This is a genomic window from Sphingomonas sp. NFR15 (assembly GCF_900103265.1).
Lineage (GTDB): Bacteria > Pseudomonadota > Alphaproteobacteria > Sphingomonadales > Sphingomonadaceae > Sphingomonas > Sphingomonas pollutisoli.
In genome coordinates, this window is record NZ_FMWX01000011.1 from 1 (window position 1) to 91044 (window position 91044).

Below are 91044 nucleotides of genomic sequence, written 5' to 3' on the forward strand. Positions count from 1 at the left end.
CCGGTCAGGCCTCAGAGCTTTCGCGAGACGACATCCTGCAGCATCGCCTTGTCGAGGCTCAGATCAGCCACCAGCCGCTTGAGCTTGGCGTTCTCCTCCTCAAGCTGACGCAGCCGGCGCATCTCCGACGGCATCAGACCCGCGTACTTCTTGCGCCACGCATAGAACGTCGCCTCGCTGATCCCCGTTTTGCGGCACACCTCGCCGACGCTCGTCCCATCCTCCGCCTGCTTCAACACGAAGGCGATCTGCGCCTCCGAAAACTTCGACCTCTTCATCGCTCACTCCGCTTCCCTGGCCCTTCTCCATAACTGGAATTTTCCAGCTCAAAACGGCCCAAGAAACGGGCAGCAGGTCAGGCAAGAGCTTCTTGGCTTAAGCCTTGCTCCTTTCGCAACCTGCGCAGATTATCGGCAAGCGTGACGCGATGGCGCGAATCATCAGTTTCCATGCTTGTAGCGGACAGGAAATGATGCAAATGCGTCTACAGCATATACGTAGCAAATCGAAGGGTTTTTGGTGTCACCATCTCTCGCATATCGAACGGTTCATGGCGAAGCGTGGTGTGGTGACGCACTCGATCTGCTCCCGACGTTGGACGACAACAGCGTCAATCTCGTGATGACCAGCCCGCCCTTCGCCCTGTTACGAAAGAAGGAATACGGAAACGAAGAACAGCGCGATTACATAGATTGGTTGACGCAGTTCGCTGCGCTGGTGCATCGCAAACTCAAGGCTGACGGCAGCTTTGTGCTAGACCTCGGTGGCGCCTATCAAAAGGGAACGCCGACGCGCAGCCTTTATAATTTCCGCGTCCCGATCCGCTTCTGCGACGATTTGGGGTTCTTCCTTGCCGAGGACTTCTACTGGCATAATCCGGCAAAGCTGCCCAGCCCGATCGAGTGGGTCAACAAGCGTAAGATCAGGGTGAAGGACGCGGTGAACCCTGTCTGGTGGTTTAGCAAGACTGAATGGCCTAAAGCCGATGTCACCAAGGTTCTGTCACCCTATAGCGACCGAATGAAAAAGCTGCTCGCCGACCCGGTGGCATTTTACAGAGCGAAAGATCGCCCAAGCGGCCACGATATCGGGATGAGCTTCGGGAAGGATAACGGTGGGGCAATCCCATCAAACCTGTTGCAAATACCGATACCGACAGCAACGGCGGATATCTGCGAGGCTGCAAAGTTGCTGGCAGCAAAGGACATCCGGCACGCTTCCCGGCAAAACTGCCGGAATTTTTCATCAAGATGCTTACCGAGCCGGGCGATCTGGTCGTGGACATATTCGCCGGGTCGAACACGACGGGCCAAGTCGCTGAATCACTTGGCCGCCGTTGGAAGGGGTTCGAAGTAAGCCGGGAATATCTGGCGGCATCCGCGTTCAGATTCCTTGATCCGACGGCAGGGAATGATGAGATATGCGCAATCCACGCGGCTATCGCGAATGGCGAGACCATGGATTTACGTCGTCAATATGGACTGCTCGCCGCTGCGGCTGAATAGCCCGCAGAGATAGACGGTTGCGATGGTGGGCGATGACGGGCTCGAACCGCCGACATTCTCGGTGTAAACGAGACGCTCTACCAACTGAGCTAATCGCCCCTCTCGGGAGCGAGCGTCTTTAGCGCAAATCGCCGGACTCGCAAGAGCGTCGCCGCCGTCGGTGCCGCGGGTGCGCGCGATATCGTCACGGTTGCATCTTTCGCACTTGTCAGCCAATGCGCCCGCACTATCTGCCCGTGCAGATATTTCGGAGACAGGCTTTGGCACGGCTCACCATCGAGGATTGCGCGACGCAGCGCGCGCCGGGGCGGATGCTCCGGCGGCTCGAACAGGACATCAAGACGCTGCTCGAGCGGCGCTTCGCGGTGGAGGACATCACCTTCACCCAGTGGATCGCGCTCAAGGTCGTGCGCGATGGCGCGATCTCGAACCCCGGCGAGCTGGCGCGCGAGCTCAACATCACCACCGGCGCCACCACCCGCCTGATCGACACGCTCGAGGAGCGCGGGCTGATCCTGCGCGATCGCAACGCCGAGGACCGGCGCGTCGTCGGCCTCAAGGTCACGCCCGCGGGCGAGGCGATGGTGGCCAAGATCGGGCAGATCGTGGTGGCGGGCTGGAACGAGCTGATCGCCGACTTCGAAGAGGATGAGGTCACCCAATTCGCGTCGATGCTGTCGCGGCTGCTGATGGTCGCCGAGCGGATGCTCGGCAAGGAAAACACGGGTTTCGCAGGGGAGACGGGGGAGTGATCCGGCCGATGATGAAACGGGGCGTCGCGGTGGCGACGGCAATGCTGCTCGCCGGCTGCGCGAGCGTGCCGCATGACGCGCCGCAGGTGGCGCAGCTCAAGCCGGCCGCGCTCGGACTGAGCGACGCCACGCCCACGCTGTCCGATCGCTGGTGGGAGTCGTTCGGCGATCCGCAGCTCGGCCGGCTGGTCGATCTCGCGCTCGCCGACAATCCCAATCTCGCCGGCGCGCTCGCCCGCGTCCGCGCCGCGCAGGCGGCGATCGACGTGCAGCGTGCCGGGCAGGCGCCGCAGATCACCGGTGACGCCGGGCTTCAGGCCGAGCGGTTCAGCGAACATTACATCATCCCGCCGCCCTATGGCGGGCGCACCTATGCGGTGCCGTCGCTCGCGGCGAACCTGTCGTGGGATCTCGATCTGTTCGGCCGCCAGCGCGCGCTGGTCGCGCAGGCGCGCTCGAGCGAACGCGCCGCCCGGCTCGATGCCGCCGCCGCGCGGCTGACGATCGCGACCTCCGTCGCGCAAGCCTACGCCAGTCTCGTCCAGGCCGATCGCCAGACCGAGATCGCCGACCGCTTCGTCGCCACGCGCGAACAGGCGCTCGGCTATGTCCAGTCGCGCATCAAGCACAAGCTCGCGAGCGAATTCGAGGCGCGCACCGCCGAGACCCTGCTCGCCGAGGCGCGGCAGGCCAAGGTGCGCAGCCTCCAGCAGCATGATCTCGCGGTCCACGCGCTCGCCGCGCTGGTCGGGCGCGGCGCGGATTTCTATCCCCAGATCGCCGCGCCGACGCTCGCGCTCGATCGCCCGCCGCCGGTGCCGGCGGTGCTGCCGGCCGATCTGCTCGGCCGCCGTCCCGATCTGCTCGCCGGGCAGGCGCGGATCGACGCGGCGGTCTCGGGTCAGGCGGTCACGCGCGCGGATTTCATGCCCAACGTCAACATCTCGGCGCTCGCCAGCCTGGCCGCGCTCGGGCTCAGCCAGTTCTTCACCGCCGGTTCGGCGCAGGTGTCGGGCGGCGCGGCGGTCCATCTGCCGATCTTCGAGGGCGGGCGGCTGCGCGCGCAATATCGCAACGCCGGCGCCGAGCTCGACCGCGCCGTCGCCGATTACAACGCCAGCGTCATCACCGCGGTGCGCGATTCGGCCGACGCGATCACCAACGTCCGCGCCGCCGATGCCGATCTCGCCCAGCAGGACAAGGTCGTCGCGGGCCTGCGCGATACGGTGCGGCTCGATGCGGTGCGCACCTCGACCGGGCTCGGCTCGCGGCTCGACGCCGTCGATTCGGGCTTCCGCCTGCTCGAAGCCGAGCAGCAGCGGATCGACGCGCAGGCCAACGCCATCACCCAACGTATTAAACTCATCGCCGCGCTGGGCGGGGGCTTCGACCCTCAAGTCGCGGTTGCCGCCAACACCAAGGGGTCGGGACTATGACCGAAGAATCGATGCGCTTTGACCGCGAACTTTCGCGCGACGACGCCGGCGACGCGCCGGTCGCCGCCGCACCGGCGGCCCCGCCGCCGCCGCCGCCCGCGCCGCCCCCCGGCAAGCCGCGCACGCGCCGGATCGCGTTCATGATCTTCGGCGCGGTGCTGCTGATCGCCGCGATCGTCTATGCGATCCACGTCCTCACCGCGCCGCCGAGCGAGGAGACCGACGACGCCTATGTCGGCGGCAACGTGGTGAGCGTGACGGCGCGCGACGGCGGTACCGTGCTCGCGATCCATGCCGACAACACCCAGGCGGTCAAGCGCGGCCAGCCGCTGATCGATCTCGATCCCGCCACCACCGATGTCGCGCTGCAAGCCGCCGAGGCCGCGCTCGGCCAGGCGGTGCGCGGCGTGCGCTCGGACACCGCCTCGGTCGACGAGGCCGGCGCCGAGATCGCGCAGGCCCGCGCCGATCTCGCCAAGGCGCGCAGCGATCTCGCCCGCCGCAAGGGCGCGGCGGTCGACGGCGCGGTCTCGGGCGAGGAGGTCAGCCACGCCGCCGATGCCGTCGCCACCGCCAGCGCCGCGCTCAACCTCGCGCTCGCCAAGCGCGCGCAGGCGGCGAGCGCGGTCGCCGGCACCAGCGTCTATACCAACCCGCGCGTGCTCGCCGCGATCGCCAACGTGCGCCAGGCCGCGATCAATTCGAGCCACATGCGGATCGTCGCGCCGATGGACGGCGTGGTCGCACAGCGCACCGTTCAGCTCGGCCAGCGGATCGCGCCCGGCACGCCGCTGATGGCGGTGGTCCCGCTGGACAGTCTGTGGTTGGACGCCAATTTCCGCGAGACGCAACTCGCGAAGATCCGCGTCGGCCAGCCCGCGACGATCACCGCCGACGTGTACGGCAGCAAGCTCGCCTTCCACGGCCATGTGCTCGGCCTTGGCGCCGGTAGCGGCAGCGCCTTCTCGCTGCTGCCCGCGCAGAACGCCTCGGGCAACTGGATCAAGATCGTCCAGCGCGTGCCGGTCCGCATCGCGCTCGATCCGCGCGAGCTGCGCGCGCACCCCTTGCGCGTCGGCCTCTCGGCGAACGTCACGGTCGATACCAGCGATCAGTCCAAGCCGCTCGTCGCGATGAGCTCGCCCCCAGCAGGTGGCACGCAGCAAAGCCTCGACGGGGGTGCGCAGGTCGAGGCGCGTATCCGCCAGATCATCGCGCAAAACCTCGGACGCGGCCGGTGAGCACCCAGCCCGGAGCGGCCGCCGGGCCGCCGCCGCTCGCGGGCCTCGCGCTCGCGGTCACCGCGGTCGCGCTCGCGCTCGGCACCTTCATGCAGGTGCTCGACGGCACCATCGCCAACGTCTCGCTGCCGACGATCGCGGGCAGTCTCGGCGTGAGTTCGGACAACGGCACCTGGGTCATCACCTCGTTCGCGGTCGCGAACGGCGTGACGGTGCCGCTGACCGGCTGGTTCATGCAGCGCTTCGGGGTGGTCAAGACCTTCACCGTCTCGGTGTTCGCCTTCTCGGTCGCCTCGTTCCTGTGCGGCATCGCCTGGGATCTGCCCTCGCTGATCTTCTTCCGCATCCTCCAGGGCGGCGTCTCCGGCCCGATGATTCCGGGCAGCCAGGCGCTGCTGATCGCGATCTTCCCGCCCCACAAGCGCGGCACCGCGCTCAGCATCTGGTCGATGACGACGCTCGCCGCGCCGGTGATGGGGCCGGTGCTCGGCGGCTACATCTCCGACAACTATCATTGGAGCTGGATCTTCCTCATCAACGTGCCGATCGGCGTGGCGGCGGGGTTCGTGAGCTGGCAGTCGCTCAAATCGCGCGAGACGCCGACGCGGAAGGTGCGGATCGACACGGTCGGCCTGATCCTGCTCGCCTTCTGGGTGTTCAGCCTCCAGACGATGCTCGATCTCGGCAAGGATCGCGACTGGTTCAACAACCCGCTCATCGTCGTGCTGACGATCTGCGCGGTGGTCGGCTTCGTCGCCTGGGTGATCTGGGAGCTGACCGAAGGCCAGCCCGCGGTCGATCTCACCTTGTTCGCGCGGCGCAACTTCGCGCTCGGCACGCTCGCGATCTGCCTCGGCTATGCGGTGCTGTTCGCCAACAACCTGCTGCTGCCGCTCTGGCTGCAGGAACAGATGGGCTATACCGCCACCTGGGCGGGGCTGGTCGCCGCGCCCGCCGGGATCATGGCGGTCATCATGACGCCGATCATCAGCCGGCTCAGGATCGACGTGCGCTGGATCGCGTCGTTCGCGTTCGTCTGTTACGCGATCTCGTTCTTCATGCGCTCGCGCTACACCCCCGATGCGAGCTTCCTCGTGCTCGCGGCGCCGCTGTTGTTGCAGGGCGTGGCGATGGCGGCGTTCTTCGTGCCGCTCATCACCATCCTGCTCGATGGCGTGCCGCCGGAGAAGGTGCCCTCGGCGTCGGGCATCTCCAACTTCGCGCGCATCACCGCGGGCAGTTTCGCCGCCTCGCTCACCACCACCTTCTGGGATCGGCGCGAGGCGCTCCACCAGGCGCGGCTGACCGAGGCGGGCAGCGACTGGTCGCCGGTCTATCGCCAGGCGCTCGAACAGCTCCAGGCGTTCGGCGCCAGCCCCGGCCAGGCGGTCGGCGTGGTGATGCGGCAGATCGTCGGCCAGGCGTATCTGCTGTCGTCGCTCGAGATCTTCTGGCTGTGCGGCTGGATCTCGATCGTGCTGGTCGGCGTGGTGTGGATGGCGAAGCGCCCGGCCCCCGCCAATCACGGCCCGGTGGCGGATTGAGGTCGTGGTTGGGCGGTGCGGGGCGGTCTGGCCGTCCCCTCAAAACACCGTTCGTGCTGAGTAGCCGCCGAGTAGCCTGCGCAGCAGGCATATCGAGGTGGCGTATCGAAGCACACGCCGCGCGCGCAACCTGTGCTTCGATACGAGCTCTCGATACGGGCCTTCGGCCCTACTCGAGCTCTACTCAGCACGAACGGCTGGAAAACGCCATCGCACCCCTCACTCGGGCCCGACCGGCGCAAACTATCCCCGTTCGGCCCGAGCGAAGTCGAGGGCCGGCCCACGGGCGCAGGTGCCTCGACTTCGCTCGGCACGAACGGTTTGGGAGATAGTACTGGGCTATAGCTGGAGCCCCCCCTCACTCCGGCTCGATCGGCCGCCCCGGCGGCAGCCGCAGCACCCCGATCAGCCCGCCGGTGATCGTCCCAAGCCCGAACGCCTCGATCTTGCCGATCACATGCTCGCTCGCCACGCCGGCGACAATCGCGACGGTGAAGATCACCGCGAGCGCGGCGAGCGTCGCGAGATAGGCGATCAGATGGTCACGCTGGTTCATCATATCCTCCTCCTTGCCGCTATTGCCCGGCCAACGGCCGCATCAGCGCGGCGGCGTCGATCCCGGCCGCCGACAGGATCGCGCCGCGCGTGCCGGGGTGGACGCCGTTCCAGCCCGGCGCGTCGGTGATCCGATAGGCGCTGGTCGCATCGGGCAGCGTCGTCCACGGATCGGCGATCAGCACCTGCGTCGCGCCATTGCCGCCGATGCCGCGAAACTGCCCCGCGCCGGTGCCCGACACGATTTCAAGTTCGGCGCCGCGCAGCGCTCCCGGTGCCCATGCCTTGCTCGTATCGTTGAAGCTGTTGCCGGTGTTGCCGCCGGTCGACGTGCCGCTCGCGTAGATCGTTGTGGCGGGCGGCGAGAAGCCGCCGTCGCGCGTCGGCACGCCGTCCGCATCCACCTCCAGGCCCGCGCAAGGGTCGGCGACGCGCGCCACGCCGGCATTGACGATCCCCGCCACCTGCGCGTTCGCCTGCGCGACGAACCCGTCCGGCCCGGACTCGCGCAGCCACTGGTTGAACAGCACGCGCGCGGCCTCATAGGCGTCCTTGCTCTGCCCGGCCATCGTCAGGAACCCGTCGGTCGAGGTCGGCGCGGGCAGGATCGTCGCGGCGATGAACACCTGCCCCGGCGCGCCACCCCCGCGCGGCATCATGAACGCCTTGGCCGCCTGCAAGCGCACCGCCTTCATCGCCGCGACCGCCTGCGCGGGCGAAAGCCCGAGCACGCCGATGTCGTAGCTCAGGTCGTTGCGGCCATAGGCCCACAGCACATGCGTCGCATAGCCCGACGCCTCGAAGCGCGACGCGAAGTTCCACACCTGCACCGCGTCCATCTCACGCTCGCCCGGCAGCGCGAGCAGCATGTGCGGATAGGCCGCGAACGCGCGCAGCGCCCAGCCGCCGGTGAAATAGCCGTAGCCCGCGTCATCCACCTTGGCGACGATACTGTCCCCCGCGATCGCGATCGACGGCGCGACCGTGCCGTCCGAGCACGTGCCGAGCACCGCCAGCGCGGACCAGCCGGCGGCGAATTGCGGCGCGCCGACGGTCACGTCGCCGGCGGCATTGTCGAACACGCGCTCGGCGGTGGAATTGACCGCATAGCCCTCGCCGCTGTCGGTGCCGAAGCCGCTGGTGCCGCCGCGCAGCGACACCGTGCTGAAATACTGCTGCCCCGCCGCCGCCTGGGTGACGGCGGAGCGTTCGTAGAAAGCCGCCCCCGGCGCGAGCGACGCCGAAACGGGATCGGACAGCATCAGATTGGGGAAGGCGTAAGCGGCGGTCGCCGGCGTCAGCGTCGCGGTCGGCTGCCCGCCCCAGCGCACGGGTGCGCGCGGCTGCTGCTGGTCGGTCCTGGTGCCGGCGAATTCGAACGCGCTGTGGACGGTAATGGGGTAGGGGTTCTGCCGCTCCTTGGGCGCGGACGGGCTGCCCGCCGAACTGGTGTTCGCCCAGCCGTAATTGCCCGCGAGCAGCCGCAGGCCCGTCGCGGTGCAACCGGCGAGATTGCGATGCAACACGCGCACCGTGTTGGACGTGCCCGCGCCCAGCGTGGCGGCGAGGCCATACCATTGCTCGGCGCCCGAGATGACCGAAAGGCGCGGCTGGCGCGTCGCGGCGGCGGCGTTGGCGCGCACCGCGAGGCCGCGCGCGGCGGGATCGCTCCCGGCGGTCGCAGGTGGGGCGACCAGCAGCGCGGCAAGCGCGAAGGCGAACCGCGCGCTCATTGCGCCACCACATAGTTGAGCGTGCCCGCGCACACCCCGCACAGCAGATACACCTGCGTGCCGGCGATGGTCTCGGCGGTGATCGCGCTGTTCACCGGCGCGGTATATGGCCCGCCGATCGCCACGTCGAAGATCGTCAGCGGCAATTTGGTCGTGCCGCCGTCGATGCTGTCGCGCATCTCGCAGGAGAACACCGCGTCGTCGGCGCTCCACAATTTCAGGCCGATCTCGCGCCCGAGCTGCGGCACCATCGGCCCGATCGTCGCGGTACCGTCCGCGAAGCGCGCCGCGCCCGAGGTCGGCGCCACCGCGCTCGCCGTGACGCTGCCCGCGAGCGGCGTCGAGATCGCCGCGCCGAGCGGACCCTGCGTGGTCGGCAGCGGCGCCGTCGGGCTGACGGCCATGCAACTGCTGTCGCTCTGGCGCACGCACGGCGCCTGGATCGGCGCATAGCCGCCCGGCGCCTGCACCGACGCGGCGCTCTGCGCATGCGCCGGCGCGGACAGCAGCGCGGCGGCGAGGAAGAGAAGTCTCATGGAGCGAATCCCTGCTGGCTTGTGACGCCGCAGTCGCTACCGCAATCGGCACGCTGTAGGACAGGGATTTAACCGTTGCGGTTATAAATGACGCAACCGTCCACGCGCTTCCCCAACGCCGTTCGCACTGAGCGCAGTCGAAGTGCGTGCCCCAGGCGGCGCGCGCGCGACACGTCCTTCGACTGCGCTCAGGACGAACGGATTGGGGGGGGGCGGGGCTCAGCACCAACGAACGGGAAGGACCGGCTACCCCACCCACCCGGCGCCGTCGTCCCGCCCGGCCGCCGCCACCCCCACCAGCGACCAGCCCGCCGGCAGATAGTCCACCGACATATAGAAATAGAACGCACAGCTCCCGTCGCGCCGGTAGCTGCCGCCCTTGAGAATCCCGAAAGCCGCCGTCCCGCTGAACACCGGCGCGCCGCTGTCGCCGCCCATGCAGGTCGGCCCGGCGACCGTCACCCAATTGGGCAGGCACGCGCCGCCGCACAGATCGCCCGCCGGCGCGAAATCGGTCAGCTCGACCTCGGCGCAGCTATAGCCGGTGCGCTCGCCGCGGTGGCAGACGAAATCGCCCGCGCGGGTGGCGGCGCGGGCGCGCGCGGCGGTGACGGGCCGGTCGATCGTGCGCGCGGCATCGACGTAGAACAACGCCGGGAGCGGCGCCACGCTGAGGTTGATCTGCACGTCCTGATAGCCCCAGCCCCATTGGCCGAGAAAGTCGAGCGGCACGATCCCGCCGCCCGGCTCGCGGTAGCGCAACACGTCGGGGCAATGCGCGGCGGTGGTGACGCCGAAGCGCGCGCCGTCGGTGACGTTGAACCCGGTCGTGCAGAGATAGCGGCGGCTATCGTCGGGGTTGAGGCCATCGACGCGCGATCCGCCCTCGGGCGCGAAATCCGCGTCGCGCTCGATCATCCGCAGCCGCACCGGCACCCCGGCCAGCCCCTCGATCCGCTGGCGGATCGCCGCGCGCTCGGCCGGCGCGGCGCTGCCGATCGTCACCACCAGTTCGCCGGTGCGCTGGTCGAGCCCCATGCTCGGCGGCGACGGCAAAGCGGCGCGGATCGCCGCCTGATGGTTGGTCATCGCCCACACCACCTGCTCGCGCGTCGCGCGAGCGCCGGTGCGGAATACCACCGGCACCACCATCCCGCCCGCGACGATCCGCTCAGGCGGCACCGCCGCGCCGCCGGTCAGCGTCACGACGATGCGATAGGCCGGGCGATGCTCGATCGCGATCCCCGCGAGCCGGTCGCGAAACCGCACGGCGAGTGCATCGGTCGCGGCCACGCTTTCGGCTTGCGCGCGCAGCCGCCGGATCGCCTCTTCGATCGGCACGTCATACTGGCGGGCGTATGCGGCGCCGTCCTGGAGCAGCGCCTGGCTTTCGGTCTGCGCGCCGGGCAGCGGCGGCGCGGCGGGCGGCAGGTTGGACACGGCGACCACCGGCGCGGCGAGCGGCGGCGGAATGATTTGCGCGGTGGCGGGGGCGCTCCAGAGCGGGAGGGTGAGGAGAAGGGCGAGGAGAAGGCGGGGCATGCCGGGTACGTACCGTGGTGGGGCGGCGGATGCACCTCACCCGCCCCGGCGAATCGAAACGGTGAGGCGCAACAGGAATGCAGAGTAAGGGCGGCCCGTGCCTTCACATTCTATTTATTTAAGTCGCATTATCGTAATTGATTTTGCGGCATCATCTACGTGACTGACTTCATTCTTTTGGCCAACCGACCCGGAGCATCTGTGGGCTGGCGGCGGCGCCAGATCTGCGAAGACATCATCCAGACTAAGTCGTTCGGTTCGGCGCTTGTCAGCGCATTAAACGCTTTAAGCACATCTGCTCGTATACCCCAGTTCCCGTTTTTATTTTTCTGGACGTACGAAAGGCCAAACTTCTTACGGATCATTGCGCTTGCGCGGCTTTGTGTCAATCGCCCGTGACCAGGCGGAATCAAGGTAACCAAATATTCAGCCACCCTGCGAGCTGGAACATCTTCATAACTTGGCGTCATTGAGATTACTCCATCGGGACGGATGATGGGCTGGCAGCTATGCCGCCAGCCCACTGCATTCATTTCTTTGGTGGCTTTTTACGCACAACCCGCTTGATCGTATCAACGATTGACCCCTTTTTATCAGCTTGGGCTTTCTTAACCGTCTTAAATCTGCCTGTTCCGGCATCACGTCCAATCTTCATCTGCTTGCTCCAAGATTGATGAGACTCACACGCGCCATCCCGAAAAAGTACCGGCCGCAGCCGAAGCTGCGGCCGGGGGCGAGAGTGTCACTCGTCGTCGACGAGCCAGCAGAACGCACGCTTGCCATACTGGCGAGCGAAAATGCGCGTCCCGTCCGGCAGCGTCTTCCACGGGCGACACACCCACCGCTTACCGCGGGGAGGTGGCGACATGGACGCCTCCGTACGTTGGCGGCCCGATGATCTTTGCGTCCCGAATCTTGTCGTGCTAACGCACGTGCCGCCAAGCGAAGCTTCGGATCGCGAACCTGCACAGGGGCCGCGGTTCTGAGCAAGGTCTAAGGGGTGCGGGCCATTAGGTCAGCACCCCTTATTCGTGAGGGATGCTGGAAGAAACGGCAATGCCGTCTTCAGCACCCGAAGTCGTACATCTGCCGCGTCCCGCGACAACCCCGATCGACGCATCAGCTCGCTGATGCTCGTACAGACTTGGACCATTTCCGCGGGCGCGAGAAAAGCGCCAGCAAAGTTGTCGGCCTGCCATTCCGGATCTACGAAGGCCTTTACCTCACCGCGAGCCAGCGATGCAGATTTGCCCGTATGAAGCATGAGGTGGCCAAATTCATGAGCTAAGGTGAAGGGGTATCGCGCGTGACCACCTCGCGCAGAGTCGTAGCACGACTGGCTGATCCGGATCAGGCGCTCAGTCGTGGATGTCGTCGCTTCAGCGTCACCGAGATCACGATCTGGCACGATCTCATACCTAAAACCCTCCAGGTGTACCGGGAGCACCAATTCGATCAGGCGAAGCATATCCACGCGATCGAAAAGGCTGATTCCAAGAGCTGCCCGAACAGCATTCGCAAATTTCTCGATATTCGCCCGGCTGAGTGGAGCAACGACCACGCGGGAGTTCATTTTCCACCCCCACGCAATAGCTTCGCGATGCCGTCCTTTGCTTCAGGGGTCAGGCGAGCGAACTCATGCGCGAGCTCACCCGCCAAAATTCGGTCCGATGCTGGCGCGCTGTCCGCGACCTGAATCTTGAACTCAGCCATGGAGAGCGCCGCCTGCTGGCGTAGCTCGCTGGTGGCGATCATGTTTAAGCCCATCAATTGGGCCACGCGGTCCGCAAACCCATGAGGAATAGACTTTTTGCCGGATTCGATCTGGCTCAGGTAGCTCGAACTGACGCCGAGTGCGTCGGCCATGCTGCCCAACAGCATTTCGCGTTCGATCCGGAGATGGCGAACTGCCTTCCCGAACGGGGTCATTGCATTGATCCTTCATATTCACAAAGCCCCCTGCTGCCCTTGCGAGTCGTACCCATGTCTGCCCCCCAATACTCTCTTGCCAACTTGTTTACCAGAAAGTGAAATGGCTTGGCAAGGGAGTTGTTCCTACGCCGTCGCGTCCACTCCCAATGCCCAACACAATCATTGACCCCGCCCCCGCCCTGCGCTCCAACCGCCACCAGGGGGATCAACCATGCGCGACTCATCCGGCACCAAGGCCTTCGCCTTCACGGGCGACTGGCGCGAGTTCGCGCCGATCGCCTTCACCAATCTGCTGCTGAGCATCGTCACGCTCGGCGTCTATCTGTTCTGGGCGCGCACGCGCGAACGGCGCTATCTGTGGAGCCGCACGCGCTTCATCGACGATCGGCTCGAATGGACCGGCACCGGGCGCGAGCTGATGGTCGGCTATGGCCTCGCGATGCTGATCTTCGTGATCCCATTCGGCTTCATCAACCTCGTCGTGCTCAACAGCGCGGTGATGCGCGGGCATGAGGGGCTGGCCGGGCTGATCGGCCTCGCGCTGTACCTCGCCTTCTTCTTCCTCACCGGCGTCGCGATCTTCCGTGCGCTGCGCTACCGGCTCAGCCGCACGCTCTGGCACGGCATTCGCGGCGGCAGCGACACGTTCGGGCTGGCGTTCGGCTGGAGCTATTTGTGGAAGAGCGTGCTGGGGTCGTTCTCGCTCGGGCTGCTCGTCCCCTGGACGATGACGAGCCTGTGGAACGAGCGCTGGGGCGAGATGAGCTTCGGCCCCTATCGGTTTGAGGCGAACGCGCGCGCCGCGCCGGTCTTCGTGCGGTTCCTGCTCTTCTATCTGGCGCCGGTGGTCTTCGTCTTCGCGGTGATCGCGCTGGCGGTGCTGGGCGTGGTCGCGGGCGGGCTGGGCTCGTGGCGGAGCCTGCCCGCCGGCGGCGCCGCGCCCTTCGTGCTGTTCGCGGTTGTGGCGGGGTTCTACGTGCTGTTCTTCGTCGTGCTCGGGCTGATCGCCTTGGTCTATTATGCGGCCTATTTCCGCGAGGCGGTGGGGGCGCTGCGGCTCGGCGACCTCGACTTCGCCTTCACCGCGACCACGCGGGATTGGATCGCGCTGTTCGCGGGCAACATCGCGCTGGTGGTGGGTACGCTCGGCATCGGCCAGATCTTCGTGGGCTACCGCAACTGGAGCTTCTTCATCCGCCACATGCACGCCTATGGCGAGATCGATCTCGCCAGCCTCACCCAGTCCACCACGCGCCGGCCGGGCCAGGGCGAGGGGCTGCTCGACGCGTTCGACATCGGCGCGATCTGATGCGCGTGTGGCATTACGACGGCGTGAGCGCGCTGCGCCGTGCGCCGGAGTTGGTGGCGGAGGGCGATGCGTTCGTTCTGGTCGAACGCGACCGCTCGGAAGGCCCCTATCGCTTCGCCGATCTCGTCGCCCGCGATACCGTCGACGGCGATGCGATCTACGGCCTAAAGGGTTCGAGCGGCTGGAGAATAGGATTCCCCGGCGGCGTCCCGGCCGATCTTTCGGCGTTGCTCCCCTCTCCAACACGCTACGGCGGTTTCATCGACCGGATCGGCCTCTGGCCCGCGGCCGCGCTGTGCGCGATGTTAGCGACGATTGCCGTCGCCGCGTTCCTGATGACGCCCGCGCTCGTCGCCCGCGCCGTCCCGCGCTCGGTCGAACGCAAGCTCGGCGACATGATGGCCGGCGATTTCGGCGACCGCGCCTGCGCCGGCCCGAACGGCCCGCAAGCGCTCGCCGCGCTCGTCGCGCGCATCGATCCGGGCGATCCAGACGCGCGCGTCAGCGTCGTCAACCTGCCGATCGTCAACGCCGTGACATTGCCGGGCGGCCGCATCGTGCTGTTCGACGGCCTCATCAAAGCCGCCGCCTCGCCCGATGAAGTCGCCGGCGTGATCGCGCACGAGCTCGGCCATGTCCGCCACCGTGACGTGCTCGAATCGTTGCTCCGCCAGCTCGGCTTGAGCGTGCTGCTCGGCGGGCTCGACGGTCATGTCGGCGGCTACACCAACGCGCTGCTCGCCTCGGCATATTCGCGCGACGCCGAGGCGCGCGCCGACGGTTATGCGATCGACGCGCTCGCGCAGGCGCACATCTCGCCGCTGCCGACCGCGCGCTTCTTCAAGCGGCTCGCCGCGGGTGAGGACGGCGGCGGGATCGGCCGCCTCACCGCGTATCTCTCGACGCATCCGATGTCGCAGGACCGCGCCGCCCGCTTCATCGCTGCGGCGAAGCAGCACCACGACGATCGTCCGGTGCTGAATGCCGATCAATGGGGCGCGCTGCGCGACATCTGCTCAACCGATCCCAACGCACGCGCGCCGGGTCTCCGCTTCTAGGTTTGCCCGGCGTTCCGGCCGCGCGTAAGGTGGCGCGCATGACCGATCCCCGCCCAGCGCTCGCCTATCATCTCACGCCGGGCGCAGGCCCGACGATCGTCTTCCTGCCCGGCTACGCCTCGGACATGACCGGCGCCAAGGCGCTCGCGATCGAAGCCTGGGCGAAGGCGACCGGCCGCGCGTTCCTGCGCTTCGATTACGGCGGCTGCGGCGCGAGCGAGGGCGCATTTGAAGACCAGACGCTCGCCAACTGGCGCGACGATGTGCTCGCGCTGCTCGATCAGTGCGTCGAGGGGCCGGCGGTGCTGGTCGGCTCGTCGATGGGCGGCTGGCTGATGCTGTTGATCGCGCGCGATTACCCCGCAAAGGTCGCCGCGCTGGTCGGCATCGCGCCAGCGCCCGACTTCACCGACTGGGGCTTCACCGTCGAGGAAAAGCTGGCGATCCTCTCCGGCGGCCGGCTCGAGCGCCCATCGCCCTATGCCGACACCCCGACCGTCTATACCCGCACCTTCTGGCAATCGGGCGAGGCCAACCGGCTGATGTTCGGCCCGATCGCCATCGACGTGTCCGTGCGCCTGATCCACGGCATGTTCGATCGCGACGTGCCGTGGAACCGAAGCGTTCGCCTCGCCGAACTGATCCGTTCACCCGATGTCCAGCTTACGCTCGTCAAGGACGGCGATCACCGATTGTCGCGCGATGCGGATATCGCGCGGATCATCGGCCTGATCGAACAGGTTGCACCGCGCTCATGATCCTGCCCCTTCTGCTCCTCGCCGCCGCGCAGAAGGCGCCGCCCCCCACCAATCCGACGCAGAACCGCTATGAACGCTGCGTCGATCTCGCCGGGCGCGATCCCGCCGCGGCTGAGGGTGAAGCGAGCCGCTGGATGCTCGATGGCGGCGGATTTCTTGCCCACCAGTGTCTTGGCATCGCCTATACCAACGAAGGACGTTGGTCCGCCGCCGCCGCCGAGTTCGAGCTGGCGGCGCGCGCGGCCGATGTCGCCCGCGATGATCGCAGCGCCTATTATTGGGCGCAGGCGGGCAATGCCTGGCTCGGCGCCAAGGACGCCAGCAAGGCGCGCGCCGATCTGGACGCGGCGCTCGCACCGCACATCCTCGTCGGCTTGCAAAGCGGCGAAGCCTATCTCGATCGCGCGCGCGCCTTCGTCGCCGCCGGCGACATGAAAGCCGCGCGCGCCGATCTCGATCAGGCGCTGCTCGCGGCGAGCAGCGATCCGCTCGCCTGGCTGCTGTCGGCGACGCTGGCGCGGCGCGTGGGCGACATGCCGCGCGCGCAGACCGACATCGCCGAAGCGCTCAAGCGCTCGTCCGACGACGCCTCGGTCCAGCTCGAAGCGGGCAACATCGCCGCGAAATTGGGCGACGAGGCCGGCGCGAAAACGGCATGGGGCCGTGCCGCGCAGCTCCAGCCCGGCAGCGACGCCAACAAGGCCGCCATCGCGGCACTGGCGCAATTCGACACGCCGGCAAAGCCGTAGCTGGCACTCACGGGCCTGCGCGCCTATCTGCGCCATGTCACAACAGGAGCCTGTCCCGGTGAAATTCCTCCACACCATGATCCGCGTCACCGATCCGGCGGCGACGATCGCATTCTTCGAACTGATCGGGCTTAGCGAAGTGCGCCGTATCGAAAGCGAGCAGGGCCGCTTCACGCTGATCTTTCTGGCAGCGCCCGGCCAGGAGGGCGTGGCAGAGGTCGAGCTGACTCACAATTGGGATCCTGAAGCCTATACGGGCGGCCGCAATTTCGGCCACCTCGCCTATCAGGTCGATGACATTTACGAGACGTGCCAGCGGCTGATGGACGCGGGCATCACGATCAACCGTCCGCCCCGCGACGGGCACATGGCGTTCGTGCGCACGCCCGACAACATCTCGATCGAGCTGTTGCAGGATGGTCGACTGCCCCCGGCGGAGCCGTGGGCATCGATGCCCAACACCGGAGTCTGGTGACATGACAGGGGTGCGCGCGTTTCTCGACCTTTCGGGCGCGCACTTCCCGCTTCTTCAGGCGCCGATGGCGGGCTTCGCCGGCGCGGAGTTGGCCATCGCCGCGATTGGCGCCGGCGCCGTCGGCTCGCTCGCCTGCGCGACATTGTCGCCCGACGACGTCATCGGGACCGTGGCGCGGATCCGCGCGGCGGTGAGGGGGCCGCTCAACCTCAACGTCTTTTGCCACCGGCTCGGGCCGGTGCCCGATACGGCCGCATGGGAAACGCAACTCGCGCCCTGCTACGTCGCCGAGAATCTATCGCGACCCACCGCCGCACCACCGCTGCGCCGCCCGTTCGACGCTGCGATGGCCGACGCGATCGACGCGGTACGGCCCGAGATCGTCAGTTTCCACTTCGGGCTGCCCGAACCCGTGCTGCTGGAACGCGTGCGCGCGACCGGCGCGCGATTGATCGGCAACGCGACCACCGTTGCCGAGGCGCGGTTTCTCGCGTCGCGTGGCTGCGACGCGATCATTGCACAGGGCTTCGAAGCCGGCGGCCATGCCGGTCATTTCCTGAACGAGCACAGGCCGGTCGGATTGATCGCGCTGGTGCCGGCGATTGTCGATGCGGTCACCGTACCCGTGATCGCGGCCGGCGGCATTGCTGATGAGCGCGGCGTGCGCGCCGCCATCGCATTGGGTGCCGCAGCGGTGCAAGTCGGCACGGCCTTCCTGCGCACGCCGGAAGCGCGCCCGAGTGCTCCCCACCGCGCCGCACTGGGTGCCGCCAGCGCTGATGACAGCGTCTTCACCAACCTGTTCTCGGGCGGGCTGGCGCGTGGCTTGCGCAACCGATTGATCGAGGCGATCGGTCCCGTCAGCGCCGCCGCGCCGCCCTTCCCTTATGCCAGCGCGGCGGTGGCGCCGCTTCGGGCGCATGCCGAGAGCGAGGGGCGCGGCGACTATTCACCGCTCTGGGCCGGGCAAGGCGTCGCGCTCGCGCACGCGGAGCCGGCGGCCGCGCTCACCCGCCGGCTCGGCCTCGCCGCGCTCGCCATGGAGGATTTCGCATGACCGATCTCGACATCGTTCGGATTCCCGCGTTTACCGACAATTACATCTGGCTGGTCCACGATCCTGTCTCCGCCGAGACGGTCGTGATCGATCCCGGCGACGCCACGCCGGTGCTTGCGGAGGCAGAGCGGCGCGGCTGGACGATCGGTCAGGTCTGGAACACGCATTGGCATGCCGACCACACCGGCGGAAACGCCGCGATCAAGGCCGCAACCGGCGCGACCATCAGCGGGCCGGCGGCCGAGAGCGCGAAGATTCCGACGCTCGATGTTCCCCTCGAGGATGGCGACACCGTCCGCATAGGCGCGCATGTCGCGCATGTGATCGCCGCCCCAGGGCACACCGCCGGGCACATCCTATTCCATCTCTCCGACGACGCGACGATCTTCGTAGGCGACACCCTGTTCGCGATGGGGTGTGGCCGGCTGTTCGAAGGGACGCCCGAACAGATGTTCGCCAACATGAAGCGGTTGGCGGCCATGCCTGGCGAGACGTCGGTCTACTGCGCGCACGAATACACCCAGAGCAACGCCCGCTTCGCGCTGGTCACCGAGCCGGACAATGCCGGGATCGTGGCACGGACGCGCGACGTCGATACGCTCCGCGCGGCGGGCGCGGCCACGGTGCCGACGACGATCGCGCTCGAACGCGCGACCAATCCCTTCTTGCGCGCGGACTCCGCGGGGCAACTCGCCGCGCGGCGGGCGGCCAAGGATAGTTTCCGAGGGTAGCCGCGTTACCGGCGCCTGAGCTTTCGAAAGGCCAAGCTGATGTACCGCTTCATCCTTCCCGTCATGCTGTTATGCGCCGGCACCGCCGCGCTTTCCTCGGATCAAGGGTATGCCGCGCGTGAGGCGGCCAAGAACAAGGCGGAGCTGGACAAGGCGCTCGCCGGGCTTGTTCCGGGCAAGCCGCAGCAATGCCTCGACAGCCGCGATCAATATGAGACGCAGCGGATCGGCGACACGATCCTCTACAAAGTCTCCCGCCGGAAAATCTACCGCGCCGACACCAACGGCGGCTGCTTCGGTCTCGATCGCGGCGACGCGATCGTGTCGCAGCAGTTCGGCTCGCAGCTCTGCGCGGGCGACCCGATCCGCACGGTCGATCTGACGAGCCACATCCCAAGCGGGTTCTGCACGATCCGTCAGTTCGTACCGTATACCGCGCCCAAATGAGGCGCGGCACACGGTCACGGTGCTCTTTATAGCACGAACCGCGACAGATCGGTGTTGCGCGCGATGCTCGACAGTTGCTTCTCGACGTAAGCGGCATCGACCACCGCGGTCTCGCCTTGGCGATCCTCGGCATCGAAGCTGACTTCCTCGAGCAGCTTCTCCATCACCGTCTGCAGGCGGCGTGCGCCGATGTTCTCGATCTCGCCATTCACTTCGGCGGCGATCCGGGCGATCGCGCGGATACCATCCTCGGTGAACTCGATCCCCACCCCCTCGGTGCCGATCAGAGCGACATATTGCTGGGTGAGCGACGCCTTGGTGTCGGACAGGATCGCGACGAAGTCATCCTCGGTCAGCGCCTTCAGCTCGACGCGGATCGGCAGGCGGCCCTGAAGTTCGGGCAGCAGGTCGCTCGGCTTGGCGACGTGGAACGCGCCGCTCGCGATGAACAGCACGTGGTCGGTCTTCATCGGCCCGTATTTGGTCGCGACCGTCGTGCCCTCGATCAGCGGCAGCAGGTCGCGCTGGACGCCTTCGCGGCTGACCGAACCGCCGCGCACGTCGCTCACCGCGATCTTGTCGATCTCGTCGAGGAAGACGATGCCGTTCTCCTCGGCGTTGGTGAGCGCGATGCGGCTGACCTCATCCTGGTCGAGACGCTTGTCGGCCTCCTCCTCGACGAGCTTCTCCCACGCGGCAGGCACGGTGAGCTTGCGGCGCTTCAATTGCTGGCCGCCGAACGCCTTGCCCATCATCTCGGTGAGGTTGATCATCTGCGGCGCGCCGCCGGGCACCTCGAACGGCATCTGCGGCGCCTGTTCGAGTTCGATCTCGATTTCGGTGGTGTCGAGATGGCCGTCGCGGAAGCGCTGGCGGAACGCCTCGCGCGTCGCCTCGCTCGCGCCCTTGCCGGTGAGCGCGTCGAGCAGCCGCGCCATCGCGGCTTCCTCGGCCTTGTCCTTCACCGCGACGCGGCGGCGTTCCTTTTCGAGCCGGATCGCCTCCTCGACGAGATCGCGCGCGATCTGTTCGACGTCGCGGCCGACATAGCCGACCTCGGTGAACTTGGTCGCCTCGACCTTGACGAACGGGGCGTCGGCGAGCTTGGCGAGGCGGCGGCTGATCTCGGTCTTGCCGCAGCCGGTCGGCCCGATCATCAGGATGTTCTTGGGCGTGACCTCGTCGCGCAGATCGGCGCCGAGCCGCTGGCGCCGCCAGCGGTTGCGCAGCGCGACCGCGACCGCTTTCTTGGCGTCGGCCTGGCCGATGATATGCGCGTCGAGCGCGCGGACGATGGCTTTGGGGGTGAGGGAGTCGTTCATGGTTTTATCCGTCGCCCCGGCGGAGACCGGGGCCGTTAGGTGAAGTTCGGAACGCTGGTTGCTCTGCGACAACGCAGCGGCCCCGGCCTGCGCCGGGGCGACGAGGATTACGCGTCGGCCGCGCCTTCGATCGTCTCGATGGTGAGGCGTTCGTTGGTGTAGACGCAGACATCGGCGGCGATCTTCATCGCCTTGCGGCAGATCGTCTCGGCGTCGGCTTCATACTCGACCAGCGCGCGGGCGGCGGCGAGCGCGTAATTGCCGCCCGAGCCGATCGCGGCGATGCCGGCTTCCGGCTCGAGCACGTCGCCGTTGCCGGTGAGGATCAGCGTCACGTCCTTGTCGGCGACGATCATCATCGCTTCGAGGTTGCGGAGATATTTGTCGGTCCGCCAATCCTTGGCGAGTTCGACCGCGGCGCGGAGCAACTGGCCGTGATGCTGTTCGAGCTTGCGCTCCAGCCGCTCGAACAGCGTGAAGGCATCGGCGGTGGCGCCGGCGAACCCGCCGATCACCGAACCGTCGCCCAGCCGGCGCACCTTGCGCGCGTTGGGCTTCATCACGGTCTGGCCCTGGGTTACCTGGCCGTCGCCGGCGACGACGACACGGCCATTCTTGCGCACGGAGAGGATCGTGGTGCCGTGCCACACCACTGCATTGGAGCTGTCGTTCATGGCGCGCGATATGGGAGCGGTCGCGCGGCTGCGCAATCCGCCCCCAGAACGACCGCGCGGATTACAGCGCCTCGGCGTGCTTCTCCTCGGTGAAGCCGGTCGGGACCAGCGCGGGGCGGAAGGCGTCGCGCTCGGCGGCGGTGACCGGCGCGGTGGGATCCGGGCGGAAGGCTTCCGGCGCGCGCGCGTCGGGGCCGGGATGCGGACGCCCGGGGGCGAGATCGGGCGCGGCGTGCTCGGCGGTGCCGACGGGGCGGAGGCGATCGAACAGGCCGAAGCGCAGCGCCGCCGCGACGCCGGCGGCGATCGCGCCAAGGCCGGCGACGACGCCGATCGCGGTGGAGCGGCCTGGGGTGCCGTTCTTGGCGCCGGGCTTGGCGCGGGCGGTGGCGCCGCGCTTGGCGGCCTTGCGGGGCTTGGCGCGAGTCTCGGAAGGGGTTGCCATGCGGGTTTCCTTATGTGTGCCGAGATCAACGGGCCGGGGCGTGGTGTGTTCCGCAAATCGTCTCCGCCGCGCGCGGCCCGCGACGGCAAACATCGCGATCATCGTCCACCCGAGCCACGGTACGGGGAAGATCGCGAAAGTGGCGGCGGGTGCATCGTTTCGCGCGCATTCGCAGGCGCGCGCGGGGATGCGGGGCCGGCTGCGGGTGGCGGGACGATGGCATGAGGCGGCCTTCGCGGGTTGGAGGAAATGCCGTGCGAGGATAGCCGGAGGCGGGCGTGTAGGACAGCGCGGCGCGCAAGCGCTTGGCGCGCGCCAAGCACACGCCCGGCGCAGCCGGAGCCGCGCCCGGCCGGCGGCGCGCCAGCGCCGTCCGACGACACGGGCTTTGCCCGTGGCGCGCTGTTCGCGCACCGGAACCGCCGGTTTGAGTCGATCGACCGCGCCGAAGCCGGTATCATGACGATGCCACCTGCCCGGAGCCGTCCGCCATGTCAGACCCCCTCGCCGCCCCCGCTGAGGATGTCGCAGCCCGTTTGGATGCCTATATCGACGTGGCGATGCGGCGTCCGGTCGGGATCACGCGCGACGGGACGATGCGCGTCGTGATGCTCTCGCTCAAGGACTATGCGCGGCTGGTGCGGCGCGACCGGCAGGCGATCAGGACCGGGGATTTGGAGGGCAAGACGCTCGACGCCATCCTCAACGCCGAAATCCCCCAGAAGGCCGAGCGGTTCAATGGCTTGTTAGCCCATCACCGCGCCGCGTCGGCTGACGCGAAAGACCGCAGGCGAACCGCAGACGATCGTTAGCCGGTCAAGCTCAGCGAGGCAAGGTTGAACGCCTTGGGTCTGCAGCATGTCTTGCTCTTCGGCTCGACCGCGCGCGGCGAGGCCTCGGACTCGTCGGATGTCGATCTGGCGGTGATGCTCGACGCGGCGGCGGGGATTGACCTGTTCCGCTTTGCCGCGCTTCCGAGGACGGATCGCGGATGCTCGGCGCGCAGGTCTATATGGTAGTCGAGCCGGCGCGGATGCGGGCCGAAATCTATCGGGACCGCGTGCGCGTCTACTGAGCGAGAGGCGCTGCTGCGCATGTACCCAAGACACTGGAGGGCAGACTTTCACTCCAAACGGGCGAAAGCGTCTCGTCCTCGATACAAACCAGTTAAATCACTTGCGTAACGCTTTCGACTTATTAATACTCCGTTTTAACTGCATCAATCAGACTGGTATAGCTGTGAAGATTAGAGCGATATCCGCGAAAGGCTTTCGTACTCTCGAAGATTTTCACATAGAATTTCAACCACATTATTTGCGCGATATCGGGAAGAAATAATGCGGGTAAATCTGTCGTAGTTTCCATAGTACAGTTCTTTCTGAATGACGAAGATGAATTTCGGTATAGTCCGTTTAATTCTTCAATTTCATTTTCAAAAGATCACACGCAGTGGTCCGACGATACTATTATGACTATAGAGATTGATATATCAATTGATCGTCTTGAAGACTCAGAAATGTTTTTCTTCTTGGAGCGGTTTAGTGATTCGCCTCTAAATGGCGATCATGCCAGAGTAGTTATGCGCAATAAATATCAATTAGACGGCGAGATTAATTTGGAGTGCGAGGTCAATTCACAGAGATTAAAATATCAAGCTGCGAACGAAGTATTGAAAAAATTTCGATCTTCCCAGAACCTGATTGTACATAACTCTACCGCAAACAATCGTAACATATTTTTCGTCGGTGAATCATATACCGAGGTTTTGGAAACAAATTTCTCCTCAGACGATCGCAAGAAGATTTCTGAAGCGCAAACAAGGCTTCAAAATAGTGTGAAGCGCGCAGCGAAGCAGCACAAAGAAGATTTGGATAAGCTTTTAGGGCGACTCAGTGATAAATATCAAGTCGAATTAAGTTCCGTATCGGGTGTTAGATCTGCAAAATTTCCACTGGAAGTCAAATTAACCGACAAAAGAGTCGATATTTCACTTAAAGATTGGGGAGCCGGAACACAAAATCGAACACGGATATTGATGTCTGTCCTCGAAACTATTCGACTGCGAGATTCAGCAAATAGTGAAAATAGGACTACGCCGGTATTTATTGTCGAGGAACCGGAAAGTTTTTTGCATCCATCGGCCCAAGCTGAGTTCGGTCAGGTACTGAACGCCCTCGCCGATGAACTAAAAATTCAAATTGTTGCGACTACACACAGCCCATATATGCTTAATCAGAGTCAGCCGGCTGCTAACTTTCTACTAGAGCGAAAATCGGTTAGAGGCTCACCTAAAAATACTGTACTTCGCGATACTTCTGGCGATGAATGGATGGCGCCATTTGCTGAAAATCTTGGGATTGTGCCAAACGAATTTACAAACTGGAAGAAATTGTTTGGAACTCATACGTCAAGCGTTGTGTTGGTAGAAGGAGATATTGACAAAGAATATTTTGATCACATCAAGGGAAATTATTCATCTATATATTCCATCCCCGGAGATGTTGAGATAGTTCCTTACGGCGGTAAAGACGCTTTAAAAAACACCTCAATTCTTCAGTTCATGATAAATAAATTTGGTCGCGTTTACATAACGTTTGACTTAGATGCCGAAGCAGAAGTGAAAAGGGCACTGGAAAGAATAGGGCTTCTTCCAATCGTTGACTTTTGCGCAATCGGCAAAGACGCTCCGGGTTCAGAATGTATCGAAGGACTCCTTCCTACACAAATAAAGCAGAAGGTGTATTCTGAAAAATACGATCTTGTCACGGCGCTCTCGTCACAGGACACCTCTGCTAGAAAATCAGCAAAGAATCGACTTAAAGCGGAATTTCTTGAGGTCTTTAAATCTCAGACACTTTCCACTAGAGATTTGGTAGATTTCAAAAAGTTATTTGATCAAATTTCAGCGGCCTTTATAAAATAGCACCGTAAATTCTGCCATGATAACAACCCGCAAGCAGATATTTTCTCGCTTTTATCACACACCACTAGTTCCAAGACCATCCAACAACGGCTTCAAATACCGCCCCGTAAAGCTCGCCGGCACCTTCACCACCTGCTCAGGCGTGCCCTCGGCCACGATCTCTCCACCTTTGACGCCGCCCTCAGGCCCAAGGTCGATCACCCAATCCGCCGTCTTGATGACGTCGAGATTGTGCTCGATCACCACCACGGTATTGCCCTGCTCGACGAGCGCGTGGAGCACTTCGAGCAATTTGCGCACGTCCTCGAAGTGCAGCCCGGTCGTCGGCTCATCGAGAATATACAAAGTCTGCCCGGTCGCCCGGCGTGACAGTTCCTTCGCCAGCTTGACGCGCTGCGCCTCGCCGCCTGACAGCGTCGTCGCCTGCTGGCCGACCTTGACGTAGCCAAGCCCGACTTCCTGCAACATCGCCATCTTGTCGCGGATCGGCGGCACCGCCTTGAAGAATTCGACCGCATCCTCGACGGTCATGTCGAGCACGTCGGCGATGCTCAGCCCCTTGAACTTCACCTCCAGCGTCTCGCGGTTGTAGCGCGCGCCGTGACAGACGTCGCAGGTCACATAGACGTCGGGGAGGAAGTGCATCTCGATCTTGAGCAGCCCGTCGCCCTGGCACGCCTCGCAGCGCCCGCCCTTGACGTTGAAGCTGAACCGGCCGGCCTTGTAGCCGCGCGCGAGGGACTCCGGCAGGCCGGCGAACCAGTCGCGGATCTGGGTGAAGGCGCCGGTATAGGTCGCCGGGTTCGAGCGCGGGGTGCGGCCGATCGGCGACTGATCGATGTCGATCACCTTGTCGAGATATTGCAAGCCCGTGATCTTGTCGTGCTTGCCCTGGACGATGCGCGCGCCGTTGAGCGCGCGCGCGGCGGCGGCGTAGAGCGTGTCGATCGTGAAGCTCGACTTGCCCGAGCCGGAGACGCCGGTGATGCAGGTGAAGGTGCCGAGCGGGATGCTCGCGGTCACCCCGCGCAGATTGTTGGCGGTGGCGTTGTGGACGGTGAGCTTCTTGCCGTTGCCCTTGCGGCGCTTGGCGGGCACCGGCACGACGCGGCGCCCGGCGAGATAATCGGCGGTGATGCTGCCTTCGGTGGCGAGCACCTCCTCGAACGTGCCCTGCGCGATCACGGTGCCGCCGTGGACGCCCGCGCCCGGCCCCATGTCGATCACATAATCGGCGGTGCGGATCGCATCCTCGTCATGCTCGACGACGAGCACGGTGTTGCCGAGATCGCGCAGCCGCCTGAGCGTGGCGAGCAGCATGTCGTTGTCGCGCTGGTGAAGCCCGATCGAAGGTTCGTCGAGCACGTAGAGCACGCCCGACAGGCCGGAGCCGATCTGCGAGGCGAGCCGGATGCGCTGGCTCTCGCCGCCCGACAGCGTGCCCGAGGTGCGATCGAGGTTGAGGTAATCGAGCCCGACGTTGTTGAGGAAGCCGAGGCGTTCGAGGATTTCCTTGAGGATGCGTTCGGCGATCGCGCTCTGCTGCGGGGTGAGATCCTGCGGGATCGCGGTGAACCAGGCGAGCGCATCGACCACCGACAGGCGGGTTACGCTCGAGATGTCGCGCATGCCGATCTTGACCGCGAGCGCCTCGGGCTTGAGCCGCGCGCCGTGGCAGACCTCGCAAGGGGCGGCGCTTTGGTATTTGCTCAGTTCCTCGCGCATCCACGCGCTTTCGGTGGAGAGCATGCGGCGGTTGAGGTTGCCGATCACGCCCTCGAACGGCTTCTTGACGTCGTACGACTTCTTGCCGTCGATGAAGGTGAGCGTGACCGGCTTGCCGCCCGTGCCGTGGAGGATGATGAGTTTCACCTCGCCGGGCAGGTCTTCCCACGGCGTATCGAGGCTGAAGCCGAACTCACGCGCGAGGCTGCCGAGCACCTGCATATAATAGGGCGACGGCGGGTTGGACTTGGCCCAGGGCACGACCGCGCCCTTCTTGATGCTGAGCGCGTGGTTGGGGACGACGAGGTCTTCGTCGAACAGCAGCTTCTCGCCGAGCCCGTCGCAGGTCGGGCAGGCGCCTTGCGGGGCGTTGAACGAGAACAGGCGCGGCTCGATCTCGGCGATGGTGAAGCCGGAGACCGGGCAGGCGAATTTTTCCGAGAAGACGATGCGGTTGTCCGGGATGCCGGTGCCTTTCATCTTCTTTGCAGAGGCGGGCTTTCCCGTCCCGTTCGTGTCGAGCGCAGTCGAGACACCCTGCGCCGCGCCCGAGGCTTGTCCCTCGACTTCGCTCGGGACGAACGGAGGTTGGGTGCCCCCCACGTCCGCGACGGTCACATCGACCAGATCGACATAGGCCAGCCCTTCGGCCAGCTTCAGCGCGGTCTCGAAGCTGTCGGCCAGGCGCGTCGCGCTGTCGGGGTTCACCACCAGGCGATCGACCACCACCTCGATGTCATGCTTGAGCTTCTTGTCGAGCGCGGGCGCCTCGTCGATCTCGACGAGTTCGCCGTCAATGCGGACTCGGGTGAAGCCCGCTTTCTGCCACTCGAGCATCTCCTTCTTATACTCGCCCTTGCGGCCGCGCACGACCGGCGCGAGCAGGTACAGCCGCGTGCCCTCGGGCAGCGCCATCACCCGGTCGACCATCTGGCTGACGGTCTGCGCGGCGATCGGCAGGCCGGTGGCGGGGGAATAGGGGATGCCGACGCGCGCCCACAGCAGGCGCATGTAATCGTAGATCTCGGTGACGGTCGCCACGGTCGAGCGCGGGTTGCGGCTGGTGGTCTTCTGCTCGATGCTGATCGCGGGTGACAGGCCCTCGATATGATCGACATCGGGCTTCTGCATCATCTCGAGGAATTGGCGCGCATAGGCGCTCAAGGATTCGACGTAGCGGCGCTGGCCCTCGGCATAGATCGTGTCGAACGCGAGGCTCGACTTGCCCGAGCCGCTGAGGCCGGTGATGACCGTCAGCGTATCGCGCGGGATATCGACCGAGACGTTCTTGAGATTGTGCTCACGCGCGCCGCGCACGGAAATGGTGGTAAGGGCCATGCCGGTGGTTCTAGCTTTGTTCTGAACGGGATTCCAGTGCGCAAGATAGGGCGCCGATCGCGGGCGTGCGAGGGGGCGGGGGCGACAAAGCGCGCGGGCGCGATCCTTTCGGGGTTGGAACGAGCCGCGGCGTCACCCATTAAGGGGGTCTTTCCCCCACTTTTCACAGAATTGGTTGGATGATGATCGTGACGACGACCCGCCGGCTCGCGCCGCTGCTCGGTGCCGCCTGCCTGTTGACCGCCGGCGGCGCGGCGGCGCAGCAGCGCGACGACGCCCCCGCTCCGCCGGCGAAGCCCGCGCCCGCCGCGCCCGCGCCCGCGCAGGTCGATATCGGCGCGCCCGCCCCCGCCGCCGCGGCCGACAGTTCGGCGACCAACACGCAGAAGCCCGCCAACGACGCGGCCCCGCCGCAGCGGCGGCGCTTCACCCATGCGCTCCACCCGCGCGACATGTCGCCGGGCAACGGGATCGGCGACACGCGCTATCAGGCGCCGCCCGGCCTGTTCGCCGACTGGCGCGACACCCGCACCGCGTTCGGCAAGCGCGGCATCGAGCTTTCGGCACGCTATGTTTCGGAGAGCGGCTATAATTTCACCGGCGGCAAGAAGCGGCTCGCCACCGAGACCGGGCAGGCCGATCTCGGCGCGAAGTTCGATCTGGATAAACTCGCCGGGATCGACGGCGGTACCTTCCAGGCGACGCTGACCTGGCGGCGCGGGCGCAACCTTTCGGACGACGCGGGGCTCAACACGCTGCAACAGGTGCAGGAAGTCTATGGCCGCGGCCAGACCGTGCGCGTCACTGAGCTATGGTATCAGCAGAAGCTCGGCGACCGGATCGAGGTGAAGCTCGGGCGGACCAATCCGGGATCGGACTTCGCGGTGTTCTCCTGCCATTTCGAGAACCTCAGCTTCTGCGGCGCGCAGCCGGGCAATTTGGTTGGCGATTATTGGTACAACTGGCCGATCGCCGAATGGGCGGGCATCGTCCACGCCGATGTCGCCAAGGGGGTGTATCTGCAGGTCGGCGGCTATGTCGAAAACCCCAATGATCTGAAGAACAACTTCTTCGTCGCGCGCTTCGGCGGCGCGACCGGCGTGCTGATCCCGTTCGAGGCGGGCTGGACGCGCGGGCTGGAGGGCGGGCACGTCGGATCGTACAAGATCGGCGGCTGGTATTCGACCACCGCCGGCGACGACGTGTTGCTCGACGTGAATCATCAGCCGAGCGTCATCACCGGGCTGGCGCCGCTCAAACATTCGGGGCGCTACGGCGTCTATGCGAGCGTGCAGCAGCAGATCAGCGGCACGTCGAAGGACGGCAAGGCGCTGACCGGGCTCGGCGTGTTCGCCAACGTGACGCAAGCCGATCGCGCGACCAGCGTGACCGACAACCAGGTCGCGCTTGGGCTATTCTATAAGGGGCTGCTGCCCGGTGTGGGCGGCGATGTGCTGGGCGTCGCGGTGGGCCGCACCAACGTCAACGGGCGCGCGGCGCGGGCGGACCTGCTGGTGCCGGGCACGCCGGTGCGCGACGCCGAATATGCAGCCGAAGTCTATTACAGCATCACGCCGGTGCCGTGGCTGGAATTGCAGCCCAACGTGCAGGTGATCCACCACCCCGGCGGCGTGAAGACGCTGAGCGATGTCGGCGTGCTCGGGTTGAAGGCGGCGCTGACGCTGTAGGCGCTGGGAAGCGCGGGGGCTTTGCTGCGCGTGCCGCGCGCCTCTGCCCGCCGTTCGTCCTGAGCGCAGTCGAAGGACGGGCCGCGGGCGACACCGCCCTGGGACACGCACTTCGACTGCGCTCAGTGCGAACGGGGGGAGTGGAGGTGCGTGATCTTCGCCTCTGGCGGGGCCGATGTCGATGAATGGAATGGCCGAAATCGGCGAGCCGCCGCAGCTTTCGCGATGCTGTTTTCGACTTGAGTAGCCCTGATTTTCTAGACGCCTTCCGCTTTCAATCGTGAGCGGGAGAAGCGGCGCCATTTGACCGCGCATCACTCCTCGCCCGAAGACCGCATCATGCGAAGGCCAGCTCGTGCGATGAAAACACCGAGCACACACGGGATGATGCCAACGAGCAGCACCGGGGAGGCAGAAAGCATGGGGCCGGGCTGCTCGATTATACCCGGAAGCGAGAACAGTATCACCGCGCCGGTACAAAGGCCCGTCGTACCAGCCAGCAATATGCCCATCGCGACGAGAACGCCGCCCAGGAATTTGATCATGCGATGCTCCTGACTCGGCGATGGTTCACCTTCGCGTCGGCCAGCACGGCCTCTCCGGCCGCGCCCGGACGGTAGAACAGGTTGAAGGTGTCGAACGGGATGATCGCGCCATCGGGTTGGACGAAGTGGACGCAACTCCGTTTCACCGTTCCAAGGTCGAAGTTGAAGCGATCCAAGAATTGCGAGATGACGACACGGAAGGTCTGCGCATATCCGATTTCCTCGGGCACGGCCGCTTCAGGCAGGCAGCAGAGCAGGCTTGCCAGTTTTTCCGAAGTATCCGCCTGCGCGGTGGAGAGCGAGAGAAGCTGGAAGATGCGGTCTTTGAGTTCGGGATAGGCCTCGAAGCTCACCGTGTTGGGAGCAGCCGCGACGAACAGCTCTCGCGGCAGCATTGCCGTCACGGGTGCGACATCGCGTCCGTTTCGCAGACCATAGCCGATACAGATCTGGTCGGGATTGCAGGGCAGCGGGATCAGATCCCCAAGCGCAAAAACACCCGCCTCGGCGATGCGCCGACGGATTTCGGTAAGTGTGATGCGATGCTGCTTGGCATCGAAGCCATCGTTGCGGCCGGTATCCTGCACCGGTTGAAAGGTGACCCCCCGCACGCACCGCCACTCCAGCGCGTGGCGCACGATGTCGGGGATCTGTTGGTCGTTCACGCCTTTCTTCACCGTCACCACGAGCGTGGTCGAAATGCCGGCGGCCTCCAGCGCCTCCAGCGCGCGACGGCGCATGGAACTGAGACGCGCACCGCGGAGCACCATCAACGCCTCGTCGTCCAGCGCGTCGAACTGGAGGTAGATCTCGAAGCGCGGCCGGAACGCGGCGAGACGGGCAACGAAGTCGGGCTCCCGGGCGATGCGCAGCCCATTGGTGTTGACCATGAGGTGACGGATCGGCCGCCTTCGAGCGGCTTGGAGGATTTCGAAAAACTGTGGGTGGATGGTCGGCTCGCCGCCGGAAATCTGGACGAGATCGGGCTCCCCCTCCGCAGCGACGATCACGTCGAGCATCGCCTCCACCTCGGCGAGCGGGCGGTGGCCGAGGTGATGGATCGAGGAGCCGGCAAAACACACCGGGCAGCTCAAATTACAGGCCTCGTTGATCTCGATCAGCGCCAGGCAGCTATGTTGCTCGTGGTCGGCGCACAGACCACAGTCGAATGGGCAACCGTGGTCCGTGCGAGAGTGGATGGCGAGGGGGCGATCACCGGGCTTCAGCCAGTCCTTTGCGGCTCGCCAGTATCCGACGTCGTCGGAAATCACGGTCTTGGTCACGCCGTGCACGCGGCAGCGCTTGCGGTAAAAGACCAGATCACCTTCGACGATGATCTTGGTCGGCACGGGCAGCAGGCACGTTTCACACAGGCTCGTCGTCTCACCGAAGAAGAGGTAGGGGGCCGCTCCCCGCAGCGGCGCGCTCGTGGTAGAGGTCGGCTCTGTAGAAAGCGCATCCATAAGCAACCAACCCCAAGCATAGCAGATGGAAGATGTTTAGCGGTCCAATCAACGTTGGATAGGGCTTCAAGAACTCCCAGACGAAACGCTGCGCCCCGTACCAGCCCGCGAGCACGTAGAAGCTGCGGCGCAACGCCCAACTCTGCTGTCGCTGTTGCGCGGCACCGTAGACGATCAAGAACATCAGCATCGCGAGCGACTCGTATACCTCGACCGGCTGGCGTCCTACGCCGTCTCCCAAATCAACCGCCCAAGGCAGTGATGTCGGTATGCCGTAGGTTCCGTCAGGAAGTCCTGCGAACAGGCAGCCCCAGCGCCCGACAACGATCCCCGCGGCGATCGGCCCGACGAACGGCGTCCCCGTCGATCCCCGCAGCCCGATCGCACGTTTGTAGATCTCGACGCCGATGATCGCCCCGGCAAGGGCGCCGGCGATGCTGTGCGACAGGATGGGAGTCGCCATGCGAAGCGTGTTGGCGGAGCCCAATGCCCATGCGCCCGCCAGCGCGCCGATGGCGAGCGCGGCGAAATAGCCGGAGCCTGTGGTCTGGGCCAGTCGCTCGGTAGCATCACGCAGCCGCCATCGATGCAGCATCGTGCCCGTCACGGCCGATGCCGCCCATGCGAGGACGTCGAACAGGGTATGCGCCCAAGGCGCCGTCGGGATCACGAGCATGGATGGGTCGTCCGATGCTTCCGGCTTGCCTGCAAGCATTGATGACTGAAGGGCCGGTTTTGGTCAGGCGCCAGCGTGGTGCGGAATGTCGCATAGCGGGTCGGCTCAGACCACGCTCAGCCGGGTCGAGAGCGTCCTCACCGTCAACGTCCAAAAAGCGCGGTGTGCTGTCGATTTTCAGCATGATCGCGCAGGATCTGAACGGCGCGGAGGCTGCCAGCCGCCTGGTAGATGATCGATGCCTTGGTGCGACGGAGCCGCCCGTGGGCAACGGGCCCTGATCCCGGCCGTATGCTCAGGGTTTTTCCGGATTATTTGCCACAGCCAGACGAGGCATCATTTTGAATCTACCTGCGCCGCACCCTCTTCTTCCGTCCATCCGCCGCCGAGCGCGCGGATCAGGCGGATGCTGGCCTGCAAGCGCCGGGTGTCGAGATCGAGCGCGGCGCGGCGCACCCGCAGCGCTGTGGTCTGCGCGGTGAACACCTCCAGATAGGTCACGGCACCCTTGCTGTAGCGGTTGAGCGACAGGCGCTCGGTCGCGGCGGCCTGCCGTACCGCTTCGTTCTCGGCGGCGGCTTCGTCACCGAGGTGGTGGAGCAGCGCGAGATTGTCCTCGACCTGCTGGAACGCGGTCAGCACCGTGGCGCGATAGTCCGCGCTCGCACTCGCCCAGCGCGCACGCGCGACGGCGAGTTCGGCGCGACGGCGACCGCCATCGAACAGGTTGAGCACCGCGCTCGGCCCGATCGACCAGATTTGGTTGGGCGCGGAGAACAGGCCGGGCAGGCCGGTGTTCTGGAAGCCGCCGCTCGCGCCCAATCGGATCGCGGGGAAGAAGGCGGCCTTGGCCACGCCGATCGCGGCATTGGCGGCGGCGACGCGGCGTTCGGCGGCGGCGATGTCGGGCCGGCGCTCGATCAATGTGGCGGGCAGCCCGAGCGGGACGGCGGGCACGTCGAAGTCGGTCGCGACCGGGGCGATGGTGAAATCGGAGGCAGGGGTGCCGACCAGGCTCGCGATGGCATGTTCGGTGAGCGCGCGGGCCGCCGCGACCTCGGCGAGCTGCGCGCGCGCCTCGGCGAGTTGCGCGGCGGAGCGGCTCGTCTCGATACCGCTGACGATGCCGGCCTGGAACCGCCGCGCGATCAGGTGATCGGCCTTGGCGAAGGCGTCCACGGTCTGCGTCAGCAGCACCGCTTGCCGGTCATAGCCGCGCAGCGCCATGAAGTCGGTGGCGAGTTCGGCTTGCAGGCTCAGCCGGATCGCGGCGAGGTCGTCGCCGGACGCCTGCACCTCCGCCTTGCCCGCCGCGACGCTGTTGCGGACCCGGCCCCACAGATCGAGTTCATAGCCGAAGCTCGCTTGGACGGTGTCGGCGCTGTAGATATCCGGCTGGTTGGCGCCGCGCAGCGGGCGGTTGTCCGACTGGCGGTTGCGGGTGATGTCGGCATCCACGCCCAATTGCGGCAGCAGCGCGGCCCGGCTCTGGCCGAGATAGCCGCGCGCCGCGTCGTAGCGGGCGAGCGCGCCGGCATAGGTCGGGTTGTCGGTGGCGACCTTGCGCTCGAGCGCGTCGAGCGTCGGATCGCTGAACACCGCCCACCAGTCGCCGCGCGGCGCCGTGTCGGCGGGGGCGGCGGGTTGCCACGGCCCGGCTTCCTTGAACGCCGTGACCGTGGGCGTGACCGGCGGGTGATAGGCCGGGGCGAACGAGCAGCCGGCGGTCGTGACCAGCAGCGCCAGCGCGGACCAGGCGCGCTTAGCCATGCGTCTTGTCCTCGACGCGCACCAGCTCGCCGTCGGCAAGCGAATCCGGGGGATTGTCGACGATCTTCTGCGCCGCCGACAGGCCCGAGGTGATCTCGACGCTCGGCCCGAGATCACGACCGATCGTGACGGGGCGCAGATGGATGTGGCGATCCGCGCCGACCGTCGCGACCTGCGTGCCCTGCGCGCGGAAGATCAGCGCGCTCGACGGGATCTGGACCGTACCGGTCTGGCCGCGCACGTCGAATTTGACCTGCGCATAGCCGCCGGGCTTGAGCGCGCCGTCGGCATTGTCGGCGATGAGCTGGACCTGGAAAGTGCCGGTCTGCTGGTTGATCGCGCCCGAATTGCCGATGACATGCGCGTTGAAGGTGCGCGCCGGATAATCGGGGGTGGTGAGCGTCGCGGTCAGCCCCGGAGTCATGCCCGCCGAATAATTTTGCGGCACGTTGACGTAGATGCGGATCTTGCGCGTGTCGGCGACCGAGAACATCGGCTGCTGCACCGATGCGCCGGGGCCGACGAGATCGCCGATATCGGCGTTACGCGACGTCACGGTGCCCGCGAACGGCGCGCGTACGGTCGAGAACGCCTTCTGCGCGAGCAGCCGGCCGAGATCGGCGCGCGCCGCTTGCACCGCCGCGGTGCGCACCGCGAGGTCTCCGTTCTTCTCGTCGGCTTCCTGCTTCGAAACCGAATTGTCGGTGAGCAGATCGTTCCAGCGCGCCGCCGTGCTGCGCGCGAGGCTGGCGTGCGCCTGCGCGCTGACCAAGGCGGCGCGCGCCGAGGCGATCTGCTGGTCGAGTTCGGGCGTGTCGATCCTGCCGAGCGGGGTGCCCGCGCCGACGCTCGCACCGATGTCCTTGTACCACGCGCTGACGTAGCCGCCGACGCGGGCGTAGAGCTTGGCGGCGTTCCACGCCTGCATCGTGCCGGGCAGCGTCAGCGCGTCGCTCGCCGACGCGCCCTTGGCGGCGACGAGATGGACGGTCGGCACCGAGCGCGCGTCCGACCAGGCCTGCGCGGTCTGCGTGTCGCCCCGGCGCACCATCGCGCCCGCCGCGACCACGCCGATCGCGGCGACGACGGCGACGACGCCGGCGGTCTTGAGGCCCTTGGGGGCGGGTGCCTGAACGGGTTCAGCCTGCATGAGCGAGAGATCCGGTTGCGAGAGGGTCGGAAGCCGCGCGCCGGTGCTTGCGGTGCGCGATCGAGAAGACGACGGGGACGAAGACGAGCGTGGCGAGCGTCGCGCAGATCAGCCCGCCGATCACGGCGCGCCCGAGCGGGGCGTTCTGCTCGCCGCCTTCGCCCAAGCCGAGCGCCATCGGCGCCATGCCGATGATCATCGCGAGCGCGGTCATCAGCACGGGGCGGAAACGGGTCGCGCCCGCCTCGGCGGCGGCGCGCAAAGCATCTCCCGTTGCGGCGAGCCGCTCGCGCGCGAAGCTGACCACCAGCACCGAATTGGCGGTGGCGACGCCCATGCACATGATCGCGCCGGTGAGCGCCGGCACCGATAGCGGCGTGTGCGTCGCGAACAGCATCCACACGATCCCGGCGAGCGCGGCGGGCAGAGCGGAGATGATGACGGTGGGATCGACCCAGCTCTGGAAGTTGACGACGATCAGCAGGTAGATGAGCACGATCGCGCCGATCAGGCCGAAGATGAGCCCTGAAAAGGCGGTGTTCATCGTCTCGACCTGGCCGCGCAGCTTCACGCTCGATCCCTTGGGCAGCGTGGCCTTCGCACCATCGAGCACCGCCCGGATGTCCGCCGCCACCGCGCCGAGATCGCGGCCCTGAGTGGTCGCATAGACATCGTAGGAGGGCTGGACGGCGTAATGCGTCACCACCGCCGGCGAGGGTTCGCGGTGGAGCGTGCCCAGTGCGCCGAGCAACTGATAGGTGCCGCTCGACCCGGTGATCGGCAGGTTCTGCAGCGCCGACAGACTATCGGTACGATATTGCGGCGTCTGCACCACGATCGGATAGGAGACGCCGTTCTTCGGGTTGAGCCAGAAGGCGGGCGCGACCTGGAAGCTGCCGGCGAGATTGACCGCCATGCTGCGCGTCACGTCGTTCTCGGTGATGCCGAGCCGGTTGGCCTGGGCGCGATCGACATCGAAGCCGAGTTCGGGATAGGCCTCGGTCTGCTGGACGCGCACGTCGGCGATGCCGGGGATGTGCTGCATCTTCTCGGCGAGCGCCTGCGCATAGGCCTTGCCGCCTTTGATGTCGCTCCCGGTCACCATCACGTCGATCGGGGCGGGGGCGCCGAAGTTGAGGATCTGGCTGATGATATCTGCGGGCAGGAACGAGAAGACCGAGCCGGGGAACGCATCGGGCAACGTCTTGCGAAGCGCGCGGACATAGCCGGCGGTCGGTTTGTGACCTTCCGACAAAGTCACGAGGATGTCGCCGTCCTGCGGACCGACCCCGCCGGTGTTCGAATAGGCGCGGTTGATGCCCGAGACCGGCATGCCGATGTTGTCGACGATCGACACCAACTCGTCGGGCGGGATCACCGAACGAATACGATCCTCGACATGGTCGAACAGCGCCGCTGTCTCCTCGATGCGCGTGCCGATCGGCGCGCGGACGTGGAGGTTGATCTGGCCCGCGTCGATCGTCGGGAAGAAGTTGCGCCCCAGCATCGGCACCAGCGCGAACGAGAGCAGCACGACCGCCATGAACACGGGCACGAACACGCGCCGCCGCGCGAGCGCGAAGTCGAGCAGCGAGACATAATAGCCGCGCACCTTCTCGAAACGATGCTCGAACCCGCTCTGGAAGCGGCGGAACACGTTGCGGCTGCCGGGGCGGCCGGCCTTGGCATCGTGGCTGACCATCACCTCGGCGGTGTGCTCGGTTGCGTGCGTGCGCAGCAGATAATTGCCCATCGTCGGGACGAGCGTGCGCGACAGCACGAACGAGGCGATCATCGCGAACACCACCGCCATCGCCATCGGGGCGAAGAGGAAGCCGGCGACGCCGGGCAGGAAGAACATCGGCAGGAAGGCGATGCAGATGCACAGCAGCGACACGAACGCCGGGCCGACGATCTGCTCGGCGCCGTCGAGGATCGCGGCGCGCACCGACTTGCCCTGTTCGAGATGCCAGTTGATGTTCTCGATCGTAACGGTGGCATCATCGACGAGGATGCCGACCGCGAGCGCGAGCCCGCCCAATGTCATGATGTTGAGCGTCTGCCCGGCCATCGCCAGCCCCGCCACCGCCGCGAGGATCGCGAGCGGGATCGACGCGGCGATGATGACGGTCGATCGCCAGGAACCGAGGAACAGCAGGATCATCAGCGAGGTGAGCGCGGCGGCGATCACCCCTTCCTTGATGACCCCCGACACCGCCGCCTTCACGAACAGCGACTGGTCTGACAGCGGCTGCACCTTGAGCGAGGGCGGCAGCGTCTCGCGTATTTTCGGAAGCAGCGCCTTGGCCTGATCGACGATCGCGATGGTCGAGGCAGCGCCCGACTTGAGGACCGTCATCAGCACCGCGCGCCCGCCATCGACGCGCACCACGTTGCGCTGCGGCGGCGATCCGTCGCGGACGTGGGCCACGTCGCGCATCAGCACGGTCGCGCCATCGACGGTCTTGATCGGCAGGTCGTTGAGCTGCGCGACCACCTCGGGCGAGTTGTTGAGGCGGACGTTATATTCGTACTGGCCGATCTTGGTGGTGCCCGCCGGCACGATCTGGTTCTGCGCCGCCAGCGCAGCGCCGACGTCGCTTGCCGACAGGTGTCGCGCCTGAAGCGCATCGGGATCGAGATCGATCTGTATCTGGCGTTCCTTGCCGCCATAGGGCGAGGGGATCGCCGCACCCTGCACCGAGGCGAGCGCGGGGCGGATGAAGTTCTGGCCGAGATCGTAGATCTTCTGTTCGGACAGATCCTTCGCCGACAGCGCGAGCTGGAGGATCGGCACGGTCGAGGCGTTGTAGTTGAGGATCTGCGGCGGGGTGATGCCCGGCGGCATCTGCTTGAGCACGGTCTGCGAGGCGGCGGTCACCTGCGCCGAGGCGGTGCGGATATCGACGCCGGGTTGGAAGAAAATCTTCACGATGCCGACGCCGTTCAGTGACTGGCTTTCGATATGGTCGATGTCGTTGACCGTGCTCGAAAGCTGGCGCTCGTAATAATAAACGACACGACCGGCCATGTCCTCGGGCGGCAGGCCGCGATAGGTCCATACCACCGCGATCACCGGGATTTTGATGTCGGGGAAGATATCGGTCGGGGTGCGCACCCACGCGATCGAGCCGCCCAGCACGATCAGGATGGCGAGGACGACGAACGTGTAGGGCTTGCTGAGCGCGAGCTTGACGAGTTGCAGCACGGAGCGCCGGCCTCTTTTCCAGGAAACGAGGCGCTCCATCTAAAGCCGCTGCGCTGCAGCGCATCTTAAATGAATTTCACCTCGCCGGGCGTACGCGGTTGCGTCCGGTCAGTCCGCCGGCGCGGCGATCGGGCAACGAATCCGCACGATGAGGCCCGGCCGTGCATCGCCGAGTTCAAGGTCGAAGCCGTGCAGATGGGCGATCGCCGCGACCACGCTGAGGCCAAGCCCGGTACCGGGAATGCCGGCGGCATCGGTGCCCCGGTAGAAGCGGCGCAGCGCCGCCTGGCGCTCGTCCGCTGCCAGCCCCGGACCGTTATCGCGCACCGCGATGGCAAGGGCTTGGCCTGTCATCTCGCTGGAGAGCCAGACCTCGCCGCCCGCGCCGGTAAACTTGATGGCATTGTCGAGCAGATTGCTGATCGCTTCGAACAGCAGTTTGGGATCGCAGGTGATCGTCGCGTCCTGTGTTGCGACGTGATGCAGCCGCACGCCGACATCCTCGGCGAGCGGCTCGTACAAGTCATAGGCTGCCGCGAGCATCGACGCGACCGAGACTGTGGCGAAACCGGCATGGCGTCCCCTCGCTTCAAGCTCGGAGATGCGCAGCAACGCCGCGAATCGCTCCAGCACCAGATCTAGGTCGGCCGTTGCCGCCTGGGCAAGCTCCACCAGCCGCAGGTCGGCGTCCGCAAGCACGATCGCATGTTGCAAGTGCCCGCGCACGTGCGTCAGCGGCGTGCGCAGATCGTGCGCGATGGCATCGGTGACGCCCTTCACCTGTGCGACCACGCGTTCGACCTCCTCGATCATCGCGTTGACCGTCCCGGCGAACAGATCGAGCTCGTCCCCGCGCTTGCTGATCGGCATGCGCCGGTCCAAGCGACCCGCTGCTATCTCGCGGCTGGCCGCTTGCAGATCGCGGACCCGGCGAAGCGGCGCCAGGCTCAGCAGAAAGCCCGTGCCGAGCACCAGCAGCGTCATCGCCGCGCCGCTGACGATCAGCATGACGAGCATGCGGTGGCGCAGATCGACGATCGGCGCGATGTCGCGGCCGATCAGGATGGTCTCGCCCGTCGTCGCGCGGATCGCCAGTACGCGCAGCGGGCCGTGCGCGCCCGGCTTCTCGCTGATGTTGACCGGGCTGTTGAACGGCAAGTCGAGCGAAACGCGCAAGTTGCCGGCGACATGCTCGCCAGCGTGGGACTGCAAGCCGAACAGGGTCAAGCCGCTGGCGTTGTGGCGGATCTCGGCGTTGATGCGATCGGGCAGCGCCTCCGCCGACACCTCCTTGAGGCGATCCGCTTCCAGGCGGAGGATGCGGTCGCTCCGCGCGGTGAGCTCGTGTGCGGACAGGCCGTAGATCAGGCCGAGCAGGACGACCAAGCCGAGCGCGAACACCAGGCCGAGCAAGGCGGTCAGCCGGAACGTGCTGGTCTTGCGGATTTCGCTTAGACGCAAGCGTTCAAGCGGCATCGAACCGATAGCCTTCGCCTTTGATCGTGGTGATTACCGACGGGCGCTCCGGCCGGTCCAGCTTCTTGCGGAGCCGCGCGATGTGGACGTTGATGAGATTGGGGCCGGGATCGAAATGGTAACCCCACACCTGCTCGAAGATGATGCGGCGGCTCAGTGTGTCGCCCGGGTGGCGCAGGAACAGCTCGAGCAAGCGGAATTCCATGTGGAGCAACCGCACCGGCGCGCCGTCCACCGTCACCTCGCGACGGACGAGATCGAGCGCGACGCCCCCCGATTGCAACACCGTGTCTGCCGCGCCCTGCCGTCGGCGGAGCAGAACTTCGACCCGCATCGCCATTTCGTCGGGCACGAACGGCTTGACCAGATAATCGTCCCCGCCCGCACGCAGCCCCGCGATCCGCTCATCGACATCGCTTAGCGCGCTGATCATCAACACCGGGATCATCACCCTGCGCTCGCGCAGCGATGCGACCAAGGCAAGACCGTCGAGCCCGGGCAACATGCGGTCGAGCGTAACCAGATCGAAGGGCTCGCACAGCAGCTTTTCAAGCGCGCGTCGGCCGTCCGCAACCCGGATGGTATCGTGTCCGTGCGCGTGAAGCGTCGCGGTGATATGCCCCGCGGTATCGGGATCGTCCTCGATGACGAGAATACGCGCCATGAACTCTTCTCCGCGTCCACGTGGGCCAGGCCGCGCGGCCGTCCTCGACGCGCAACAAATCACATCGTCGTTGCTTCAATCCGCACTTGGCGACAATCCCTCTGTTGAAGGTGCTTCTGTCTGCAATCGGACCGGCGGCATAGCCGAGCGGGACTTTGTCGGCATTTATGAACCTATACGGGTTCTAGGCAGCGTCCGACTGGCGTGACCGGTCGATTGTTGGGTCACGGCGGAGGCCAGGCCAGCCTCCACATTTCCGTTGCACGGGCGTAATCTTCGCTCGCCAGCCCTGGGGCGAATGGCTTAGGCTCGCCCGTGAAGATTGGGGGGCTGATCTTTGCGCGACGGAATCCTGGTGGCCGAGGGCGGGGCGGGCGGCGTGGCGGCCGGCGCGGGCGCGCGGGGCGTGCATATCGCCGGGATCGGCGGGCTGCGCGCGATTGCGGTGCTGGCGGTGGTGGCGTTCCACCTCGATCCGCGCTGGCTGCCGGGCGGGTTCGTCGGGGTCGATGTGTTCTTCGTGATTTCGGGGTTCGTCGTCGCGCATTCGGTGGCGGGGGTACGGGCCGAGCGGTTCGGGGCCTATTGCGCGGGGTTCTACCGGCGGCGTTGCCTGCGCATCCTGCCCGCGCTCTATGTGTATGTGCTGGTGGTGGCGCTCGTTGGGGGGCTGCTGATGCCGGGCGGCGAGGGCACGCGCCCTGTCGCGCTGACCGGCGCGGCGGCGGTGTTCGGGCTGAGCAACCTCGCGCTGCTGTGGAAGGCGGGCGACTATTTCGCGACCGCGAGCGCCTATAACGGCTTCACCCAGACCTGGTCGCTGGGGGTGGAGGAGCAATATTATCTGCTGTTCCCGGCGGCGGCGTGGTGGCTGCGGGGGCGGGCGCGGTGGGCGCCGGTCGGTGTGGTCGCGCTGGCGTGCCTGCTGTCGCTGGCGGCGGCGGGGTGGCTGACGCAGGCGTGGCGCGCGGGCGCGTTCTTCCTGCTGCCGGCGCGCCTGTGGGAGCTTGGCATCGGCGCGCTGCTGCGCTGGCTGGGGGCGGGGCTGGCGGTGCGCGGCGGCGCGCTGTGGGCGGCGGGCGCGCTGGCGGCGCTGGCGGCGAGTTTCGTGGTGACGCGCGAGGATGCGTTCCCGTGGCCGGGGGCGCTGCTGCCGTGTCTCGCCACGCTGGTGCTGCTCGCGGTGCTGTGGCGCGGCGGCGGCGGCTGGCCGGCGCGGATGCTCGGCGCGCGCGCGCCCGAGGCGATCGGCGCGATCAGCTATTCGCTGTATCTGTGGCATTGGGGCGTGGTGGTGCTGATGCGCTGGACGCTCGGGCTCGACACGCTTGCGCTCAAGGCGCTGGCGGTGGCGCTGATGGCCGCGCTCGCGGTGGCGAGCCATCGCTGGGTGGAGCGGCCGCTGCGGCATCACCGCCGGCTGCTGGCGCTGCCCGCGCCGGTGTTCTTCGCTGGCGTGGCAGGGGTGGCGGGGGCGGTCGCTGCGGTGTGCCTGGGGCTGGCCTATGCCAAGCCTCGGATCGGCCTCGCCGCGTCGAACGCCGCAGCGGTGTGGGACCCGGCGTTCGTGCCGGTGGAGGGCACCTGCCCCGTCGCGCGGCGCACCACAGATGTTGGGATCGGCTGGCGGATCGCCGATCGGCCGGCCTGCGCGGCGGCGGACGCGCGGCGGCTGTTCGTGGTCGGCGATTCGCACGCGGGCGCCTATGCGCTGCTGCTCCACACCGTCGCGCACGCACGGGCGATGCCGGTCGATCTCTATACGGCGGGCGGGTGCCGGGTGATCGACATCGACGACAGCGCGCTGCCGCCGGGCTGCGCCGCATTCCGCGCGCGCGCGCTGGCCGAGGTGCGCGCCGCCGCGCGGCCGGGCGACGTGGTGTTCCTGCCGGGGCTCTACACGCCGCTCTACCGCAAGCTGTGGGATGCCGACGTGCCGCGCGACGCGGGCCTTGGCGCGCAGCGGCCGCTCGATCGCGCGCGGATCGCGGCGTCCGAAGCGCGGCTGCGCGCGCTGATCGCGCGCGGGGTGACGATCATCGTCGAGGCGCCCAAGCCGGTGATGCCGAGCGCGTTGTTCCGCTGCGCCGATGGGTTCAACCGGGGGAGCGGCTATTGCCGGCCCGGCTGGCACGTTCCGCGCGCCGAGGCCGAGCGCCGCCGCGCCCGCGCGCGCGCCGCGCTCGTCGCGATCACGCGCGCGCTGCCCGGCGCGCGGCTGTGGGACCCGCTGCCGCTGCTGTGCGACGCGCGCGCCTGCGACGGCTACCGGGACGGCGCGCCGCTCTATTACGACACGCATCATCTCAGCGCGGCGGGCAACCGGCTGCTGGTGCCGGGCTTCCTCGGCGTGCTCGACCGATGAGCGCGGCGATCATCACGCCGACCTATCGCAACGATCTGGCGATCGTGCGTGCGCTGTGCGCGTCGGTCGACCGGTTCGTCGCGGCGGACATCCACCATCATCTGGTCGTGCCGCGTGGCCAGTACCGGCTGTTCGCGGACCTGAACGGACCGCGCCGGACGGTGACGCCGATCGAGGCGGTGTTGCCGCGCGGCTTCGTCAAGCTGCCGCTGCCGGCGCGGCTTCCGCTCAGCGGCCGGGCGGTGCGCGAATGGTGGATGGCGCCGGGACGATGGCGGGTGAGCGGCTGGATCATCCAGCAGATCGTCAAGCTGAGCGCCGACCGGGTCTGCGACGCCGACCTGCTGCTGTTCATCGACAGCGACGTGCGGCTGCTGCGCCCGCTGGACACCGCGCTGTTCCGCCACGGCGACGTGATCCGCTTCGTCCACAAACCGGGGCTGGGGGCGGACCAGCCGGCCCAGGCCGCGTGGGGCCGGGTGGTCGGACGGCTGCTCGGGATCGCGCCGCGCGACTATTATGGCGCTGACTACGTCGGCAACATCGTCTCCTGGCGGCGCGACACCATGCTGCGGCTGCAAGCGCGGATCGCGCAGGTGACCGGGCTGGCCTGGCAAGTGGCCATCGCGCGCGAGCCGCTGTTCTCGGAATATCTGGCGTATGGCGTGTTCATCGATCATGTCGAACCCGATGCCGGCCATGCCCGCACGCCCGAGAGCCTGACGCTCAATTCGTGGAATTACGCGTTGTCGCAGGCCGGGGAGGCGGCGCGCTTCGTGGCGGACTGGCAGCCGCATCATATCGGCGTGCTGCTGCAATCGACCGAGCGGCTGAGCCCTGACGCGCGCGAACGGATCATCGCCGCGCTGGCGGCGCGCGCATGAGCACGCGCGTGACGATCGGCGTCGATGCGCATGTGTTGACCGGAAAATATCAGGGCACGCGCTCGACGCTGACCAATTTGCTGCGCGCGCTGGGGGGCCGGCCGGACCCGCCGCGCCTGCTGGTCTATACGGAAGATCCGGCGACGGCGCGCGCCGCGATCGGGGTCGCGGCGTTCGACTATGTCGCGTTGCCGGCGCTGGGGGCGGTGCGCCGGCTGCTGGACTTTCCCCGGCTGTTCCGGCGCGACGGGGTCACCATCGGCGTGTTCCAATATATCGCCCCGCTCGCCGGGCGGCATGCCGTGTTCGTCCACGATATCCTGCCGCTGACGCACCCGCGCTATTTCCCGCTGGCGATGCGGGTGCGGATGCGGGTGTTCGGCGCGCTGGCGATCCGGCGCGCGCGCGTCGTGCTCGCGGTCAGCGAGCATACGCGCGCGGCGGTGCTGGCGCGCTATCGGCTGCCGCCCGAACGGGTGCGAGCGGTGCTGAACGGACCATCGTTCGCGCCGCCGGCCTATGCCGGCGCGCGGCCCGCCACGCCGCGCTATATCCTGAACGTCGGGCGGATCGAGCGGCGCAAGAATGTCGGGCTGCTGATCGCGGCGTTTCGCAAGGCCGATCTCGCCGATGTGCGGCTGGTGATCGTCGGCGCGGTCGATGCGGGGTTCGCCTTCGCGCCGCCGTGCGACCCGCGGATCGACCTGCGCAGCCGCGTGGCCGAGGCCGAGCTGATCGGCTTGTACCGGGGCGCGAGCCTGTTCGTCTATCCGAGCGCCGCCGAGGGGTTCGGCCTGCCGCTGCTCGACGCGACGCTGTTCGGCATCCCGACGATCGCCTCGAACCGCACCGCGCTGCCCGAGGTCAGTGGCGATCTGGTCCGCTATTTCGATCCCGAGGCGGCGGATGCGGTGACGACGCTGGCCGCGCAGATCGCCGGGCATTTCGGCGCGTCGCCGATCCCCGCGCCCGATGCGGCGCAGCGGCGCGCGCAGGCCGAACGCTTCTGCTGGACGCGCGCCGCCGACGCCTTCCTCGCCGCGATCGACGCGCGATGAGCGGCAAGCGTCTGATCGTGCTGACCAGCGATCTGCCGTACCCGCCGACCTATGGGCACAAGGTCGACCAATATCACCGCTGGCGGGGCTTCGCCGCGCGCGGCTGGCGATTGCGGCTGGTCTGCTGGCGCTCGCCGCTGGACCCGCCCGCCAGCGCCGCCGATGTCGATGCTTTGCGCGACGTGTTCGAGGCGGTGGACGTCCTGCCGATCGCGCACAGCGCGGCCGCGTTCGCACGGCGGCTGGCGCGGCTGTGGCGCTACCCCAGCCATGTCGCCGCGCGCGTGCCCGATGCGGCCACGCACGCGCGACTGATCGCCGAGGCGCGGGCGTTCGATCCCGCCGCGATCGTGCTCGACGGGATTTATGGTGGCGTGGCGGGGGAGGCGCTCGCGCGCGCCTGCGGCGTGCCGGTGATCGTGCGCGGCCACAATATCGAGCATCGCTATTTCGCGCAGCAGGCCGGCGCGGCGCGCGACCTGCGATCTCGCGGCGCGTGGACGATCGCGCGGCTCGGGCTCGAGCGCTATGAGGCGGGCCTGATCGGGCGCGCGGCGTGGACGTTCGACATCTCGGCCGACGATGTCGCGTACTGGCAGCGGCGCGGCATCGCGCGCGTGTCCTGGGCGCCGACGGTGTTTTCCGACGATCGCGCGGTCACGATCCTGCCGCCCGCCGACAAGCGCTGGGACGTCGCCTATATCGGCAATCTGCGCCTGCCCAACAATCTGCGCGGGATCGCGTGGTTCGTCGGCGCGGTGATGCCGCGACTGCGCGCGCTGCGCCCCGGCATCCGCTGCGTCTTCGCCGGTGCCGATCCGAGCCCGGCGGCGCGGGCGCTGTTCGCCGGCGCGCCCGATATCACGCTGATCGCGAACGCGCCGAGCGCGGACGCCATCCTCGCCAACGGGCGCGTGCTGGTTAATCCGATCCTGTCGGGCAGCGGCGTCAACGTGAAATCGATCGACATGCTGCGCTATGACGCGCCGATCGTGACGACCGCGATCGGCGCGCGAGGCTTCGGGCCGGAGGTGGCGGGGCAGTTCCGCGTCCACGACGACCCCGCGCGTTTCGCCGAGGCGGTGATCGCCGCGCTCGCCGACCCCTATCCGCCCGCCGGGCGATCAGCCGTACGCCGGCTGTTCGGCGAAGATGGTATCGCCGAACAGACCGCGCTGATCGCGCGCGTCGCGGGCATCTGACCGGCGCGGCGACCACGCCTCGATCAATTCCTCATACCCCGACAGCACCTTGTCCCAGGTGAAGGCCGCGCGCCAGCGCGTCACCGCCGCCGCGCGCAATTCCGCGCGCAACGCCTCGCAACTGACGAGCCGGTCGAGGTGATCGAAAATCTGTTCCTCCGAGGCGAAATAGAGCGCCGCCCGGCCCGCCACCCACCGATTGAAGCGATTGTCATGCGCGATGATCGCATTGCCCGCGCCGAGCGCCTCGACCAGCGACGGGTTGGTCCCGCCGACCTGATGCCCGTGCAGATAGGCGATGCTGTGGACGCGCAGCGCATCGACGATCCGCCGATCATAGACCGCGCCGGGCATGACGACATCCGGCCCCGCCGCGTCCAGCACCGCCGCATGATAGGGGATGGCCGGATCGTATGCGCCGAGCACCAGCAACTTCAGGCCGCGGCGCCGGCGCGAGAAGGCACGCACGATCTCCAGCACCGAATTCTCGGGTTCGGGCCGCGCGATCAATGTGAAGAAGCCGCCGGGTTCCACCCCGAATCCGGCGAGCGGCGCGGCGGACATATCGAGCAGCCGATCGCTGCCATACGGGATTACGGTCGTCTTCACGGGCGACACGCGGGTGGCGAGATGCGCCGCGATCGCGGGATGATCGGCGATGAGCATATTGCCCGAATAGGCGGCGAGCCGCTCGTTGACCCACAGCAAGGCGCGGGTGATCGCGCGATATTTGGCGCGTTTCCACTCCAGCCCGTCCATGTTGACGAGGTTCACGCGCCCGCGCAGGCGCAGGTAGGCGCTCAGGAAGCCGGTGTTGTAGCCCAAGGTCAGGATCGTGCCGGGCCGTTTCAGCGCGTCCTGCGCGGCGCGCATGTCGAACTCGACCGTGCCCCACCGCCCGCGCGCGCGGACGGGGATGTGGATGCGGCGCACGCCCTCCCACAGATCCTCCTCGCGGCGGCCGGTCGGCGAGCCCTGGCAATAGACGGTGACGTCCCACCCGCGCCCGCGCAGATGCCGCGCGAGCCGGTCCGCGAAGGTCTCGAACCCGCCGTGCGTCGCCGGCACGCCGCGAATGCCGAGAATGATGAGCGAGCGCGCCGCGCGGCGCGGGGACGCCGAAACCCGGCGCGATTGCCATGCCAGCGCGGCATGATCCTCTTCGTCGAAGGCGTGCGCGCCCGCGCGCCCGATCCGGCGGACCAGCCCGGTCATGCCCGCGCACCGTGCGAGGACGCGGCTTGCAAAAGACACGGCGCGGCGGCGCGCGCAAAAGACACGTGCTCCAAAACGATCACCTCCGCGCAGAATTCGCGCACTGCGATGTGTGGATACCGAGAGGAACTGAGACGCGGATTCTACACGCCGCACACGGACGCTCATCGGCGGGCGCATTTATGCTTGCCGGTTCTGCGCACGTCAAATGGGTAAATGGCATTTTCATCATCTTCGAAGAAATGCGCTGCATTGCGGAATCGGCTGGCCGGTCATCACTTTGCGCTTTAAGGCGGCGATGGCTCGGCTGCGGAGGTGCGATAGGTGATTGGACGCTCGACCCTGGGGGCGGCGCGGCGGCGGCTCGGCCGGCTGCGATCCGACATCGTCAGCGCGGTCTCGCCCGGCGGGGCGGTCGACACCGATCTCGCGCCCGGACATCCGCTGCGCGCGAGCCTCCCTGCGCTGAAATTCTATAACGCCTTGCGTTCGGCCGAAGCGGGCAAGTCGATTCGCGACGGCAACCGCGTGCTGAACTTCCACATCGCGCTCGATCACGTCGCCAAGCTGCCCGCCGGGGATTATGCCGAACTCGGCACCTATCGCGGGCTCACCGCCTCGATCCTTTGGGCGCGCCGCGCGGCCGGCACGACGCTCTACTGCTTCGACACGTTCGAAGGGTTCGACGAACGCGATCTCGCCGACGGCCGGCTGTCGCAGGACATGGAGAAGGCCGCGTTCCGCGACACCAGCCTCGATCTGGTGCGCCAGCGCATCTCGGGCGGCAGCGACGAGGGGCTGGCGTTTCGCGTCGGGTTCTTCCCCGACACGTTCGCGGGCCTTGAGGACAAGCGCTTCCGGCTGGTGCACATCGACATGGATCTCGCCGATCCGATCACCGCCGCGCTCGAGACGTTCTGGCCGCGCATGGTGGAGGGCGGCATCATCCTGGTGCATGATTATCGCTCGAAACGCTATCCGATGGCGGCGGAGGCGGTCGACCGGTTCTTCGCCGCGCGCGGGCTTTTCGCCTGGCCGCTCAACGATCGGCTCGGCACCGCGATGATCATGCGGCAGCGCGGCATGGCCGACTGATGGCGCCTGCGGTGCCCGGAAGCGTTGCAAATGAAACGCGACGGCGCCGAATATCGTCGGAAGATGTTCGCGCGTCTCGTCGGCGGTGTTCAAAGATGCGCCGCGGCATATCATCGAAATTCGGCGGACACGGGCGGCGTCGCGCGACGAACGGCGTGGCGAACCGGCCGGGCATATTGCCTGACCGGCGCGCCTGTGCCAGATGTTGCACAGCACAAGCCGCGCCGCAGAGCCGTGTGAAGGGAGCTTAAGTGGGTATCCGATCAGCGATGTTGTTGTGCGCCTGCGCCATGTTGGCGGCGTGCGGAGGCAAGGGCGCGGAGGTCATATCGACCGGCGATCGCTACGTCTCCAATCGCGCCGTCGTCACCGATTACCGGTTGGGGATCGGCGACAAGGTGCGCCTCACGGTGTTCCGCGAACCCGACATGTCGGGTGACTTCACGGTCGGCCCGAACGGCACCGTCGCGCTGCCGCTGATCGGCGAGACGCCGGCGGTGGGGCGCCGGGTCGAGGAAGTCGCCGCCGAGGCACAGGCGCGCTACGGCGACGGCTATCTGCGCAGCCCGCAGGTCAACATGGAGGTCACCGGCTTCCGACCGTTCTTCATTCTGGGCGAAGTCACCGCGCCGGGCCAGTTCCCCTATGCGATCGGGCTGACCGCGTTCAACGCGATCGCGACCGCGCAGGGCTTCACCCCGCGCGCCGACCGCTACATCGTCCACATCCGGCGCGAGGGGGCGACGGTCGAGGAAAATTACCAGCTCACGCCGGATCTGCGGGTCTATCCGGGTGATACGATCCGCGTCGGAGAGCGCTTCTTCTGACTTGCGTTCGAGATCGGGAATGCTGGTCTGGCCGCATGCGCGGTGACGATCGTTCAGGGGGACGCGGGTTGATGGGATGGCGTTTGGCTCCCGAAGGAAGATACCATCGCGCCGGCCGGGCGCGTGGCGCTTCGGTGCGCGTCCCGTCCTGCCGCAAGGCGGGAGCGTCCGGCGAATCATGACCGTGTCCGCCAGATCGGTGAACCGGGGGTGGCGCCTCTTGTTGTGCGCGGCGGTGCCGGCCTGCGCGATCGCGCCGGCGCGCGCGCAGGTGGGCGAATCGCTGCTGCTGCCGCCGGTGATCCCGCCGGGCTTCAACCGCGGACGCAATCAGAGCGTGACCGAATTGCCGCGCCGCGCGTTCGATCCGGTCGGCATCCGCGTCGGGTCGTTCAACCTGCTGCCCTCGATCCAGTCGGGCGGGGGCGCGACCAGCAACACCTATTACACCGCGCAGCCGACCGCCTCGGCCTTCATCACGACGGTGCCGAGCGCGACGCTGATTTCGCGGTGGAGCCGCCACGAACTGATGGTTTCCGGCACCGGCACCTTCCGCGAATATCTCGGCGAATCGCGCCGCAACGAGGCGACCTGGCAAAGCGACGTGCGCGGGCGGGTGGATCTCGGGCGGTTCAGTTCGGTGACGATCGAGGAGATTTCGTCGCAAGTGAACGAGAGCCAGTTTTCGGGAGAAGTCACGCCGACGGTCGCGGCGATCTCCCGGTATCGTCGTGACTTCGTCAGCGTGCGCGGGGTCAATCAGGTCGGGCGGACTCGGACCACGTTGGCGGCCGACTACGCATCGTTCCGCTTCCGGCCGCTGCCGTTGTTCGATGGTGAAACACGTGACCAGTCGAACCGCGACCGCAATGTCGCGCGGGTGACCGGCCAGTTCGAATATGCCCAATCGCCGAGCCTCGCTTTCTTCGTGCAAGGCTCCTTCGCCAACCAGGCGTTCAGGACCGAGTTGAGCCCCGGCGTACCTAATCTCGATTCGAACGGCTTGCGCGCGTTGGGCGGGATCAACTTCGATCTGCCGGGCAAGGTTCGTGGGTCGCTCGGTGTCGGCTATACGCGCCAGGTGTTCGACGCCGGGTTTTACAAGCCGGTCGGCGGCGTGTCGGTCGAAGGCAGGCTCGAAGTCTTCCCGTCGCGACTGACGACCGTCACATTGGGTGCGCGCCGTTCGATCGAGATCACCAGCTTGGGTACCAGCGGTGCCTTTTGGGACAATCGGGTCAACGCGCGTGTCGATCGCGAAATCTGGCGCGGCATCCTCGTCAATGCGACCGGGGAATACACCCGGCAAAGTTACGCGCGCACCGGCCAGACCGCGAATGGCTATCGGTTCGGGACCGGTGCCCGATATCTGTCGTCGCGTAAGGTGGTGCTCGATGGCTCGCTCAATTACAGCCATCGCAGCCCGACATCCGGGACGCTCGGCAATGCTTACGACGAAGTACGGGGCGAGGTGGGGTTGACGTTCCGGATCTAATACTTTCCGGGGACAGAACGCTTCTAGCAGGATAACAGGACGCTTATGGAAGTCAGACAGGAAGCCGGTGAGTCCGAAGCGCAGCTCGCGGATATCATCCAGATGGTCCGCGACACCGTCATGCGCCGGTGGCTGCTGCTGCTCGTCGTGTTCGCGGCGGTGGCGGTATTGGGGATCGTCGCGGTGCAGTTCCTGCCGGTGTCCTACACGTCGACGGCCAAGGTCCGGATCGATCCGTCGCTCAACCCGCTCGCCACCAAGTCGGCGGACGGCAAGGCCGAGCTGACGCCCGAGGCGATCGATACCGAAGTCGCATCGGTCCAGTCGCCGACGATCGCGCGCGCGATCGTTCGGCAGTTCCACCTCGAGCGCGATCCCGAATTCGCCAAGGCGCTGCAAGGTGGCGGGCCGGGCCTCGCGACGGCGTCCGATCGCGAGAGCGTCCTCGCCAATGCGCTCCTCAAGAAGCTGAATGTCTCCCGCGAGAAGCTCACCTACATCCTCGACATCAGCTTCACCTCGGCCGATCCCGTCAAATCCGCGAAATTCGCCAACGCCTTCGCGCAGGGCTATATCGACGCCAAGACCGGCAACAAGGCGGGCACCGCCGAACGCCAGTCGCAATGGTTCGAGCGCCGGCTGAAGGAACTCGCCGACGACGCGCGCAACGCCGATGCGCAGGTCGCCGATTATCGCGCCAAGGCCGGTATCGTCGAAAGCGATGGCGGCAACGCCAATGGCAGCACGATCGTCGACCAGCAGATCACCCCGCTCGCGGGCTCGCTCGCGCAGGCGCAGGCGGATGCGGCGGCGGCGCGGTCCGATCTCGAGGCGGCGCGCACGCAGATGGCGCATGGCAGCCGCGATTCGGTCGGCGTCGTGCTCAATTCGGCGACGGTGCAGGCGCTGCGCAGCCAGCGCGCCGACATCGTCCGCAACCTCGGCGAGATCCAGGTCCGCTACGGCGAGAAGCATCCCGAGACGCTGCGCGTGCGCGACCAGCTCGCCGCCGTCGATGCGCAGATCCAGAGCGAGACGCGGCGCGTGATCTCGGCGCTGACCGCGACCGCCGCCTCGACGCAGGCCCGCGTCGAAAGCCTGCGCCAGTCGATGGCGCAGCTCGAATCGCGGCGCGCGGGCGATACCCGCAACGCGGTGATCGCCGAGGGTCTCGAGCGCGAGGCGACCGCCAAGCGCGCGCTGTATGACCGCATGTCGCAGATGGCGCTCGACAGCATGCAGGCGGCGCGCGTGTCGCTCGCGCAGGCGCAGATCGTCGAGGTCGCGCAGGCGCCGTCGCGGCCGACCAGCCCGAACAAACCGCTCTTCTACGTCGCCGCGCTGGTGCTCGGCCTGATCGCGGGCGGTGCGACGATCGCGGTGCAGGAGCTGATGTCGGGCACGCTACGCTCGGCGGAGGACGCCGACCGGACGCTCGGCCTGACGATGCTCGCGGCGATCCCCAAGGTCGCCAAGGGCGTCAACCCGGCCGATCTGCTCATCACCGAGCCGACCTCGTTCTTCTCGGAATCGCTGCGCATCGTCCGCGCCGCGGTGCTGGGGGTACGCGGCCAGGCCGCGCCCAAGGTGATCGCGCTCACCTCGGCGCTGCCGGCGGAGGGCAAGAGCACCACCGCGCTTGCGTTCGCGCGCACGCTCGCGATCGCCAACGCCAAGACCCTGCTGATCGAATGCGACGTGCGCCGCGCCGTCATGCAGCGCATGGTCAAGGGCGCGCCGCCGCGCGTCGGTCTCGTCGAGGTGATCCACGGCGACGCGCCGCTCGATGAGGCGATCCTGCCGGGCGACGTGCCGGGGCTCGACCAGTTGCTCGTCGTGTCGCGCTATTTCAGCTCGGAGGATCTGTTCGGCGGCGGTGCGATGGAGAACCTGCTGAACACGCTGCGCGGGCGCTACGATCATATCGTGCTCGATCTGCCGCCGCTGATGGGCCTCGCCGACGGCCGCTTCCTCGCGGTGCTCGCCGATGCGACGATCATGGTGGTGAAGTGGGACGAGACGCCCGCCTCCGCCGCGTCCTCGGCGGTCAACTGGCTGCGCGCCGACGGGAGCAACCCGGTCGGCATGGTCTATTCGATGGTCGGTCAGGGCGCCGAATCGGTCGGCGGCCTATATTATTACTCGCGCAAATACGCCGAATATTACCGGAGCGCGTGACACTGTCGCGCGCCGGGCGGCGGACACGGGCGCCGGACCATGGCACGCGATAGCCGCCGGGCGCTCACCGGCGATCTGCTGCGATATGGATTGGCGCTGGCCGGGCCGATCGGTTCGGCCGGCGCACAGTTCCTGCTGTCGCTGGTCTTGCTGCGCCAGGTCGATCCGGCGGGCTTTGGCCGTTTCTCCTTCCTGCTGATCGCGTCGCAGCTCGGCTCGGCGATCTGGTCGGCATTGTTCTGGGCGCCGCTGCCGCTGGTGCTGAGCGCGCCGCGCGGCGCGGGCACGCTCGATCCGGCCCGCACCATGCTCTCCGCCAATCTGTGTGGCGTTGTCCTTGCGCTCGCCCCCTTCGCGCTGATCGCGCGCGGTGTGGGCGAAAGCTGGAGCGCGGTGGCGCTGTTCGCCGCCTTCGCGGCGCTCGCGCTGCTGCGCGGCTTTGCGCGGGCGCTCGGCTATGCGCGCGCGCGGCAACGCCGGGTGAGCGGATCGGATCTGCTGTACAGCGTCGCCTTGCTGATCGGCACGGCGCTGCTGTTCGGCGGGGTCGTGCGCGGTACCGCCGGCGCCTATGGCGTGTTCCTCGTCGCGACCGTGGCGGGGCTGCTCGCCTTCGGCCCCGGCGTGCTCGCCGAACAGATCACCGCGTTCAGCGTCGCGCATCTCGCCGATTATCGTCGCGTGTGGCGCGCGCACGGCCGCTGGTCGCTGCTCGGGGTGGTGACGTCCGAGGCGACCGTCAACGCGCATGCTTATCTCGTCACCGGCTTTCTCGGCGCGGGAGCGTTCGCGCCGCTCGCGGCGGCGGCGATCCTGATCCGCCCGATCACGGTCGTGTTCAACGCGCTCACCGAGTTCGAGCGCGCGCGGATCGCGCGCGCGCTCGGCGCCGACGACTTCGCCGAAGCGCGCCGCGCGGTGCGGCTGTTCCGCACGATCCTGCTGCTGAGCTGGCTCGCCACCGGCATCGCCACGATCGCCCTGCTGTGGTTCGACCCGCGGCTGATCTATCCGCCGCAATATCACCGGCGCACGCTCGCGATCGGCGCGGCCCTGTGGATGGTCACCGCCCTGTTCCGGGTGATGCGCGTTCCCGAAGGCACGTTGCTCCAGGCCGGCGGCGCGTTCCGGCCGCTCGCGCTCGCCAGCCTGTGGTCCGCGTTCGTCTCGGTCGCGGCGGTCGCGGGGCTGTTGCTGGTCGCGGCGCCCTTGTGGTCGATCCTCGGCGTGGCGCTCGGTGATGCGGTGTGCGCGGCGCTGATCTTGCGTGCCGCGCGCCTCTGGTATGGGCGTGCCGCCGCGCCCGCGCTATCACCCGCGTCATGAAGATCGCGATCGGCATCAAGGCGCTCAACGAGGCGGGCAAGATCGAGGCGGCGCTGCGCAGCGCGCTCGCCGCCGTCGCACCCTATGGCGGCACGGTGCTGCTCGCCGACAGCGGTTCGACCGACGCCACCGTCGAGATCGCGCGCAGGCTCCCGGTCGATGTCGTCCAGCTCGCCAATCGCGCCGAACGATCGTGCGGGGCGGGCGCGCAGCTCGCGTTCCAGCATCTCGACGCCGAATATTTCTGCCTGATCGACGGCGACATGGAACTGGTGCCGGGCTTCATCGAGGCGAGCCTCGCCTATCTCGACGCGCACCCGCAGGTCGCCGGCGTGGGCGGGCAGGTGATCGAGCGCAATCTCGAAGCCGAGGAGTTCCAGATCCGCGCCGCCGCCATGGCCAATGAGGCGCATCGCCGCGCGGGGCCGGTCGACCGGCTCGACGGCGGCGGCGTATACCGGATGCGCGCGATCCGCGAGGTCGGCTATTTCTCGGACCGCAACCTGCATTCGTTCGAGGAGTTCGATCTCGCCGCGCGGCTGATCAGCCGGGGCTGGACGCTGGTGCGGATCGACGTGCCCGCGGTCGAACATCGCGGCCATTCGGGTAACGGCTACCGGCTGCTGCTGTACCGGCTGACCTCGGGGCAGATGGGCGGCGCGGGCGAGGTGCTGCGCGCGAGCCTGGGCAAGCCGCATTTCCCGCTGGTCGTGCGGCGGCTCGGGCATTTGCGCAAGGCGGTGGCGATCGCGGCGTGGTGGCTGGCGCTGATCCTCGCGCTCTGGCGTGCGCCGCTCGCCGCGGCGGCGCTGGTGATCGTGCCGGTCGCGTGGCTCGGCTGGCGGCGCGGCTCGCTCGCGCTCGGCCTTTATTCGTTCGCGATGTGGAACGCGCTCGCGATCGGGCTGATCGGCGGGCTGTTCCGGCGGCGCGTGCCGCCGACGCGGCCGCTCGCCTCGGTCGCGTTCACGCGCCTGCCGCCGGCTGGGTAGCGTCGATCGCGGCGGCGAGCGTGGCGACGCACGCCGCCCAGCTATAATCCTCGCGCACGCGCGCGCCCATCGCGGCGCCGCGCCGGCGCAGATCGGCGAGATCGTTCGATTCGAGCCACGCTTCCGCGCCGGAGACGGCGGCATCGGGGGCGACGAGCTGGCCGTCATACGCGGTCGTCATCGCGCGCACGCCGGCCATGTCGATCGCGATCGGGATCGTGCCGGCGGCCATCGCCTCGAGCACGATCAGCGGGAAACTGTCGAGCCGCGAGAGATGGACGAGGATGTCGGCGCCGCCGAGCGCGGCGATCAGCGCCGGGCCGTCGAGCCAGTCGGACAAAGCGACGCGCGATTCCAGCCCGTGCGTCTCGATGCGCGCGCACAGCGCCTCCATCAGCGCCTCGTCGCCGCGCCCGATGATGCGCGCGGTGAAGGGGATGCCGGCACGATCGAGCGCCGCGCACAGATCGACGATCGCCAGACTGCCCTTGCCCTCGGAGAGCCGGCCGGCGTGGATCAGCCGCAGCTCCGGGCCGGTGGCGGCCTCCCGCGGCGGGGCGAAGCTTTCGGGAGGCAGGAAGGTGCGAATCGTCGAGCGCGGCACGTTGGCGGGCAGCTCGATCTCGGCGTCCTGCCCGTCGAACAGCAGGGCGATCCGGTCGGCGCGCGCCGCCAGCGTGCGCGACAGCCACCGCAACACGCCGCTGCGCTGCAGGCGGCTGTTCGCGCCGAGGTGCAACGTCACCAGCACGCGGATGCCGAGCGCCTTGGCGAGCGGGACGAACAGCAGATCGGGCAGATTGGCGACATTGAGCCAGAGCACGTCGATCGGCACGCGGTTGGCGCGGCGGAACGCGTGCAGCGCGCGCAGGAAGCGGGGCAGGCGCGCGGCCGACAGGTGGGCGCTGTCGGCGGGCACCCAGAACGCCTCGCCGCCGGTCCAGTGCGTGTTCAGCGCCTCCAGCGCGCGCGCGCAGAAGCTCTCGACGCCGCCGGGATCGCGCGTCGAGCCGCCGACGATGCACAATCTTCTGGTGCGGGTGGGGTTCACGGGCGTCGGGTCATGATCGGCGGGACCGGGGACGCAGCGCGCAGAACCATGGTCGTCCCTTAGGGGGTTCACCAGCCTTGCTCAAGCTCGGCCGAGCAGCCGGTTCAACGCGCGCCGGGGGCGCAGCATCAGCCCTTCGGCGGAGACGGTCATGCGCTTGACGTCGATCAGCGTCGCCGGACCCGCCGCCGACAGCGTGTGGAGCCCGGCGCGGAACGGCGCGGCGGCGGCGGGGGCGGTGAAGCGGCGGCCGGGGCGGGCCGCGAAGCGGGTCTCGTCGAGCGTGTCGATCTCCAGCATCGTGATCGCGCCGCCATAGGTGCGCGAACAATCCTGCACCGGCAGCAGGATGCGTCCGTCGGCGGCGACGAGCGGCGTGCCGCCGGGGCGTGAACTCGCCCGGCCGGTCCGCACCGGATTGCCGGGATGCGGCGTCCATGGCCCCGCCAGCCGATCGGCGAAGGCGATGTTAAGCGCGCTCACGCCGTCCTGCCCGTGTGCGGTCGAGCTGTAGAACAGCCACCAGCGGCCGTCGTGCCACAGCGGCGTCGCATCGACGGGGGCGGGATCGACGGTTATTGTCAGCGCCGGCTCCCAGCGATCGGGGAAGGCGACCGCGCGGTAAAGCGTGAGCCGGCCCGACTGGTTCGCCTCGGGCATCAGCCAGGTCTCGCCCTCGGCATCGAACACGACCGGGTAGGAGAGGTGCCACGGCTCGCGCAGCACCGACCGTTCCTCGACGAAGCGATACTGATCGTCGAACACCAGCACGTCGATCGTGCCGACCGGGTGGCGATAGTCAAACGTCTCGACGAACACGTACAGCAGCCCGCCCCGCCAATAGCCGAACGGATCGGCGCGGAACCGCAGCCTCTCGAGCCCCGGCGCCCAGTGCAGCGGCAGCCCTTCGAGCGTGCCGCGCGCGATGATCTCCGCCAGCGGCAAGGGCACGATCAGCGGGTGCCAGATGTCCTTGGCCAAGCGCACGATCGTCTCCCGCTTACCGCGCCGGCCCGGCGAGCACATGGCGCGCGCCCGCCGCGCTGAGATGGTTCTCGTCGCGGAAGAACAGCGTCGTGCCGATGCCGGCCGCGCAGCGCGGCCCGGCGCAGAGCCGTTGGAGCGCATCGATATAGCCGGCGCCTGTTTGCCCCGCGAGCGCGTGCAGAAGGGTGTTCGCCTCGGGGATTTCGGCGCGCGTGGCGAGATCGGCGTCGCACCGCCGTGGATCGCTGCCGAGCCACACGGTACGCGCCATACATTTGGGGACCGAGACGGCGAACTCGGGCGTCGGGCCGATCAGCGTCACCGCCTTGCCGGCGCTGCGCAGCCGCAGGACCGTGCCGCGCACCGAGGCGATGAAGGCGTGGCGGCTGGTCGCGCGGCCGATCGGCTCGCCGGGGCGGAGCCGGAGATAGCCGTTGGTGGTGCCGCCACCGCCGCCGGGGGCGAGGAACTTGCCCCAGCGCCCGGAGATATAGACGTGGCGGATTGCCGGATCGGCGACGATGGCGGCGAGAATGGCATCGTTGAATTCCGCGCACGCGGGATTGGGGTCGCCGACCTGATCGAGCTGGGTGGCACCGGGGAAGGGCGCGCAGCCGTTCTTGGTGATGCTGCGCAGCGCGAGGCCGCGCGCCTGGAGCCGGTCGGCGAGTGCGTCCTTGATGTGGAGCGCGTGCGAATCGCCCCATAAGACGACGCTCGGCTCGGAGCGCGCGGCGGCGAAGCAGCGCTTCAGCAGATCGGCGGGCACGCTCGGCCCAGCCAACCCGCAGCCGGGCAGATCACGATGCGCCAGCGACTTGGCGGCCATGTCATACTGGCGCGCGAGTGGCGACAGGCGCTGGGGCAGACCCTGGGCGGCGAGCAATATGCCGGCGGCGCCCGCGAAAACCGCGATCGCGGCGATGCCGGCGGCGGCGGTGCGGCGTTGCTCGGCGGCGTCGCGGTCGTGGACGCTCCGGAACGGCTGCTCGACGTAGCGCCAGGACAGGATGGCCAGCAGCAGCGACGCGGCGAGCGCGACCACCGCCTCCGCCGCCGAAAGCGTGTGGCCGAGCGCGAGTTGCGACAGCGACAGGACCGGCCAGTGCCACAGATAGAGCGAGTAGGAGACCAGCCCGATCCCGACCAGCGGCGACCATGTCAGCAGCCGGGTGGCCGGGCCGTCCGCCTGTCCGGCATAGAGCAGCAGGGCCGCGCCGAGGCAGGGCACGAGCGCCGCGAAACCGGGGAACAACATGGTTTCGTGAAAGAACACCACCGCATAGGCGATCAACGCGAGTCCGACGACACCCGCCGCCGCGAGCATGTGGTGATGGCGCGGCGCGGGAGGCGGCAGCAGCACCAGGATCGCGCCGACCAGCAATTCCCAGCTTCGCGACGGCAGCATGTAGAAAGCGCTGGTCGGCGACTTCACCGTCAGCCACTGCGAGAGCAGCAGCGACGCCACCAGCGCGACGAGCACGATCGCGAACGCCGCCCGCCGCCGCAGCTTGGTGAGCACCAGCACCACCAGCGGCCAGAAGATGTAGAATTGCTCCTCGACCGCGAGCGACCAGGTGTGCAGCAGCGGGATATAGATGTCTGGATCGCCGAAATAGTTGGTGGTCTTCCAGAACCAGATGTTCGACGAGAACAGCACCGCCCACAGCAATGACCAGCCATAAGCGTAGAGTTCCGACGGTAGCAGGATGACCAGCGCGGCGAGCGTCGTCGCGGCGAGCACCACGAACAGCGCGGGAAAGATGCGACGGATGCGGCGATCGTAGAAATCGAGGATCGAGAAGCGTCCGGCGGCGGCGGCGCGGAACAGCACCGACGAGATCAGATAGCCCGAGATCACGAAGAAGATATCGACCCCGACAAACCCGCCGGGCAGGCCGAGCCCGGCATGGAACAGCAGCACCGGCACGATCGCGAACGCGCGAAGCCCATCGATATCGCGGCGGCGGTGCCGGACGGCGGTCACGCCACGCAGTCGATCATCGCGCGCGCGCTCTCGTTCATCCGCGCGGCGGCGGCGGCGATCGTGCGGCGGCGGTCGATGCCGCCGGCGAGGGCATCCCGCGCGGCGGCGGCGATCGCCTCGACGTCCCCGGCGCCCGGTATCGCCGGAAATTCGCGCGGGGCGGGGTAATCGAGCAACTGTTGCAGGCTGAACGTCTTGTGCGAGTTCGAACCGAGGAACACGCACGGGGCGCCGCCGAGCGCGGCCATGATCGAGGGATGCCAGCGCCCGCTCACCAGCAGGCGCGCGTTCGCCATCACCGCCGCGCCGGCGAAGATCGGCGTGGAGACCGGCAGGAAGGGCAGGCCGGTACGCTTCGCCACCACTTCGAGGAAATCGTCGCCACGGCAGGTCGCGACCAGCAGCAGCGGCAGGCCGAGCGCCTTCAGCCGCTCGGCGAGATGCGTGTAGCCATCCGCCGCGCCGCGCTGATTCTTGGCGGCGAGCGAACTGCCCGAGATCGCCACATAGGGCCGATCGGTAACGGGCGGCCGGGCAGCGCCGGTCCGATCGAAAAAGGGGATCAGCGCGGCGGGATCGTAGCGCGCGGCGGCGCTATCGGCGAAATGCGGGTACCAGCTAAACAGGGCGTCGGCGTGAAAGGCGGGGGTGAAGGCGGGCAGCAATTCCGCTGCCGTTTCACGCGAGAGATAATCGCGCACCGACAGCACCGCGCCGTCGAGCGCGCGCACGGTCGCCGCGACCGTTTCGGCGAGCGCGGTGCCGTCCGGCGCGCGCGAGACCATGCCGTTGATGTAGAACACGCGCTTGCCGCGCCGCCTGGCGAGCGCGCAGATCGCGAGCGTCTGAAGCAAGGTCGGACGCGGTGGGTTCGGGAAGATCATCTCGCCCTCGCCGTTGACGACGATGCCGTCGCACGCCTCGATCCGCTCGACGATCGCGCGCGCCTTGGGCGAGCGGTCGCGCAGATCCCAGAGCAGGGCGGCGTCGCCCTCGATGTCGTGGCTCGGCTCGTGGACGGCGCCGAGCGCCTCGATCGCGCCGAACACCAGATCGCCCACCACCGGCGTGCGCCGCACCTTGGGGCGGCGCAGGCGGCGGACGAGCAGCGCATGCGCGCGTTTGGCGTGCGCGCGCGGTTCGGTCAGCGGGCTCTTGAGCAGCGCGCGCGTGATCGTGCCTGTGATCTCATGCCGCTCGGCGACCATGCGGCGCAGCGCGAAGCTCGTCGCGCGGCATCCCCAATTCTGTTCAGTGCTGTTGTCCGCGACGAACAGGAGCTTCATTCAGGACGATTCCGCAGGGGCGCCGCGCCGCCGCACGGGCGCGATCAGGCGGCCTTCACGGCGTTGGGCTTGGGCCGCCACTTGAGCTTGTCGCGCTGGACCTGCTCGACGGGCAGGATTTCGGTCGATTTGTAGCGCAGCGCCGCGCTGACCGCGCGCGCGTCGCGGGTGAGGCGGCGCAGGCCATCGGGTTCGAGCGAGGCGGCGTGATCGGTCCCCTTCCAGGTGCGATCGAGCGTGAAGTGCCGCTCGATCCACGACACGCCGAGCGCGACCGCCGCCATGTCCGCGGCGATGCCGAGGTGATGGCCCGAGAAGGCGATCGACTTGACGCTGTCGCCGAACTTTTCCCTGAGCCGGGTGATTTCGAGCAGGCACAGATCGTCGAACGCGACCGGATAGCCCGAGGTGCAGGCATAGAGGACGACGTCCTTGGCGCGGCCGCTCTGGACGAAGAACTCGACGATCTGCTCTTCCTCGGCCTGCGTCGTCATGCCGAGCGAGAGGTGGATCTCGCCGCCGAAATCGTTGGCGAGCACGCCGAGCATCTCGAAGTGCAGGTTGCACGCCGAGGGCACCTTGAGCAGCTTGGGCGCGAGCGTCGCCATCTCACGCGCCGAGGTCGTGTCCCACACCGAGGTGGAATATTCGATGCCGAGCGCCTCGCAATAGTCCTTCAACTCGCGGTGCTGATCGACGTCGAATTCGAGATATTCGCGGTGCGCGCCGTAGGTGTCGCCATAAGCGTTGGCCGGGTTCGGGTGCGGCGCGTTATATTGCTGTTCGGTCAGCAGTTCGCGGTTGTTGCGCTTCTGGAACTTGACCACGTCCGCCTTGGCATAGTCCGCCGCGGACTTGATGAGATCCTTGGCGATCGACATCTCGCCCTTGTGGTTGCAGCCGACCTCGGCAATGACCTTAACGCTCATCAAGCACTCCTGCGACTGACGCTCACCATCGCGCGGCATGAAGGGCGGTTCCTCCACGCAGGCAAAAACGCCTGATCCTTAAACGTCACGCCCGATAAGCGCCCCGCACGCGGTATCCAAGCCCGCCCGCTTCATAGCCAAAGCGGCCCGATCAGGCAATTCGAATACGCGTGCGCCGCTTCACCCGTTTCGGACGGGGCGCCTCCGCCGAGGGCGCGGCCGCCATCATCAGCGCGGCGAGCAGCGCCAGCAGGATCGCGATCGTCGTCGTGCGGACGGGATAATCGAAGGTCGAATGGAGCAGGATCGCCGCCACGCCCACGCTCGCGGCGCAGCGGATCGGGCGGTCGGGCGCGTCGGCGGCGAACCAGGCGGCGATGCCCGCCCAGCCCAGCCACGCCAGCGCCGCGAGCAGCAGCACCGCGCCGGGGACGCCATATTCGAGCAGGATCTCGAGATAATCGTCATGCGCGTGGTTGATGAAATAGGGGCGCATGTCCGCGAGCGGCTCGACCATCGCATAGATCGCCGGGAAGGTCGCGGGCCCGCTGCCGAACGGCAGGAAGCGCGGGATCGCCGATATCGTCAGCCGCGCGAACGCGATGCGGTCCGCATCGACCACGCCCTGCGTCTGCACGCGCGTGACCAGCGCGTCGCCGATCGAGCTATAGGCGAGCCCGCCGACCACCGCGATCATGGCGAGGCAGATCGCGCCCCACAGCACCAGCGGCGAGATGCCGCCGGCGGCGCGGCTGCCGCGCGGCATGACGCGCGCGAGCAGCGCGCAGCCGATCAGCACCGGCACCGCCAGCACCAGCCCGGCACGCGCGCTGGTCGCCGCCAGCCCGACGATCGCCAGCCCGAACAGCGTCGCGCCGGCGAGCGCCAGCCCGCGCGCCTCGTCGCCGCGCTCACGAAACCACGCCAGCGCGCCGGCGGCGGCGAGCGGCAGCGTGCACAGCATCAGCGTCGCCATATGGTTGCGGTTGGGGAAGAAACCGAGCGCGCCGTTGATGCTGGAGATGTCGTAGAAATGCAGCGCGTGGCTGGCGCCGCCGGGCACCTGCGCGAAGCCGACCAGGATCGCGAGCAGCGTCACCGCCAGGAAGCCGTAGAGAAGCGCCCAGCGCTGAACGACGGTCAGCCGCACCGCGACCAGGAACATCACGAGCGGCGCGAGCAGGTGGAGCGCGCTGAGCACGCCGACGCCGTCGCGCAGGCCGAGGCCGTGCCACGGCGGGGTGATGCCGGCGATCGCATAGGTGCGCAGCGCGAGATCGCGGCCCGGCACGCGCGACCACACGGCGGGCGGCAGCGGCAGCGAATAGAGCAAGGGCAGCGCGGCGATGGCGAGCATCAGCCAGACGGCGATTCGCGCCGCGCGTCCAGGCGGCAGGGCGATGCGCCTGCGGATGACGAGCCAGGTGAGGATGGCGAGCGCCAGGAGCTGAACCAGCAGATTGCCGATCGACGGCCGCGACGACCCGCCCAGGATGATGCCGGCGGCGAGCAACAGCAGCGCCGCCACGCATTCGGGCGCGAACAACCCGGCGGCGCGTACGCGGTCGCGGAGTTCGTCCATTCAGCGGGTCGCGATATCGGGCATGTGGCCACTTCTCACGTTCGCTTTTTTTGTTCAAGACGCTCGCGCATGGATGCCGACATCCAGACGCGCCGGCGTCTCATGCCAGTATCGAGCCCGACATCGGGTACGGCGCGCCTTGAATTGCTATCGCAGGGGCGCGTTCATTGGCGGTGATCTTCATGGGAACGGGCGGTTCTTCGGGACGCACACTGGCGGCGGCGGCGGCGGCGCTGCCGGAGGACTTGGCCGGCCAGCCGATCCGCTTCGTCGATACCCAGCCGTTCAACCTGCGCACCGGCGGCACCACCGCCTACGACGGCCCGGGCGAAGTCCGCCGCGCGGATCCCGACGCATGCGGGCTGAAGCGGCACACGTCGAGCTGGTCGGCGAACATGCTGCTCAACGGCGGGCAGGCGATGTATCGCCGGATGATCGCCTATGCCGCCGGCCTGATCGGCGCGGACGCCGACGTGATCGTCACCTGCCACGACCGGATCTATATCGAGACGGCGATGCTGCACGCGGCGCGGCGCCAGGGCGCGGCCACGGTGCTGCTCCAGGAGGGGCCGTTCTGCGCGATCGGCCACGGCGCGCCACGATCGCGGCTGCTGCGCGCCAAGGCGCTGGCGGCGCCGCTGGCGACGCGGCTCCTGCGCGTGCTGCCGCCGATCCCGGAGTACGGCATGGCCGGGCACGACCGGGTGATCGCCGCCTCCGATTCGTACCGCGCGCGCTGGATCGCGGCGGGGCTCGCGCCCGAGACGGTCGTCGTGGGCGGCATCCCGCGCTTCGATCCGCTTGCCACGCTGCGCGGGGCGGCGCGTCCCGCTGTCGCGCCGCTGCGGGTGCTGTACCTCGTCCAGCCGTTCGCGGCGCATGGCAAGGTCGATACGGCGGCGGCGCATGCCGCGCAGCGCGCGCTGGCAGAAGGGCTGAACGCCGCCGCCGCCCGGCGGCCGATCGCGCTGACGATCCGCTCGCACCCGCGCTCGTCGGGCGACGATGCCGGGGTGTTGCGCGGGGCCCTCGCCTTCGCGGCGGCCGAGGATCGCGGCGCGGCGCCGCTCGAAGCGGTGCTGCCCGAGACCGATCTGGTGATCGGCCATTATTCGAGCGGCATGCTCGAGGCGTTGCTGGCGCAGCGCCCGGTGGCGTGCGTGCCGGTGCCCGCCGCCGCCTTCGCCGAGGCGGCGGAGGCGGACAAGCAGATCTGGCTGACGCGAATCGGCATTCCGGTCGCCACCAACGCCGGGGAAATCGCCGCCGTGCTGGCGCAGGCGGGCGCGATGCCGGCGACGGTCGACTGGGGCCGGATCGGCGAGGAGGTCGGCACGGTCGACGGCCATGCGGCGGCGCGGTGCGCGGAATTGATCGCGGAGGTCGTCAGAAGGCGGGCGCGTTAGGCGCCTGCCGGCAGCGCCGCCATCACCCGCCGCAACCCGGCGCCGTCATCGACCACCGCCACCGGGTTCGCGGGCCAGCCGCGCAGCACGCGCGCCATCCGCCGCAGCCCGAACAGGCCCGGCACGAACAGGCTGCGCTCGTAGCGGCCGAGGTCGATCAGCCCGGTCGAGACCGCCGCCGCATAAGCGGTGTAGCGGTAGCGGCCGGCGTGCGCGATCAGCCCCTCGGGATTGGGTTCGAGCGTGATCGCGGTGGCGGCGAGCCGCCGCGCCAGCCCGGCGACATCCTCGCGCGGGTGGGGCAGGTAGCGGACCGGGCGGGGGCTTGCCGCCGCGATCGCGGCCAGCGCGGCGCGGAAGCGGGTCTCGCCGACGATGCGATCCTCGACCAGCGGCGAGCCGATCAGCAGCAGTTCGTCACGCGCGGTGGCGGGTTCGGCGGGGGTGTGCAGCACGAGGTTGCGGCGCTCGAACCGGTCGCGCACGGTCACGCGGCCGCGGTCGATCCGCCGGCGGGTGATGTCGCGCGGATAGAAGCCCGCCGCCGCCTGAACGAGCCCGCGCGCGGCGTACCAGCGGTTCGAGGTGAGATCGACGTAATGCGACAGGCCATCCTCCCACAATTCGATCGCGCCGAGGCCCGGCAGCGTTTGCAGGAAACGTTCGAGCGGCTCGCCTTCGAGGAACAGGATGGTCCGCGCGAAGCGGTGGGGGGCGAGCAGCGCGGCGACTGCCGGATAATAGGCCCGGTTGGCGCGGCGCGCGGCGGCGAACGACGCGAGCCCGCGCCCCGGCAGCGTCTCGCGGCCGAGATACAGCAGGCGGCCGGCGAAATGGCGTTCGAGCGGCGCGCGCATCGTTTCGTCGCGGAACAGCACGACATCGGGGTTCGCGGCGTTGTCGAGCAGGAACTGGAGGTGGAGGCGCGAGCGTGGCAGCGCCGCGACCGGGCCTTCGCGGTCAGCCACGCGCGAGGTGCCCGCCGGCTTCGAGCAGATCGGCGAGCAGCCGGATCGCGCCGCGGCCGCCATCGGCATCGAGCACCAGCGCCGCCGCCGCCAGCGCGCGCGGATGCGCATCCTGTGGCGCGACCGCGCAGCCGACCGCCGCCATACATTCGAGATCGTTGACGTCGTTGCCGACATACAGCGTCTCGGCCGGGTCGATCGCATGCTCGGCGAGCCAGGCTTGCAGCACCGCGAGCTTGCCCTCGATGCCGTGCTGATAGGGGAGGCGCAGCTTGCGGCAGCGCGCGGCGACGACCGGGTTGGTCTCCTTCGAGATCACCAGCATCGGCAGCCCGGCGGCGCGCAGCCGCTCGATCCCCATGCCGTCGCGGCGCGAGCACACCACGCTCTCCTCGCCGGTTTCGCTGACGAAGACGCGATCGTCGGTGAGCACGCCGTCGAAATCCATCACCAGCGCCGAGACGCGCGGCGGCAGGCCGGGCGCGCGCGCCGTCAGCCGTGCGATGCGTTCCTCGGCGATGCGGAAATCGGCGGGCTCGTCGATTTCGAGCCGGCGTTCGATCGGGGTGTCGAACAGCACGGTCTTGCCGAAGAACCGGTGGCGCGCGGCGCGGAAGCCCTCGGTCTTCATCACATACACCGCGCCGGTCTCGAGATATTCGGGGGTGCGCTGCTGGCGCATCAGCCGGACGCTCTTGTCGTGGTTGACGCCGTGCGCGCCGTCGGCGTCCTCGCCCCAGAGGAAATAGTGGAATGGGGTCACCGCGAGCGCGCTGTCGGCGCGGCGGTCGATCAGCGCGGCGATCGTGCCGTCGATATCCTCGGGCGCGGTGAGCGGCGAGGTGCATTGCAGGAAGACGAGCAGATCCGGTTCGTAACCCTCGCCCTCGCGCAGCGCGTCCAGCGTGTGGAGCAGCGCGGCTTCGGACGAGGCGGTGTCGCTCGCGAGTTCGGCCGGGCGCCGCACGACCTCCGCGCCGTAGCGCCGCGCAACGGACGCGATCTCGTCATCGTCGGTGCTCACCACGACGCGGTCGACCCGCGATGCCGCACGTGCAGCATGTATGCTGTGTGCGATCAGCGGCACGCCGCCGAGCGGCAGGACGTTCTTGCGCGGAATGCCCTTCGAGCCGCCGCGCGCCGGGATGATCGCGAGTGTCTGCAACGCGCCAAACTCCTTGGAAACACGGCACCGCAAGCCGAAAGTCCACGGCCCGCGCAACTTGAACGGCGCCTGGTTTATCCGATCTTCGCCACGAGGACATGCTTCGGCGCGTTGTTTCCTATTGCTGATCGGGACGGGCGAGTGCTACCGATATTTTGTGCAAGGGCAACATGGCGGGGAACTCTGACCTCGCCAGTTGAAAAGCGGGGCTATTGGTGATGCGATCGGGCAGTGTGTTTTTGCCGACCAATAAAGCCGTGTTTGGCGTGTTGGCTTTGGGTCTGGCCCTTCTGTCGGGTGGTTGCGCCAACCACAGCTCGATCCGGGACGGGACGGCGACGGCGGTCGTGCCGGTCACGACCCTGCCCGAACCCGATCCGCGCAATGCGATCGGCGATATCTCGCCGGCCTATTATTTCGGCCCGCAGGACAAGATCGACATCGTCGTCTATCAGCTTCCCGAGCTGACCAAGGTCGTGACGGTCGATCAGGCCGGGCAAATCGCGCTGCCGTTCGTCGGCCAGGTGATGGCGGGCGGCCACACGCCGGCGGAGGTCCGTGCCGAGATCGCCTCGCGGCTCGGCCAGTCGATCATGCGCCACCCCGACGTGACGGTGGCGGTGTCCGAATCGGTCGGGCAGCGCATCACCGTCGAAGGGGCGGTCAACCAGCCGGGCGTCTATCCGGTGCAGGGCAAGAGCAGCCTGTTGCAGGCGATCGCGCTGGCGCGCGGCACCGACAACAAGTACGCCAACGAACATATCGTCGCGGTCTTCCGCACGATCAACAACCAGCGCAACGCCGCGATCTTCGACGTGACGATGATCCGCGACGGGCAGATGGCCGATCCGGTCCTGTACGGCAACGACACCGTCGTCGTCGAACGGTCCTCGGGCAAGGTGCTGCTGCAAAACGTGATCTCCGCCGCGGTGCCGGTCGTCGGCGTGTTCCGCGTGGCGGATGCGATCAACCGGTTCTGATGGCACCGCGGACTTCCCTTCGGCTCGAGCTTTGGCGAACGATTCATGAATGAACGCACCTCCGCGATCGAACCGGCGCCGGGCGACGTCTGGCAGGATGACGGCGCGCACGGCGCGCATTCCCGGTCGTGGCAGGCGATCGGCGCGGCGGGCGCGCACGCGAGCAACGGCTTGCAGAATTTCATCGCGGTGGTGCTCAAGCGGCGCTGGCTGATTCTTGGCATCACGCTCGCCGCGCTGGTGATCGCGCTGCTGTTCACCGTGTTCACGCCGCCCGTCTATGTCGCGCGCGCGACCTTCCAGGTGCAGCGCGATGCGCCGCGCGTGGTCGATACGCAGGGCGCCACGCAGACCTCCACCACCGAGACCGATCAGGCGTTCCTCAACACCCAGTTCGCGCTGATGACCAGCCGCGTGACCGCGCAGGGCATCGTCCGCCGCCTCAACCTCGCCACCAATCGCGATTTCATCGGCAGCGGGACGCTCGGCGGGATCTTCCAGAACAGCGGCACGCCGAGCCCGGCGGAGCTGCAACAGGCGTTCGACGCGGCGACGGCGAAGGTGATGCAGAACCTGACCGCGACGCAATATGGCACGTCGCTGCTGATCCAGGTTCAGTATCAGGACCGCAACCCGCAGATGGCGGCGGCGATCGCCAACGCCGCGATCGACGAGTTCATCCAGGATTCGATCGAGCGCCAGTTCCTGTCGTCGAAATATGCGGGCGACTTCGTCGGCCGCCGTCTGCTCGAACTCAAGGCCAAGCTCGAAAAGTCCGAGCGCGACCTGGTCGATTACGCGTCGCACGAAAAGATCATCAGCGTCACCGACGCGGGCAAGCCCGGCGCGCAGGCGCAATCGCTCGATTCGGCATCGCTCAACGTCATCAACACCGCCGCCGTCACCGCCAAGGCGCAGCGGCTCGACGCCGAGGCGGCGTGGCAGCTCGCGCAGACGTCGAGCGCGGGCGCGCTCGCGCAATCGACCAACGATCCGCAGCTCAACGAACTGGCGGGCAAGCTCTCCGCGCTCCAGGCCGATTATCAGCAGAAGGCGCAGACCTTCAGGCCGAACTTCCCGGCGATGGTCGAGCTGCGCGCACAGATCGCCACGATCCAGAAGCAGATGGACGCGCAACGCGGCAAGCTGCTCCAGGTCGTGAAGGGCAATTACCAGCTCGCGCTCGACAAGGAAAAGGCGCTCAACGACCAGCTCACCAAGGCGACCAGCCAGGTGCTCGATGTCCAGTCGCGCAGCATCCAATATATGATCCTGCAGCGCGAGGTGGATACCAACCGCGCGCTGTATGACGCGCTGCTCTCGCGCTACAAGGAGATCGGCGTCGCCGGCGGGGCGAATTCGAACAACGTGTCGATCATCGACCGCGCGCGCGCGCCGGGTTCGCCGGCGTGGCCGATCCTGTGGCTCAACCTGCTGATCGCGCTGGTCGGCGGTCTCGCCATCGGTCTCGGCGTCGCCTTCCTGCTCGATTTCCTCGACGACACCTTCAAGATGCCGGAGGATGTCGAGACCAACCTCGGCCTGCCGCTGCTCGGCATGATCCCGAAGCTCGAGGAGGACGAAACTCCGCTCGGCGAACTCGCCAAGGCGCGGTCGAGCTTCGTCGAGGCGTATTTCGCGGCGCGCACCGCGTTGCAGCTCGCCGGGCCGAACGGCGCGCCCAAGTCGCTCCTCATCACCAGTTCGAACCCGAACGAGGGCAAGACCACGACCGCGATCTCGCTCGCGCAGAGTTTCGCCGAGCAGGGCAAGCGCGTGCTGCTGGTCGATGCCGACATGCGGCGCCCCTCGCTCCACAAGATGCTCGGCTTCAACAATGCCGAGGGACTCGCCAACGCGCTCAGCGGCGAGCGGCGCGCGCTCGACGTGATCGTGCATGACAGCCACGGCTTCGACGTGCTGCCGAGCGGGCCGATCTCGCCCAATCCGGCGCGGCTGTTGAGCGGCGGCTTGCGCGGGCTGATCGCCGATCTCGAGACGCGCTACGACATGGTGATCTTCGACGGCCCGCCGATCGTGGGCCTGGCCGACGTGCCGATCCTGTCGGCGGCGATCGAGGAGACCGTGCTGGTGATCCAGGCGCGCAAGAGCCGCCGCCGCGTGGTGATGTCCGCGCTGCGCCGCCTGCGGTCGAGCCGCAGCCTGATCGTCGGGGTGATCCTCACCAAGTTCGACCACCGCTCGGCCGACTATGCGTACACCTACGCCTATTCGAGCTATTACTACAGCTACGGGGACAGCCGGGCCGCCTGATGCCGCGCGTGCGCACCCGAACCCGCCGCGTAGCGACGCGGGCCGAGCGGGTGCGGGCGGGCGTGCTGATCGGCGCGGCGCTGCTCGCCGGCGCCGGCATCGCGGCGGTCGATTTCGCGGCCGACGCCTCGGTCGTTCCCGAAGTCGCGGTCCAGGTCGATCCGCGCAACAGCGACGTGCTGACCACGCTCGCCGAGAATAGCGCGCGCGACGATCTCGATGCCGCCCACGCCTATGCGCTGCGCGCGATCGCCAGCAACCCGCTCGACGATCGCGCGCTGGTCATCGCCGCGCTCGCGCGGACCTCGACCAACGAGATCGCGCGCGCCGACCGGCTGTTCGGCCTCGTCACCCAACTGACCCGCCGCCAGCCGCTCGCCGAGACGTGGATGTTCGATCTCTCGGCCGACCGCGGCGATTATGCCGGCGCGATCGACCATGCCGATGCCGCGCTGCGCCGCCACACGGTCGCGGATACCGACGTGATGCCGGTGATGATCCGCATCACCGCCACGCCCGGCGCGCTCCCCGCGCTCGCGCGCAAGCTGGCGACGATGCCGCCGTGGCGCACCGATTTCTTCCAACGGCTCGCGCGATCGAAGGAAGGCGACGGACTCGCGCTGATCGGGGCGCTCAGACAGGCCGGCGACCGCACCGCCCCCGTCGAGGTGGCGGCGATGGCGAGCCAGCAGATCGCCGCCGGCAGCACCGCCAAAGCGCGGGCGGTGTGGCGTACGGGGTTCGGATCGCCGCTGCCGCCGCTGCTCTCGCCCAATTTCGAATCGATGGTCCAGTATGGCGATTTCGGCTGGACGTTCGGCGTGCGCGGCGGCGCGCAGATCGTCGCGCGCGGCGGCTCCACGGGCGGCACGAGCGGCCACGCGCTCGAGGTTCAGCCCTCGCGCACCGGCAAGCGGCCGGTGCCGGTCGCCCAGCAGGCGATGCTGCTCGATCGCGGCGGGCACAGGATCACGTTCGAGGGGCGCGGCGTCGGCGGCGGCGGCCAGTCGGTCGCGTCGGTGGTGGTGCGCTGCGCCGGAACCGATCAGGAACTCGGCCGCGCGAGCGTGCCGGCGGGGCCAAGCTGGACGACCGCCGGCTTCGGCTTCTTCGTGCCTGCGAGCGACTGTCCGATTCAGAAGCTCGTGATCGAGGCGGTGCCCAATCTCACCCAGGGCGGCAGCCCGACGCTGATCGACACGTTTCGCGTCGAATAGCGCCCGACGCCGCTCTCCCGCGTTATCCGAGCGCCTGATCGAGCAGCTTGGCGAGCCTGAGCCCGCCGCGCTCGACCTCCAGCCGCGCCACCGGCACGAGCTTCCCGATCGTCGCATCGTCGAGCGTGACGCGCGGCGGGGTCGGCGCGCACGGGTTGCCGCCCAGCGCGCTCGCATAGGTCTGGTCGTGCGCGACCTGCCAGCTTTCGCGGCTCCAGTCGGTCACGCTGCCGGCGGCGATCTTCGCCCGCACCGCGGCGGGATAGCGCCGCACCAGCGACGGCCCGGTCGTGATCGCGCGCTCGGCGAGATAGCCGTCCCAGATCGAATGGAGGTTGAGCCGGGGCGGGCCGTAGCGCCCGTAGGTCGCCTTGACGTCGTTGCCGCCCTTGTCGCCCTTCTCGCCGGCGTGGAGCGGCTGGTGGAGATCGCCGGTGAAGTGGATCAGGAAGACGAGCGCCTGTACGCGGTCCTTCATCGGCGCGTGGCGGTCGCGCAGCGTCTTGACGTCGCGCTCGATCTGCGCGGAGACGCAATTGCCGTCCTTGCAGGCTTCGGTGAGGCTGAACGGCGCGCAGATGTTCACGTCCTGGAAGTGCCAAGTGTAGGCATAGCCGAAGCGCGGCTTGCCGTCGGCGTCCTTGAGCGGCTTGACGCAATCGGCCCAGGTGCTCGCGCCTTCGATCGTGGTGGCCTTGCATTCGGGGGTGCCGAGCAGATCGCTGTGCGCGAGCAGGTGGCGCACTTCGGCGCGCGCGCGGGGTGAGGCATTGGCATAGCCGATCTTCGCGATCGTCTCGTGCCCGAACTCCCAATAGGCGCTGGCGGGGGCGGCGGCGCTGGCGAGCGCGGCGGCGGCGAGATACGCGACGGTACGAATCATGCGGGTTTCATAGGGAGAACTGTTCTCCCGCGAAAGCGGGAGTCCAGAGCGGCGGGCGCTGTCGTGCGTGGCTCTGGGCCCTCGCTTGCGCGGGGGAACGGTTGCGCCCTGTCCGTCACCCCAGCGCACGCTGGGGTCTTGCCGGGGCGGGAGTGCCGCATCCTCGCGGGGAGACCCCAGCTTACGCTGGGGTGACAAATAGAGTGCTGGGGTGACGAATGGAGGTCTGGGGAGACAATAGAACGCTGGGGTGTCGAATGGGGCGCCGAGGTGGCTTGAAAACGTCACTCGTCGTCGAAGACCGCCACGTCTGCCGCGTGGCCGGCGGCGACGCGGCCCCGGTACATGCCCCTGGTCGAGAAGCGCCAGAACGGCGTGCCCGCGCGTGGCATAACGATCACGCCGCCGGTGCCGCCCATCGTGGTGATCTCGGCGAGCGCGGCTTCGGTCGCGGTCTGTGCGTCCTCGCGGGCGAGGCGGATGCGTGCGGCGATCTCGTGTGCGCAGACGGTGCGGATGAAGAACTCGCCCGATCCCGTCGCCGAGACGGCGCAGGCGCGGTCGTCGGCATAGGTGCCCGCGCCGATCAGCGGTGAATCGCCGATCCGGCCCCAGCGCTTGCCGGTGACGCCGCCGGTCGAGGTGGCGGCGGCGAGTCCTCCGCTCGCATCGCGCGCGACCGCGCCGACCGTGCCAAACTTCATCTCGACATCGAAGGCGCCGTCCGGCTTGGCGCGCATGATCTCGAGCTGCGCGCGGCGTTCGGGAAGGATCAGCCAATCCTGCGTCGCCGGTTCGAGATCGCGCGCGCGCGCGAAGGCGTCCGCGCCAGCGCCGGCGAGCAGGACGTGGGGGCTCCGCTCCATCACCGCGCGCGCGAGGCTGACCGGATGCCGCGTCGCGGTGACTCCGGCGACCGCGCCGGCCGCGCGCGTCGCGCCGTGCATGATCGCGGCGTCGAGTTCGGCGACACCGTCATAGCTGAGCGCGGCGCCGCGTCCGGCGTTGAATTCGGGCGCGTCCTCGAGCACGCGCACCGCCGCTTCGACCGCGTCGAGCGCCGCGCCGCCCTCGCTCAACACCGCCGCGCCGGCGGCGAGCGCCTGGCCGAGCGCGTCGCGCGCACCGGCGGGGCCGGGATTGTCGCGGGTCATGCTGCCCGCGCCGCCGTGGATCGCCAAGGCCCATGTCATGCCGCATTCTCCCTTGGGCGCAGCCGCAGCCCGATCAGCGGGCGCAGCCAGCCGATCTCGCGGCCGACCAGATAAAAGGCCCAGCAGCCCGCGACGGTGGCCGGCAACAGCACCGCGAATTCGGCGAGCGGCGGCGCGTGCAGCGGCAGCAGCCAAAATTCGACCAGGACGATGATCGTCTGGTGGACGATGTAAAAGGGGAACACCGCCTCGGTGAGCGTGCGGCGCCACGGCGTGTCATAATTCCAGTGGCTGTCGGCGAAGCCCGCCAGCGCGATCACCGCGCACCAGCCCTGCACCACGCGCGCGGTGGCGAAGGTGACCCCCCACGGATTCGCGGGCATGGTGTTGCCGGGCCAGCGCCACTCGATCGCGGCGACCACGCCGTACGCGACCAATGCGACCACGCCGGCGGGCTTCCACCACCGCCCGATCGCCGCCATCGCGGGTGCCGATCGTGCCAGCGCGAAGCCGAACAGGAAGCCGGGGAAATAATGGAGGTGGGCGACGCCGTCGTGCAGTGGATCATGCGTCTCGCGCGCGCCCGGCAGCAATATGTCCACCCCGAGCAGCCATACGATCGGCACGACCACGATCAGCGCGCCCCCGAACAGCGACCCGAACAGCCAATCGAAGCCGCGTTGCGCACGCAGCCAGGCGCCCGCCGCGATCAGCAGCGTCAGCGCGAGCGTGTAACACCACAGATAGCCGACGAACCACAGGTGCTGCCACGTCGGCAGCGCGATGCCGTGGAGCCGGTGGAAGCCGAAATAGTCGTGCAGCCAGAACCAGGCGAAATCGTGTGGATAGTGATATTTGACCGCGAGTTCGATCCATGGCTGGACCGGCACGATGAAGATCACCCCGAACAGCAGGGGGATCAGCAGCCGCTTGCTGCGCGCGGTGATGAAGCTGCCGAGGTGCGCGCCCTTGGAGAGCAACGCGCGGCTGGCATAGCCCGAGATCACGAACAGCAGCATCAGCCGCCAACTGTTCGCCGCCATCATCGGGATCGCCACCCAGGGGATCGGGTGCGCGGTCTTAACATGGAAATCCCAGGGCACGAACACCATGCCGATATGGTAGAGGATCAGCAGCGCGAACGCGCCGACCCGCAACCAATCCATGCCGTAATGCCGTTCCATCGCCGCTCTGTATGGCTGTGTGCGCCGCAACACCACCCCTTCGGGTGCGTGGTTTTACAGGCAAGGTTAGGCTGCTAGGGCTTGGTCAGACGATCTCCGGGTCCGTTCGCCCTGAGCGAAGTCGAAGGGCGTGCCCCTGGCGCACGGGCTTCGACTTCGCTCAGCCCGAACGGAGGGGGAAGCGGTCGGGGCAAATCGGGGCGCACATGCACTACAGGCGGGTGATCGGGACGATAAGTGTGGCGGCGGCCATGCTGGTGGCGGGCGGCGAGGCGCATCCGCAGTTCTTCGGCGCGTTCGGCGCGTCCAACGACAGCCAGCCGCCGGTCACGCCGTTCGACCCCACGCGCACCCCGCCCGCGCCGAACTATGCCGAGCGGTCGGAGTGGGTGTCGCTGCCCGACATGCGCGACCCCGCCGACGATGCTCCGCCCGGCGTGCGCGCGATCGACCAGCGGCAGGCGAAGGTCGCGGTGTTCTTCCTCTATCCGACCTCGTTCACCAGCGGCGAGCAGTGGAACGCCGATACGCGCGACGCCGATCTCAATGCACGGGTCGCCGGCACCTCGATCCGCGACCAGGCGAGCGTGTTCAACGGCTGCTGCGCGATCTACGCGCCGCGCTACCGCCAGATGACGCTCGGCGGCTATGTGAAGTGGAGCGAGAACAGCGTGCGCGCCACCGAAGTCGCCTATTCGGACGTGGCGCGCGCGTTCCGCCAGTTCCTGGTGTGGAATCGCGGGCGGCCGTTCATCCTCGCCGGGCACAGCCAGGGTTCGCGGCAAGGCCGGCTGCTGATCGAGCGCGAGATCGACGGGCGGCCGGCGGCGCGGCAGATGATCGCCGCCTATCTGATCGGCACCTGGATCGAGCGCGATTGGTTCCGCGCGCTGCGTACCACGCGCCCGTGTACGCGCGCTGACGATACCGGCTGCGTGATCGCGTGGTCGACCTATGCGCAGGGTCGCAACGCGACCGCGCAGCGCATCCTCGTCGCGCGCCAGTCGGGCTTTTCGGTCGAGGTGATGAGCGGGCCGCACGTCTGCATCAACCCGCTCGATTGGTCGCCTGGCAGCGAGACGGTGCCGGCGCGGTTCAACAAGGGCGCATGGCTGCACGGGCCGGGGCCGCTGGCGCGCCCGATCGAACCGGGGCTGGTCTCGGCGCGCTGCGACGATGGCGCGCTGTACATCTCGCCGCCGGGCAAGCCGTTCGCGGACATGGTGATCCCGATCGGCAATTATCATAAGGTCGATTACAACGTGGCGTATATGAACCTGCGCGAAAATGCGGGAGTGCGCGCGGCGGCGTTTCTGCGGCGGGTGCCGAAGTCCAAGCCCGCTATCCCGTCGATCCGCCCCGAGGTTCCGTTTCGATCTTCTTGAGCGCTCTCCAGTCCGTTCGCCCTGAGCGCAGTCGAAGGGCGTGCCAAGCAGCGCAGCGTTTGTGGCACGTGCTTCGACTGCGCTCAGCACGAACGGAGTAGATTACGAAAACGCGGCGACGCCGGATCACGCCAGGTGCGGGGGAGGTTCACCTTCGCCCCACAAACCGCTATATGCGCGTCCGAACCTCCGAGGAATCTCTCCCATGTCCCTCCGCCCGTGGCGCGATATCACCCGTCGTCAGAGCCGCCAGATCATGGTCGGCACCGTTCCCGTCGGCGGCGACGCGCCCGTGACCGTGCAGACCATGACCAACACGCCGACCAGCGACGTGAAGGCGACGATCGACCAGATTCGCCGCTGCGAGGATGCCGGCGTGGATATCATCCGCGTCTCTTGCCCCGACGTCGAGAGCACCACCGCGCTGAAGCAGATCGTCCGCGCGAGCCGTGTGCCGATCGTCGCGGATATCCATTTCCACTACAAGCGCGCGCTCGAAGCCGCCGATGCGGGCGCGGCCTGCCTGCGCATCAACCCCGGCAATATCGGCTCGTCGGACCGCGTGCGCGAAGTCGTCAACGCCGCCAAGGCCAATGGCTGCGCGATCCGCATCGGCGTCAACGCCGGGAGCCTCGAGAAGGATCTGCTCGAAAAGTACGGCGAGCCGTGCCCGGACGCGCTGGTCGAAAGCGCGCTCGACCATATCAAGCTGCTCCAGGATCACGATTTCCACGAATATAAGGTGGCGGTGAAGGCGTCCGACCTGTTCCTCGCGGTCGCCGCCTATCAGCAGCTCGCCGACGCGGTGGATTGCCCGCTGCACCTCGGCATCACCGAGGCGGGCGGGTTCGTCGGCGGCACGGTCAAGTCGGCGATCGGGATCGGCTCGCTGCTGTGGTACGGGATCGGCGATACGCTTCGCGTCTCGCTCTCGGCCGAGCCCGAGGAAGAGGTGCGCGTCGGCTTCGAAATCCTCAAGGCGCTCGGCATCCGCAACCGCGGCGTGCGCGTGGTGTCGTGTCCGTCGTGCGCGCGGCAGGGGTTCGATGTGATCCGTACGGTCGAGGCGCTCGAATCGCGGCTTCAGCATATCCGCACCCCGCTGTCGCTGTCGGTGCTCGGCTGCGTCGTCAACGGCCCCGGCGAAGCGCGCGAGACCGACATCGGCCTGACCGGCGGCGGCAACGGCAAGCATATGGTGTATCTGTCGGGCATCACCGACCATACCGTCGGCGACGCCGACATGCTCGACCATATCGTCAAGCTGGTCGAGGCCAAGGCCGCTGAGATCGAGGCGGCGAGCGCTCCGGTGGCGGTGGCGGCGGAGTAAGGGTTCGGGTTCGCGGCCGGCCGCGGGCTTCCACACCCGTTCGTGCCGAGCGTAGTCGAAGCACGTGCCGCGGGCGTTGTGCTTTGGGCGCGCGCTTCGACTTCGCTCAGCACGAACGGCGTAAAGCTGATAAGCCGTGCTGATGATTCCCGTCGCCATTTCTCGCTGACCTTCCCCCGCCACACCGCTACACGGCGGCGTGATGAAGCCGCCGCCCGCCCTTGTTTTTGCCGTCGCCACGCTCGGGATCGCGGTGTTCTCGGTGATGGACGCGGTGATGAAGGGGCTCTCGCTCGCGATCGGGGCGTATAACGCGATCCTGTGGCGCAGCCTCGCCGGGACGGTCATCACCGGCGCGATCTTCGTGGGCGCGCGCACCCCCTGGCCGGCGCGCGCGGTGCTGCGCGTGCATCTGTTGCGCGGCGGCATCTCGGCGGCGATGACGATCCTGTTCTTCTGGGGCCTCGCGCGCGTGCCGATGGCGCAGGCGGTGGCGCTGACCTTCGTCGCGCCGCTGGTCGCCTTGCTGCTCGCCGCGCTGCTGCTGCACGAGCGGATCGGGCGTAGCGCGCTGATCGGCTCGGGCGTCGCGCTCGCCGGGATAGCGATCATCGTCTCAGGGCAGGCGCGCGCCGAGATCGGGCCGGAGGCGGTGCCGGGATCGCTTGCGGTGCTCGGCTCGGCGCTGTGCTATGCGTGGAATATCATCCTGATGCGGCAACAGGCGCAGGTCGCCCGCCCGGTCGAGATCGCCTTCTTCCAGACCGCGATCGTCGCGGTGATCCTCCTCGCCGCCGCGCCGCTGTTCGCCGCCGCGCCGGCGGCGCGGCACTGGCCGGCGCTGGTCGGCGCGGCGGCGCTGGCGACGACCTCGCTGATGCTGCTCTCCTGGGCCTATGCCCGCGGCCGCGCGAGCGACCTCGCGCCGAGCGAATATACCGCGTTCGTCTGGGCGTCGCTGCTCGGCTGGCTGGTGTTTTCGGAGCGGCTGTCGTCCTATACGCTGGCCGGCGCGGCGCTCATCATCGCCGGCTGTGTGGGCGGCCTGCGTGCCCGCCTGCGCCCACCCGCATTGGAGACCAGCCTGTGACCGTGACGATCCGCTTCGCCCGCCCGGACGACGTACCGACGATCCTGGGGTTCGTGCGTGAGCTCGCCGCGTTCGAGAAGGAACCCGAGGCGGTGGTCGCGACCGAGGCGCTGATGCACGAAGCCTTGTTCGGCGCGCGTCCGGCCGCCGAGACGCTGATCGCCGAGATCGATGGCGCGCGCGTGGGCGTGGCGGTGTTCTATCACAATTTTTCGACCTGGACCGGGGTGCGCGGGATCTGGCTCGACGATCTCTACGTTACGCCGGACGCGCGCGGGGCGGGGGCGGGATCGGCGCTGCTGCGCGAACTCGCGCGGGTGGCGGTGGATCGCGGCTGCGCGCGGTTCGAATGGTGGGTGCTCGACTGGAACACGCCCGCCGTCGAACTCTATCGCCGGATCGGCGCCGAGGCGATGGACGCGTGGACGGTGCAGCGCGTCTCGGGGGAGGCGCTGACGAAACTGGCGGGGCGCTGATGGCGGTCGACGAGGGGCTGGCCGACTGGGTGACGGAGGCCTGCGCGCCGCTGGGCGCGATCAGCCGAAAACGGATGTTCGGCGGCGCCGCGCTCTATTGTGACGGGTTCGCGTTCGCGATCCTCGCGTTCGATGCGCTGTGGTTCAAGGCCGACGCCGAGAGCGATGCCGCGTGGGATGCGATCGGCGCCGAGCGGTTCGCGGTGACGCGCGACGGCGGCAAGGTGCAGTCGATCAATTACCGGCGCGCGCCGGACGACGTGTATGACGATGCCGATGCGATGCGCGACTGGGCCGGCCTGGCGATCGCCGCGAGCCGGCGTGCGCCGGTGAAGACGCGGAAGACATAACCGTCGCCCCGGCGCGGGCCAGGGCCGCTGTGTTTGGGGCACGCGGCCCGCCAAATTATGCAGCGGCCCCGGCCTGCGCCGGGGCGACGAGGAGTCGATTAGACGGCCGACGGCTCTTTCTGGTTCGCCTGCTTGTAGCGCTCGATCGATTCGATCACGATGCGGCGGGCATCTTCCGCGCCCAGCCACTGGCCGACGCGCACCCACTTCTTCGCCTCGAGATCCTTATAGTGGGTGAAGAAATGCTCGATCTGCTGCATCACGATCTCGGGCAGGTCGCTGCCTTCGCCGATCTTGCTGTAATAGGGGAAGGTCGCATCGACCGGGACGGTCAGCAGCTTCTCGTCGCCGCCGGCTTCGTCCTCGAGGTTGAGCACGGCGATCGGGCGGACGCGCACCACGCAGCCGGGGATGAACGGCGAGCGCGCGACCACCAGCGCATCGAGCGGATCGCCATCGGGCGAGAGCGTGTGCGGGATGAAGCCGTAGTTGGCCGGATAGCGCATCGGCGTGTGCAGGATGCGATCGACGAACAGCGCGCCGCTGGCCTTGTCGAATTCATATTTCACCGGCTCGCCGCCGACGGGAACTTCGATGATGACGTTGAGGTCTTCCGGCGGGTTCTTGCCGGTGGGAATCATGTCGATCCGCATTCGTATATCCTGTCCCTGTTGGTCGATGGCCGTGCGTTAGCGCGGCTGCAGCAAGCGATCCAGACCACCCTCTCCAGAGCCGATCTTTTCAAGATGCGGATAGCGGAGGCCACCATGATAGTCGATGGTCACGGTGTCGATCGCGGTGCCGTGCTTGACCATCAGCGCGATCGGCGCCGAAGCGGTCTTCGCCGCGGTGATCGCGGCCTTGATCCCGGCATCGGTATAGGCCGCGCCGTTGACCGCGACGATCGTGTCGCCCGGCGTCAGCGCCGCCTTGAACGCGGGCGTGTTCCAGCCGACGGCGGTGATCTCGGCGTCCTTGCCGATCGTCACCCCAAGCGAATAGCTGAGATCGGTGATCTTGCGGGTCTTCTCGCTGTCCTTCGAAGCGGGTGAGGGCTCCTCGGTATAGACGAGCTTATAGCCGTTGGCGGCGAAACCGGAGATCGGCGCGGGCGCGCCGGTCTCGGTCAGGCGCTTGTGGAGCAGCCCGGCCCAATCATATGGCACGATCTGGTCGAGCGTCTTGGCGACATCGTCGAACGTGTAGGTGACTTCGCCGTAATCGCCGTCGGTCAGCCCGAAGAACGCGCGCGCGAAATCGTCGATCGATTTCTTGCCCTTCGATTCGCGGCGGAGGATCGAATCGACCTCCATCCACACCAGCAGGCCCTCGTTGTAATAATCCTCGGAGCGCTGGTAGCTCACCCAGCCGCGCGGGCGGCGCTGCGACATCGTGGGATCGTTGGTGGTGTCGATCAGCGGCTTCCAGTTCCGCCCCGGCCGGTTGTCGAGCGAGGCGAGGATCGACGCATACATGTCGAGCGTGTCCTGCTTCGATACGATGCCCGAGCGCGCCTGGAGCACATAGCCCCAGAATTGCGTCTGGCCTTCGTACACCCACAGCGAGTTGTCGATCATCGGCGCGCGGAAATCGGGGGTCCACAGCTCGGCGCCGCGGCGGAACTTGCCGTCCCAGCTATGGGTATATTCGTGCGGCAGCAGGTTGCGCGGGCCGGGGCCGTCCTTCCAGTTGAGGAAATAGCCGAGCTTGACCCCGTCTTCCGACGAGCGGTGATGTTCGAGGCCAATGCCGCCGATCTGGTCGGAGATCGCGAGCAGGAATTCATAGGTGTCGTAATGCTGCGCGCCGAACAGCTTGACCGCCTGGGTGACGAGGCGTTCGTGCGCGGCGATCTGCTCGGGGGTGGCGGCGAGCTCGGCGGCATTGTCGGCGAACACGTCGAGGTTGACGCGCGGCGACAGCGCCCATTTCTTGTAATAGCGTCCGGCGAGCACCGGCGAATCGACCAGCACCTCGTAATTGGTCGGCTGGTAGCGATAGGTCGATCCGGTCGCGGTCGAGGGCAGGCCCGAGGCGGCGGTCCAGCCGTCGGGGTATTTCACCGTCGCCTGCACCGGGATCTGCCGGGTGAAATAGCCGGCGGGATAGAGGCTCATCGAATTCCATTGGAGCCGCAGCAGGTTCTGCGACATCACGATCGAACCCTGATCCGACTTGGTCGCGGACAGGAATTGCAGCTTGATGTCGAGCGCGCTGGCGCCCTGCGGCACGTCGATATGGAAGGCGTAAACATCGACCGGATCGCGCGTCCAGGCGATCTCCTGCCCGTTCGCGCTGATGTGCAGCCCGGCGAGCTTGTCGATCTGGCCGGTCGGCGAGTGGCTGCCGGGGAGCCATTTCGGGAACAGCAGCACCATATGCCCCGCCGATACGCCGCTGATCGTCTCATGGGTGGTGAAGATGCCGCGCCGCGTGTCGGTCGCGTCGATGTCGAGCGTCACCGTGCCGGGGAAGGCGACGTCGCGCGCGGCCGGAATGGTGTCCGTGAACGGCACCGGCTGCGGCTTGGAGTTTTCGGCGTGAGCGGGGAGGACGGCGAGGGCGCCGAGGGCGAGCGGGGCAAGTGTGCGGTGCATGAAATCCAGCGGAAAAGGGAATTGCGTTACGAGCGTAGCGCGGCTTCCTTACCCTAGTCCAGTCAGTTCCCGGCGTTTCCTAACGTATTGATGGTAAAGGCCAGAACGCCGAGGTTGAACACGAAGGCGGCGAGGCTGTGGCCGAGCGCCACGCGGCGGAGCTGGCGCGAGGTGATCTGAACGTCCGAGGTCTGGAAGGTCATGCCGAGCGTGAAGCTGAAATAGAGGAAGTCCCAATAATCGGGTTCGTCGCATTCGGGGATGTCGAGCCCGCCCGAATCCTTGCCCGCCGCCTCGCTGTAATAGAGATGCGCATAGTGCAGCGCGTAGACGGTGTTCGAGAACAGCCACGCCAGCACCAGTGTCGCGATCACCAGCGCGATGATCTTGAGATCATTCTTGCCCTGCAATTCCTTGGCGACCGCGACGAGGATGACGAGCATCGTCACGCCGGTCAGCACGAGCAGGCCGGCGCGATTGGCATCGTTGTTGCGCGCGGAGCGCCGAATATCATCGATCTCGATATTGCGCAGCAGCGACGCGACGAGGACCAGGAACACCAGGCTCGCCGCGTCGAACGCCGCCATCGCGCCACGGCTCCAGCCGAGCGCGGGGATCGCCGTGGCGAGGCCGATTACGAACACGATTCCGAACGCGATGAAGCGCGGCGGGGCGACGGTGTGGCCGAGGTTGAGGCGCTTCATGACGGCCAAGCGGTAGCCGCTTCCGCCACCGCTTTTCAAGCGCGCGGCTTGGGCCTAGAGGACGCGGCTTTATGGCACGCATCGAAACCCCAAAACGCATCCGCGGCACGCAGGATATCTTCGGCGAGGAGCAGCGCCGCTTCGCGCACGTCGTCGAGACGTTCGAGCGCGTTCGGAAACTGTATTGCTTCCAGCGGCTCGAAATTCCGGTGTTCGAGAGCACCGCGGTGTTCGCGCGCTCGCTCGGCGAGACGACCGACGTGGTCTCCAAGGAGATGTACACGTTCGAGGATCGCGGCGGCGATTCGCTGACGCTGCGGCCCGAGTTCACCGCGGGCATCGCGCGTGCTTATCTGACCGAGGGGTGGCAGCAGTACGCGCCGCTCAAGCTCGCCACGCACGGCCCGGTGTTCCGCTACGAACGCCCGCAGAAGGGACGCTTCCGCCAGTTCCACCAGATCGACGCCGAGGTGATCGGCGCGGCCGAGCCGGCAGCGGATGTCGAACTGCTCGTGCTGGCCGACCAGTTGTTGCACGAACTGGGGATCGCCGACGGCGTGACGCTCCAGCTCAACACGCTCGGCGACGCGGCGACGCGCGATGCGTGGCGCGCGGCGCTGGTGGCGCATTTCGAGGCGCATCGTAGGGAGTTGTCAGAGGACAGCCTCGCGCGGCTTGAGAAGAACCCGCTGCGCATCCTCGATTCGAAAGACCCGCGCGACCGGCCGATCGCCGATGCCGCGCCGGGGATCGACGATTATCTTACCGCCGATGCGGGCGCGTTCTTCGAGAGCGTGACCAAGGGACTCGATGCGGCTGGCGTGGCGTGGACGCGCAACGGGCGGCTGGTGCGCGGGCTCGATTATTACCGCCACACCGCCTTCGAGTTCGTCACCGATCGGCTCGGCGCGCAGGGTACGGTGCTGGCCGGTGGTCGCTACGACGGGCTGATCGAGAGCCTTGGTGGGCCGCCGACGCCGGGTGTCGGCTGGGCGGCGGGGGTCGAGCGGCTGGCGATGCTGATCGAGGCGCCGGCGGTGGAGGCGAGCCAAGTCGTCGTAACAACCCATCTTGATGTGCTCTCTGACAAAGTTATCGCCGTCACCAGCGCGCTGAGACGGGCGGGGATCTCCGCGGAATTTGTACTCGGCGGCTCCGCAAAGAAGCGCTACGATAAGGCACAAACCAAGTTACCGTTGCTGGTATTTGTCGTCACTGAAATGCCGATCGAGACACGTCGAGCCCCGACGATCTACATCGATGTCAAGGCAGGTAAGGGCGGTGGCCGATTGAGCGGCGACGAAGCCGAAGCGCTCGGGCGACAGTATCTGGATAGCGCGGGCACAGTTTCTGAGGTTCTGCCAGAGGAGCGCGCTTTGGCTGACTTCGCGTTCTATATTTGATGACCACCATCTCCCCCGAGCGGATCGCGCAGATCGAGGCGCGGCGGGATGAGTTGCAGGCGCAGATGGCGATTGGTGATCTCTCGTCCGAACGGTTCGTCGCGGTGTCGAAGGAATATGCCGAACTCGAACCCGTCGCGCGCGCGGCGGGGGAAGTGCGGCGGCTGCGCGCCGAACTCGATGAACTCTCGGGCATGGAGGCGGAGGGCGACGCCGAATTGAAGCAGATGGCGCGCGACGAGAGCGAAGCGATCCGCACCGCGCTGCCGCAGGCGGAACGTGCGCTCGCGCTCGCGCTGCTGCCGCGCGACGCCGCCGACGAGCGCGCGGCGATGCTCGAAATCCGCGCCGGCACCGGCGGCGACGAGGCGGCTTTGTTCGCGGGCGACCTGTTCCGCATGTACCAGCGCTATGCCGAGCGGCAGGGCTGGCGGGTCGAGCTGATCTCGGCCTCGTCCTCGGAAAGCGGCGGCTTCAAGGAAGCGATCGCCTCGGTCGAGGGCAAGGGCGTGTTCGCGCGATTGAAGTTCGAAAGCGGCGTCCACCGCGTCCAGCGCGTGCCGACCACCGAGGCGGGCGGGCGAATCCACACCTCGGCGGCGACAGTGGCGGTGCTGCCCGAGGCGGAGGATGTCGACATCAAGATCGACGACAAGGATCTGCGGATCGACGTATATCGATCCTCCGGGCCGGGCGGCCAGTCGGTCAACACCACCGATTCGGCGGTTCGGATCGTCCACATCCCGACCGGGCTGACCGTGATCCAGCAGGACGAGAAATCGCAGCACAAGAACAAGGCCAAGGCTTTGAAGGTGCTGCGCACGCGGCTGTACGAAATGGAGCGCGAGCGGCTCCATTCGGAGCGCGCGGGGGCGCGCAAATCGATGGTCGGATCGGGCGACCGCTCCGAGCGAATCCGCACCTACAATTTCCCGCAGGGGCGCGTGACCGATCACCGCATCAACCTGACGCTGCACCGGCTGCCCGAAATCCTCCAGGGCGAGATGGACGAGCTGATCGGCGCGCTGATCGCCGAGGACGAGGCTGATCGGCTGGCGTCGCTCGATGGGTGAGTTCCCCGCCCGTTCACGGGAGCGGTTAGGGGAAGGCGTGTCCGCACATGCGCCGTTCTCGGTTTGACAGGCCCTCCCCCGACCCCTCCCGCAAGCGGGAGGGGAGTTAGGGTTGCGCTGGCGGCTGCCGCGCGGGAGCTCGCCGGTGTTTCGCCGACGCCGCGCCTCGATGCCGAGGTGCTGATGGCGCATGCGCTTGGGGTGTCCCGCGAGGCGCTGTTGCTCGGCCGTCTCGATGACGCCGTGCCCGACGCCTTCGCCGCCCTTCTCGCGCGTCGCCTCACTCACGAACCCGTCGCCTATATCACCGGCCGCCGCGCGTTCTGGACGATCGACCTCACGGTCGGCCCCGGCGTGCTGATCCCGCGCGCCGACAGCGAGACGCTGATCGAGGCGGCGATCGACCATTTCGCTGGGCGCGCGCCGGTGCGCATCCTCGATCTCGGCACGGGGCCGGGGACGTTGCTGCTCGCCGCGCTCGATCAGTGGCCGCAGGCGACCGGGCTGGGCGTCGATGCTTCGGCCGCCGCGCTCGACTATGCGCGGCGCAATGCGCAGGGTCTCGGCATGGCCGACCGCGCCGACTTCCGGCTGGGCGACTGGGCGGCGGGCATCGGTGGCACATTCGACCTGATCCTCGCCAACCCGCCCTATATCGGCACGCGCGAGCCGCTGCCGCGCGAGGTGCGTGACCATGAGCCGGGCACGGCGCTGTTCGCGGGCGAGGATGGCCTCGACGACTATCGCGCGATCGTCCCGCAGCTCGCGCCGTTGCTCGCGCCCGGCGGGGCGGCGATCCTCGAAATCGGCGCGACGCAGGCCGACGCCGTTTCCGAACTGCTCGCCGCCGCCGGGTTCGCGGTGGCGCTGCGGCGCGACCTCGCCGGGCACGCGCGCGCGCTGATCGCGTCTTGAAACGTCTCCGAACGGAAACAATATTCCGCTTGGATTATCGTGCGTCAGCCGCTATTGCACGGCTATTGGGGCATACGATTTCGCCGTAGTCGGGTCGATATCGGGATGTTGCCCGCCTCCTTCGTCATGAAATCGCTGTGGTCCGGCGATCGTGGCAGGCTCTCTCCGCCAGACTTGGTCTGTGTCGGAATGGCCAGGGGCATGCATTCACATACTCGTGGAGCACACGCCGGTTTGGTTTCGAAGGACAGGACAAAAAGCAGTTGATTAACAATCGTCAAGCCGGCCGTCGTCGCGGTCGTGGCGGGCAGCAGCAGCGCTCGCAGGGTGGCAATCCGGGCCGCGGCCAGGACAATGGCAACCGTATCGACAATCGGGCGCGCGGCAACGCGGCGCAGCTCCTTGAGAAATACAAGGCGCTCGCGCGCGACGCGCAGATGCAGGGCGACCGCGTCAACACCGAATATTATCTCCAGTTCGCGGACCATTATTTCCGCGTGCTCGCCGAGACGCGCGCGCGTTTCGAGGAGACCAACCCGTCGTCGCAGGGGCAGGGGCGCCGCCTGGGCGGTGCCAACACGTTCGATGAGGACGAGCAGGATTACGAGGACGAGGGCGAGCCGATCCGCGGCGAGCAATCGCAGCCGCCGCGTCAGCAGCCCAACGGCAACCAGAATGGCAACGGCCACGCCCAGAACGGGGCGAACGGCGGCCAGCGGAACGGCAACGGCCAGTCCGACGACGACCGCCCGCGCCGCGACGACCGCCCCGAGCGCCAGCCGCGCCAGGAACGCTTCGCCGATGATCGCCGCCCGCAGCGTGACGGGAACCGTCAGGATGGGCGTCAGGACGGCCGCCGGGAAGCGCGCGAGGACACGCCGCGCGCCGGGCAGCAACCTGATCTGGTCGAGCAAGCCGCGGAACACGCTCCCGCCGATCAGCCCGAGGTCGCGGTCGCGGCGGTGACGCCCGCGCCCGAGACCCCGGCCGCCGAGCCGCCCGCCGCCGAGCCGCGCCGTCGCGGGCGCCCGCGCCGCACGGCCCCGGTCGAGGCGGAGCCCGCGCCGATCTTCGACGCCGGGTTGCTGCCGCCCTCGCTCACCGCCAGCGCCGCTCCGGCGGAGGCGGCGCCGGTTCAGGACGCCGCGCCGGTCGCGGATGCCGACGCCGAGCCGGCCGAGAAGCCGCGCCGCCGCCGCGGCCGTCCGCCCGCGACCGAGCCGGTCCAGGCATAACGACGAACCCGCCCGTCGCGCCTTGATGCTGAGCATATCGGCGTGGGGGCGGGTCGGTGCGGCTGGGGCACGCACTTCGACTGCGCTCGGTGCGAACGGCGTCATGGGGGCGCTTCGGGCCGTTTGGCGCGCATTGTCATCGTCCGGTCGCGGCCCTAGCGTAGCGCTGGCGGCGCGAACGGGGGAGAAAGCGATGCGGCTTGGAGTTTCGACGGCGGTGCTGGCACTGGTCGCCGCACCCGCGATCGCGCAGACCGCCCCGGACGCGCCCGGCCCCGCCGCCGCTTCCAGCCCCAGCGCGCAGGGCGACGTTTCGGTCACGATCTACGCCAACGATCTCGCGCTCGTGCAGGACACGCGGCGGATCACGCTGCCGCGCGGGACGAGCCGGCAGGAGTTCCCCGACGTCTCGGCGCGAATCCGCCCCGAGACGGTGACGCTTGCCGCGCCCGGCGCGGCGATCGTCGAGCAGAATTTCGATTACGACCTGCTCTCGCCCGGCAAGCTGATGGACAAAGCGGTCGGCCAAACCGTGACGGTGGTGCGCACCAACCCCGCCACCGGCGCCGAAACCCGCGAGAGCGCGCGCGTGCTCGCCAACAATGGCGGCACGATCGTCCAGATCGGCAACCGTATCGAGGTGCTGGGCGAGAATGCGCATGTCGTGTTCCCGTCGCTGCCGGCGGGGCTGCGCGCGCGGCCGACGCTGTCGATCACGCTCGATGCCGAGGCGGCGGGCGCGCGACCGGTGACGCTCAGCTATCTGTCGCGCGGGCTCGGCTGGAAGGCGGATTACGTCGCGCTGTTCGATGAGCGCGCCGGCAAGCTCGACGTGCAGGGCTGGGTGACGCTGTCGAACACCAGCGGCACCACCTTCACCAACGCGCGCACGCTGCTGGTCGCCGGGACGGTCGGTGACGGCCAGGATGACGGCTATCGCCCCAACCGCTTCGGCGTGCCTCGGCCCCCGCGCGGCAGCCAGCCCGGCACCGAGACGAGCGGACGCGAGCAACTCGGCGATTTCTACGTCTATCCGCTCAGCGGACGCACGACGATCGCCAGCGCGCAGACCAAGCAGGTGAGCTTCCTCAACGCCGCCGGCGTGCCCGCCGCCAAGGTCTATTTCTACCGCAACCCCTGGCTCGGCAAGCGTGACGAGGCGGCGAGCGTCGATACCGTGCTGAAATTCTCGTCGTCGAAGAACGGCGGGCTCGGCGATGCGCTGCCCGCCGGCACGGTGCGCGTCTATATGCGCGACGTGCGCGGCAGCCCGCAGTTCATCGGCGAAAGCGCGATCCCGCACACGCCGATGGGCTCCGCGCTCGCGCTCAAGACAGGCGAGGCGTTCGACGTCAAGATCCTGCCCGTCGTCGAGAAGCGCGAGAAGGTCGGCGACACGCGCTGGCGCACGACAATGCGCTACACGCTCACCAATGCGCGCGCCGGGGGTGTGACGGTGGAGCTGGCGCAGGCCGGGCTCGACAGTTGGTGGCATGACACGCGGATCGTGGACGAAAGCCAGAAGAGCGAGCGCGCCGATGCCGACGAGGCGGTGTGGCATGTCGCCGTGCCCGCCAACGGATCGGCGAGCCTGACCGCGACCTTCGACACGCGCTACTGATGCGCGTGTGCGCGCTGGCGGCGGCGGTGCTGGTCGCGTTCGCCGCGCCATCGGTGGCGCAGGACGCACCGACGATCGACTCGGCCGCGCCGCAGAAGCTCGCGGTGACGATCTACCGCGCGCCCGAGCGTGCCCCGGACACCGCGATCGATCGCGGGTGGTTGCGTGGTTACGCGCTCATCACCGAGCAGCGCACCGTGACGTTGCCGGCCGGACTCGCGGTGATCCGCTTCAAGGGCGTGTCAGCGGGCATCCTCCCCGAAAGCGCGATCGTCAGCGGCTTGCCCGAAGGCGTGCGCGAGAAGAACCTCGACGCCGACCTGCTGTCGCCGCGCAGCTTGTACGGCGCGAGCTTCGGCCGCCCGGTGACGATCCGCCGCCGCACCGGCAAGCGCCTGGTCGAGGAGGCGGGCATCCTCCGCTCCGGCCCCGATGGCGCCGCGATCGTCCAGACGGCGGCGGGGTTCGAGGCGGTCGATTGCCACGGCGGCGCGGATGCGATCGGCTACCACGGCGTGCCGCCGGCGCTGCCCGACACGCCGACGCTGTCGGTTCAGGTCGATTCGCCTGCCGCGCGCACGGTGACGCTGACGCTGTCCTATCTCGCCTGGGGGTTCGACTGGCAGGCCAATTACGTCGCGACGCTGCGGCCCGATGGCGCGAGCGCCGATCTGCTGGCGTGGGTGACGCTGGCGAGCGGCGACGTGACGAGCTTCCCCGATGCCGAGACGATGGTGGTGGCGGGGAAGGTCAAGCGCGAGGACAGCGCGCCGTATCCGGGCGGGCTTGGTGTGCCATCGCTCGTACTGCAATGCCTGTCCGAACCGGAAGAGCCGGTACAGCAGAGTGTCCCACCACCACCACCCCCGCCTCCACCGCCCGCGCCGATGGCTATGGAGCGTGCCATGGACATCGTTGTGACCGGCGCCAAGCGCATGGTGAAGCAGGAGGATCTCGGCGACCTCAAGCTGTACCGCGTGCCGGATCGCACCAATGTCGCGGCGATGGCGCAGAAGCAGGTCGCGTTGCTCGATCGCGGCGGTGTGCCGGTCGATCTGCTCTACCGCGTCCGGCTGAGCGACGGTGATCCCGGCGCGGTGCGGATGGTGCTGCGCGCGACCAACCGCGCGGACCGTGGGCTCGGCGTGCCGCTTCCCGCCGGCCCGGTCGCGGTGTTCGCGCCGCACGGGCGTACGCGGCTGCTGATCGGCGAGGGGGCGGTCACCGACAAGGCGATCGGCGAGGATGTCGAGATCGATTTCGCCACCGCGACCGAGGTGCGCGTCGAGTCGACGCACCTCGCCACGGGCAAGCATTGGGAGGATTACGGGCTGGTCGTGCGCAATGCCACGCCGCGACCGATCCGCTTCGAGGCCGAGATCGATGCGGTGCCCGCGCGGATCCGCAAACCCTCGGTGCCTTTGCTCCGCCGCGACGGCACGCTGCGCATGCCCGTCACCGTACCCGCGAACGGGAGCGTCACCCTGCGCTACCGGCAGATCGACGAAGCGTGAGCCTCACGTCTCGCGGCGATCGACCGATTCGTCATGGCCGGTACCCGAGCTGAGGAACACCAGCCCCATCAGCGCCGCCGCCAGCATGATCGATCCGCCCGCGCCGCCGACCACCGCGAGGATGGCGATGAACGACAGCGGGCCGTAGGTCGCCTGTAGCGCCCAGACCGCCGCCGCGATGAACACGACTGCGACCACGCCCATCCACAGCAGGATGCGTCGGAAGCGCGCCCAGGCGAAGGCGGCCGCCGCCGGATCGTCGAGGCCATGCGGGTGCTCGTCCATGCTTGCGCTTTGCGCCCGAAAGGAGGATTTCTCAAGCACGGCCAAACCCGCAAAGCGCGTATGCCGAGGAGAGATGCCATGACCATCGAAGCGATTCTGCAAACCAAGAGCGCCGACGTCACCGCGGTTCCGCGAACCACCACCGTCGCCGAGGCGGCGCGGCTGCTCGCCGAAAAGCGTATCGGCGCGGTGCCCGTGCTCGACGGCGATGCCGTGGCGGGGATCTTCTCGGAACGCGATGTGATCCACGCGCTCGCCGCGCAGGGTGCGGCGGCGCTCGATAACCCGGTCGGCGATGTGATGACCGCGCCGGCGATCACCGTGTCACGCGACGAGGCGGTGCTCGGCGCGCTCTCGCTGATGACGCGCCGGCGCATCCGGCATCTGCCGGTGGTCGAGGGCGGACGGATGATCGGCTTCATCTCGATCGGCGATCTCGTCAAATATCGCATCGATCGGATCGAAGCCGATGCGGAAGCGATGCGCAGCTACATCCAGTCGGCCTGAAGGGCGTCCGAATCGCCGCATGACCCGATTCGGGCTACCATGACTCGGTAGTGTCACGTTGAAAATGGCGGAAATCCGTGTGTTTTGGGGCGTATCGTCAAAAAACTGCAAAAAGTGTTTGACGGTATTGGGGTGTGGTCCTAGAGGGGTGTCACCGCAGCGGTGGCCGACACGGCCGGCGCGGTGGTCACCAAATGTTCGGCGCCAGACCGCCCCGGTAAAAGGGGGTTAGGTTGGGCGTCGGTATTTTGCGCTCTTTGACATTGTTGGTTTAGATGAAGGGACATGTGGGCGGCGGCTTGCGGGTTCGGGCGTTTTCAAGGCGTTCGGTACTCGTTTAAAGCTATGCTGGCTCACAAGTCCTTCACGTATCCATACGTAAGAATTTGTGCAGACCATGCTCCTTGAGATGCACTTTCCTGACGGGTTATTCCGCTCGCTG

Annotated in this window: 79 protein-coding genes, 1 tRNA gene and 3 pseudogenes; 44 read left to right on the top strand and 39 right to left on the bottom strand. The window is 67.8% G+C overall.

The window, feature by feature from the left end:
- Positions 1–17 precede the first annotated feature (17 nt).
- Positions 18–278: pseudogene (locus BLS81_RS18755) on the bottom strand (transposase); the annotation flags it as partial.
- A 343-nt stretch (positions 279–621) separates the two neighbouring features.
- Here BLS81_RS18755 and BLS81_RS21190 point away from each other — a divergent pair.
- Both BLS81_RS21190 and BLS81_RS21195 read left to right on the top strand, forming a co-directional pair.
- Positions 622–1014, top strand: a pseudogene (locus tag BLS81_RS21190) (DNA methyltransferase); the annotation flags it as partial.
- A 215-nt stretch (positions 1015–1229) separates the two neighbouring features.
- Entirely contained in the window at positions 1230–1505 is a 276-nt protein-coding gene (locus BLS81_RS21195) for a DNA methyltransferase (RefSeq protein ID WP_256326343.1), read from the top strand.
- Positions 1506–1528: 23 nt separating this feature from the next.
- Here BLS81_RS21195 and BLS81_RS18765 read toward each other — a convergent pair.
- Positions 1529–1604 (bottom strand) — tRNA-Val (locus BLS81_RS18765).
- A gap of 161 nt (positions 1605–1765) precedes the next feature.
- On the opposite strand from BLS81_RS18765, the gene BLS81_RS18770 reads away from it, so the two are divergent.
- The 4 genes from BLS81_RS18770 to BLS81_RS18785 are packed head-to-tail and all read left to right on the top strand — an operon-like array spanning position 1766 to position 6478.
- Entirely contained in the window at positions 1766–2257 is a 492-nt protein-coding gene (locus tag BLS81_RS18770) for a MarR family winged helix-turn-helix transcriptional regulator (RefSeq protein WP_093226196.1), read from the top strand.
- 8 nt (positions 2258–2265) lie between these two features.
- Positions 2266–3693 carry an efflux transporter outer membrane subunit gene (locus tag BLS81_RS18775; protein WP_256326336.1) on the top strand — a complete coding sequence of 476 codons (1428 nt, stop codon included), beginning with the start codon at positions 2266–2268 and terminating at the stop codon, positions 3691–3693.
- An 11-nt stretch (positions 3694–3704) separates the two neighbouring features.
- Positions 3705–4934, top strand: a complete 1230-nt coding sequence (locus BLS81_RS18780) for an HlyD/EmrA/EmrK family protein (protein ID WP_176787268.1) — start codon at positions 3705–3707, stop codon at positions 4932–4934.
- On the top strand, positions 4931–6478 hold the full coding sequence (locus tag BLS81_RS18785) for a DHA2 family efflux MFS transporter permease subunit (protein WP_093226201.1): 1548 nt from the start codon (positions 4931–4933) through the stop codon (positions 6476–6478). The genes BLS81_RS18780 and BLS81_RS18785 overlap by 4 nt, the downstream gene beginning before the upstream one ends.
- A gap of 358 nt (positions 6479–6836) precedes the next feature.
- Here the strand turns inward: BLS81_RS18785 and BLS81_RS18790 are convergent, their stop codons facing one another.
- The 8 genes from BLS81_RS18790 to BLS81_RS18815 form a co-directional block, all read right to left on the bottom strand.
- Positions 6837–7034 carry a hypothetical protein gene (locus BLS81_RS18790; protein ID WP_093226202.1) on the bottom strand — a complete coding sequence of 66 codons (198 nt, stop codon included), beginning with the start codon at positions 7032–7034 and terminating at the stop codon, positions 6837–6839.
- Positions 7035–7053: 19 nt separating this feature from the next.
- Positions 7054–8766 carry a hypothetical protein gene (locus tag BLS81_RS20920; RefSeq protein WP_093226204.1) on the bottom strand — a complete coding sequence of 571 codons (1713 nt, stop codon included), beginning with the start codon at positions 8764–8766 and terminating at the stop codon, positions 7054–7056.
- Positions 8763–9302: a hypothetical protein gene (locus BLS81_RS20925; RefSeq protein ID WP_093226206.1), complete on the bottom strand. Its 540-nt coding sequence runs from the start codon at positions 9300–9302 to the stop codon at positions 8763–8765. Before BLS81_RS20925 ends, BLS81_RS20920 begins: the two co-directional genes overlap by 4 nt.
- A 246-nt stretch (positions 9303–9548) precedes the next feature.
- Positions 9549–10844, bottom strand: coding sequence for a chymotrypsin family serine protease (locus BLS81_RS20930; RefSeq protein ID WP_093226208.1), 1296 nt, complete (start codon positions 10842–10844; stop codon positions 9549–9551).
- 155 nt (positions 10845–10999) lie between these two features.
- Complete coding sequence (locus BLS81_RS20515) at positions 11000–11314, bottom strand: DUF6953 family protein (RefSeq protein WP_143023408.1); 315 nt, start codon at positions 11312–11314, stop codon at positions 11000–11002.
- A gap of 59 nt (positions 11315–11373) precedes the next feature.
- A complete protein-coding gene (locus BLS81_RS21200; RefSeq protein ID WP_256326337.1) occupies positions 11374–11499 on the bottom strand; it encodes a hypothetical protein in 126 nt (41 codons plus the stop codon).
- A gap of 360 nt (positions 11500–11859) precedes the next feature.
- A complete protein-coding gene (locus BLS81_RS18810; RefSeq protein ID WP_093226210.1) occupies positions 11860–12417 on the bottom strand; it encodes an ImmA/IrrE family metallo-endopeptidase in 558 nt (185 codons plus the stop codon).
- Positions 12414–12773: a helix-turn-helix domain-containing protein gene (locus tag BLS81_RS18815; protein WP_093226211.1), complete on the bottom strand. Its 360-nt coding sequence runs from the start codon at positions 12771–12773 to the stop codon at positions 12414–12416. Before BLS81_RS18815 ends, BLS81_RS18810 begins: the two co-directional genes overlap by 4 nt.
- 214 nt (positions 12774–12987) lie before the next feature.
- Here BLS81_RS18815 and BLS81_RS18820 point away from each other — a divergent pair, with 214 nt between their 5' ends.
- Genes BLS81_RS18820 through BLS81_RS18855 form a run of 8 tightly spaced genes read left to right on the top strand, consistent with a single transcriptional unit; the run spans position 12988 to position 19360 of the window.
- Entirely contained in the window at positions 12988–14085 is a 1098-nt protein-coding gene (locus BLS81_RS18820) for a YjgN family protein (RefSeq protein ID WP_093226213.1), read from the top strand.
- A complete protein-coding gene (locus tag BLS81_RS18825; RefSeq protein WP_093226214.1) occupies positions 14085–15143 on the top strand; it encodes a M48 family metallopeptidase in 1059 nt (352 codons plus the stop codon). Before BLS81_RS18820 ends, BLS81_RS18825 begins: the two co-directional genes overlap by 1 nt.
- Positions 15144–15181: 38 nt before the next feature.
- Positions 15182–15901 carry an alpha/beta fold hydrolase gene (locus BLS81_RS18830; RefSeq protein WP_093226304.1) on the top strand — a complete coding sequence of 240 codons (720 nt, stop codon included), beginning with the start codon at positions 15182–15184 and terminating at the stop codon, positions 15899–15901.
- Positions 15898–16650: a tetratricopeptide repeat protein gene (locus tag BLS81_RS18835; protein ID WP_093226216.1), complete on the top strand. Its 753-nt coding sequence runs from the start codon at positions 15898–15900 to the stop codon at positions 16648–16650. Before BLS81_RS18830 ends, BLS81_RS18835 begins: the two co-directional genes overlap by 4 nt.
- 58 nt (positions 16651–16708) lie before the next feature.
- Positions 16709–17125, top strand: coding sequence for a VOC family protein (locus BLS81_RS18840; protein ID WP_093226217.1), 417 nt, complete (start codon positions 16709–16711; stop codon positions 17123–17125).
- A gap of 1 nt (position 17126) precedes the next feature.
- Entirely contained in the window at positions 17127–18182 is a 1056-nt protein-coding gene (locus BLS81_RS18845; protein ID WP_093226219.1) for an NAD(P)H-dependent flavin oxidoreductase, read from the top strand.
- Positions 18179–18913 carry a hydroxyacylglutathione hydrolase gene (gene gloB, locus BLS81_RS18850; RefSeq protein WP_093226220.1) on the top strand — a complete coding sequence of 245 codons (735 nt, stop codon included), beginning with the start codon at positions 18179–18181 and terminating at the stop codon, positions 18911–18913. Before BLS81_RS18845 ends, gloB begins: the two co-directional genes overlap by 4 nt.
- A 39-nt stretch (positions 18914–18952) precedes the next feature.
- On the top strand, positions 18953–19360 hold the full coding sequence (locus tag BLS81_RS18855; protein ID WP_093226222.1) for a hypothetical protein: 408 nt from the start codon (positions 18953–18955) through the stop codon (positions 19358–19360).
- A gap of 26 nt (positions 19361–19386) precedes the next feature.
- Here the strand turns inward: BLS81_RS18855 and hslU are convergent, their stop codons facing one another.
- From hslU to BLS81_RS18870, 3 genes are all read right to left on the bottom strand, one after another.
- Complete coding sequence (gene hslU, locus BLS81_RS18860) at positions 19387–20682, bottom strand: ATP-dependent protease ATPase subunit HslU (RefSeq protein ID WP_093226223.1); 1296 nt, start codon at positions 20680–20682, stop codon at positions 19387–19389.
- 107 nt (positions 20683–20789) lie between these two features.
- A complete protein-coding gene (gene hslV, locus BLS81_RS18865) occupies positions 20790–21356 on the bottom strand; it encodes an ATP-dependent protease subunit HslV (protein WP_093226225.1) in 567 nt (188 codons plus the stop codon).
- Between the two features lie 61 nt (positions 21357–21417).
- Entirely contained in the window at positions 21418–21801 is a 384-nt protein-coding gene (locus BLS81_RS18870) for a hypothetical protein (RefSeq protein WP_143023409.1), read from the bottom strand.
- Between the two features lie 491 nt (positions 21802–22292).
- Here BLS81_RS18870 and BLS81_RS18875 point away from each other — a divergent pair, with 491 nt between their 5' ends.
- The 3 genes from BLS81_RS18875 to BLS81_RS18885 all read left to right on the top strand — a co-directional run bounded on the left by BLS81_RS18875 (position 22293) and on the right by BLS81_RS18885 (position 24724).
- Positions 22293–22613: a type II toxin-antitoxin system Phd/YefM family antitoxin gene (locus BLS81_RS18875; protein ID WP_143023410.1), complete on the top strand. Its 321-nt coding sequence runs from the start codon at positions 22293–22295 to the stop codon at positions 22611–22613.
- A 51-nt stretch (positions 22614–22664) separates the two neighbouring features.
- The gene (locus BLS81_RS18880; RefSeq protein WP_256326338.1) at positions 22665–22820 is read left to right on the top strand and encodes a nucleotidyltransferase domain-containing protein; all 156 of its coding nucleotides are present in this window, start codon (positions 22665–22667) and stop codon (positions 22818–22820) included.
- 302 nt (positions 22821–23122) lie between these two features.
- Complete coding sequence (locus BLS81_RS18885; RefSeq protein ID WP_256326344.1) at positions 23123–24724, top strand: ATP-dependent nuclease; 1602 nt, start codon at positions 23123–23125, stop codon at positions 24722–24724.
- 54 nt (positions 24725–24778) lie between these two features.
- Here BLS81_RS18885 and uvrA read toward each other — a convergent pair whose 3' ends face one another.
- The gene (gene uvrA / locus BLS81_RS18890) at positions 24779–27787 is read right to left on the bottom strand and encodes an excinuclease ABC subunit UvrA (RefSeq protein WP_093226231.1); all 3009 of its coding nucleotides are present in this window, start codon (positions 27785–27787) and stop codon (positions 24779–24781) included.
- A 182-nt stretch (positions 27788–27969) separates the two neighbouring features.
- Here uvrA and BLS81_RS18895 point away from each other — a divergent pair, with 182 nt between their 5' ends.
- A complete protein-coding gene (locus BLS81_RS18895; RefSeq protein WP_371128310.1) occupies positions 27970–29475 on the top strand; it encodes a carbohydrate porin in 1506 nt (501 codons plus the stop codon).
- A gap of 314 nt (positions 29476–29789) precedes the next feature.
- Here BLS81_RS18895 and BLS81_RS18900 read toward each other — a convergent pair whose 3' ends face one another.
- The 9 genes and pseudogenes from BLS81_RS18900 to BLS81_RS18935 form a co-directional block, all read right to left on the bottom strand.
- The gene (locus BLS81_RS18900) at positions 29790–30020 is read right to left on the bottom strand and encodes a hypothetical protein (protein WP_093226234.1); all 231 of its coding nucleotides are present in this window, start codon (positions 30018–30020) and stop codon (positions 29790–29792) included.
- Positions 30017–31369: a radical SAM protein gene (locus BLS81_RS18905; RefSeq protein WP_256326340.1), complete on the bottom strand. Its 1353-nt coding sequence runs from the start codon at positions 31367–31369 to the stop codon at positions 30017–30019. Before BLS81_RS18905 ends, BLS81_RS18900 begins: the two co-directional genes overlap by 4 nt.
- A 34-nt stretch (positions 31370–31403) precedes the next feature.
- On the bottom strand, positions 31404–32198 hold the full coding sequence (locus BLS81_RS18910) for a prolipoprotein diacylglyceryl transferase family protein (RefSeq protein WP_256326341.1): 795 nt from the start codon (positions 32196–32198) through the stop codon (positions 31404–31406).
- Positions 32199–32274: 76 nt separating this feature from the next.
- Positions 32275–32416 (bottom strand): annotated as a pseudogene (locus tag BLS81_RS21205) (integrase); the annotation flags it as partial.
- 79 nt (positions 32417–32495) lie between these two features.
- Positions 32496–33929 carry an efflux transporter outer membrane subunit gene (locus tag BLS81_RS18915; RefSeq protein WP_093226238.1) on the bottom strand — a complete coding sequence of 478 codons (1434 nt, stop codon included), beginning with the start codon at positions 33927–33929 and terminating at the stop codon, positions 32496–32498.
- Positions 33922–35079 carry an efflux RND transporter periplasmic adaptor subunit gene (locus BLS81_RS18920; RefSeq protein WP_093226240.1) on the bottom strand — a complete coding sequence of 386 codons (1158 nt, stop codon included), beginning with the start codon at positions 35077–35079 and terminating at the stop codon, positions 33922–33924. The genes BLS81_RS18915 and BLS81_RS18920 overlap by 8 nt, the downstream gene beginning before the upstream one ends.
- The gene (locus tag BLS81_RS18925; RefSeq protein ID WP_176787260.1) at positions 35069–38287 is read right to left on the bottom strand and encodes an efflux RND transporter permease subunit; all 3219 of its coding nucleotides are present in this window, start codon (positions 38285–38287) and stop codon (positions 35069–35071) included. The genes BLS81_RS18920 and BLS81_RS18925 overlap by 11 nt, the downstream gene beginning before the upstream one ends.
- 108 nt (positions 38288–38395) lie before the next feature.
- Positions 38396–39763 (bottom strand): sensor histidine kinase, encoded by a 1368-nt coding sequence (locus tag BLS81_RS18930; RefSeq protein WP_093226244.1) that lies wholly within the window; start codon positions 39761–39763, stop codon positions 38396–38398.
- Positions 39753–40427: a response regulator transcription factor gene (locus tag BLS81_RS18935; RefSeq protein ID WP_093226246.1), complete on the bottom strand. Its 675-nt coding sequence runs from the start codon at positions 40425–40427 to the stop codon at positions 39753–39755. The genes BLS81_RS18930 and BLS81_RS18935 overlap by 11 nt, the downstream gene beginning before the upstream one ends.
- 337 nt (positions 40428–40764) lie before the next feature.
- Between BLS81_RS18935 and BLS81_RS18940 the strand changes: the two genes are divergently transcribed.
- Genes BLS81_RS18940 through BLS81_RS18955 form a run of 4 tightly spaced genes read left to right on the top strand, consistent with a single transcriptional unit; the run spans position 40765 to position 45936 of the window.
- The gene (locus BLS81_RS18940; protein WP_093226248.1) at positions 40765–42792 is read left to right on the top strand and encodes an acyltransferase family protein; all 2028 of its coding nucleotides are present in this window, start codon (positions 40765–40767) and stop codon (positions 42790–42792) included.
- Positions 42789–43676: a DUF6492 family protein gene (locus tag BLS81_RS18945; protein WP_093226250.1), complete on the top strand. Its 888-nt coding sequence runs from the start codon at positions 42789–42791 to the stop codon at positions 43674–43676. The genes BLS81_RS18940 and BLS81_RS18945 overlap by 4 nt, the downstream gene beginning before the upstream one ends.
- Positions 43673–44734, top strand: coding sequence for a glycosyltransferase family 4 protein (locus BLS81_RS18950; RefSeq protein WP_093226251.1), 1062 nt, complete (start codon positions 43673–43675; stop codon positions 44732–44734). Before BLS81_RS18945 ends, BLS81_RS18950 begins: the two co-directional genes overlap by 4 nt.
- Positions 44731–45936 (top strand): glycosyltransferase, encoded by a 1206-nt coding sequence (locus BLS81_RS18955; protein ID WP_093226252.1) that lies wholly within the window; start codon positions 44731–44733, stop codon positions 45934–45936. The genes BLS81_RS18950 and BLS81_RS18955 overlap by 4 nt, the downstream gene beginning before the upstream one ends.
- Here the strand turns inward: BLS81_RS18955 and BLS81_RS18960 are convergent.
- Positions 45859–47151 carry a DUF1972 domain-containing protein gene (locus tag BLS81_RS18960; RefSeq protein WP_093226254.1) on the bottom strand — a complete coding sequence of 431 codons (1293 nt, stop codon included), beginning with the start codon at positions 47149–47151 and terminating at the stop codon, positions 45859–45861. The two genes, BLS81_RS18955 and BLS81_RS18960, sit on opposite strands and share 78 nt — an antisense overlap.
- Before the next feature lie 324 nt (positions 47152–47475).
- On the opposite strand from BLS81_RS18960, the gene BLS81_RS18965 reads away from it, so the two are divergent.
- The 6 genes from BLS81_RS18965 (at position 47476) to BLS81_RS18990 (ending at position 55064) form a co-directional block, all read left to right on the top strand.
- Entirely contained in the window at positions 47476–48246 is a 771-nt protein-coding gene (locus BLS81_RS18965; protein ID WP_093226255.1) for a TylF/MycF/NovP-related O-methyltransferase, read from the top strand.
- Between the two features lie 251 nt (positions 48247–48497).
- Positions 48498–49073, top strand: coding sequence for a polysaccharide biosynthesis/export family protein (locus tag BLS81_RS18970; protein WP_143023411.1), 576 nt, complete (start codon positions 48498–48500; stop codon positions 49071–49073).
- 178 nt (positions 49074–49251) lie between these two features.
- The gene (locus BLS81_RS18975) at positions 49252–50568 is read left to right on the top strand and encodes an outer membrane beta-barrel protein (protein ID WP_176787261.1); all 1317 of its coding nucleotides are present in this window, start codon (positions 49252–49254) and stop codon (positions 50566–50568) included.
- A gap of 45 nt (positions 50569–50613) precedes the next feature.
- Complete coding sequence (locus BLS81_RS18980; RefSeq protein ID WP_093226260.1) at positions 50614–52746, top strand: GumC family protein; 2133 nt, start codon at positions 50614–50616, stop codon at positions 52744–52746.
- Between the two features lie 39 nt (positions 52747–52785).
- Positions 52786–54072, top strand: a complete 1287-nt coding sequence (locus tag BLS81_RS18985) for a polysaccharide biosynthesis protein (RefSeq protein WP_093226261.1) — start codon at positions 52786–52788, stop codon at positions 54070–54072.
- Entirely contained in the window at positions 54069–55064 is a 996-nt protein-coding gene (locus BLS81_RS18990) for a glycosyltransferase family 2 protein (protein WP_093226263.1), read from the top strand. The genes BLS81_RS18985 and BLS81_RS18990 overlap by 4 nt, the downstream gene beginning before the upstream one ends.
- Here BLS81_RS18990 and BLS81_RS18995 read toward each other — a convergent pair.
- From BLS81_RS18995 to BLS81_RS19020, 6 genes are all read right to left on the bottom strand, one after another.
- Positions 55039–56115, bottom strand: a complete 1077-nt coding sequence (locus BLS81_RS18995) for a glycosyltransferase family 4 protein (protein WP_176787262.1) — start codon at positions 56113–56115, stop codon at positions 55039–55041. The genes BLS81_RS18990 and BLS81_RS18995 overlap by 26 nt on opposite strands.
- Before the next feature lie 81 nt (positions 56116–56196).
- Positions 56197–57102 (bottom strand): glucosamine inositolphosphorylceramide transferase family protein, encoded by a 906-nt coding sequence (locus BLS81_RS19000; RefSeq protein ID WP_093226306.1) that lies wholly within the window; start codon positions 57100–57102, stop codon positions 56197–56199.
- A 13-nt stretch (positions 57103–57115) separates the two neighbouring features.
- Positions 57116–59089, bottom strand: a complete 1974-nt coding sequence (locus tag BLS81_RS19005) for an acyltransferase family protein (protein ID WP_176787263.1) — start codon at positions 59087–59089, stop codon at positions 57116–57118.
- Positions 59086–60375 carry a polysaccharide pyruvyl transferase family protein gene (locus BLS81_RS19010; protein WP_093226267.1) on the bottom strand — a complete coding sequence of 430 codons (1290 nt, stop codon included), beginning with the start codon at positions 60373–60375 and terminating at the stop codon, positions 59086–59088. The genes BLS81_RS19005 and BLS81_RS19010 overlap by 4 nt, the downstream gene beginning before the upstream one ends.
- A 44-nt stretch (positions 60376–60419) precedes the next feature.
- Positions 60420–61304, bottom strand: a complete 885-nt coding sequence (locus BLS81_RS19015; RefSeq protein ID WP_093226307.1) for an N-acetylneuraminate synthase family protein — start codon at positions 61302–61304, stop codon at positions 60420–60422.
- A 151-nt stretch (positions 61305–61455) separates the two neighbouring features.
- Entirely contained in the window at positions 61456–62886 is a 1431-nt protein-coding gene (locus BLS81_RS19020; RefSeq protein WP_093226269.1) for an O-antigen ligase family protein, read from the bottom strand.
- Between the two features lie 167 nt (positions 62887–63053).
- Here BLS81_RS19020 and BLS81_RS19025 point away from each other — a divergent pair, with 167 nt between their 5' ends.
- Positions 63054–64292: a hypothetical protein gene (locus BLS81_RS19025; RefSeq protein ID WP_093226270.1), complete on the top strand. Its 1239-nt coding sequence runs from the start codon at positions 63054–63056 to the stop codon at positions 64290–64292.
- Here the strand turns inward: BLS81_RS19025 and BLS81_RS19030 are convergent.
- Both BLS81_RS19030 and BLS81_RS19035 read right to left on the bottom strand, forming a co-directional pair.
- Positions 64289–65260, bottom strand: coding sequence for a hypothetical protein (locus BLS81_RS19030; protein ID WP_143023412.1), 972 nt, complete (start codon positions 65258–65260; stop codon positions 64289–64291). The two genes, BLS81_RS19025 and BLS81_RS19030, sit on opposite strands and share 4 nt — an antisense overlap.
- Positions 65253–66425: an acylneuraminate cytidylyltransferase gene (locus tag BLS81_RS19035; RefSeq protein ID WP_093226273.1), complete on the bottom strand. Its 1173-nt coding sequence runs from the start codon at positions 66423–66425 to the stop codon at positions 65253–65255. Before BLS81_RS19035 ends, BLS81_RS19030 begins: the two co-directional genes overlap by 8 nt.
- A 269-nt stretch (positions 66426–66694) precedes the next feature.
- On the opposite strand from BLS81_RS19035, the gene BLS81_RS19040 reads away from it, so the two are divergent.
- The 3 genes from BLS81_RS19040 to BLS81_RS19050 are packed head-to-tail and all read left to right on the top strand — an operon-like array spanning position 66695 to position 70896.
- A complete protein-coding gene (locus BLS81_RS19040) occupies positions 66695–67405 on the top strand; it encodes a polysaccharide biosynthesis/export family protein (RefSeq protein ID WP_176787264.1) in 711 nt (236 codons plus the stop codon).
- Positions 67406–67450: 45 nt separating this feature from the next.
- A complete protein-coding gene (locus BLS81_RS19045) occupies positions 67451–69679 on the top strand; it encodes a GumC family protein (protein WP_093226275.1) in 2229 nt (742 codons plus the stop codon).
- 8 nt (positions 69680–69687) lie between these two features.
- Positions 69688–70896, top strand: a complete 1209-nt coding sequence (locus tag BLS81_RS19050) for a tetratricopeptide repeat protein (protein ID WP_176787265.1) — start codon at positions 69688–69690, stop codon at positions 70894–70896.
- Between the two features lie 22 nt (positions 70897–70918).
- Here the strand turns inward: BLS81_RS19050 and BLS81_RS19055 are convergent, their stop codons facing one another.
- From BLS81_RS19055 to BLS81_RS19065, 3 genes are all read right to left on the bottom strand, one after another.
- On the bottom strand, positions 70919–71779 hold the full coding sequence (locus BLS81_RS19055; RefSeq protein WP_093226279.1) for a S1/P1 nuclease: 861 nt from the start codon (positions 71777–71779) through the stop codon (positions 70919–70921).
- Between the two features lie 284 nt (positions 71780–72063).
- Positions 72064–72972 (bottom strand): isoaspartyl peptidase/L-asparaginase family protein, encoded by a 909-nt coding sequence (locus tag BLS81_RS19060; protein WP_093226280.1) that lies wholly within the window; start codon positions 72970–72972, stop codon positions 72064–72066.
- Positions 72969–74117: an acyltransferase family protein gene (locus BLS81_RS19065; RefSeq protein WP_093226282.1), complete on the bottom strand. Its 1149-nt coding sequence runs from the start codon at positions 74115–74117 to the stop codon at positions 72969–72971. Before BLS81_RS19065 ends, BLS81_RS19060 begins: the two co-directional genes overlap by 4 nt.
- 206 nt (positions 74118–74323) lie before the next feature.
- Here BLS81_RS19065 and BLS81_RS19070 point away from each other — a divergent pair, with 206 nt between their 5' ends.
- The 5 genes from BLS81_RS19070 to BLS81_RS19090 all read left to right on the top strand — a co-directional run bounded on the left by BLS81_RS19070 (position 74324) and on the right by BLS81_RS19090 (position 78748).
- Positions 74324–75502: a DUF3089 domain-containing protein gene (locus BLS81_RS19070; protein ID WP_176787266.1), complete on the top strand. Its 1179-nt coding sequence runs from the start codon at positions 74324–74326 to the stop codon at positions 75500–75502.
- A gap of 205 nt (positions 75503–75707) precedes the next feature.
- On the top strand, positions 75708–76832 hold the full coding sequence (ispG, locus tag BLS81_RS19075; protein WP_093226285.1) for a flavodoxin-dependent (E)-4-hydroxy-3-methylbut-2-enyl-diphosphate synthase: 1125 nt from the start codon (positions 75708–75710) through the stop codon (positions 76830–76832).
- Positions 76833–77034: 202 nt separating this feature from the next.
- Positions 77035–77922 carry a DMT family transporter gene (locus BLS81_RS19080; protein WP_093226286.1) on the top strand — a complete coding sequence of 296 codons (888 nt, stop codon included), beginning with the start codon at positions 77035–77037 and terminating at the stop codon, positions 77920–77922.
- Positions 77919–78398: a GNAT family N-acetyltransferase gene (locus BLS81_RS19085; protein WP_093226288.1), complete on the top strand. Its 480-nt coding sequence runs from the start codon at positions 77919–77921 to the stop codon at positions 78396–78398. Before BLS81_RS19080 ends, BLS81_RS19085 begins: the two co-directional genes overlap by 4 nt.
- Positions 78398–78748, top strand: a complete 351-nt coding sequence (locus BLS81_RS19090; protein ID WP_093226289.1) for a TfoX/Sxy family protein — start codon at positions 78398–78400, stop codon at positions 78746–78748. Before BLS81_RS19085 ends, BLS81_RS19090 begins: the two co-directional genes overlap by 1 nt.
- Before the next feature lie 98 nt (positions 78749–78846).
- On the opposite strand, the gene ppa is transcribed toward BLS81_RS19090, so the two are convergent.
- From ppa to BLS81_RS19105, 3 genes are all read right to left on the bottom strand, one after another.
- Positions 78847–79401 carry an inorganic diphosphatase gene (gene ppa, locus BLS81_RS19095; protein WP_093226291.1) on the bottom strand — a complete coding sequence of 185 codons (555 nt, stop codon included), beginning with the start codon at positions 79399–79401 and terminating at the stop codon, positions 78847–78849.
- Positions 79402–79437: 36 nt separating this feature from the next.
- A complete protein-coding gene (locus tag BLS81_RS19100; RefSeq protein WP_093226292.1) occupies positions 79438–81345 on the bottom strand; it encodes a M61 family metallopeptidase in 1908 nt (635 codons plus the stop codon).
- 62 nt (positions 81346–81407) lie between these two features.
- On the bottom strand, positions 81408–82049 hold the full coding sequence (locus BLS81_RS19105) for a DUF1345 domain-containing protein (protein WP_093226309.1): 642 nt from the start codon (positions 82047–82049) through the stop codon (positions 81408–81410).
- Between the two features lie 71 nt (positions 82050–82120).
- Between BLS81_RS19105 and hisS the strand changes: the two genes are divergently transcribed.
- The 6 genes from hisS to BLS81_RS19135 all read left to right on the top strand — a co-directional run bounded on the left by hisS (position 82121) and on the right by BLS81_RS19135 (position 89810).
- On the top strand, positions 82121–83452 hold the full coding sequence (gene hisS, locus BLS81_RS19110; RefSeq protein ID WP_093226294.1) for a histidine--tRNA ligase: 1332 nt from the start codon (positions 82121–82123) through the stop codon (positions 83450–83452).
- Positions 83452–84525, top strand: coding sequence for a peptide chain release factor 1 (gene prfA / locus BLS81_RS19115; protein WP_093226295.1), 1074 nt, complete (start codon positions 83452–83454; stop codon positions 84523–84525). The genes hisS and prfA overlap by 1 nt, the downstream gene beginning before the upstream one ends.
- A 117-nt stretch (positions 84526–84642) precedes the next feature.
- Positions 84643–85440: a peptide chain release factor N(5)-glutamine methyltransferase gene (prmC, locus tag BLS81_RS19120; RefSeq protein WP_176787269.1), complete on the top strand. Its 798-nt coding sequence runs from the start codon at positions 84643–84645 to the stop codon at positions 85438–85440.
- A gap of 263 nt (positions 85441–85703) precedes the next feature.
- Positions 85704–86675, top strand: coding sequence for a DUF4167 domain-containing protein (locus tag BLS81_RS19125; protein WP_093226298.1), 972 nt, complete (start codon positions 85704–85706; stop codon positions 86673–86675).
- A gap of 193 nt (positions 86676–86868) precedes the next feature.
- Positions 86869–88296 carry a DUF4139 domain-containing protein gene (locus tag BLS81_RS19130; protein WP_093226300.1) on the top strand — a complete coding sequence of 476 codons (1428 nt, stop codon included), beginning with the start codon at positions 86869–86871 and terminating at the stop codon, positions 88294–88296.
- A complete protein-coding gene (locus BLS81_RS19135; RefSeq protein ID WP_256326342.1) occupies positions 88296–89810 on the top strand; it encodes a DUF4139 domain-containing protein in 1515 nt (504 codons plus the stop codon). The genes BLS81_RS19130 and BLS81_RS19135 overlap by 1 nt, the downstream gene beginning before the upstream one ends.
- A 3-nt stretch (positions 89811–89813) precedes the next feature.
- On the opposite strand, the gene BLS81_RS19140 is transcribed toward BLS81_RS19135, so the two are convergent.
- Positions 89814–90095 carry a hypothetical protein gene (locus BLS81_RS19140; RefSeq protein WP_093226301.1) on the bottom strand — a complete coding sequence of 94 codons (282 nt, stop codon included), beginning with the start codon at positions 90093–90095 and terminating at the stop codon, positions 89814–89816.
- 78 nt (positions 90096–90173) lie between these two features.
- On the opposite strand from BLS81_RS19140, the gene BLS81_RS19145 reads away from it, so the two are divergent.
- A complete protein-coding gene (locus BLS81_RS19145; protein WP_093226303.1) occupies positions 90174–90602 on the top strand; it encodes a CBS domain-containing protein in 429 nt (142 codons plus the stop codon).
- Positions 90603–91044: the final 442 nt, after the last annotated feature.

Excerpts from the sequence above, each read along its gene's own strand:
- uvrA (WP_093226231.1), bottom strand. The coding sequence starts at position 27,787 with ATGGCCCTTACCACCATTTCCGTGCGCGGCGCGCGTGAGCACAATCTC.
- BLS81_RS18920 (WP_093226240.1), bottom strand. The coding sequence starts at position 35,079 with ATGCAGGCTGAACCCGTTCAGGCACCCGCCCCCAAGGGCCTCAAGACC.
- BLS81_RS18945 (WP_093226250.1), top strand. The coding sequence starts at position 42,789 with ATGAGCGCGGCGATCATCACGCCGACCTATCGCAACGATCTGGCGATC.
- BLS81_RS18910 (WP_256326341.1), bottom strand. The coding sequence starts at position 32,198 with ATGCTTGCAGGCAAGCCGGAAGCATCGGACGACCCATCCATGCTCGTG.
- BLS81_RS18825 (WP_093226214.1), top strand. The coding sequence starts at position 14,085 with ATGCGCGTGTGGCATTACGACGGCGTGAGCGCGCTGCGCCGTGCGCCG.
- BLS81_RS19060 (WP_093226280.1), bottom strand. The coding sequence starts at position 72,972 with ATGACATGGGCCTTGGCGATCCACGGCGGCGCGGGCAGCATGACCCGC.
- BLS81_RS18810 (WP_093226210.1), bottom strand. The coding sequence starts at position 12,417 with ATGAACTCCCGCGTGGTCGTTGCTCCACTCAGCCGGGCGAATATCGAG.
- BLS81_RS18985 (WP_093226261.1), top strand. The coding sequence starts at position 52,786 with ATGGCACGCGATAGCCGCCGGGCGCTCACCGGCGATCTGCTGCGATAT.
- BLS81_RS18955 (WP_093226252.1), top strand. The coding sequence starts at position 44,731 with ATGAGCGGCAAGCGTCTGATCGTGCTGACCAGCGATCTGCCGTACCCG.
- BLS81_RS19015 (WP_093226307.1), bottom strand. The coding sequence starts at position 61,304 with ATGAGCGTTAAGGTCATTGCCGAGGTCGGCTGCAACCACAAGGGCGAG.
- BLS81_RS19065 (WP_093226282.1), bottom strand. The coding sequence starts at position 74,117 with ATGGAACGGCATTACGGCATGGATTGGTTGCGGGTCGGCGCGTTCGCG.
- BLS81_RS18935 (WP_093226246.1), bottom strand. The coding sequence starts at position 40,427 with ATGGCGCGTATTCTCGTCATCGAGGACGATCCCGATACCGCGGGGCAT.
- BLS81_RS19010 (WP_093226267.1), bottom strand. The coding sequence starts at position 60,375 with ATGAAGCTCCTGTTCGTCGCGGACAACAGCACTGAACAGAATTGGGGA.
- BLS81_RS18820 (WP_093226213.1), top strand. The coding sequence starts at position 12,988 with ATGCGCGACTCATCCGGCACCAAGGCCTTCGCCTTCACGGGCGACTGG.
- BLS81_RS18845 (WP_093226219.1), top strand. The coding sequence starts at position 17,127 with ATGACAGGGGTGCGCGCGTTTCTCGACCTTTCGGGCGCGCACTTCCCG.
- BLS81_RS19080 (WP_093226286.1), top strand. The coding sequence starts at position 77,035 with ATGAAGCCGCCGCCCGCCCTTGTTTTTGCCGTCGCCACGCTCGGGATC.
- BLS81_RS19145 (WP_093226303.1), top strand. The coding sequence starts at position 90,174 with ATGACCATCGAAGCGATTCTGCAAACCAAGAGCGCCGACGTCACCGCG.
- BLS81_RS18780 (WP_176787268.1), top strand. The coding sequence starts at position 3,705 with ATGCGCTTTGACCGCGAACTTTCGCGCGACGACGCCGGCGACGCGCCG.
- BLS81_RS18900 (WP_093226234.1), bottom strand. The coding sequence starts at position 30,020 with ATGATCAAATTCCTGGGCGGCGTTCTCGTCGCGATGGGCATATTGCTG.
- BLS81_RS19070 (WP_176787266.1), top strand. The coding sequence starts at position 74,324 with ATGCACTACAGGCGGGTGATCGGGACGATAAGTGTGGCGGCGGCCATG.
- BLS81_RS19090 (WP_093226289.1), top strand. The coding sequence starts at position 78,398 with ATGGCGGTCGACGAGGGGCTGGCCGACTGGGTGACGGAGGCCTGCGCG.
- BLS81_RS19055 (WP_093226279.1), bottom strand. The coding sequence starts at position 71,779 with ATGATTCGTACCGTCGCGTATCTCGCCGCCGCCGCGCTCGCCAGCGCC.
- BLS81_RS19130 (WP_093226300.1), top strand. The coding sequence starts at position 86,869 with ATGCGGCTTGGAGTTTCGACGGCGGTGCTGGCACTGGTCGCCGCACCC.
- BLS81_RS18980 (WP_093226260.1), top strand. The coding sequence starts at position 50,614 with ATGGAAGTCAGACAGGAAGCCGGTGAGTCCGAAGCGCAGCTCGCGGAT.
- BLS81_RS20930 (WP_093226208.1), bottom strand. The coding sequence starts at position 10,844 with ATGCCCCGCCTTCTCCTCGCCCTTCTCCTCACCCTCCCGCTCTGGAGC.
- BLS81_RS19140 (WP_093226301.1), bottom strand. The coding sequence starts at position 90,095 with ATGGACGAGCACCCGCATGGCCTCGACGATCCGGCGGCGGCCGCCTTC.
- ispG (WP_093226285.1), top strand. The coding sequence starts at position 75,708 with ATGTCCCTCCGCCCGTGGCGCGATATCACCCGTCGTCAGAGCCGCCAG.
- BLS81_RS18895 (WP_371128310.1), top strand. The coding sequence starts at position 27,970 with ATGATCGTGACGACGACCCGCCGGCTCGCGCCGCTGCTCGGTGCCGCC.
- BLS81_RS19020 (WP_093226269.1), bottom strand. The coding sequence starts at position 62,886 with ATGGACGAACTCCGCGACCGCGTACGCGCCGCCGGGTTGTTCGCGCCC.
- BLS81_RS18855 (WP_093226222.1), top strand. The coding sequence starts at position 18,953 with ATGTACCGCTTCATCCTTCCCGTCATGCTGTTATGCGCCGGCACCGCC.
- BLS81_RS20920 (WP_093226204.1), bottom strand. The coding sequence starts at position 8,766 with ATGAGCGCGCGGTTCGCCTTCGCGCTTGCCGCGCTGCTGGTCGCCCCA.
- BLS81_RS19105 (WP_093226309.1), bottom strand. The coding sequence starts at position 82,049 with ATGAAGCGCCTCAACCTCGGCCACACCGTCGCCCCGCCGCGCTTCATC.
- BLS81_RS20925 (WP_093226206.1), bottom strand. The coding sequence starts at position 9,302 with ATGAGACTTCTCTTCCTCGCCGCCGCGCTGCTGTCCGCGCCGGCGCAT.
- BLS81_RS21200 (WP_256326337.1), bottom strand. The coding sequence starts at position 11,499 with ATGAAGATTGGACGTGATGCCGGAACAGGCAGATTTAAGACGGTTAAG.
- BLS81_RS18875 (WP_143023410.1), top strand. The coding sequence starts at position 22,293 with ATGTCAGACCCCCTCGCCGCCCCCGCTGAGGATGTCGCAGCCCGTTTG.
- BLS81_RS19100 (WP_093226292.1), bottom strand. The coding sequence starts at position 81,345 with ATGCACCGCACACTTGCCCCGCTCGCCCTCGGCGCCCTCGCCGTCCTC.
- hslU (WP_093226223.1), bottom strand. The coding sequence starts at position 20,682 with ATGAACGACTCCCTCACCCCCAAAGCCATCGTCCGCGCGCTCGACGCG.
- gloB (WP_093226220.1), top strand. The coding sequence starts at position 18,179 with ATGACCGATCTCGACATCGTTCGGATTCCCGCGTTTACCGACAATTAC.
- BLS81_RS18915 (WP_093226238.1), bottom strand. The coding sequence starts at position 33,929 with ATGGCTAAGCGCGCCTGGTCCGCGCTGGCGCTGCTGGTCACGACCGCC.
- hisS (WP_093226294.1), top strand. The coding sequence starts at position 82,121 with ATGGCACGCATCGAAACCCCAAAACGCATCCGCGGCACGCAGGATATC.
- BLS81_RS18815 (WP_093226211.1), bottom strand. The coding sequence starts at position 12,773 with ATGACCCCGTTCGGGAAGGCAGTTCGCCATCTCCGGATCGAACGCGAA.
- BLS81_RS18835 (WP_093226216.1), top strand. The coding sequence starts at position 15,898 with ATGATCCTGCCCCTTCTGCTCCTCGCCGCCGCGCAGAAGGCGCCGCCC.
- BLS81_RS18975 (WP_176787261.1), top strand. The coding sequence starts at position 49,252 with ATGACCGTGTCCGCCAGATCGGTGAACCGGGGGTGGCGCCTCTTGTTG.
- BLS81_RS18990 (WP_093226263.1), top strand. The coding sequence starts at position 54,069 with ATGAAGATCGCGATCGGCATCAAGGCGCTCAACGAGGCGGGCAAGATC.
- hslV (WP_093226225.1), bottom strand. The coding sequence starts at position 21,356 with ATGAACGACAGCTCCAATGCAGTGGTGTGGCACGGCACCACGATCCTC.
- BLS81_RS19045 (WP_093226275.1), top strand. The coding sequence starts at position 67,451 with ATGAATGAACGCACCTCCGCGATCGAACCGGCGCCGGGCGACGTCTGG.
- BLS81_RS20515 (WP_143023408.1), bottom strand. The coding sequence starts at position 11,314 with ATGACGCCAAGTTATGAAGATGTTCCAGCTCGCAGGGTGGCTGAATAT.
- BLS81_RS18930 (WP_093226244.1), bottom strand. The coding sequence starts at position 39,763 with ATGCCGCTTGAACGCTTGCGTCTAAGCGAAATCCGCAAGACCAGCACG.
- BLS81_RS19135 (WP_256326342.1), top strand. The coding sequence starts at position 88,296 with ATGCGCGTGTGCGCGCTGGCGGCGGCGGTGCTGGTCGCGTTCGCCGCG.
- prfA (WP_093226295.1), top strand. The coding sequence starts at position 83,452 with ATGACCACCATCTCCCCCGAGCGGATCGCGCAGATCGAGGCGCGGCGG.
- BLS81_RS18870 (WP_143023409.1), bottom strand. The coding sequence starts at position 21,801 with ATGGCAACCCCTTCCGAGACTCGCGCCAAGCCCCGCAAGGCCGCCAAG.
- BLS81_RS18830 (WP_093226304.1), top strand. The coding sequence starts at position 15,182 with ATGACCGATCCCCGCCCAGCGCTCGCCTATCATCTCACGCCGGGCGCA.
- BLS81_RS18775 (WP_256326336.1), top strand. The coding sequence starts at position 2,266 with ATGATGAAACGGGGCGTCGCGGTGGCGACGGCAATGCTGCTCGCCGGC.
- BLS81_RS18790 (WP_093226202.1), bottom strand. The coding sequence starts at position 7,034 with ATGAACCAGCGTGACCATCTGATCGCCTATCTCGCGACGCTCGCCGCG.
- BLS81_RS18960 (WP_093226254.1), bottom strand. The coding sequence starts at position 47,151 with ATGACCGGGCTGGTCCGCCGGATCGGGCGCGCGGGCGCGCACGCCTTC.
- ppa (WP_093226291.1), bottom strand. The coding sequence starts at position 79,401 with ATGCGGATCGACATGATTCCCACCGGCAAGAACCCGCCGGAAGACCTC.
- BLS81_RS18950 (WP_093226251.1), top strand. The coding sequence starts at position 43,673 with ATGAGCACGCGCGTGACGATCGGCGTCGATGCGCATGTGTTGACCGGA.